General features: G+C 37.3%; 92 protein-coding genes, 4 pseudogenes and 1 riboswitch (2 of these 97 cut by a window edge). Of the genes and pseudogenes, 56 read left to right on the plus strand and 40 right to left on the minus strand.

The window, feature by feature from the left end; all coding sequences use genetic code 11:
• The 4 genes in view from G7050_RS10805 to G7050_RS10820 are tightly spaced (at most 36 nt apart) and all read right to left on the minus strand, a layout consistent with a single transcriptional unit that may run on beyond the window.
• Positions 1-563, minus strand: the beginning of a protein-coding gene (locus G7050_RS10805; RefSeq protein WP_166115133.1) for an exopolysaccharide biosynthesis protein. 1,597 nt of this gene lie to the left of the window's left edge; only the first 563 of its 2,160 coding nucleotides appear in the window; it begins with the start codon at positions 561-563; the stop codon falls past the left edge of the window.
• Positions 564-568: 5 nt separating this feature from the next.
• Positions 569-1,318: a TolC family protein gene (locus tag G7050_RS10810; RefSeq protein WP_166115136.1), complete on the minus strand. Its 750-nt coding sequence runs from the start codon at positions 1,316-1,318 to the stop codon at positions 569-571.
• A gap of 36 nt (positions 1,319-1,354) precedes the next feature.
• Complete coding sequence (locus G7050_RS10815) at positions 1,355-2,506, minus strand: sugar transferase (RefSeq protein ID WP_166115139.1); 1,152 nt, start codon at positions 2,504-2,506, stop codon at positions 1,355-1,357.
• Complete coding sequence (locus tag G7050_RS10820) at positions 2,503-2,868, minus strand: response regulator (protein WP_166115142.1); 366 nt, start codon at positions 2,866-2,868, stop codon at positions 2,503-2,505. The genes G7050_RS10815 and G7050_RS10820 overlap by 4 nt, the downstream gene beginning before the upstream one ends.
• A gap of 1,069 nt (positions 2,869-3,937) precedes the next feature.
• On the opposite strand from G7050_RS10820, the gene G7050_RS10825 reads away from it, so the two are divergent.
• From G7050_RS10825 to G7050_RS10835, 3 genes are read left to right on the plus strand one after another with little or no spacing between them, the layout of a single operon-like run.
• The gene (locus G7050_RS10825; RefSeq protein WP_166115145.1) at positions 3,938-4,393 is read left to right on the plus strand and encodes a hypothetical protein; all 456 of its coding nucleotides are present in this window, start codon (positions 3,938-3,940) and stop codon (positions 4,391-4,393) included.
• A 19-nt stretch (positions 4,394-4,412) separates the two neighbouring features.
• Positions 4,413-4,847, plus strand: coding sequence for a DUF3788 family protein (locus G7050_RS10830; protein WP_166115150.1), 435 nt, complete (start codon positions 4,413-4,415; stop codon positions 4,845-4,847).
• Entirely contained in the window at positions 4,848-5,342 is a 495-nt protein-coding gene (locus G7050_RS10835) for a 3'-5' exonuclease (protein WP_166115153.1), read from the plus strand. It begins immediately after the preceding gene.
• A 71-nt stretch (positions 5,343-5,413) separates the two neighbouring features.
• On the opposite strand, the gene gap is transcribed toward G7050_RS10835, so the two are convergent.
• Complete coding sequence (gap, locus tag G7050_RS10840; protein WP_166115156.1) at positions 5,414-6,424, minus strand: type I glyceraldehyde-3-phosphate dehydrogenase; 1,011 nt, start codon at positions 6,422-6,424, stop codon at positions 5,414-5,416.
• Positions 6,425-6,440: 16 nt separating this feature from the next.
• A complete protein-coding gene (locus G7050_RS10845) occupies positions 6,441-6,902 on the minus strand; it encodes a cupin domain-containing protein (RefSeq protein ID WP_166115159.1) in 462 nt (153 codons plus the stop codon).
• Positions 6,903-7,137: 235 nt separating this feature from the next.
• Between G7050_RS10845 and G7050_RS10850 the strand changes: the two genes are divergently transcribed.
• Positions 7,138-8,145 (plus strand): GlxA family transcriptional regulator, encoded by a 1,008-nt coding sequence (locus G7050_RS10850; protein WP_166115162.1) that lies wholly within the window; start codon positions 7,138-7,140, stop codon positions 8,143-8,145.
• 49 nt (positions 8,146-8,194) lie between these two features.
• Here G7050_RS10850 and G7050_RS10855 read toward each other — a convergent pair whose 3' ends face one another.
• Positions 8,195-9,613, minus strand: coding sequence for a PLP-dependent aminotransferase family protein (locus tag G7050_RS10855; protein WP_166115165.1), 1,419 nt, complete (start codon positions 9,611-9,613; stop codon positions 8,195-8,197).
• A 79-nt stretch (positions 9,614-9,692) separates the two neighbouring features.
• On the opposite strand from G7050_RS10855, the gene G7050_RS10860 reads away from it, so the two are divergent.
• Positions 9,693-10,424, plus strand: coding sequence for a YggS family pyridoxal phosphate-dependent enzyme (locus G7050_RS10860; protein WP_166115168.1), 732 nt, complete (start codon positions 9,693-9,695; stop codon positions 10,422-10,424).
• Between the two features lie 68 nt (positions 10,425-10,492).
• Here the strand turns inward: G7050_RS10860 and G7050_RS10865 are convergent, their stop codons facing one another.
• The 11 genes and pseudogenes from G7050_RS10865 to G7050_RS10910 all read right to left on the minus strand — a co-directional run bounded on the left by G7050_RS10865 (position 10,493) and on the right by G7050_RS10910 (position 17,277).
• Complete coding sequence (locus tag G7050_RS10865) at positions 10,493-10,936, minus strand: N-acetyltransferase (protein ID WP_166115171.1); 444 nt, start codon at positions 10,934-10,936, stop codon at positions 10,493-10,495.
• A gap of 135 nt (positions 10,937-11,071) precedes the next feature.
• Positions 11,072-11,551 carry a YdeI/OmpD-associated family protein gene (locus tag G7050_RS10870; RefSeq protein WP_166115174.1) on the minus strand — a complete coding sequence of 160 codons (480 nt, stop codon included), beginning with the start codon at positions 11,549-11,551 and terminating at the stop codon, positions 11,072-11,074.
• A gap of 438 nt (positions 11,552-11,989) precedes the next feature.
• On the minus strand, positions 11,990-12,799 hold the full coding sequence (gene arsM, locus G7050_RS10875) for an arsenite methyltransferase (RefSeq protein WP_370521967.1): 810 nt from the start codon (positions 12,797-12,799) through the stop codon (positions 11,990-11,992).
• 60 nt (positions 12,800-12,859) lie between these two features.
• A pseudogene (locus tag G7050_RS18025) lies at positions 12,860-13,027 on the minus strand (thioredoxin family protein); the annotation flags it as partial.
• Positions 13,028-13,069: 42 nt separating this feature from the next.
• Positions 13,070-13,768: an aromatic aminobenezylarsenical efflux permease ArsG family transporter gene (locus tag G7050_RS10880; protein ID WP_166115180.1), complete on the minus strand. Its 699-nt coding sequence runs from the start codon at positions 13,766-13,768 to the stop codon at positions 13,070-13,072.
• Between the two features lie 23 nt (positions 13,769-13,791).
• Positions 13,792-14,457 carry a DUF1349 domain-containing protein gene (locus tag G7050_RS10885; RefSeq protein ID WP_166115184.1) on the minus strand — a complete coding sequence of 222 codons (666 nt, stop codon included), beginning with the start codon at positions 14,455-14,457 and terminating at the stop codon, positions 13,792-13,794.
• A 13-nt stretch (positions 14,458-14,470) separates the two neighbouring features.
• A complete protein-coding gene (locus tag G7050_RS10890; protein ID WP_166115189.1) occupies positions 14,471-14,914 on the minus strand; it encodes a nitrophenyl compound nitroreductase subunit ArsF family protein in 444 nt (147 codons plus the stop codon).
• Positions 14,915-14,934: 20 nt separating this feature from the next.
• Positions 14,935-15,978, minus strand: a complete 1,044-nt coding sequence (gene arsB / locus G7050_RS10895) for an ACR3 family arsenite efflux transporter (protein ID WP_166115192.1) — start codon at positions 15,976-15,978, stop codon at positions 14,935-14,937.
• Positions 15,971-16,396 carry an arsenate reductase ArsC gene (locus tag G7050_RS10900; RefSeq protein WP_166115197.1) on the minus strand — a complete coding sequence of 142 codons (426 nt, stop codon included), beginning with the start codon at positions 16,394-16,396 and terminating at the stop codon, positions 15,971-15,973. Before G7050_RS10900 ends, arsB begins: the two co-directional genes overlap by 8 nt.
• A 7-nt stretch (positions 16,397-16,403) precedes the next feature.
• Positions 16,404-16,877 carry a GNAT family N-acetyltransferase gene (locus G7050_RS10905; RefSeq protein ID WP_166115200.1) on the minus strand — a complete coding sequence of 158 codons (474 nt, stop codon included), beginning with the start codon at positions 16,875-16,877 and terminating at the stop codon, positions 16,404-16,406.
• A 76-nt stretch (positions 16,878-16,953) separates the two neighbouring features.
• A complete protein-coding gene (locus G7050_RS10910) occupies positions 16,954-17,277 on the minus strand; it encodes a helix-turn-helix transcriptional regulator (protein WP_166115202.1) in 324 nt (107 codons plus the stop codon).
• A gap of 359 nt (positions 17,278-17,636) precedes the next feature.
• Between G7050_RS10910 and G7050_RS10915 the strand changes: the two genes are divergently transcribed.
• From G7050_RS10915 to G7050_RS11000, 18 genes are all read left to right on the plus strand, one after another.
• The gene (locus tag G7050_RS10915; protein ID WP_166115205.1) at positions 17,637-18,266 is read left to right on the plus strand and encodes a DUF2975 domain-containing protein; all 630 of its coding nucleotides are present in this window, start codon (positions 17,637-17,639) and stop codon (positions 18,264-18,266) included.
• The gene (locus G7050_RS10920; RefSeq protein ID WP_166115208.1) at positions 18,266-18,478 is read left to right on the plus strand and encodes a helix-turn-helix transcriptional regulator; all 213 of its coding nucleotides are present in this window, start codon (positions 18,266-18,268) and stop codon (positions 18,476-18,478) included. Before G7050_RS10915 ends, G7050_RS10920 begins: the two co-directional genes overlap by 1 nt.
• Before the next feature lie 301 nt (positions 18,479-18,779).
• Positions 18,780-19,325 carry an RNA polymerase sigma-70 factor gene (locus G7050_RS10925; protein WP_166115211.1) on the plus strand — a complete coding sequence of 182 codons (546 nt, stop codon included), beginning with the start codon at positions 18,780-18,782 and terminating at the stop codon, positions 19,323-19,325.
• Positions 19,326-19,395: 70 nt separating this feature from the next.
• Positions 19,396-20,358, plus strand: a complete 963-nt coding sequence (locus G7050_RS10930) for a FecR family protein (RefSeq protein ID WP_166115214.1) — start codon at positions 19,396-19,398, stop codon at positions 20,356-20,358.
• 101 nt (positions 20,359-20,459) lie between these two features.
• A complete protein-coding gene (locus tag G7050_RS10935; RefSeq protein WP_166115217.1) occupies positions 20,460-22,958 on the plus strand; it encodes a TonB-dependent receptor in 2,499 nt (832 codons plus the stop codon).
• Positions 22,959-22,961: 3 nt separating this feature from the next.
• Positions 22,962-23,945 carry a DUF4249 domain-containing protein gene (locus G7050_RS10940; RefSeq protein WP_166115220.1) on the plus strand — a complete coding sequence of 328 codons (984 nt, stop codon included), beginning with the start codon at positions 22,962-22,964 and terminating at the stop codon, positions 23,943-23,945.
• A gap of 58 nt (positions 23,946-24,003) precedes the next feature.
• The gene (locus tag G7050_RS10945; protein WP_166115223.1) at positions 24,004-24,663 is read left to right on the plus strand and encodes a hypothetical protein; all 660 of its coding nucleotides are present in this window, start codon (positions 24,004-24,006) and stop codon (positions 24,661-24,663) included.
• 78 nt (positions 24,664-24,741) lie between these two features.
• Positions 24,742-25,545, plus strand: coding sequence for a hypothetical protein (locus tag G7050_RS10950; protein WP_166115226.1), 804 nt, complete (start codon positions 24,742-24,744; stop codon positions 25,543-25,545).
• A gap of 601 nt (positions 25,546-26,146) precedes the next feature.
• On the plus strand, positions 26,147-26,632 hold the full coding sequence (locus G7050_RS10955; RefSeq protein ID WP_166115229.1) for a DoxX family membrane protein: 486 nt from the start codon (positions 26,147-26,149) through the stop codon (positions 26,630-26,632).
• Between the two features lie 13 nt (positions 26,633-26,645).
• Complete coding sequence (locus tag G7050_RS10960; protein ID WP_166115232.1) at positions 26,646-28,331, plus strand: Gfo/Idh/MocA family protein; 1,686 nt, start codon at positions 26,646-26,648, stop codon at positions 28,329-28,331.
• A gap of 66 nt (positions 28,332-28,397) precedes the next feature.
• The gene (locus G7050_RS10965; RefSeq protein ID WP_166115235.1) at positions 28,398-29,870 is read left to right on the plus strand and encodes a Gfo/Idh/MocA family protein; all 1,473 of its coding nucleotides are present in this window, start codon (positions 28,398-28,400) and stop codon (positions 29,868-29,870) included.
• A gap of 51 nt (positions 29,871-29,921) precedes the next feature.
• Complete coding sequence (locus G7050_RS10970) at positions 29,922-30,806, plus strand: DUF1080 domain-containing protein (RefSeq protein WP_166115238.1); 885 nt, start codon at positions 29,922-29,924, stop codon at positions 30,804-30,806.
• A 188-nt stretch (positions 30,807-30,994) separates the two neighbouring features.
• Entirely contained in the window at positions 30,995-31,882 is an 888-nt protein-coding gene (locus G7050_RS10975; RefSeq protein ID WP_370521835.1) for a sugar phosphate isomerase/epimerase family protein, read from the plus strand.
• Between the two features lie 33 nt (positions 31,883-31,915).
• Positions 31,916-32,878: an FAD:protein FMN transferase gene (locus tag G7050_RS10980; protein ID WP_166115241.1), complete on the plus strand. Its 963-nt coding sequence runs from the start codon at positions 31,916-31,918 to the stop codon at positions 32,876-32,878.
• Positions 32,879-33,080: 202 nt separating this feature from the next.
• Positions 33,081-33,275 carry a twin-arginine translocase TatA/TatE family subunit gene (locus G7050_RS10985; protein ID WP_166115244.1) on the plus strand — a complete coding sequence of 65 codons (195 nt, stop codon included), beginning with the start codon at positions 33,081-33,083 and terminating at the stop codon, positions 33,273-33,275.
• Positions 33,276-33,289: 14 nt separating this feature from the next.
• Positions 33,290-34,168: a twin-arginine translocase subunit TatC gene (gene tatC / locus G7050_RS10990; RefSeq protein ID WP_166115247.1), complete on the plus strand. Its 879-nt coding sequence runs from the start codon at positions 33,290-33,292 to the stop codon at positions 34,166-34,168.
• Between the two features lie 326 nt (positions 34,169-34,494).
• Positions 34,495-35,559, plus strand: coding sequence for a type III polyketide synthase (locus tag G7050_RS10995; RefSeq protein ID WP_166115249.1), 1,065 nt, complete (start codon positions 34,495-34,497; stop codon positions 35,557-35,559).
• Position 35,560: 1 nt separating this feature from the next.
• Positions 35,561-36,052: an isoprenylcysteine carboxyl methyltransferase family protein gene (locus G7050_RS11000; RefSeq protein WP_166115252.1), complete on the plus strand. Its 492-nt coding sequence runs from the start codon at positions 35,561-35,563 to the stop codon at positions 36,050-36,052.
• Between the two features lie 51 nt (positions 36,053-36,103).
• On the opposite strand, the gene G7050_RS11005 is transcribed toward G7050_RS11000, so the two are convergent.
• On the minus strand, positions 36,104-36,832 hold the full coding sequence (locus tag G7050_RS11005) for an ion channel (protein ID WP_370521969.1): 729 nt from the start codon (positions 36,830-36,832) through the stop codon (positions 36,104-36,106).
• 171 nt (positions 36,833-37,003) lie between these two features.
• Between G7050_RS11005 and G7050_RS11010 the strand changes: the two genes are divergently transcribed.
• Entirely contained in the window at positions 37,004-37,537 is a 534-nt protein-coding gene (locus G7050_RS11010) for a DUF4251 domain-containing protein (protein ID WP_166115258.1), read from the plus strand.
• 180 nt (positions 37,538-37,717) lie between these two features.
• Entirely contained in the window at positions 37,718-38,665 is a 948-nt protein-coding gene (locus tag G7050_RS11015) for a 3-oxoacyl-ACP synthase III family protein (protein ID WP_166115261.1), read from the plus strand.
• Positions 38,666-38,763: 98 nt separating this feature from the next.
• On the opposite strand, the gene G7050_RS11020 is transcribed toward G7050_RS11015, so the two are convergent.
• From G7050_RS11020 to G7050_RS11040, 5 genes and pseudogenes are all read right to left on the minus strand, one after another.
• Complete coding sequence (locus G7050_RS11020) at positions 38,764-40,419, minus strand: DUF6377 domain-containing protein (protein WP_166115264.1); 1,656 nt, start codon at positions 40,417-40,419, stop codon at positions 38,764-38,766.
• Between the two features lie 246 nt (positions 40,420-40,665).
• Positions 40,666-41,613 (minus strand): ROK family protein, encoded by a 948-nt coding sequence (locus G7050_RS11025; protein ID WP_166115267.1) that lies wholly within the window; start codon positions 41,611-41,613, stop codon positions 40,666-40,668.
• Between the two features lie 232 nt (positions 41,614-41,845).
• A complete protein-coding gene (locus G7050_RS11030) occupies positions 41,846-43,051 on the minus strand; it encodes a BamA/TamA family outer membrane protein (RefSeq protein WP_221412800.1) in 1,206 nt (401 codons plus the stop codon).
• Positions 43,052-43,145: 94 nt separating this feature from the next.
• Positions 43,146-45,319 (minus strand): annotated as a pseudogene (feoB, locus tag G7050_RS11035) (ferrous iron transport protein B).
• Positions 45,303-45,581 (minus strand): FeoA family protein, encoded by a 279-nt coding sequence (locus G7050_RS11040; protein WP_221412801.1) that lies wholly within the window; start codon positions 45,579-45,581, stop codon positions 45,303-45,305. Before G7050_RS11040 ends, feoB begins: the two are co-directional and overlap by 17 nt.
• Before the next feature lie 119 nt (positions 45,582-45,700).
• Between G7050_RS11040 and G7050_RS11045 the strand changes: the two genes are divergently transcribed.
• From G7050_RS11045 to G7050_RS11065, 5 genes are all read left to right on the plus strand, one after another.
• Positions 45,701-46,354, plus strand: coding sequence for a metal-dependent transcriptional regulator (locus G7050_RS11045; RefSeq protein WP_166115269.1), 654 nt, complete (start codon positions 45,701-45,703; stop codon positions 46,352-46,354).
• Positions 46,355-46,800: 446 nt separating this feature from the next.
• A complete protein-coding gene (locus G7050_RS11050; RefSeq protein ID WP_166115271.1) occupies positions 46,801-49,689 on the plus strand; it encodes a sugar-binding domain-containing protein in 2,889 nt (962 codons plus the stop codon).
• Positions 49,690-49,745: 56 nt separating this feature from the next.
• The gene (locus tag G7050_RS11055; RefSeq protein WP_166115273.1) at positions 49,746-51,824 is read left to right on the plus strand and encodes a beta-galactosidase; all 2,079 of its coding nucleotides are present in this window, start codon (positions 49,746-49,748) and stop codon (positions 51,822-51,824) included.
• A gap of 41 nt (positions 51,825-51,865) precedes the next feature.
• The gene (locus G7050_RS11060; RefSeq protein ID WP_166115276.1) at positions 51,866-52,618 is read left to right on the plus strand and encodes a rhamnogalacturonan acetylesterase; all 753 of its coding nucleotides are present in this window, start codon (positions 51,866-51,868) and stop codon (positions 52,616-52,618) included.
• A gap of 54 nt (positions 52,619-52,672) precedes the next feature.
• Positions 52,673-53,950, plus strand: a complete 1,278-nt coding sequence (locus G7050_RS11065) for a BACON domain-containing protein (protein ID WP_166115278.1) — start codon at positions 52,673-52,675, stop codon at positions 53,948-53,950.
• A gap of 9 nt (positions 53,951-53,959) precedes the next feature.
• Here G7050_RS11065 and G7050_RS11070 read toward each other — a convergent pair whose 3' ends face one another.
• Positions 53,960-58,288 carry a two-component regulator propeller domain-containing protein gene (locus G7050_RS11070; protein WP_166115281.1) on the minus strand — a complete coding sequence of 1,443 codons (4,329 nt, stop codon included), beginning with the start codon at positions 58,286-58,288 and terminating at the stop codon, positions 53,960-53,962.
• A 160-nt stretch (positions 58,289-58,448) separates the two neighbouring features.
• Between G7050_RS11070 and G7050_RS11075 the strand changes: the two genes are divergently transcribed.
• The 13 genes and pseudogenes from G7050_RS11075 to G7050_RS11130 form a co-directional block, all read left to right on the plus strand.
• Positions 58,449-61,445: a DUF4982 domain-containing protein gene (locus G7050_RS11075; protein WP_166115284.1), complete on the plus strand. Its 2,997-nt coding sequence runs from the start codon at positions 58,449-58,451 to the stop codon at positions 61,443-61,445.
• Between the two features lie 191 nt (positions 61,446-61,636).
• Entirely contained in the window at positions 61,637-64,744 is a 3,108-nt protein-coding gene (locus tag G7050_RS11080; RefSeq protein WP_166115303.1) for a TonB-dependent receptor, read from the plus strand.
• Positions 64,745-64,786: 42 nt separating this feature from the next.
• Positions 64,787-66,757 carry a RagB/SusD family nutrient uptake outer membrane protein gene (locus G7050_RS11085; protein ID WP_166115306.1) on the plus strand — a complete coding sequence of 657 codons (1,971 nt, stop codon included), beginning with the start codon at positions 64,787-64,789 and terminating at the stop codon, positions 66,755-66,757.
• 143 nt (positions 66,758-66,900) lie between these two features.
• Positions 66,901-68,958 carry a rhamnogalacturonan lyase gene (locus G7050_RS11090; protein ID WP_166115308.1) on the plus strand — a complete coding sequence of 686 codons (2,058 nt, stop codon included), beginning with the start codon at positions 66,901-66,903 and terminating at the stop codon, positions 68,956-68,958.
• An 85-nt stretch (positions 68,959-69,043) separates the two neighbouring features.
• Positions 69,044-70,438, plus strand: a pseudogene (locus tag G7050_RS17925) (glycoside hydrolase family 105 protein); the annotation flags it as partial.
• Entirely contained in the window at positions 70,430-71,194 is a 765-nt protein-coding gene (locus G7050_RS17930) for a rhamnogalacturonan acetylesterase (RefSeq protein WP_255499306.1), read from the plus strand. The pseudogene G7050_RS17925 and the gene G7050_RS17930, both read left to right, overlap by 9 nt.
• A gap of 21 nt (positions 71,195-71,215) precedes the next feature.
• A complete protein-coding gene (gene rhaM, locus G7050_RS11100) occupies positions 71,216-71,527 on the plus strand; it encodes an L-rhamnose mutarotase (protein ID WP_166115318.1) in 312 nt (103 codons plus the stop codon).
• A gap of 12 nt (positions 71,528-71,539) precedes the next feature.
• Positions 71,540-72,805, plus strand: a complete 1,266-nt coding sequence (locus G7050_RS11105; RefSeq protein WP_166115320.1) for a rhamnogalacturonan acetylesterase — start codon at positions 71,540-71,542, stop codon at positions 72,803-72,805.
• A gap of 61 nt (positions 72,806-72,866) precedes the next feature.
• A complete protein-coding gene (locus G7050_RS11110; RefSeq protein WP_166115322.1) occupies positions 72,867-74,108 on the plus strand; it encodes a glycoside hydrolase family 105 protein in 1,242 nt (413 codons plus the stop codon).
• Between the two features lie 5 nt (positions 74,109-74,113).
• A complete protein-coding gene (locus tag G7050_RS11115; RefSeq protein WP_166115324.1) occupies positions 74,114-76,252 on the plus strand; it encodes a DUF4450 domain-containing protein in 2,139 nt (712 codons plus the stop codon).
• 6 nt (positions 76,253-76,258) lie between these two features.
• Entirely contained in the window at positions 76,259-77,086 is an 828-nt protein-coding gene (locus G7050_RS11120; RefSeq protein WP_166115326.1) for a hypothetical protein, read from the plus strand.
• Positions 77,087-77,877: 791 nt separating this feature from the next.
• The gene (locus G7050_RS11125; RefSeq protein WP_166115329.1) at positions 77,878-79,362 is read left to right on the plus strand and encodes a glycoside hydrolase family 28 protein; all 1,485 of its coding nucleotides are present in this window, start codon (positions 77,878-77,880) and stop codon (positions 79,360-79,362) included.
• Between the two features lie 31 nt (positions 79,363-79,393).
• Positions 79,394-80,326 (plus strand): annotated as a pseudogene (locus tag G7050_RS11130) (glycoside hydrolase family 43 protein); the annotation flags it as partial.
• A 17-nt stretch (positions 80,327-80,343) separates the two neighbouring features.
• On the opposite strand, the gene G7050_RS11135 reads toward G7050_RS11130, so the two are convergent.
• Together G7050_RS11135 and G7050_RS11140 are read right to left on the minus strand one after the other, a co-directional pair.
• Positions 80,344-80,829 carry a GNAT family N-acetyltransferase gene (locus G7050_RS11135; protein ID WP_166115332.1) on the minus strand — a complete coding sequence of 162 codons (486 nt, stop codon included), beginning with the start codon at positions 80,827-80,829 and terminating at the stop codon, positions 80,344-80,346.
• A gap of 62 nt (positions 80,830-80,891) precedes the next feature.
• Positions 80,892-81,788 carry a LysR family transcriptional regulator gene (locus G7050_RS11140; protein ID WP_166115335.1) on the minus strand — a complete coding sequence of 299 codons (897 nt, stop codon included), beginning with the start codon at positions 81,786-81,788 and terminating at the stop codon, positions 80,892-80,894.
• 112 nt (positions 81,789-81,900) lie between these two features.
• Here G7050_RS11140 and G7050_RS11145 point away from each other — a divergent pair, with 112 nt between their 5' ends.
• A complete protein-coding gene (locus G7050_RS11145; protein WP_166115338.1) occupies positions 81,901-82,494 on the plus strand; it encodes an NAD(P)H-dependent oxidoreductase in 594 nt (197 codons plus the stop codon).
• Between the two features lie 107 nt (positions 82,495-82,601).
• Here the strand turns inward: G7050_RS11145 and G7050_RS11150 are convergent, their stop codons facing one another.
• Together G7050_RS11150 and G7050_RS11155 are read right to left on the minus strand one after the other, a co-directional pair.
• Complete coding sequence (locus G7050_RS11150) at positions 82,602-83,582, minus strand: hypothetical protein (protein WP_166115343.1); 981 nt, start codon at positions 83,580-83,582, stop codon at positions 82,602-82,604.
• 288 nt (positions 83,583-83,870) lie between these two features.
• Positions 83,871-84,092, minus strand: coding sequence for a cysteine-rich CWC family protein (locus tag G7050_RS11155; RefSeq protein WP_166115345.1), 222 nt, complete (start codon positions 84,090-84,092; stop codon positions 83,871-83,873).
• Positions 84,093-84,423: 331 nt separating this feature from the next.
• Positions 84,424-84,626, minus strand: a riboswitch (cobalamin riboswitch).
• Positions 84,627-84,929: 303 nt separating this feature from the next.
• On the opposite strand from G7050_RS11155, the gene G7050_RS11160 reads away from it, so the two are divergent.
• The gene (locus G7050_RS11160) at positions 84,930-85,526 is read left to right on the plus strand and encodes an acetate uptake transporter (RefSeq protein WP_166115354.1); all 597 of its coding nucleotides are present in this window, start codon (positions 84,930-84,932) and stop codon (positions 85,524-85,526) included.
• 99 nt (positions 85,527-85,625) lie between these two features.
• Here the strand turns inward: G7050_RS11160 and fabD are convergent, their stop codons facing one another.
• Together fabD and G7050_RS11170 are read right to left on the minus strand one after the other, a co-directional pair.
• Positions 85,626-86,507, minus strand: coding sequence for an ACP S-malonyltransferase (gene fabD / locus G7050_RS11165; protein WP_166115357.1), 882 nt, complete (start codon positions 86,505-86,507; stop codon positions 85,626-85,628).
• Positions 86,508-86,614: 107 nt separating this feature from the next.
• Positions 86,615-87,208 (minus strand): hypothetical protein, encoded by a 594-nt coding sequence (locus G7050_RS11170; RefSeq protein WP_166115361.1) that lies wholly within the window; start codon positions 87,206-87,208, stop codon positions 86,615-86,617.
• A gap of 94 nt (positions 87,209-87,302) precedes the next feature.
• Between G7050_RS11170 and G7050_RS11175 the strand changes: the two genes are divergently transcribed.
• Positions 87,303-87,518 (plus strand): DUF1653 domain-containing protein, encoded by a 216-nt coding sequence (locus tag G7050_RS11175; protein ID WP_166115364.1) that lies wholly within the window; start codon positions 87,303-87,305, stop codon positions 87,516-87,518.
• 81 nt (positions 87,519-87,599) lie between these two features.
• On the opposite strand, the gene G7050_RS11180 is transcribed toward G7050_RS11175, so the two are convergent.
• Positions 87,600-88,250, minus strand: coding sequence for a nitroreductase (locus G7050_RS11180; protein WP_166115367.1), 651 nt, complete (start codon positions 88,248-88,250; stop codon positions 87,600-87,602).
• A 12-nt stretch (positions 88,251-88,262) separates the two neighbouring features.
• Positions 88,263-89,282 carry a phenylalanine--tRNA ligase subunit alpha gene (gene pheS, locus G7050_RS11185; RefSeq protein WP_166115370.1) on the minus strand — a complete coding sequence of 340 codons (1,020 nt, stop codon included), beginning with the start codon at positions 89,280-89,282 and terminating at the stop codon, positions 88,263-88,265.
• 150 nt (positions 89,283-89,432) lie between these two features.
• Here pheS and metN point away from each other — a divergent pair, with 150 nt between their 5' ends.
• The 6 genes from metN (at position 89,433) to G7050_RS11215 (ending at position 97,843) form a co-directional block, all read left to right on the plus strand.
• On the plus strand, positions 89,433-90,464 hold the full coding sequence (gene metN, locus G7050_RS11190) for a methionine ABC transporter ATP-binding protein MetN (RefSeq protein WP_166115372.1): 1,032 nt from the start codon (positions 89,433-89,435) through the stop codon (positions 90,462-90,464).
• Between the two features lie 4 nt (positions 90,465-90,468).
• A complete protein-coding gene (gene metI / locus G7050_RS11195) occupies positions 90,469-91,110 on the plus strand; it encodes a methionine ABC transporter permease MetI (RefSeq protein ID WP_255493203.1) in 642 nt (213 codons plus the stop codon).
• 32 nt (positions 91,111-91,142) lie between these two features.
• Complete coding sequence (gene metQ, locus G7050_RS11200; protein WP_166115377.1) at positions 91,143-91,955, plus strand: methionine ABC transporter substrate-binding lipoprotein MetQ; 813 nt, start codon at positions 91,143-91,145, stop codon at positions 91,953-91,955.
• 225 nt (positions 91,956-92,180) lie between these two features.
• Entirely contained in the window at positions 92,181-96,212 is a 4,032-nt protein-coding gene (locus tag G7050_RS11205) for a two-component regulator propeller domain-containing protein (RefSeq protein ID WP_166115380.1), read from the plus strand.
• 180 nt (positions 96,213-96,392) lie between these two features.
• Positions 96,393-97,166: a hypothetical protein gene (locus G7050_RS11210; protein ID WP_166115383.1), complete on the plus strand. Its 774-nt coding sequence runs from the start codon at positions 96,393-96,395 to the stop codon at positions 97,164-97,166.
• A gap of 188 nt (positions 97,167-97,354) precedes the next feature.
• A complete protein-coding gene (locus G7050_RS11215) occupies positions 97,355-97,843 on the plus strand; it encodes a hypothetical protein (RefSeq protein ID WP_166115386.1) in 489 nt (162 codons plus the stop codon).
• A 40-nt stretch (positions 97,844-97,883) separates the two neighbouring features.
• Here G7050_RS11215 and G7050_RS11220 read toward each other — a convergent pair whose 3' ends face one another.
• From G7050_RS11220 to G7050_RS11245, 6 genes are all read right to left on the minus strand, one after another.
• Complete coding sequence (locus G7050_RS11220; protein WP_166115389.1) at positions 97,884-100,709, minus strand: glycoside hydrolase family 3 C-terminal domain-containing protein; 2,826 nt, start codon at positions 100,707-100,709, stop codon at positions 97,884-97,886.
• Positions 100,710-100,733: 24 nt separating this feature from the next.
• Entirely contained in the window at positions 100,734-102,662 is a 1,929-nt protein-coding gene (locus G7050_RS11225; protein WP_166115392.1) for a heparinase II/III family protein, read from the minus strand.
• Between the two features lie 116 nt (positions 102,663-102,778).
• Positions 102,779-104,341 carry a sulfatase gene (locus G7050_RS11230; RefSeq protein ID WP_166115396.1) on the minus strand — a complete coding sequence of 521 codons (1,563 nt, stop codon included), beginning with the start codon at positions 104,339-104,341 and terminating at the stop codon, positions 102,779-102,781.
• 242 nt (positions 104,342-104,583) lie between these two features.
• The gene (locus G7050_RS11235) at positions 104,584-106,329 is read right to left on the minus strand and encodes a RagB/SusD family nutrient uptake outer membrane protein (RefSeq protein WP_166115399.1); all 1,746 of its coding nucleotides are present in this window, start codon (positions 106,327-106,329) and stop codon (positions 104,584-104,586) included.
• 20 nt (positions 106,330-106,349) lie between these two features.
• Positions 106,350-109,520 carry a TonB-dependent receptor gene (locus tag G7050_RS11240; protein WP_166115402.1) on the minus strand — a complete coding sequence of 1,057 codons (3,171 nt, stop codon included), beginning with the start codon at positions 109,518-109,520 and terminating at the stop codon, positions 106,350-106,352.
• A 394-nt stretch (positions 109,521-109,914) separates the two neighbouring features.
• Positions 109,915-110,451: an HDIG domain-containing metalloprotein gene (locus G7050_RS11245; RefSeq protein WP_166115405.1), complete on the minus strand. Its 537-nt coding sequence runs from the start codon at positions 110,449-110,451 to the stop codon at positions 109,915-109,917.
• Between the two features lie 62 nt (positions 110,452-110,513).
• Here G7050_RS11245 and G7050_RS11250 point away from each other — a divergent pair, with 62 nt between their 5' ends.
• The 4 genes from G7050_RS11250 (at position 110,514) to G7050_RS11265 (ending at position 114,550) form a co-directional block, all read left to right on the plus strand.
• Complete coding sequence (locus G7050_RS11250) at positions 110,514-111,677, plus strand: exo-beta-N-acetylmuramidase NamZ domain-containing protein (RefSeq protein WP_166115408.1); 1,164 nt, start codon at positions 110,514-110,516, stop codon at positions 111,675-111,677.
• 21 nt (positions 111,678-111,698) lie between these two features.
• Positions 111,699-112,823 (plus strand): hypothetical protein, encoded by a 1,125-nt coding sequence (locus G7050_RS11255; protein WP_166115411.1) that lies wholly within the window; start codon positions 111,699-111,701, stop codon positions 112,821-112,823.
• A gap of 304 nt (positions 112,824-113,127) precedes the next feature.
• Positions 113,128-113,373 carry an RNA-binding protein gene (locus tag G7050_RS11260; protein WP_166115413.1) on the plus strand — a complete coding sequence of 82 codons (246 nt, stop codon included), beginning with the start codon at positions 113,128-113,130 and terminating at the stop codon, positions 113,371-113,373.
• Positions 113,374-113,476: 103 nt separating this feature from the next.
• Positions 113,477-114,550, plus strand: a complete 1,074-nt coding sequence (locus G7050_RS11265) for a nitronate monooxygenase family protein (RefSeq protein WP_166115414.1) — start codon at positions 113,477-113,479, stop codon at positions 114,548-114,550.
• Positions 114,551-115,034: 484 nt separating this feature from the next.
• Here the strand turns inward: G7050_RS11265 and G7050_RS11270 are convergent, their stop codons facing one another.
• Positions 115,035-115,343 carry the 3' portion of a peptidase U32 family protein gene (locus G7050_RS11270; protein ID WP_185154934.1) on the minus strand. It continues 963 nt past the right edge of the window, so 309 of the gene's 1,272 nt are visible here — the last part of the coding sequence; its start codon lies off the right edge, out of view; it ends in the stop codon at positions 115,035-115,037.

The following is a 115,343-nucleotide window of genomic DNA, read 5'->3' on the forward strand; positions in this document are numbered from 1 at the left end:
TAATTAATTTTCAGAATCTCGCTGAATCCGATTCTTTTAGCTGTTATTTTACTCAATGCTGCATAGCTATAATGCCTGTGTTGCCAGTTAAACAATCCATAAACATAATTGTCGGGATCTTTTTGGCTGTATTCTGTAAGATTTTTTATCGTTTGATCTACAGATGATTTATCGATAAGTTTCTTCACATCTTCAGGGGTATTCATTTCTAGTTCGCGAAATGTTGAAGCTTTTATATATGTATTATCCTCATCGGGATTACCATATATCATATTCATAGCAAACAACTTAATAGATACCCTTTGTAATGTACTGGCAGAAGTAATGATTGTAATCATATTTTCCATCTTTGCATTCTGTACACTTGACATGGAAGATTCGGGATCATTAACGATCGTATTTTCTCCTGAAATAACACCTGTATAAATGGACGTTTCGACTGAATATTGTAATGTTTGATGTCGTGTAGACCAGGCAATAAGAATAGCTACAGCTATCGGTAAGCATAGTAGCCAATAGCGGAGGTGATAAATAAACCGTGCTGTGTAAAATAAAGGATTCATTTAGTTTATTTATTAAGGATTTCGGTCTGTGAAAGTATCTCGAGTTGCAATAAGGCCATACTTAGTTCGGCCTTTGCTTGCTCGTAATTCACCTTAGCGTCGGTCTCTACACCCTTTCGGGCACTAAGATCTGCCGGATTTATTTTCCCATTGATAAAATCAGATTCTGCAACTTTATATTGAGCTTGTGCTATTACCATTGCTTCTGCTTTAATTTTAAGCAGACTTAAAAATAGTTTAGCTTTCGAGTATGTTTCTATGATTCTGATTTTTTGTTCATCGTGCCATCTTTCCACTTCAGCCTCAGTTGCCTCCATCTCCATTTTTTGCCTTCTAACTTTATTGCCCCTGTCGAAAAGCTCGTCAAGAGGTACTGATACTCCGAATCCTATATTATAGAAGCTCTGTTTGGTATTTGCTAAGTGATTAATAGGAAGGGTTTGAGTTTGACTTGATTCTGAAATTGTAGATAGAGAACCGACTATTCCATATTGATATGCTCCGATGATTTTGAAATATCTCAGCCATTCATTTTTTACAGTTTTGAGCATACTTTTTTCCGCTTCTTTGCGTGAATTATAATACTTTACAGTGGCACTCGATTTGGCATTTTCAAATAATACCTCTAGCGGTGGTAATTCAACATGGTTATAATCATCTAGCTCTTGTGCCTTAGTGGATAAGGATATGAAATAACATAAAAAAACAGCTATAATCTTAAGATATAGACTTATTTTTCTTTTTTTAGTTATCATAGGATATATTGTCATACAAACAATAGATTAAGAGTTTTAAACATTCTCTTTTTGAACAAATGAAAAGAAAGTCTTGAAAATTATTTTCATATCAAACCAGAAAGAGCAATGTTGGGCATAATAGATATCTAACTGTTTTCGTTCTTCAGCTGACATTATAGCACTGCCTCCTCTTTTCTCTACTTGCCATAATCCGGTTAATCCTGCAGGAGCTATAAACCGGTCGACATAGTTATCCGTAGTTAACAATTCGGCTTCATACAAGGGGAGGGGACGATTTCCTACAAAAGACATATCACCTTTCAAAATATTAATGAGCTGAGGCAGTTCATCTATGCTATACTTTCTAATAAACTTGCCTATCTTAATTATTCTTGGATCATTCTTATATTTTATGAATGAGTTTTCTTGCATCTGATGTCTATTTTCCAAATATCTATCTTCCGATATGGTATAGTCGTCCGCAATTAAAATGGTGCCGGATTCGGAACTTAAATCTTCATTGATCTTATCGCCTGATTGTTCTGGTAGATTTTCATCGTTATTCCGATTGTATTGATTTAATAATAGATATTCCTTTAAACGTTTATCTGCATCGGGGTACATGGATCGGAATTTTAGAAAATCAAATATTTTGTAGTTACTTCCTACGCGTTTCGATTTATAAATAATGGGGCCTTTGCTTTCAATCCTTATTAATATGGCTATTATAATAAATAAAGGCGATAATAGAAGCAAAGATATAGATGACATGACTATGTCGAAAATACGTTTGCCTAATGGAATATTAAAGGTTTGAAATTCTTGCTTATTTTGCTCTATCTCCGAGGAAAATGTTTCTTTTTTGCTGTAATAGTCAATTATTTGCCTTATTGATTTGTTTGTGGCATACGGAGATAGGGTTGATCTAAGCCCTGACTCAAGGTACCTTACACGTTCTCCTTTTGGTATTGACTTGTCTGAAACTAGAATTATATGAGCCTTTGGAAATATTTTTTTTAGAGAACCGAAGACATCTATATTGTAAGATATATCCATACTCTCAAGTAGTATATATTCTATATCAGCATAGGATCCTATTTCTGATTCCAGAGGTATATATCCTTCCAAAACAACTAATTCACTCCAGTATTTTCTGAAATGAGATATGTAATCTGGTGTCTTTCCGATATAAAGGACAGGTGTCATTTGAGTACTTTTTTTATTCTAACTTTCAACTCTGTGGGATTAAATGGCTTAAGAATATAGTCTTCGGCTCCTGATTCTAATAATCTTATTCTTTCAGAACTGGAATCCTCACTAGAAAGTATTACAAACGGTATTTCTTTGAAGAGTTCATTGTTCTTGAGATACATTAAAAATTCATCTCCTCTCATCAGCGGCATACGAATATCAGAGAGTATGAGATCCGGAATATGTCCTTCTTCGAGCCAAGCTATTGCTTTCAGCGGATTTTCGAAATAAGTAACGTCATATTCTTCAGTAAAATAAATGGATATGATCTTAGCTATAGACTCTTTGTCATCGACAATTATAATTTGTTTTTTCATATTTAAAACTTAGGTTCTATATTTTATTAATAGAGTTTTGTTTTCTTTTCTTTATTAGAATTTTGTGCTATGTATTTGTCTCGATAATAGATCATTGAATTTTTCGACTTTATCTGTTGTTTGAAAAAGTAAAAAAAAAGGTTATTTCATAAATGAAATTTATATGAAATTCATGCTGACTATATAGGTATCTAAACAATCTATAAGTAAAATAGTTTATTTGATCGATAGATTTAAACATGTCTAAAGTTGAGATTAATTCTCTTCTTTGGGCTTATAATATATTTTGTGTCTGATTTAAGTGTACACTAATGTGTGCTATTGTATCCATCTGTCTGTAATGTGAGATTTCAAGTGCTTAGTATTGAGGTTTTTGTTCGTTTTTTTGTGTTGTTATCTTAACGAAATATAGAATAAGCAATTATTATATTTCTCTGTTTGATTGTTTGAAAGGTACCGTTAATAAATGGGGAATTCACAAAAGCTTTTTGTTGCAAAATGATGAGTTTTGCTATTCTCTATAATCAAGACCGTAATAAATCTGGTCATAAAGAATTTTTTTTCGATAAATTTTTAGCAAATAAATAATATTTTCATGAGGCCTATTTAACAGTTAATAAAAGCATTGTTGTCTTGGCAACCTTTTTGTGGAGAAATAAGAGCTAGCTTGATTTGCATTCAGCATTTAAACCATTAAAAAAATATTACTTTTACACAATTCCCAATTTTCGAATAGAGTTTAATTTATTAAGATGGACTGTTGGCCACAAATGGACTAGTTGGTGTAATATTTTTTATAGTATTGATGGTTAATATTTATCAAATATTTGAGCGGATTTTAATAATGCTGTCCTTTCTACGATCAAATAATACATACCGGATGGTGAACAGATAGTTTCATTTCTAGAGATCTGCTTTTTTCTTTAGCGTCCATAAAATATATATTCTCATCATTTTATAATCTGAAGCAGAAAGCGTATTTTTATCCGTTAATGGCTATGTCATATAACAAAGAGATACTCAATAGAATAAAGCACATCAAATAATAACTATCCTAAACCCTAATATTATGGTACATTTGGTTTATTGCGATGACAAAGAAAAAGTATTAGAAAAGATTCTTTCAGGAGAAAAAACAATGGTTGTAAGAGGAGCAGCCGGCAGGAAAATACCACACAGCAGAGTCTTTGCCGATGAAGTACTTTATTTTATGAAAAAAGGCTCTAAGAAAATAACAGCTAAAGCAAATGTTACCAATGTAGAGAATCTCACTAAACTATCAGAAGAAGAAATAATATCTACCCTGAAGGAGAATCAGCCCAAACTGAATCTTTCCGACAAACAAAAAGCCCGTTGGCATAAAAAATGCCTTTGCCTGATTGAATTTGGAAGCGTTGAAGAAATAGCACCCCTTGATTTTGATCATCAGGGTAATATGGATGACTGGCTGATCATCGAAAAAATAGAAGATGTAGTGGTAGGAACCAGCATACCCTATAACTATGATAACAGCAAGTTTAAATAATACAAAAACATTCCATAGTATGAAAACCCAAGACTCAATTCAACTTTTGCGGGACGAAGAAATAATACCAACAGAAACAGTATTAGAAGAAGCATTAGGAAAAGACGTTTTTTCAGTCTATACCAAGCTAAATGAAATTATCCGTACCGAGTTTCAGATAGAACCCGAATGGAGATATTACAAAGACGGTAAATCATGGCTTTACAAAGCAGTATATAAAAAGAAGACAATATTCTGGCTTTCTATATGGGAAAAGTTCATAAAAATCAGCTTGCTTTTTACTGAAAAAACACGTGGCGGAATTTATGATCTGGAGATCAGTAACGAAATTAAAGAAAGCTTCAAAAATGCACATGCTACCGGCAAATTGATCCCGTTGCTACTCGATATTGATAAAGAACAACAATTGGCAGATTTGAGCCAGCTTATAAAATACAAGAAAACACTGAAATAAATGTTACGTGATTTTGCAGCCATAGACTTTGAAACAGCCAACCAGCAACTATCCAGTGTTTGCAGTGTCGGAATCGTTATTGTCAGAAACGGTATAATCACAGACCGTTTCTATAGTCTCATTCAGCCCGAACCCAATTATTACTGCTATGGTAATACTACTGTTCATGGATTGACGGCTGCAGACACAGATACAGCACAGGTTTTTTCTAAAGTATGGAAAGAGATCGAACCACTCCTTGGAAATCTTCCGTTAGTTGCTCATAACAAGGGATTCGATGAAGGTTGCCTCAAGGCCGCATTTAAAACGTACGGAATGGACTATCCCGATTACCGCTTCTATTGTACATTAGCCGAATCACGTCGTCAACTAAAACACTTACCCAATCATCAACTGCATACCGTAGCCGAAGATTGTGGCTACATTCTCGTCAATCACCATCATGCTTTGGCTGATGCGGAAGCTTGTGCCGAGATAGCATTGCAATTGCTGTAATAATCCGTATACAAAAACAGGCTACACGAAATTATTCCATATAGCCTGTTTACTTACTGATATCGTTACGTTTATCCATTAACTTTCTTCATCGAAGCAATAGAATCTAGCACTTTGCACGAAAATCCCCATTCATTATCATACCATGCGACCACTTTAACAAAAGTCGGGCTTAACTGTATTCCCGCTTTTTCGTCAAAAATAGCTGTATACGGATTACCTATAAAATCAGATGACACAACTTCATCTTTAGTATATGCCAGATATCCTTTTAAAGAACCCTCCGAAGCCTCTTTCATCGCCTTGCAGATTTCTTCGTAAGTAGTCTCTTTAGCCAAGCGAGCTGTCAGGTCAATGACCGAAACATCCAGAGTCGGAACACGGAATGACATACCGGTAAGTTTTCCATTCAGTTCGGGAATCACCTTGCCTACGGCTTTAGCAGCTCCTGTTGTAGAAGGAATAATATTACCCGCTGCGGCACGTCCACCCCTCCAATCTTTCATTGATGGACCATCTACTGTTTTTTGTGTTGCCGTTGTAGAATGTACCGTAGTCATAAGGGCTTCAAGTATACCGAATTTATCATTCAATACTTTTGCTACTAATGCCAGGCAATTTGTGGTACACGAAGCATTCGATATAACCTGTGTTCCTTTTATGTATTTGTCATCATTCACACCGGGAACAAACATCGGAGTATCATCTTTCGATGGGCCCGACATGACTACATATTTAGCGCCTGCACTAATATGTCCCTGTGCTTTTTCCTTTGTTAGGAACAATCCTGTTGACTCTACAATGTATTCGGCTTCCACTTCATTCCATCTTAGATTAGCCGGATCTTTTTCCGCTGTGACACGGATTTCATTACCATTCACTATCAGTTTGCCGTTTTTGGTTTCGATAGTTCCGTCGAACTGACCGTGGATTGTATCGTATTTAAGCATATAAGCAATATATTCCACATCCATCAAATCGTTGATCCCAACTATTCGGATATCTGTTCTACTCTGTGCAGCACGAAAAACTAAACGTCCAATACGTCCAAAACCGTTAATACCTACATTAATTGTTTTCATAATTCTACTTTTTTGATTATTTATTCCGCCATTTTGGTTCTACACTCACTCTCTCTCCATCCTCTGAACTATACTGATTGAGCGATCCTTCTTTAGATTGAATCACTGCCAGTATCATTTGTTCGTCCGAAGTATTGCAAAATCCCCTCTTTGCAGCCGGTGCAATCCGAATCACACTTCCTTCTTTGATCGGAAAACAGTCTTCATCTACCTGAAAAAATCCCGAACCTTTCAGAATAATGTATGTTTCTTCATTTTCTATATGTTTATGAAAGTAAGGTAACTCACTCTTTGCCGCTAGTGTTTGGAATGATATTTCGGTGCCCGTTGCTTTGGTTGGCTCCTTTAGAAATACTTTTCCTTTTATTTCCTGTTGAGTTTTAGGATGAAGAAATGAGTACTCCTGCAAGCTGTCCAAAACTCCAATGTTAATAGCTGAGTAACTATTACTTTCTGATATAGTTTCAATTTTTTTCATTGTTCTTACTTTTTAGTTTTTGATTGTATTACAAAGATATACTATAATACAATTGTCTGTAATGACAAAAAATGTACAATTTCTGCCATATCTGATTTCTTCTACCAAATAATACTTACTTTTAAAGTCTCAGACCTTTTTATTGCTTTGGTAAGTGCAATAACAATAGCCTGTTACAATTCGAAAGTATATTATTAAAAACTTTCATTTACTTAAATATTGAAATACGAAACATATGAATAAGCAATTAAAAATAAGACATATTGTAATACTGGTAGCTCCAGACTCAACATTGCTTACAACAGTAGGTCCTTTAGAAGTGTTCGCCAAAACCGTCGATCAATTTAACCTGATTCAGGATAAAGTTGATTTCAATTACAAGACCCATGTCGTATCAATGGAGAATACAAAGTTGATAAATACATCCTGCGGATTGCCAATACTAACTGAAGGTTGTTATGATGAGATAGATTATCCCATAGATACATTGATGATAACAGGATTGGCGAGACATCTTGAAGAATTTTCCATGAATAAAATGTTGGAATGGTTGAAGCAACAGTCAAAAACAATCCGTCGGATATGTTCGGTCTGTTCCGGAGCGTTTATTCTAGCTGAAGCAGGATTACTTGATGGGAAAAAAGCTACAGCTCACTGGTCGAAGAACGAAGAGCTGGCACAATCATATCCCTTGATAGATGTTCAGATAGCCCGTATATTTATTAAAGACGGCAATGTGTATACAGCAGCAGGAATAACTTCGGGTATGGATTTGGCATTAGCCTTGATAGAAGAAGACCTCGGACAATCTTTTGCCTTGCATATTGCCCGATGGTTGGTTTTATACCTGAAACGTCCCGGAAACCAATCGCAGTTCAGTGCTTATTTGGATTATAAGAGTATCGGAAATCCGTCTATGAGAAAAGTTTGCGAATGGATATTGGAGCATCTGAGAGAAGACCTTACTGTAGAGGCACTCGCAGAACACGTTGCGATGAGTCCCCGTAATTTTGCACGGGTTTTTGTCCGTGAACTGAGGATTACGCCAGCCAAGTTTATCAATAAGTTGAGGATTGAGAATGCCTGCCAGCATCTCATTGATACACAGTTTTCGTTAGATGAAATAGCTTCATATTGCGGACTAAAGACCGCAGAAAACCTGCGTCGTCAATTTATTAGTTTTATGGAGGTAACACCTGCTCAGTACAGGAAGAGTTTCCAATCGTCTTTAGTTGATGCTTAATAGAAAGAGGAGGGATTGTTTTTTATTTTGGCGTGTATTTTATACATGCTTATTTAATCACCTTGCTCAATATTTTAATACCTTTTTCCAACTGACTTTCAGACAATGAAGCGTACCCTAAACGGATTCCGTCAACTTCACTGTCAAAAGAATAATTTGTCCAAGGAATTATGCTGACACCCGTAAGTTTCAATGCTTCATTTAGCTTGTTTATATCTTGTTTGTTTTTCAATTTCAGCCAGAAAGCTAAACCTCCTTCGGGAACTTTGTAAGTAACCTTATCGGAGAGGTATTTATCAATCAAAGAAGCAAAGTAGTTCCGCTTATTCAGATAATATTTAGATGCTTTGCGAATATGTTTCTTGATAACACCCGATTCGATAAGTTCTAAAATAGCCTGCTCCATAATGTTATCTCCCTGCAAGTCGATTATACGCCTAAGATTGCCTACTTTTTGTATAATATCTTTATTCGCAACGAGATAACCCACACGCAAGCTTTCGGAAATCATCTTACTGAAAGTTCCTATATATATTGTATCATTAGCACCATCCAAGGACGACAATGGAGCTATCGGACGGATGCCGAAGTGAAAATCGCAATCGTAGTCATCCTCTATGATTGTGAATCCATAACGATTAGATAATTCGATCAATCGCAAACGTCTATCTAAGCTCAGAATGACGGTAGTAGGGTACTGATGGTGTGGAGTTATATATATAGCTTTTACTTGTTGTGTGGAAGCAATCCGTTCAACCTCTTCTACGCTAATGCCTTTTTCATCTATTGCAATCGGTATTAGTTCTGCACCGGCATGTCTGAAAGTTTCCCATGCAGGTCCGTAACCCGGATTTTCTACCAGAATTAAATCGCGTTCATTCAATAAAGCATGTGCTATCAAGAACAACGCCATCTGGCTACCTCGGGTAATACATATCTGCGAATAGTCGGTATGCATTCCTCTTGTCTGATTCAGCATTCTGGAGACAGACTCTCTGAATCGAAGTGTGCCAAACTCACTTCTGTTTATCATGGGATTTATTCTGGCTTTGCGGTTGAATATTTGTCTGTAACCACTGGCTAGTTCACGCATAGGTGCTATTTGGGTATCGGGTAGTCCACTGTCGAAAATGGCAATAGATTCCTTTCCTCGGTCTGACAAATTTTCTTTTTGGACACCTCGCCTGTTCTCATGTCTTGCCCCAGCAGGTAGATTGGCAGATACAAACAAGCCTTTACGCTCTTCGCTATACAACCACCCCTCCGAGATCAGAATATCCAAAGCCTTGATAACCGTGTTTCGATTGATTCCCAACTCGGATGCCAGCAGCCTGCTTCCGGGTAGAGCATCTCCCGATTTGAGCGTTCCATTCTTTATCATATCGATGATGTGATCGGCAATTTGTACATAAATTGCTTTCTTCGAATCTTTTTCGAATTGTATTTGAATAATCCAAGGGCGGAGCATCTGGTATATCTTATTTAATAATAATTGGTATACAAATATAGTCCATATAGTATGTATTTTAGCAGGAAAAAAGAGCGATATGAATACTATAGTAGAAAATTTAGCCTATATCCACAAACGTATAAAGATGGTATGTGAATCATCCGGCAGGGCAGAAAGTGATGTCAGGCTATTGCTTGCCACCAAAACCGTTGCCCCTGAAAGGATAAAAATAGCTTTAGACTGTGGAGAAACATTAATCGGCGAAAATAAAATTCAGGAACTAAGGGATAAAGACTCTGAATTGAAAGACTATCCGGTTGAACGTCACTTTATAGGACATTTGCAAACCAATAAAATAAAAGATGTCCTTAAATATGCTTCCTGCATTCAATCTGTCGACAGGCTCGATTTAGCTCAAAAACTCGATCAGCGTTTACAGTATGAAGGTCGGTCAATCGATATTCTGGTTCAAGTAAACACTTCATTCGAGGACAGTAAATTTGGTGTTGCACCTGACGAAGCTATAAACTTAATCAAACATATAGCGCTGTATGATACATTGAATATAAAAGGTTTGATGACTATTGGTATTCTAAGTTCCGATAATGAATCGGTACGGAAATGTTTTCGCTTACTAAAGAAAATACAGCAAAAAGTAATTGCGGAACATATTGACAGAGTTGATATGAACGTATTATCCATGGGTATGAGTGGTGATTTTGAGGCTGCCATCGAAGAAGGTTCAACGATGCTTCGAGTCGGCACATCTGTCTTTGGGTCACGTATATATCCTGATAGTTTTTATTGGAATGAGCAGATCGGTAAATAGATCAGACATTTATAAAAAGTAAAAGAAAGTGATAAGAAAAATAATTTATCACTTTCTTTGGTTTATAACTACTTCCACCAATTGTAATAATTGTGTTCAGTATCTAATTCAAAACCACATTTGGGATACAAATTATTACCTATTTTGTTTGTCTTTTGTGTTTCGAGCAATAGCCCGCAAGCATCTGTTTCGTCGCAATATTGCTTGCAGCGATCAATGAGTGTTATTGCCAAGCCAGATCCACGATAAGTTGGGTCTATAAATAAATCGCTCAACAACCATTGACGCTTCAAGGCTTTGTAATGGTATAGAGGGTATAATTGTGCAAAACCGACATATTTATCATTTTTCTTTATCAGAAAAGTAACTGTTTCTTTGTTACTTATACGTTCTCGCAAAAAGGACTTGCATTTTTCTAAATCTGATGGCTGTTCGTAGAAAACACGATAATTGTCGAATAATTCTGCAAACTCATTTAAGTGTTCTAATGTTGCTATTTCAATCTGTTTCATAAAATAAATAATTTAGTTGGTAAAACTGAGATGCAAAATTAGAATAATGAATTAGCTGTTTGGTATACCAAAAATAAAATAGATAGACAGACCAGTGTGGGAATATGACGTACTTCAGTCTAAAAATGTGCGATATTACCACGATTTATAAAACTTCTCACCATTCCTTATCATTACTATTGTTTTGGCAATTCGGTCTATCTTGGTTTGCTCTGTTTTTGCTGAGTATATCCATTTTACAAATGCTTTCTTCTCGGCATCACTATAGATATCAAATTTCCCCAAGATACCATCTTCGTACTCCATACACAAAAGTAGCTCTTCTGGAATTTCAGTAGGCATATTGTCTTCATAAATAACAATATGCACCGTATCACCAGCCTGCTTTTTTATTTTTTTCCTTATTTCAGACTTAACAGCCAAGCCCACATGTCCGTTTCCAAAAGGCATCAGGTGTACATTCGAAAATTCATAATCGTCTATTTTTCCTCTTACTTTGAGCATGCCGAAAGATGTCTTAGGCATGAGTATCTCGGGTAATTCGGCAAAAGTCCAACCTCCTTTACCTTCTGTTTTTTGTAAGAGATAATCGTTATCGACTAATGGATTTTTCATCTTTGTTAAAATATAATTATTTGCTTTATTCTTTCTACTCGTTGAAGGTAGTGAAATTTGTATTTTCAGGCTACCGTTTCCTGTAAGCGTTGGGTTTACAACCTATTGTTTGATAAAAAAGAGATTAGACTCTTCCTGATATTTAGATATAAATTACTTTTTTATGAATCAGCCTATTATTTAGGTTAGTGTTGCTACTGTTGGAGTAAATAGCTTCGTTTACCCTTTCTTTATAAACGACTATAAATCGATACGTAAAAAGATTAATTTAATCCTTTACTTTTTCTACAATAGAATGCGCTCTTAAGTAGTAATTTAGAAATGAGATCGGAGACATTCATAATTGAATAAATGTCTCCGATTTTCTTATTGTTTGCTCTTGATTTAGTTGTTTGTGGTAATCCGAATATCAGACTAAATAGGCTAAAGTTCAATCTGTTACTTCACTCCTGTAACTGTAATAGAATAAATCCCTACATTACCCGCTTTGTATTTAGCGATGGTTGCTTCATCCAAATGTTCCTGTAAAACATCATCAGGTATAACAACCGTTTTTGTCCTTTCCACTTTAATGGTAGTGAAGTTTGCTTTTTCTATTTCCTTTAAATAATCCTCTTTCTGAATAGCACTGGCTATACAACCTGCATACATCGAAGCATTATCGGTAAACTCTTTCGGAAATATACCGTTCAGCACAACATCGGAAATACAGAAATGACTGCCTTTTTTGAGAACACGGTAAATCTCTTTAAAAATCTTATCCTTTTCAGGTAACAGATTCAATACGCAATTACTCACAACCACATCGGCAGTATTATCAGGAACAGGCATTTCTTCAATATCCCCTTCCATAAATTCAACATTGGTATAGCCACGTTTGACAGCATTTTTGCGAGCTTTCTCTATCATTTGAGTAGAAAAGTCTATACCTATTACTCTGCCGCTTTCGCCTGCTTCGGCTCGTGCAATGAAACAATCGTTACCTGCTCCCGATCCTAAATCGATCACAGTATCTCCCTCTTTAATCCCTGCATACTCTGTCGGTAGTCCACAACCTACACCCAAATCAGCATCAGCTTCGTAGCCTTTGAGTTGGCTGTAATCTTCACTCATAATGGTAAATACCTTTTTCGATGGTGTAGTTGGGTTTGTACCACAACAGCAACCCGATTTAAGTAAATCGCTATTCATGGCTAACTCGCTGTATTGCTGTTTTACCATTTCCTTTTTTGCCTGATTACTATTCATAGTCAATAATTCCGATATTTCTTTTTCGGTAGGCACTTTGCCCTGTATCATTACATTGCCATCGATCACGATTGAAGGAGTAGAAAGAACATTGTATTTCATTATCTCCATGATATCTTCTTCCTTCTTTACATTTGCTGTAACATTGGATTCAGACACTACTTTTTTTACTTTTTCGTAAACTTCTTTACATTTGGCACAACCTGTACCCAAAACGATTATCTCCATGATTCTGTTTTTGTTTAATTTGATAATAAAAGGTATGTGACCTTAAATATTGATAACTATATAATAAATACCTACCAGAATGAATACAGCTGATACGATACGTCTGAACCATACTTCAAAACTTTTCATCCGGTTGTAGAACTTACCCACATTCGACATACTGTAAGCCAGTAGATAAGCTATGATTATTACAGGCAATCCTGTTGCTATCGCAAAAACAGGAGGTAGTAATAAGCCCGAAGTTGAAGCCATTGTCATAGGAATAAGCACCCCAAAATACAATACACCACTATACGGACAAAAAGCCAAAGCAAACAAGACTCCCAAGAGAAAAGCATTCCAGTAGTTTTTCTTTAGTTTCTTTTCATTGACTTTTGATGTCAGGCTATTTAATATTGGTATGTTCACCTTAATTACATCGAGCATCAAGATACCAATGATAACCAGAGATATGCCCAAATAAAGCCCAGTGACATTTTGAAGTATCTTTGCAACCTGAAATTTACTTGCCCCTAAGTAGAATATCAAGCCTAGTGCCGTGTAGCTGAAAGTACGTCCTAGTGTATAAAATATACCGTTAAGAAGCACTCTTCTTTTTTCGGTAATATCTTTGCTCAGATAGGCTGTTGCCGTAATATTTGTAGCCAATGGACAGGGACTGATAGCTGTCATTAACCCCAAGATAAATGCTGTCAGTATCGGAATATCCGAATTATCTACTATTTGTTGTAAAAACTCCATCTACTGCTATCTTTGATTCTATTTTATAATCCTAATCTGAAATCTTGAATACTTTTGTCGATGAGTTTAATATCGGAAAAATGAGTATCTATGCCATTGCCCATTGGCGATTGAGAACTGAGCCCGATATAAATTGGAGTTGGGTACTCATTACGATAAAGTCGCACTAGTTGCCAGTTTTCGCCGTCGATTGAATAGTAAAATCCTATAGAGGTTACGTCCGACGATACCTTCATATATACATTGTCTTGCGAAACAGCATCATGATTATTATCATCCGAGGTGCCTAATGTGCGTACGGTAACTAGTCTGGTAAGTCTTCTTTCATCCATTTCGAATGCAAACTTTTGCCACAAATCATTGTTATAGAAGACATATATAGTGCCTGCATCGTATGTGTCAGCAAAGTTTGGCTTTACCCTGGCTGTAAAAGTAAATGGTTTTGTATTATCTATCATCTTCATCAGAATAGGGGCATTTGCATTCTTTTCAATACCATTTGGTGCATTGAAAAAGTCGCTTTTAGCACCACTGCTTATAGTAAGAGTATCGTTAGAAAATATTACTTTCGGATTATTTAATGAATTGTCAAATATTCCGACAGAACAACTTTCGGTCTTGATGAGTTCAGGGTTGTTATTACTACACGAAAGCATAATTAAAGCAATAATTAAAGTTAAGAATCTCATAGCTTAATCGTTTTTAGTTTTGTAATTGTTTATTTACTTCTTCTTTAATAAGGCTCGTAAGAGCATCAGGCGAGTTTACAGCATTAGCAAATGCCTGTTCTGTCAAATCCGTATAATCTTCGCCTTTGACTATCAATAAAGAACTGAAAGCTATTTCGTATTTTTCGACTATATCTTTGTTTTTATCTTCATCAATGTTTATTTCAACAAATTTGACTTTCTGATTATCTTTATAATTGTCAGCTATTGCTTTTTTTGTTACATCTTCGATCGCCAGACAAGTTTTACAACGTTGTTTACCATGAAAATAATAAACGTTTACGTTCGATGCATCAGCAGTTGCAACTGTTTGTTCGGGTGTAGTTAGTTCTGCTGTTTCTTGTTTGTTTTCGGTCTTTCCACCTCCGCAGGAGACCAGCAACACTGCAAGGAGTGTAAATAAAAATGTTTTCCTCATACGATTTATTTTAATGGTTATTATTGTCCTGTTTTGTAATACTTCTTTTTCAACCAGAAAGCCACATTTACCAAAGCAATCAATACAGGCACTTCTACCAATGGACCCACAACACCAGCAAACGCTTGTCCACTGTGAATACCAAATACACCGATAGCTACCGCAATAGCCAGTTCGAAATTATTACCTGTGGCAGTAAACGAAATAGAAGCATTCTTATCATAACTAGCCCCCATTGCCTTACTTACAAAAAAGCTGATAAAGAACATCGCTACAAAATAGATGAGCAAAGGAATAGCAATGCGTACCACATCCATAGGGATTTGTACAATCAGTTCGCCTTTTAAACTGAACATTAAGATAATAGTCAGCAGTAAAGCAATTAAGGTGATAGGTGATATAGCTGGAATAAACTTCTCCTTATACCATTGTTCCCCTTTTAGTTTTACTAATATCAGACGGCTAAGAATACCCATCAGGAAAGGAATACCCAGATAGATAGCTACTGTTTCGGCAATCGTACCAATAGATATATCCACAATAGCACCCTCGAATCCAAAGTAAGGAGGCAGTATTGTTATAAACAGCCAAGCATAAAAACTGTAAAAGAATACTTGAAAAATACTATTGAGAGCAACTAAACCAGCTCCGTATTCGGTATTGCCTTCTGCCAGATCGTTCCAGACCAATACCATCGCTATACAGCGAGCCAAACCGATAAGTATAACTCCTACCATATACTCAGGGTAATCTTGCAGAAAAACAATGGCAAGTATAAACATCAGAATAGGGGCAATAATCCAATTGAGAAGCAAGGATATGCTTAATATCTTTACATTGGTAAAAACCTTTGGTAAGAGTTTATAATCCACTTTAGCTAGTGGCGGATACATCATCAGAATAAGTCCTATCGCCAAAGGAATATTAGTTGTTCCGCTTGACATGGAATCTACTGTTGCAGATACCGAAGGAAAGAAATAACCTATGCCCACCCCAATAGCCATAGCCAAGAATATCCAGATGGTTAAGTTTTTATCCAAGAAACTCATTTTCCTTTTACCCATTTCCCTTTATCTCTTTTAAGTAAAACTCATAAAACCCTTTCTTGATTTCGTCACGCACACGTATATACTCCGATTGGATAAACTCAGGTGTGCCTATAGCATCCGACGGATCATCAAAGCCGATGTGCAAACGATGTTTTACCTTGCCTGTAAATGCAGGGCAACTTTCATTTGCACCTCCGCAAACGGTAATTACATAATCCCATTCGTCATTCAGGTATTTATCGACACTATCAGAAGTATGGTGTGAAATATCTGTCCCTGCTTCTTTCATTACTTCAACTGCTTTGAGGTTGAGTTTTCCGCTTGCCTTTGTTCCTGCTGAACAAACGATAAGCGAATGATCGAACGATTGGAGGAAACCATGAGCCATCTGGCTGCGGCAGCTATTGCCTGTACAAAGAATAAGTACTTTCATTGTTGTATTACTTTTTTATTTTTAGTTGTTTTATCATTTTACTATTAATCATAGGTATACCTATGCAAACAGTTTGTTGCCCTAAGTCGGTATAGCCATTTTTCAAAAAGAAGCCGTTAGCAGTAAGAGATACATCCGCACTAAGTTCTTCGATTCCGACTTCTTTGGCGTGTTGCTCGATAGTCGATAGCAGAGCCTTTGCAATGCCCTTCCCCTGAAAATTTTTGTGAACAAAGAGAGTGTTCAAATAACCATCGGGTTTGAGAGAGCAGAAGCCTACTTGTTGATTTTCAATCTCACAGACAATGAAGTATTCTTCATTGATGCGTTGCTGCCAAACGTCATTATCCACTCCACGTTTCGCCCAGAGGTCAACCTGTTCGAATGTATAATCTTTGATGTTTACGGATAAGATTGTTTCCTGATAGAGTTTCTTTATTTGCTCTATGTCTTCTTCTTTTGCCAGTCGGATTGTATTCATATTATATTTATCTTTTATTCTTATTTCTATTTTCAATTCGTTATTCGCAAAACAACGAATCGAAAAGGTAAATTTTTTATGACTCGCAGCCCGAATCAAATTGGATGTCTTTGAAACAAGCAGAGAATAATCTTTGTGCTGTTTCCCAATTGCCTCTATGGATGCAATACTTTACGGTGGGAGGTGTAATTGTTCCTTGTATCAGTCCGGCATCTTTCAGTTCATTCAAATGTTGCGAAAGGGTGCTTTTGGCTACGGGTAGTATTTCAGACATATCGCCATGATAACAGCAGGTCTGGCTTGCCAACAATTGCAGTATGGCTATACGCACAGGATGCCCCATCGCCTTGGCAAAGCGTGCTAGCTGTTCTTGTTCTTTTGTTAAGTCTTTCTTCGACATAGGGTATATTTTATTTTCAGTTCGTAAATATACGAATAGTATTCAAAAGACAAAAACATCTCGGTGTTTTTGATTATTATTTTTTCCTATATATTATTTAATACATTGCTTTTGATTATCTATTAAAACAAAATTTTTAGTTGAAACTGATTGGTAAAGTTTCTCTCAATGCCATATTTTCGAGTTGTGGGCTATTTTTATCTGGCGGAATATTGGGTATGCTTTCCTTATGATGTTGATATAGTTGAAATTTATATTGTATTATTTTATTTTAAAATAAACGATAAATATTTTATGTTTTATTTAAAAAATGCTTTTATTTGTATTTGAATTATTAATTACAATTTAAATATTATAGTATGAAAGCAAAATCTATTCGGATTATTCATTTAGTGAAATGGTTATTAAACATTATTTGGTATCTAAATTTTTTGTTGATTGTGGTTGCTCTATATTTTTTATCTAATGAATATATAGTGCAGGACACTTACTATTTTAATGAGAAGATAACAATTAATATGTATAAGGCTCTTTCAGAACAAGAACTGATATCCGGTTCTGAAACGACATCAAATATCAGGCTATTTAAAAATAGAGGTCGAATAATGATGAATGTCAATAATTCAGTATCTAATACTATTGTAAGTATGGTTTCATTATTATTACTGGAAGGTATTATTATAGGTGTATTGTTCCACTTACGCAAGCTTTTCAGCTCCTTTCAAAAAGAGTCTATCTTCTCGGTTGATAATATCAGGCACTTCAAAATTATAGCTTTGTATATTGCACTCTATTCGCCACTAAGTTGGGGAGTACATTTATACCGAGAGTGGATATTGACTGAAAATGTAAACCATTATAATTATTTATTTGCCTTAGACTGGATTCCTGATTTTGTGGGATTATTGGTAGGTGCTGTTATCTTTGCTATTGCAAAAATATTCAAGCTGGGTTTTGAACTTGAACAAGAAAATAAAGCATTTGTATAATGGCAATAATTGTAAATCTAGACATAGAAATGGCAAAGAACAAAATATCGCTCACTGAACTGGCAGAGCGTTTAGATATGAGCATGACTAATCTGTCTTTGCTAAAGAACGGAAGAGTGAAAGGTGTCAGATTTGAAACATTAAACTCTTTGTGTACCATCTTAAACTGTGAAGTTGGAGATATTTTAGAATATGTTCCTGACAGTAATTGAAACCTAAAAAGTCTGTTCTAAAATAAATCATTTGAGCTATGAATTTGTGAAGAATTAAAAATATTAATTGACTAAATGTATTGATAATATTCTTTTTGAATCTAAAAGATGTTAATCTACTTACTGGTTGAACCGTTAAAAAAATATTGAAATATTCTCTGTTAATACCGAAATACTGAATTCTTCAGGCCAGAGGAAGCTAAGGTCATCGAGTTAAGGAAAATATAAATAAATTATATTTAGATTCTTTCTTAGTACCTTTGCCCGCTGCATGGAATATAAGAAAGACATATTAAATTTTATGAAAGAAATAGCGGAGTCCGACTGTCCCGACTCGTTCCGCTTACTTTATAACCACTACTATACAAAGTTGTTTCGGCAAGCTCTTTATTATTTAAACAACAATCCCGATTATGCACAAGAAGTTGTAGCCGACGTTTTTGTTGCTTTGTGGCAAAGCCGTAAAATCTTAGATACTATAACCGATCCCGATGCCTACCTCTTTATAGCATTAAAACATGCTGCGGCTCGTTATGTGGAAAAAAACTACCGCAAAAAGACTGAATTACTTATCGAGAATCTTCCCGATAATAACTGTAGTAGCAGTGATGAGACTGATTTTGATATATTAGATATCGAATTACAAACGAAATATAAACAGGCATTGGAAAAATTACCCCCTCGTTGTGCTGAAGTATTTCGTCTGGTTCGAGAAGAACGAAAAAAATATTCCGAAGTTGCAGAAATGTTAGGAATATCACCTAAGACTGTAGATAATCAGATGAATAAGGCTGTGAAGCTGCTGTATGAAGAACTAAAAGAAAATCTTTTTATCGTATTTTTTTAAATTCTCAATAGGGGTATTTTTATTTTTCGTACTCTTTATTATTGAAAGCGATAAAACAGAGAGATAAAAGATGAAATATAACACTAAAATACAAAAAGCTCGTCAAAAATATCTGAAAGGATTACCCCTTTCGGAGCAAGAGCAGGCTCTCATCGAAAAAGATTTATCAGACAAAGACTTTCTTTTTTTTACATCGGATGATGCTCCTCTTATACTTCCCGATAAATATAAGGCAGACACAACATACCGACTGGTTGAAAAACAAATAAGATTGAATAAATCTATAATGAGTCGACCTCTTATTAAATATGCCGGCTATGCAGCTGCAGTATTATTACTCTTTTTAATATCTACAGTTGTATATAATTATGGGAAACAACCGGAAGTATTATATGTGACTACTTCTTATGGCGAGAAGAAAGAAGTGGAGCTGCCCGATGGTTCTGTAGTGATACTTAATAGTCTGTCATCGATTGCCTATCCTCAAAAAATGAATGGTAAAACCAGAGAAGTATCATTAGAAGGAGAAGCCTATTTTGATGTTGTTAAAAATCCCAATCAAGCATTTATCGTAAAAGCGAAAAATATAGAGGTAAAAGTCTTAGGTACAAAATTTAATATAGATGCTTATGAAAATCAGGAACACATCACGACCACTTTATTTGACGGTATTGTATCTGTTGGGGTACACTCTGGATATACTAAGAAGCTTAAACCCGGCGAACAAGCTGTTTTTAGTAAAAAAACAGAGAAACTCGAAGTGCAGCAGTTGAAAGATCCGGATATTGAAACAGCTTGGCGTAACAATCTGTTGGTGTTCGAAAACGAACCACTGATCGACATATTAGATGCCTTATCGCGTGAGCATAACGTAAACTTCGAAATTAACAATCAGACGTTGGCAGAGTTGCGTATAACAGCTCGTTTCGCTTCAGGCGAATCGATCGAAAGAGCATTGACTATATTAGGTCAAACAGCAGAGTTTACCTATATCAAACAAGGTAATAAATATAAAATAGTGACCCGAAAATAAGAGTTTGCATGCATATATCTGTTAGGATACCCCTTTTGTTTTTTATCATTTGCTTCTACGTATTTACGGGATATGCTCAAACAGCCTCTATAACCATAGAAATGAAGAATAATACATTAAAAGAAATAGTCAGAAAGGTGGAGACAAAATGTAACTACACATTTGTATTTAATGAAAATCTGAATATGGAACAACGACAAGACATTTCTATATCCCAATCATCTATTGACGGAGCTTTGAAACATATTTTCAGAGGAACCGGTATTAGTTGGCAAATAGAAGGCAATCATATTATTCTGAATAAAGCGAAGAAGATTACCATATCGGGCTATGTAACAGATCAAGGCTCAATGGAGACCTTGCTAGGGGCAGCAATCAGTGATAGAAGATCAGGTGCCGGTAACTTCACTAACTCTTATGGCTATTATTCAATTCAGGTTATGCCGGATAGTGTTAATTTACAAGCATCTTACATCGGATTTAAACCTCTTTCGAAAAGTTTTTATGTGCAGAATGATACAATTGTTAATTTTCGCTTGAAGGAATCTAGTGCCATACTGCAGGATGTGACAGTGTATAATACAAAATCATTTTCTCCTTCAAGTGGCTCTATCGAGTTGTCAGGCTCAGAAACTAAACCTATACCTGCTGCTTTTAGTGAAAATGATATATTAAAGTCATTTCATACAATACCGGGGGTTAGAGCAGGAGTAGAAGGTTCGGCAGGAATGTATGTACGGGGAGGAAGCCCCGATCAAAACCTGATTCTGATTGATGGAGTTCCGATCTATAACACAGGGCACATGTGGGGGATATTTTCTGTTTTTAATGGTGATGCAGTAAAGAAAGTATCCTTGCATAAAGGAAGTTTTCCCGCCCGTTTTAGTGGACGTCTTTCATCTGTTGTTGATATTCGTTTTAAAGATGGAGATATGCAAAAATTTCATGGAGATTTTACTGTCAGCTTATTTGCAGCCAGAATAAATATAGAGGGGCCTATTGTAAAAGGTAAAACATCTTATAGTTTCTCGGCACGACGTTCTTACATTGATGCTATTCAAAGAATAACCGATACCGCTCTTTTTCCCAATGGTTTGGTTTATATCTACGATATGAATGCCAAGATAAATCATAAGTTTTCGGATCGGAGCCGGCTTTATCTGAGCTATTATAGTGGTCGTGACAAATTAGATACAAAAAGTGATATGACCAGCTATGAAGGGGATGATGTAAAGTCTTATAATAAGACCAACTACAGCTATGGATGGGGTAACGATATAATGTCTCTGAGATGGAATTATGTGATTAATAATAAATTATTCATGAATAACACTTTAGCATACAATAAATATAAATTTAACTTCAGGTCATTCGTAGATGATAAATATGAAGAGCATAGACAAAACTATGCAGGATTTCAAAGATCAGGAATTAAAGATTGGCAGCTCAGTTCCGATTTTGAATATCAGCCCGATAATAATCACTATTTCCGTTTTGGAGGAGGTGTAATATTGCATCAGTTCAGCCCGGAGATGCATGGTTATCAAGTAAGAGAAATGGGCAATGACAATCAGGAGTGGAAGCTAAATTATTATTTATATGACAAGATAAGAGGTCAGGAATTGTCACTATATGCTGAAGATGAATTCTTTATTACAAAGAAATTAAGAAGCAATCTTGGGCTTCATTTTTCGGTCTTTAACGTCCAAAGTAAGACATATTTGGCATTGCAACCGCGCATATCTTTAGGGTATGAGTTGTCTCCTAAAGTTGCCGTTAAGGCCTCTTATACTAAAATGAATCAATTTGTAAACTTGTTATCATCTAATACAATAAGTCAGCCTACCGATCTATGGGTGCCGATAACCGAGAAGTTCAGACCCATGTCTTCCCATCAATTTACAGGAGGTTTGTTTGTCGATACAAAAAGTGGATATAACTTCTCGGTTGAAGGGTTTTATAAGAGGATGAATAATGTGCTTGAATATAAAGATGGCGTGGCATGGAAAGATGCGTTTACTTCGTGGGTAGAATATGTTGAATCCGGTAAGGGATGGTCTTATGGTATGGAACTATTTGCCCAGAAAACAAAAGGACGTTTTACCGGGTGGATGGGTTACACATTGTCGTGGAACGAACGCCGTTTCAAGACAATAAATAAAGGACAACTTTTTCCTGCAAAATACGATAGCAGGCATAATTTTAATATAACAGGTACATTCCAGTGTAGTAAAAAAATAGCTCTTCTAGCTTCATGGGTGTATGCAACCGGTAGTAGAAGTACTTTGCCTCTTGAAGAATATCAGCCCTTACCTAATGCCGGAGATGATTCATACCAGAATTACTATGGCTATCCTTCCGTAAAGTATATCAGTGGGCGTAATAATTATAAAATGTCGGATACCCACCATCTGGATTTAGAGCTGAAATATTACCGGTCGCCACGGAAAATCTGGGCTCTGGGTGTATATAACGTGTATGGCAGATTAAATCCCTACATGGCTCGTGTAGGTGGTTACGGATATAATGATAGAGTGATAATAGAGAGTTCATTACTTGGAGTAGTTCCTTCTGTATCATTTACATATAAATTCAAATAAGAAATGAGAAAACTATTTGTCATATTGTCACTTACCACTATTTTGTTCTCATCGTGCGACTTCGAGAAAGTAGTCGATATAGGAGGTGTTTCTATAACTCCACATGTGGTTTTAAACGGACTATTGTATGCCAATAGCGATACAAGTTATTTTTATATGAGTAAAAGTCGTCCTATATATAACAGGGATACATTAAACTCCGGGATAAATGATAAATGGGGGTATGATATAATCAATGATGCTGAGTTTAACCTAAGCTTAAATGGGAATACATCTTATCTAAAATATAGTGATGCTGATACTGCTTATATTTTATTGGCGAGATTGAAAGAGGGGGATAAATTAAATTTAAAGTCATATTATAAGGGGAAAGTGCTCGAGTCAATGGCTATTTTACCGCCGGCTCCACAAGTCGTTTCGGTTGATACCGCAAGTTTCAATCGTATTGAATATGGTAGACTGGTAAATTATACGATGTTTAAATTGACGATAAAAGATATTCCGGCAAGAGACAATTACTACCGTTTGTTGATAAATAACAGGTTTTTTTATTTAAAGGGCGATACTATTCGTGAGCATTTTACTTATTCATCGTATTATTCAAATGACCCTGTATTTACAGACGGATATAAAGGAAGCCCTATTAATTCAAATACCGGATTAGTATCTTCTGTCTATAATAATTTCTCGGTATTTCGTAATGCGACATTTGCAGGTAAAGAATATACTCTATCGTTTTATGTCGAAAATTCAGTCTATTATTGGTATTTTCCCGAAGATTCCGTTACCATGAAACGGCATCTGACAGTGAGATTGCAATCAATAAGTGAAGATTTATATAAATACTACTCATCATTACAGCGTAGCCAGCAAGTATCTTCGGATAAAGTGTCTGAGCCAATTGTTGTGCATACCAATATTCATGGAGGATTAGGTATACTCGGTGCATGTAATGAAATCAAGGTTTTCGAATACAAAAATTTCTAAAAAACGCGCGTTAAAATACGATAAACAACTAAAATTTTATTAATTAAAACAATTTGATATGAAGAGAATTTATCTGTTCACGCTACTGCTATGTGCTTTTAGTTCGGCTATTTTTGCCCAGAAAAAAGAGTTTTTCAAAGAGAATAAGCACGAACTTCGATTGTCGTATGGTTCTGTAAATGACGAAAGTTATTACGACCGTTTTTATTACATGTCTGGCTACGGCTATTATCCAAGCTATGGGGGGTATTACGGCAACGATTATTTTGGTGCAGCCACTTATAGCGGTGCAACAAAAACAACAGGCGTATTTGGTCTTAATTATTTCTATAACATGTCCGACCTTCGTTTCTCGTTTGGAGGGGCATTGTCCTATAGTGGATATAATACCGATTTTTATAATCGTATTGATGACTCAAAAGCCGGTTACCTGAAAGGGCATAATGTTGCTTTTACACCTATGATCAGATATTCGTGGCTTGCGAAAGAGAAGTTTCGTCTTTACTCGGGTATTGGATGGAGTTTTTATTGGGACATAACACGTTATAAAATGGATTCGAAAAGAAACTCGGCAAAGAGTAACAATACTACATTCGATAACGAGTTTATGTTGACTCCGATAGGATTTTCGTTTGGCAAAAAAATATTTGTCTTTGGTGAAGTCAATTTGGGAGGTCGTACGGGTAATTTTGTAGGAGGCGTAGGTTATAGATTCTGATAATGCAACCAATTTATGAGACTTATAAACATGCTAATAGATCATTCAATATTTTCAATTAATAAATTCAAGACAAACATGAAAAAAATAATTTATATACTGACATTATTATTTGTTACTTTATTTTCAGCTTGTGAAGTGGAAGAAGGACAAAGCGGGTATCCTAAAACATTACAAGGGAAAATTGCCTATGATGATACCGAGAGTCGCCTTTCTCAGTCGATATGCCTATTGGACTTGATGACAAAGGTTGATTATTATGCACAAGCTCCGGATGATGAAAAAGAAGGAATTAAGAACTATTTCTTATCGCGTTATACGATTACCAAAACAGATAAAACATGGACTTTGGATGATAATACTCGTGAGATAACTTTTACTCATAATCAAAAATCGATCAATGAATCCGGTGCGATATGGACTGCAAAGGTGATAACGAACGCATGGGAGAAAGGAGTGATTGTCTTTGAAGACGAAAACTTCCGTGTAGAAAGTTCCGGAGATAAAGACTGGAAGATCACAACAGTAAACCTCAAATATTATGACATACTTTCAGGTTATAGCTTTTGGGATGATGATATGAGTAATGCCGAATTGAAGGTTAAAGGCTCTAAGTCCTACGATAAATCCCCCAATCTCTATGATTTTAAAGTGGAAAGCGGAAAAGGGAATTTAAAACTCAATTCTACGAATATTCATTATGAGATTTCCGAACCAATCTCCTATGTATATCTGTCATCCACTTTCTCGAATCTATACCCTATCAGTGGCAAACTGGATATCACAGCTGATAATGACAAAATTATCGCTCAAATAATTGCATCAGATTATGGTTCGAAGGTTGAGATAACATTCAATGGTGTGGCAGAAATTTATTATTAACCGGATTTAAATAGTTTATTTTAGTAGGCACTATTCTATATCAATCCAATATAGAATAGTGCTTTTTTGATATGATCCGATTTTTTAGAAGCAAAAAATATTATTCAGTTTCAGAATATCAGTTATGTAATGAGACCTTAATTGATGCTTGAAAGGCAAATTTTATCCAATTGGGATAGATTGGTCTCCAATAATTCACCATTACCCAAATTTTATTTATTGTAATTCGTGGGTTTCGAAAATGATATAAAATGCCATATAGACTTGCTTATTTCTGCTATTTTTACTGAAAATGTCTTCAAAATATACTTATTAGGCAAAGTACGATACTGTGTATTTTAATATTCTCATCCGTTGTAGATTTTTACTGAGAATAGTCTTGATTGGCATTGTGAATTATTAACATTTGCGAAGATGTTTTTTTATTTAAAAATCTCTAGCTTTATTGACATGTTTAATCAGTCTAGTAGTTTTTAGTGCTGAATTGTAGCCTTAAATAAGAATGACTTAAACACAATGTAACTTTACTAAATATAACTTTAATGCTTAATCGTAAGTAGGAATAAATTTACCGTTTACTCCTGCTGAATTAAAAATACCTATGAATAAACAAATTATTTACACTCGTTCTCAAACATTTTGGTTAGTCTTGTTGAGATTATTAATCGGATGGCATTTCCTCTATGAAGGAATAGTAAAGATGATTAATACGGGATGGAGTTCATCCCCTTATTTAATGGACTCACAAGGTTTTCTGTCTTCATTTTTCCATAGCATAGCAAGTAATCCGGGAGTATTGTCAGTTGTTAACTGTATAAATATCTATGGGCTGATACTTGTGGGGCTAGGGCTTATCTTAGGATGTTTTTCACGCTACGCATCTATAGGTGGAGTTATCTTTCTTACTATGTATTATTTATCGCATGCTCCTTTTATCGGAGCCGAATACATGATGCCAACCGAGGGGAGTTATTTATGGGTAGATAAAAATCTTATTGAGATAGGAGCACTTATGGTCTTAATCTATTTTCCTACCTCTCAAATTATAGGATTTGATAGATATATTAATACTTTGTTGAAGAAATAACCCGAAGAACACTATGATATCAGAAGATAATACACCACAGGAAAATAAAGAAAAAAAGAATAATACACCCGATAAAGAAACAGCTCTTCCCGAATCTCAGGGAAGGCGTAATGCCATAAAAACACTTGCAACTGTTCCCTTGCTGGGAGCTTTGGCATATGGTGCATACAAGAAACAAAAAAGTATCAAGACGCTGAAAGATGTAAGCGATGTGTTTAACCTTAGTAATGCATCTACGTCCGTTCCGGCTATGCAGACCGATGGAAAACTGATTCGCTTAGGTGTTATTGGTTGCGGCATCAGAGGAAAGCAACTGCTAAGAGCTTTAGGCTTTGCCACACCCGAGCGTATGCAGATACTAAAAACAGAAGCGAAAGAAAACTCGTCGGACACTCGTTACAAAGACTTTTTAGCACAAGAAAGCCTCAATGTTCAAATAACGGGAATATGCGATATATTCGACACATTTGCTGAAGAAGGAATAGCAGCAGGAGGCAATATATATAAAGAAGTAGCTGGCGGAAAAATGGGACCTCAACCCAAACGTTACTTGAACTATAAAGAGTTGTTGGCTGCCGACGATATAGATGCTGTTGTGATTGCTACTCCCGATCATTGGCACGGAACGATGGCTATGGATGCAGCAAAAGCCGGGAAGCATGTTTACTGCGAAAAGCCTTTAACATGGACAGTGCCCGAAACCTATGCGGTAAGAGACGTGATTCGTCAGTCGAATGTGGTTTTTCAATTGGGGCATCAAGGTCGTCAGGTTGATAGTTATCGCAAAGCAAAAGAGATAATAGACAAAGGATTACTGGGACCTATTACTCTTATCGAAGTGTGTACCAACCGAAACGATCCCAATGGAGCATGGGTATATGATATCGATCCTACGGCAAATCCGAAAACAATAGATTGGAAGCAGTTCGAAGGTGATCCGCAAAGAATAAAAGAATATAATGAATATATGCTGAGTAATAACTTGGCAAAATACATGGGACCTGATGAACGTGATAAATTCAGTCTCGAACGGTTTTTTCGCTGGCGTTGCTGGTGGGACTATAGCACCGGACTTAGTGGAGATTTGCTAACTCATGAATATGATGCAGTAAATCAATTGCTTGGAACAGGAATTCCTCATTCGGCAGCATCTTCAGGAGGAGTGTATTTCTTTAAAGACGGTAGGACGGTTCCCGATGTATTACAAACCGTATTTGAGTTTCCTGATAAAAATCTGACCATGTTATATAGTGCCACTTTAGCCAGTAACCGCAACAGGGGCAAGGTGTTTATGGGGCACGATGCTTCGATGGAAGTAGGTAACACGTTGACTTTGAAGATAGACAGTGGATCGACCCGCTATAAAGAAAAAATAGAACAAGGTATTATTAAACCCGACGTTCCATTTTATACTTATGTGCCCGGACAGAGCAAGGTAGATGCTATTACATCTGCCACCGAATTATACTTTGCCGAACGTGGATTGCTTTATTCATACATGGGAGGTAAACGTTACGATACTACATTTCTACATCTCAGAGAGTGGGTCGAATGTATACGCAACAGAAATTTAAAACCTTCGTGTGGTATAGATGCAGCATTCGAGGAAGCCATAACGGCACATATGGGCACAAGGGCTTATCTCGAAGGACGTACCATGTATTGGGACAAAGACAAAGAGCTAATAGTAAAGGCATAACACAAACTATTGCCTTATCAGGATATTATCTGAATTTACAAAATTGTTAACTAATAAATTAAAATTATGGCATCAGAGATTTCGAGGAGAAAATTCTTGCAAACAGGAGCTAAAGCTGCGGTTGGACTGACGATTATTCCGAGTACAGTTTTAGGACAAAGTTTTGGATCAGTAGCACCCAGTGATAAACTGAATATATTGGGTGTTGGTATCGGAGGTCGTGGAGCAGGTGTGTTGAAAGGCATGAATACTCAGAACATTATCGGATTATGTGATGTAGACTGGAAATACAGTGGTCATGTCTTTAAAGATTATCCCAAAGCCAAAGCATATTATGACTACCGGAAAATGTTTGACGAGTTAGGCAAATCTGCTGATGCTGTAATGGTAGCAACGGCCGACCATACACACGCTATAATAGCCGCCGAAGCTATAACTATGGGGAAAAATGTTTATTGCGAAAAACCATTAACTCATACCGTTTACGAGTCGCGCTTATTGACCAAATTGGCCGATAAATATAAAGTGGCTACTCAAATGGGTAATCAGGGATCTTCGGGTGAAGGAGTTCGCAAAGTGTGCGAATGGATATGGAACGGAGAAATAGGAGAAATAACAAAAGTAGAGGCATTTACCGATCGTCCGATATGGCCTCAGGGGTTGAATCGTCCCGATGTTGTAGAAAAAGTACCTAAAACATTAAACTGGGATTTATTTGTCGGACCGGCACAATTCTGTGAATATAACTCTATATATACACCATGGAACTGGCGTGGCTGGTGGGAATTTGGTACAGGTGCATTAGGAGATATGGCTTGTCATATTCTTCATCCTGTATTTAAAGGTCTGAAACTTGGATATCCAACTAAAGTTCAGGGAAGCTCAACTTTGCTGCTAACAGCTTGTGCACCAAATGCACAGATGGTGAAATTTGTATTCCCTGCCAGAGATAATATGCCAAAGGTAGCTATGCCCGAAGTAGAAGTAATATGGTACGATGGAGGATTAAAACCAATGCGTCCCGAAGGTATGCCTGCAAACAAAGACTTGAATGACGATGGCGGAGGTGTTATTTTCCATGGAACAAAAGATACGCTGATATGTGGCTGTTACGGTAAAGACCCTTGGTTACTTTCCGGTCGTGTGCCGTCAGCTCCTAAAGTATTGAGAGAGGTAAAAACATCTCACGAAATGGATTGGGTAAGAGCTTGTAAAGAAGATGCATCGAACAGAGTAGAAACAGCTTCTCCGTTTAGCGAAGCAGGACCTTTTAATGAAATTGTAGTAATGGGTGTTCTTGCCATAAGATTGCAAGGTTTGAATCAGGTATTGGATTGGGATGGCCCGAACATGAGGTTCACCAATATAGATCCGAATGCAACGATAAGAACTGTCATAAAAGACGGTTTCGAGATAAAAGACGGTCATCCTACTTTTGATAAAAAATGGACAGATCCGGTAAATGCAACAGCATTTGCTCAGGAACTGATCAAACATACCTACCGTAATGGCTGGAAACTACCTGATATGCCTAAATAAGGTAACAGATGTATTTACTGTTTTAAATTATATAACTAAAAAGAATAATATATGAATAAGTTAGTTTTAAGATTAAGTTGTTTTGCAATTGCAGGAACATTAATCGCTTGTGGTGGAGAAAAGAAAACTGCAGATAATGCAGCACAGAGTACAGAACCAAAAACAGAAGAAAAGATGGCGCCTGCATATACAGTCGTAGAAAATCCGGTTGTTGATTTGAGCGAATTTCCTAAAGATAAGGACGGTTATATCACACTATTTGATGGTAAATCGTTTAAAGGATGGCGTGGATATGGAAAAGATAAAGTGCCTTCGAAATGGACTATCGACAATGGAGCAATCAAATTTAACGGTTCGGGTGCCGGTGAAGCTCAAGACGGAGATGGCGGCGATATTATATTCGCTTCTAAATTCAAAAACTTTGAACTTGAATTGGAATGGAAAGTTTCTAAAGGTGGCAACTCCGGTATTTTCTATCTAGCCCAAGAAATTTCGACTAAAGATACTGCAACCGGAGAGGTAAGAATGGAGCCTATCTATATATCTTCACCCGAGTATCAAGTATTGGATAATGAAAATCATCCGGATGCAAAACTAGGTAAAGACAATAATAGACAATCGGCATCATTGTATGATATGATTCCGGCGAAACCACAAAATGGAAAACCTTTTGGTCAGTGGAACAAAGCTAAGATTATGGTATACAAAGGTACAGTGGTACATGGTCAGAATGGTGAAAATGTCGTTGAATATCACCTTTGGACTCCACAATGGACAGAAATGCTTCAAAAAAGCAAATTCAGTCAAGAAGCTTGGCCTTTGGCATTCGAATTGCTAAATAACTGTGGTGGTGATAAAAAAGAAGGATATATCGGATTCCAGGATCATGGTGATGATGTATGGTTTAAGAATATAAGAATAAAAATACTTGACTAAATAAATCCTTTTCATTTTTTTCAAAGTTGAAGATCAAATCCATTGAAGAATTATTTTGGTGGATTTGATTTTTCAATGAACATGCACACCTATTCTATCTTAGAGTACTAATTTGCAGTGGTTGTTTATAATAAGTCATCATAATTAAAAGGTCTGAGACCTTAATTGTATAATCTGATATTTTTACCATGAAAAAGAATGTGTTATTTGTACTAATTATGTTTATGTCAACAGTATGTATGGCTAAGCAAAAAGTCAATTCGAAAGATTCTGCCCCGATGAAAAAAGAAATTGTTTTGCAGCTTTATTCGGTAAGAGATGATATATCTAAAGATTATGAGGGGACAATAAAAAAAGTAGGGGAGATGGGTTTCACCGATGTCGAAGCCGCTAATTATGATAACGGTTTGTTTTATGGAAAAACTCCTGTACAATTTAAGTCTGATATAGAAAAAGCAGGTATGAATGTGCTTTCTTCTCATACATCAAAAGAGCTATCTCAAAAAGAATTATCGTCTAAAGATTTCACGGAATCGCTCCAATGGTGGGACAAATGCATCGATGCACATAAGGCTGCCGGTATGACCTATATAGTTGCACCCTGGATGGAAGTGTCCAAAACTCTCAAGGACTTACAAACCTATTGCGAGTACTATAACGAGATCGGAAAAAGATGCAAGGCAAAGGGTATTTCCTTTGGGTATCACAATCATGCACATGAATTTCAGAAAGTAGAAGGACAGGTGATGTATGATTACATGATAGAGCATACGAATCCCGAATACGTATTTTTTCAGATGGATGTATATTGGGTCGTAAGAGGACAACAAAGTCCGGTCGATTACTTTAATAAGTACAACGGTCGTTTTAAACTATTGCATATTAAAGACAATAAAGAGCTTGGTCAAAGTGGGATGGTCGGTTTCGATGCTATTTTCAGAAATACAGATGCCGCAGGTACAGAACACCTGGTCGTAGAAGTTGAGAATTATAACTTTACACCGATAGAAAGTGTACAGAAAAGTTTAGACTATCTGCTCGACTGTCCACTAGTAAAAGCCAGTTATAGTAAATAACGAGCTGCTAAAGATTAGTCTGATAAGAGAAATATGAATGTAGTATTAGCCGATAATGGAGCCTGTTATTACAATATCCAAGGTAGAGCTGAGGGTACAAGTTATAATATAATATATCAATACGAAGGAAATCGAGACTTTCGCATGGATATAGAAAATTTATTAGCTGATTTTGAGAAATCACTTTCGGTATATGATGAGACTTCTATTATTTCCCGTGTAAACAGGAATGAAGATGTAGAGGTTGATGATTATTTTTCTCACGTATTCAATAAGGCAAAAGAAATTAGTATTCAGGCAGAAGGAACCTTCGATATATCTGCAGAGCCCTTATTCAGAGCATGGGGATTTAGTTCGGAAAAGAAGAATATACCGGATGAAGAACAGATAGAAAAGCTAAAGGCTAATATTGGCATGGATAAAGTTTGGATAGATAACAAGCGTGTTGTAAAATCAGCACCCGGTGTTTTGCTGAATGTCAATGCTATAGCAAAAGGTTATTCGGCAGATATTGTTGCTTCTTATCTCGAAAAACAGCATTGCTTAGATTATTTGGTGGAAATAGGAGGCGAAATTCGAGTGAAAGGATGTAACACACAAGGAGAGGCTTGGAAAATTGGTATTGATCGCCCGTCGGAAAACAATCCGGTTCCCGGGCAAGATTTGCAGGTAATATTGCAGATTACCGATCGGGGGATTGCTACATCGGGAAATTACCGTCAGTTTTATATTGAAAACGGTAAAAAAGTGACTCATACCATCAATCCTGCAACCGGATATCCCGCAAGACATAATTTGTTGTCTACCACAGTAATTGCTGATGATGCTATTACAGCAGATGCATTTGCTACGGCATTTATGGTTGGAGGTATGGATAAAGCTCTGGAATGGATCGAAAAGAATCCCGAATTAGATGCTTTATTTATTTGCGATGAGGAAGGTGATTATAAAGTATACTATACATCGGGAATCGAAAGTAATATTGTATTGGAATAATATATATTGATTTACTTCAATTATAGTTATATTTAAGGATTGAAACCTTAAAAGATCACAGATATGTTTGTTACTTTAGTAATTCTATTAAAAGAGGTCGAATAAGAAACGAACTAATAAGTCCTGAGGGCTTTCTAGCAGTTTATTTGTAAACTGAAATATCATTAAAAACTTTTATTTATTACATAAAAAAATACAGAAAATGAATACACTTTTATTTTTAGGTAATCTTGGAACAGGAGAGATTGTCATTATAGCCATTGTTGTTTTATTACTTTTTGGAGGTAAAAAAATTCCTGAGTTGATGCGAGGCATAGGAAAGGGTATCAAAAGCTTCAAAGAAGGGGTGAAAGGACTTGAAGACGATATAGAGGGTAACGATTCAAAAAGAGATTGATAGAATACTCATCTATGAAAGAAAATAAAGAAATGACCTTTTGGGATCATTTGGAAGAGCTCCGCTGGTCTTTATTCAGGTCAGGAGCTGCATTAATTGTGTTTTCAATTATAGGTTTTATCTTCATGCCTTATTTATTTGAGAATGTTGTGATGGCTCCTACCAATTCAAACTTCTTCTTGTATAGATATCTCTGTGAAATAACATCTTCAGTATCTTTTTTGCCCGATTTTTGTGACAATACATTTCAAGTAAATATTATAAATATTAATCTGGCTTCCCAGTTTTTTACGCACATGACAACCTCCTTTTGGTTGGCTCTCATTCTTACTTTCCCCTATATTGCTTATGAGGTATGGCGTTTTTTAAAGCCGGCACTATATGCTTATGAGAGAAAAAGTATGAGGTGGGCATTTGTTTTTGGAACTCTTATGTTCTTTGTGGGTTGCCTTTTTGGCTACTCCTTGGTTTTTCCGATGACTTTACGCTTTTTGGCGACTTATCAATTGAGTGATATCATTGTTAATCAGATATCATTGGATTCCTATATGGATAATTTCCTGATGCTTATTTTTGTGATGGGAATAGTTTTCGAATTACCATTGCTATCATGGCTACTTTCTCAATTTGGGTTATTAAATAGATCACTCTTTACAAGATACCGGAGGCATGCTATTGTTGGACTGTTAGTTGCAGCTGCATTTATTACACCATCCGGCGATCCGTTTACTCTATCCATTGTATTTTTCCCTCTCTACTTTCTGTTTGAATTAAGTGCGCTTTTTGTAAAAGCAGCTCCGCAAGAAGAGGAAGAAGAAAATGAGGAAGAAGAGCTTGATGAAGATCAAGAAGATGATACCGAACAAAGGCTTGAAGAATTGCGGGTTGAATAATAAACGCAAAATAATGAGATTAGATTAAGTTCGCAGAACTATTTATTACTTTGGCAAGCAAAACAGCGATAGGTTGTTATGCCTTTAAAATGTATCATTAAATATTTACTTCTACTTAATTTGAATTAAGTCTATCATAATCACAGACTAAATAAAATTGATTTTTTTAATTCAAAACGGTTGACAAAAATGAAGAAATTTGTCAACCGCTTTTATTTATATATAAGGTTTACAGAATGATAGTCCGAACTATTACTCCATACTAAGTGTTTAATGTGGAAGTGTAACAAAACACGCTCGTTTTATTGTCAGTAAATCATAAAATTATGCCTTCATTAGCAGCTATATCTAAGATAGAATTTCCATTCAAAACAGATCAACAAAGTGTAAAAGAATATGCAAAAGGATTATTTTCACCTTCTTTTCCTGAAGTGGTGAGAATGTTGAGCGCATTTGATAATACTGAAATAATTACACGTAATTTATGTAAATCACTTGATTATTACTCACAAGTTCACTCCTTTCAGGAACAAAATCTGGAATATATCCGGCTTTCTCTTGAATACTCCGTTCAGGCAATTGAGGATTGTATAGCTACCGCACAAATAAGTAAGGAGGATATAACCGATATTATTTTCGTTTCTACAACCGGTCTTGCTACACCAAGTATGGATGCTTTGATAATCAATAAAATGAAATTGAATCAGCATGTCAATCGTATGAGTATATTTGGTTTGGGATGTGGAGGAGGAGTTTCAGGCTACGCTAAAGCATGCACCTTGGCTAAGGCGAATGCAGATGCCGTAGTGTTGTTTGTGGCTGTTGAATTGTGTTCTCTCACTTTTTTGCGTGACGATTTTACCAAGAGTAATTTTATAGGCTCCAGTTTATTTTCGGATGGAATCGCAGCCTGTTTAATTGTCGGAGATAATTATGCAAATAAGGCTAAAAGCAAAATATCATTTCTTGCTAACGAAAGTAAACTGTATTTTGATTCGCTTGATATTATGGGATGGAATTTTACCGATAGTGGTTTTAAGGTTTTATTCTCTTCGGGTATCCCCAATATTATAGCTAATAATGTAAAGCATGATGTAAGTTCGTTTTTAGCTAAAAATAATCTGGAGATTTCAGATATAAAAAACTTTATATTTCATCCCGGAGGCAAAAAAGTACTCACCTCTTATGAAGAAGCATTAGGAGTAGAAGGCGATTTTTTGAAGACAACAAGAGAGGTCATGAATAATTACGGCAATATGTCGAGTGCTACTGTATTATATGTATTGGAAAGATTCTTTACTCACGATTTCGAAGACGGCTATGGTTTGATGATGTCGATGGGACCCGGTTTCTCGTGCGAAATGGTTTTACTTCAAATGACAAAACAATAATATGGCGTTTATCCTTTTTATCTCATTTGTGATTTTGTTGCGTATCGGAGAGTTAGTGCTTGCCCGTAGCAATGAACGGTGGTTGTTACAGCAGGGTGCGGTCGAATATGGGAAGGAACATTATCCTTTTATGGTTGCACTTCACGCTTCATTCTTCGTCTCGTTAATTATTGAATACTCTCTTACTCAAACAGTATATTTCAATGTTTATCTGTTTATTTTATTTTTGATACTGATTGCATTTAAGGCTTGGATTATTTCGTCTTTAGGTAAATTCTGGAATACGAAGATATATCGTGTATCCAATTTTCCGTTGATAAATAAAGGTCCTTACAGATATTTAAAACATCCCAATTATATAGTGGTAATTGCCGAGATAGCCATTATACCTCTTGTATTTCAGTTATATTACACTGCCATTATTTTTACTCTGCTTAATGCTGTGATGTTGGCTTTCAGAATTAAAGAAGAAAATAAAGCTTTGAGGCTTTGAGTATTTTCTCAATTATTTAGTGCATACTTGAAACTAATTCAATTATTAAGCTTAATTGTTTATTTGTTCAGTATGCTCTCTTTTTGATGATTTACGTTTTTTGTTCTTCATTTCCACTATGTTAGTTATATATACGGTGAAAATAGGAAACATCATCATCCCCAATGCTGCCAAAACAACAGACAATATCCTTCCAACTCCCGTTTGTGCATAAATATTGGAACCTACGGTTGTGACATTCATAAACGCCCACCATAAACAATCAGAATAATTTAAGACCTGAGGATTTACTTTATGTTCCAGTACAAAGAACATAAGGCTGGAAAAGTATACTATGGCTATTAGGATAGTAATATAAGAAACAAAGAGTCCGGATATCTTATTCTTTGTTAGCCAACTGACAACAGTAGCCAAAGCATAACCACCTCTTATTAACGGTATAAAGCGAATCAGGTAGTTTACTTCGGGTGAGAATGTGATCTGATAATGTTCTATTATACTGAGATAAGGAATGGATATTATGAGAAATATGAAATTTGTACTGATGAAATGCCACTTGCGGTCGGATAGAATTAATTCTAAAACGAAGTCAAACAGAAAGAATATACAAACCCACAGTTGTATTTTCATATATGAACCTTGTGTAAGGAACGATATATTATTAAATGTATCAACAGAAATACATATTATCAGAAAAACAGAAAGCAAAATAATGATAATATGTAGTATATCAAGAAATTTATCCTTTGTGAAAGCATATTTTGTAAGCATCGAATTTATTTATTTTAGAATTTCAGATTATTCTTTTACAACTAAACAATATAGAATGAATAGTTGTTTAATCAGACGACTATTGATGTATGCAAAATTATAATAATATTTAAACAAACTTTATTGTGACTTGATTTGTTTAGAATGTGAGAACTCAAAAATTGACATAAATTTAGAAATATGAAAAAAGCTTTATTTTTATTAGCATCAATCGTGTTGGTCTTATCAGGATGTAAGACTCAGGATCCTGCGGTTAAAGAGGCGAAAAATGCAGAGAAAGAATTCAAGTTTCAAAAAGCAGTAGAGGCTTTAAATAGTCATGAATTTGTGCTTGAAGCAGACCGTGTTACTTTTAAAAATGGGCGTTATAGCTATGTATCTCCCAGTACAAACTTTGTTTCTATGACTGGTGACAAAGCTACCATACAGTTGGCATTCAACTCACCATATGCCGGACCTAACGGGATGGGTGGTATTACAGTAGACGGAACAGCATCGAATATCAAGACAAAGACAGACAAAAAAGGAAATGTTACTTTCTCTATGAATGTATTTGGTACCGGAGTATCAGCAGTGGTAACTATTAATATGGTAGCCGGCAGTAATCAATGTACAGCAATAGTAACACCCAACTTTAATAGTCGGGTTATAACTTTTTCGGGTTATTTATATCCGAAATCCGAATCGGATGTGTTTAAAGGTAGGGCACTATAATCGATCGTGAATATGGCTTACAATACATGGTAGTCTGATTTTTTTTGAAAATATTTAAAAACTGACTTTTTGTTAAAATAAATATAAAAAACAAGATCAAATAATAACTTTATGATTAAATCGAACGCCAGATTTTGATTTTGTAAATATATTTATAGATTAAAATCAAACTATTCAATCATGTATATTAACGCTATAGGTTATTACGTTCCTGACCAACGAATTTCAAACGATCACTTTAAGGATATTAACGGACTCGATGCAAATTGGATATATCAACGAACCGGCATCCTGACCAGATCCAGAGCTACAGAAGAAGAAACTATGGATTATATGTGTACAGAGGCAGTGTTGAAGGCATTGCCTCTGTTACCATATAGTGAAACTGATATAGATCTTATTATATTTGCTTCATACACTTTGTCTGATACTATTGGTACAACAGCTCATGTTATTCAAAGGCAATTTGAAATGAGAAAGGCTAAAGTATTTCATATCTCATCAGCCTGTTCATCGGCAGTGAATGCGATGGAAATTATACAATCTTTTTTTAAGACTCATATAGCAACAAAGGCTTTGCTTATTTGTGCCGAACGGAATTCAAGTTATTCGGATGACAAAGATCCTATGTCGGGTCATTTATGGGGAGATGCAGCTACTGCATACTTTTTTTCATCAGAAAAATACTCGGATGATGAATTAAGAGTTGTGGATATAACAACGCAAGGGTTAGCCCATATTGGGCATGGACCTAAGGCCGTGACTCTTGATCTGACGAGTGGTGACCTACGAATGCCATATGGCAGAGACGTATTTATGCGAGCTTGTACTTATCTGGTGCAAAATACGAAAGATATTCTGGATAAAAACGGATATGTTATTAATGACCTCTCTTACTTTATAGGACATCAGGCCAATAAAAGAATAATATCGCATGTACTCAAGGAATTGGATATTTCAGAGGATAAAACAATGACTAATATTGAGGAGTTAGGCAATACGGGATCTACAAGTGCCCTTTTGGTTCTTGCTCAAAATTATGATAAGATCCGTGAAGATGATCTGATTTGCCTCTCCGTTTTTGGTGGTGGGTATTCAGCCGGAACATGTTTGTTGTTGAAAAATTGATAGAGAATCATTTCAATATAAGAACTATAATACAAAATTTGCGGAGATAGCCACCTCCGCAAATTTTGTATTATAGCCTTTAAAAGGAACCGGGTTGATTATTTTCGGAAAGTCCCGATCTTTTTTACTGTCCAGTCAAAATCTTCACGCGAAATTTTAGCTTTATTTTTTGTTTTAGCCCTGTAGTTATAGATTGTATTGACAGAATACCCTAGAAAATTGGCAATTTTACCACTGTCATCAATTCCTAATCTGATAAGTGCATATATTCTAAGTTCATTATTTAGAGTTTCTCCCTTTTTTAGACTGATTTGTTCTTCATCCATCAACAAAGAGTTGAATTTTTCCACAAAATCAGGAAACAGATGGGTAAACATAATATCAAAATTGCGGAACAGCTCTTTCAGTTCATCATCCTTCATATTATTATTCTTGGTCATTTTATAAAGGCTTTCGATCTGCTTTTCTTGTATTTTTTTATTTATAGTCTTTCTGAGAGCATCTAGTTTATCTATATATTTAGAACATTCGTCCAGAAAATATCCAATGTATTCTTCTTTAATCTGATTGGCCTCTACAACTTCCATATTCAGCTTGCGAAGTTCGTTGTTCATATTATGTAATTTCTGATTCAGAGTATTTAATTCGAGATTGGCTTCTTTTAACCGCTTTCCGATTATGATTCCCTTCTTCATCTGCTTATACACATAAAAAATAGATACAGTGAGCAAAACCAACAATATGCTTATCAATATCAGAAAAAGCCGTAATTTGTTATTCTGCTCTTCAGTTTTTTTTTGATATGCTTTTTCTATTATTGTTTGAATGCTTAGAATCTCCGAACTTCTGAAACGTGTATTGTAATCATTTATATTATCTAACGAGAAGCGGACATACTTGTATGCCCGATCGATATTTCCTTCCTGCATAAGCATGTTGGCCAGAATAGGTATAGATGCATTGTCTCTGATGGATGATTGAATATCCGAAATGGCGGATAATATCAAGTATTTTTTTTCCATAATCGTATCGTTGTTTTTGCGGTACAGTAAAGAGCGATTAAAAGTGACCAATGCATATTCAGGAGTTCCTATTACAGTCATGCTTAATCGTCTGTTATTTACAAGTAGTGCATCCGAAATGCGTCCATCGATTCTTAATTGGATTTCCTCTATCCTGAGATATGCCTCCGATGATTTATCGGCAATATTAGATAATGTATCCCTAAAGGCTTTTGCCATTTGTTGATATCGTGATTTATCCCTGTTATTATGAGAGTATAAGCCTAAACTATTGTAGATGATTCTTTGGGTTGAATAGTATTCTATCATTTGTGATTTATCCAGATAATCTCTATTTACACGGTCAATCATGTCTATAGCTTCTTTGTACATACCCAATATGGCAAAAAGATTCGCCATAGCTATAGAGGTATCGTTTATCTTGGTTTGATCTTTTAAGATAGCAGCTAAGTCAAGATTTTTATTCAGATAAGCAATTGCAGAATCGGATATATACGATTTATATTCTTTGTACAGAAGAGTATTTAATGCATAGGCATTGTTTATGGATAAATTAGTGCTGTTACTTTCCGTTTTTAATTCTTTAATTCTTATTTCTTTGAGTTCAATATAGATATCCTTTTTTTTTATCTTATTGTCTAATTCGATGAATAATGAATCCAGTTCATTATTAGCTTGGCAAGGATGAATAGTAAGGAGAAAGAGAATAAAAAAGAGCGAAAGATTTCTCATAGTGATAATAATTTTAAGGTCTTAAACCTATTTGTTACTTAGGTAAGTATAAATGCAACTATCGATTTATAGCTGAGATGGAGTTGTATTGTATACTTACGATTACTTAAGAGTCAAAAATAAAAGTTTGGCTAAAAATTAGAACTGTTCAAAAGATGATCTAGTTTTATTAAGTAGACGCCTGAGCTGCCTTCTTAATTAACATAGAGCTTATAGAATTAAGGTTATAGAACTAAAACAGGATGTTTATTTATTTATCGCTACAGCTGCTGCACCGATTAGTCCTGCATCCTGAGGAGTAAATCGGCTTAATACGATATTATGAGGATCTAAACGTAAATTTGCCTTACTCAGTATTTTGATAATCCTCTGGTATATGAAGTTATTTGCCATAATAGTTCCTCCTATAATAACCTTATCGGGATTGCTTATTCTGATTAAGTTCATGATTAAACCTGCTATTCCATTAACAGCATTATCAACCAGTTGTGTGCAAAGACTGTCACCTTGTTGGGATAGAAAGTAAATCTCTTTAATATCTACTTTAATCTTTTCGTCGTGCGGTATATAAAGATTAGTTGAGTAAGTATTGCTTAATAATCGTGCGGATTTATCAAAACCGGCTTCTCCGGCAATACATTCCACACAATTGTACCGCCCACAGTTGCATTTGATCCCAATATCTATTCCTACATCCATGTGTTTTACATCTTGTATCCCAAAATATGAACTGTGAGTTAACTGTGTATCTACAACAAATACAGCATCGATATCGGAACCAATATTTATGTAAACGAAATTATCCGGATGCTTTTCGTTTCCCCATAATCTTTCAGCCTTCGTTATGCTCTTTATATTGGTCTCTATGTAGCATGGTATACCATACACTCCATGTAAAGCTTTAGCTAAATGTATGGGACGGTTGCCTTTTGAATCATTTTGCAACCAGACTCCATCTCTATTATTTACATTTCCCACAAGGCTGATTCCCATTGCGATAGGTCTTGATTCTGTAGCCCACCCATCCGTTACTATATAGTCTTCGAGCGATCGTTTAATAACAGCAAGGGTTGTTGTCTGATTGATATAACCAATTCCGTATCTTTTGGAGTGAAGAATTTCCCCTTTTGCATTTACCTCTCCGATATGTAATTCTGATCTGCCTAAATCGATTGCCAGATAGGTCTCTTTCATGTTTATATTCTGATTTTCCTTTTATTCGAAGTTGTTTTAATCAAAAAGAATCCTGATATGCTCGGGATTCTGTATTTTAGTCAAATATACTTTGTTGCCGGAAACAAACCTCTACGTGAGGATAAAATAGTGAATTGTTAATCTGTTGCAGGTGTTTTAATTTGTTGATATCGAGTAGGTAGTAGCTGTGCTTGTTGTTGAATAAAGTGGGTAATATATCAGCCGTTTTTGTTTAGAATACTTCATTCAGGGAGATGAAAAGACCTTGTGAACCATTCGTAGCCCATCCATAATCTAGGTTGACATTCGAGCGGCTTTTCTTATTGATCATAACACGAAGCCCCAGTCCATAAGCCAGATTTATATTCTGAAAGAGATTGATATCCTCCGTGCGACTGCTTGCTGTAGTTGTGTTCGCAAAAATAACTCCGCCTAACAGATCGCTATTTCGCTGCAAGGGAAAACGATATTCGACTTCTGTATATACTAAATCTTCGCCTCTGAAACGCCCCGATGTATATGATCTTCCCGATCGGCTGAACATATCCCAACCGATGGCAGGCAAGTTCATGTAGGGCAAGTTGCCGCTTGTGACAAACCATCCGTAAGTCCATAACGCAATCATATGGCGTGGACGCTCTTCCGAAAGATTGAAGTAATCCCGATATTCTAACCACAGTGTACTCGAATTTTGTGTGCTTCCTATGAATTTGGGATTTATCCGCCAGCTGGCAAACGCATAGCGTCCCGAATAAGGGTTGGCTATATTATCCCTGCTGTCGTACATCAGGTTTAATGATATACCCGATACCGTATTGCCCGTTGTGCTGAAATTTTTAAGCGTATTGTATCTATAATGTTGTGTTATCTGTTGAGGTATTGTATCCAGATTGAGCAAGTGATCGTCTATATCATATATTACATCCAAGTGGTAGCCTAAGCCGTAGAAAAAGCGAGTGTCTTCGTACCTTCTCAATCCCGTCATGTATGCCCTTATCAGATCATATTCTATCATCTGATGTTTTTTGAGATAATGCCTTTCCGAGTATCCATAATCGTTATTTACTATCGGATGTATTGATCCGCTTCCCGTACCTAGTCCGTATGTTGGTTGAGAGGTCATCTGATACCTCAGGTCTGCCATAATGTTCCACTTGTCTCCCTCCAAGAAGGTATTCCCTCTGACGCTGAAAAGTAATTGCTGGTTAGTGGTATAAACCAGTGCACCTACAACGGACGACATGCTTGTATTTTGGCTATTCCCCATATGCCAGGTAAATCCGGGAGAAACACCATAGGCAAATCCAACCGTAGGATTTGTTGCAATAACGGGAAAGGGTATAATATTTACTTTCCTTCCTTCTTCCTGACTTTTGGCAGTGAAAGATATGCATATACATACCATTATCAGGTAAATAGTTATTAAGGCTTTTCTCATGAGGGCTTCTTGAACAGTGATTATCTTATTGAACCAATTTAGGGTTAAATAGTTCACTGTTTAAAGGACTGTATTTATAACAAGAAGCTGTCTATCAGAAGAGTTTCCAGATTTGAGCAACCAAAAAACAAACTACAAGACCCAATACTAGAGGAAGCAAAGAGGCAACTGCAGTCCATTTAGCACTTCGGGTTTCTTTGTAGATAGTATAAATAGTTGTACTGCACGGATTATGCAGTAAGCTGAACAACATGAGATTTACGGCTGTAAGTAATGTCCATCCTCCCGCATGTAGAATATTTGCAACTTCATTCTCCGAACCTTCGAAAAGCACGCCTGCCCCGTTGCCTATCCCCATACTGCTTAAGGTAAGGGTGGTGAGCATAAGTATGGTTGGTATTACAATTTCGTTGGCAGGAATAGCCACAATATAAGCCAGAAGAATAACCCCATTCAGTCCGAGTATCAGTCCGAAAGGAGACAACCCGTCTATCATCCAGATGGCAATACTCTGATCTCCAATGTTTATATTGCTGATCAGCCATATAATAGCTCCTGCAGGTGCTGCAAATACTACCGCACGCCCTAAGACTATCAATGTCCGGTCGATTAAAGAAGTGTAAATGGTTTGCCATATGCGTGGTGGACGATAGGGAGGAAGCTCCAGAATAAAGAATGAAGCCTCGCCTTTAAGCATGGTTTTGGATAAAAACCAAGAGACGGCAAAAGTAAATCCAATTCCTAATACCGCTATTCCAATAACCGATCCTGTGGATACTATCTGAGAAAGTCCTGTTGGAACAACTGCCCCGATAAATATAGTAGCAATCAGAATTTGTGTAGGCCATCGTCCGTTACATAGCGAAAAGTTATTGGTAATGATGGCAATGAGTCTTTCTCTGGGACTGTCTATAATACGTGTAGCTACTACTCCGGCAGCATTGCAACCAAAACCCATACTCATGGTGAGAGCTTGTTTTCCGTGTGCACCTGCTTTACGGAATAGATTATCGAGATTGAAAGCTATACGTGGTAAATAGCCAAAATCTTCCATTAATGTAAACAAAGGGAAAAATATTGCCATCGGGGGAAGCATCACAGCTACTACCCAAGCTGTGGCAAGATACACGCCATCAATCAATAATCCGCTTATCCACCAAGGAATACTAAGGCTGTCTGCTCCTGTTTTCAGGAACGGATAAATAGTATCCAAAAATAGGGACGATAATAATTGAGACGGATAATTCGCCCCGATTATGGTTAGCCAAAGCACAAACCCAAGTAGGAGCAACATGATAGGAAATCCCCAGATCCGGCTCGTCACTATATTATCTATAGCCCGGTCAACTCGAAATGAGCGGTGTTGGTCATCCGATTTAACTGAGCTTTTTACTATTTTTGCTGCGTCTGCATAGAAACTTTCGGTCAGATTATCGTGGTAGTTGTCACCAACATCCTTTCGTAATTCTTCCGCCAGTTTCAATAAATTATCAAGTGTCTGTTTATCTTCTTTCATTCCTGAAATCTCCCTTCTTTAAGAGCCTTAACTATACTTTCGTCACCTTCCAATAGGCGCATGGCTATCCATCGGCTGTTGGGTAGATGAGGATATAGTTTAATTAGCTCCTCATTTAATCTCTCAATGGCAGTATTGGTTTTTCTTGGTATATCCTGAAAGTGATGAGGTCTGGTTTTGATCTCACCTATAGCCAAATCATGTACTGTGTGTAGTAATTCTGTTATACCTTCGTTTGATCTCGCACTGGTGGTAACAACAGGTATTCCCAGATCTCGGGCAAGCGTTCTGTCGTCTATTTCTATATGGTGCCTTTTGGCTTCATCCATTAGGTTGACACACAAGACTACCTTATCGGTAATCTCCAGAATCTGTAAAGCCAGATTTAAGTTTCGCTCCAGTCTGCTGGCATCAACTACCACGATAGTGACATCGGGTTTACCAAACAGAATGTAATCTCGGGCAACCTCTTCGTCTTCGGAGGTTGATAATAAGGAATAAGTTCCCGGAAGGTCAACCAATTTGAATTTCTTATCTAAGAACGAAAAACTACCTTGAGCCGTAGTAACCGTTTTTCCCGGCCAGTTGCCCGTATGTTGGCGAAGTCCCGTAAGCGTATTGAATACCGTGCTTTTTCCCGTATTCGGATTTCCGGCAAGAGCTATCGTATAATCAAACGTGTCGGTTTTCTCTCCCATCTTTTTCAGATCGGAGTTTGTATTGTATTTGCATGTATTACAAGCGCTTGTCATTGTCAGTTAGTTTCTTTATTAATATACATTGTGCTTGCTCGTTTCGTAAGGCAATCAGTGTATTACGTAAACTATAAGCTACAGGATTACTTAATGGGCTGATGTTCTGAACGGTAATGATTGTTCCTCTCACAAAACCAAGATCGAGCAGGCGTCTTCTTATTTCACCTTTGCAGCTTTCTTCTATACCAACTATCTTTGCTTTCTCCCCGTAGATGAGTTCCGATAGTCTGGTTTCTATTTGTAAAGCTTCATTTCCCATTGTTCTCCTTCTTTATTTATAATGATTAGAATTGTAAAATTATAAAGTTAGATTAATAAAACAAATTTATTTGGCTCTTATTTTAATGTTGTTCGCTTTTTATATATATTTGTATCACAATGTCTCCAACCGAAGAAAATTATCTGAAGAATTTGTTTTATCTGGAAAATAAACTGGGTGAAGCTACTGTAAATGAGTTAAGCAAGTCATTAGATATCAAGATGTCTACAGTAAATAGCATGATGAAGAAGTTTGCTGAAAAAGGCTTGATTCATTACGAAAGCTATAAACCCTTGAAGTTAACTGAACTGGGGAGACAACAAGCTGCACTTATACTTCGCAAACACCGTCTGACCGAGATGTTTCTGTATGAACGTATGGGACTTGGCTGGGAAGAAGTTCATTCGATTGCTGAACAGATTGAACATATTGATTCGACTGTTTTTTTCGACAGGATGGACGAATTATTAAATCACCCGCATATAGATCCACACGGATCTCCTATTCCCGATAAAAAAGGAAATATACCGCAAATAGACTATCATAGATTAAGTGATTGCAAAATTGGTGAAACAGTTACCCTTTCGGCAGTTATAGATTCATCCGAAGATTTTCTCAACTTTCTGAGTAAACGCAGCTTAACATTGGGTGTGAAATTGACCATCGAATCTGTTGAAAATTTTGATGGAAGTATGACTGTTGACCATCAACAAAAAACATCGGAAGTTCTGAGTAAGTTTGTCTGTGACAGGCTGCTTGTCGTGAAATTGTAAACAAACATCATCTATATAAAGAATAAAACAGTCCGAAATCACTTCGGACTGTTTTGCTCTCATGATAAAGTGCATTCCCGTTATCGGGAAAAGTGTAATTGATTATTTTTCTACTTAACTAAAGAATAAAATTTATGGGTGTATTTTATAGTTGTAACAATCTATATTTGTTATACCTGCCAAAGCAATAAAAAGGTCTGCGGCCTTAAATAAAACTATTCAAACAAAAATAAGCTGTTTGATCTGGGTATACAATGTAAAATAATCCGGATAGATGTAATATTATCTCTTAGATGCTATTATGAGGTGGTGATATGTCTAATCCTATATTTAATATGTCAAAATCTATAGGTTTTTGAATGAATTTACATAGAAGGTTAGTGCTGTGATTAATATATTTGTGTTCTGCTTTTACCTGAATCTAAAAAATTAAACCGTATACTATTATGAGGCACTTGGCTTGTCCCCTTTTAAGAATTTGTTTCGTTAGTTTATTCCTTTTACTCGGCTTATCCATTTTTTCGCAGCAAAAGAAGATTGATTTGCAAGGAACGTGGCGTTTCGATATCGATGCACAGGATAAAGGACTTACCGAACGATGGTATTCCCGAATGCTGAGAGACGAAATAGTTCTGCCCGGTTCGATGACCGAGAACCGAAAAGGAGATGAAGTTACACTTCATACCGATTGGACAGCCAGTATTTATGATAGTTCTTTTTTCTTTAATCCAAGATTGGAAAAATACAGGAAACAGGATAATTTGAAACTTCCTTTCTGGTTAACTCCTCTTAAGTATTATGTTGGAGCAGCGTGGTATCAACGTGATGTAGTTATTCCAAATTCGTGGAAAGGAGAACGTATTATTTTGTTTTTGGAACGTCCTCATACCGAAACCATGCTTTGGATCAATGATAAAGAGGTCGGTATACGAAACTCGTTATCAGTACCCCATGTATTTGACGTAACGCCTTATCTTAAAATAGGTAAGAACACGATCAGTCTGCGGATTGATAACCGAACCAAAGAAATCAACGTAGGCAAAGACTCCCATAGTATAACCGACCAAACGCAAGGAAACTGGAATGGGGTAGTAGGTCGCTTAGAACTACAAGCCACACCTCAGACATATATCGAAGATATTCAGATCTTTCCCGATCTGAAAGCTAAGAAAGCAGTTGTTACTGTTTATATCGAAGGCAGCACTTCGGGCGAAATTTTACTTAAGGCAGAAAGTTTTAATGGAGACAAACGACATGTTGTAATACCTGTTAAGCAAAGTTTCAAACCTCAGGGAAAAGCTACTACTTTATCGATTGATCTACCAATGGGTGATGAGATGCAATTGTGGGATGAATTTAATCCTAATTTATATAGACTTACAGCGACCTTACAAACTAAAGCAGGCAAAGATGTACGACAAGTACAATTCGGGATGCGTGAGTTTACCATTCAAGATAAATATTTCTATATCAATGGTCGTAAAACCATGCTGAGGGGTACGGTCGAGAACTGTGTTTTTCCATTGACAGGTTATGCTCCCATGGATATAGAATCGTGGGAACGGGTATTTCGTATCTGCCGCCAATATGGTTTGAACCACATGCGGTTCCATTCGTTTTGTCCACCCGAAGCAGCTATGATAGCTGCCGATTTGGTTGGTTTCTATTTGCAACCCGAAGGACCTACATGGCCCAATCACGGATCGTCGTTAGGTAATGGCGAGCCAGTGGACAATTACTTGTGGGAAGAAGCCAAACGCATTGTTAAACAATATGGTAACTATCCATCTTTTGCCATGTTTGCCATTGGTAACGAACCTCGTGGACGTTGGGTAGCATGGGTAAGTAAATTTGTGGATTACTGGAAAGAAACCGATTCACGGCGAGTTTATACAGGTGCTTCTGTGGGGAATGGCTGGGCATGGCAACCCCGTAATCAGTTTCATGTAAAAGCAGGAGCAAGAGGTTTAACATGGTCAGACGAACGACCTGAATCTAATTCGGACTATCAGGCTCGTATTGATACCGTTAGACAGCCCTATGTATCGCACGAAACAGGACAGTGGTGTGTATTCCCCGATTTTACCGAGATTGACAGATATACAGGTGTGATGCGTGCCCGTAATTTCGAACTGTTCCGTCAAGATCTCAAAGACCGTAATATGGGCGATCTATCTGCTGCTTTTCTGAGAGCATCGGGCAAATTACAAGCTTTAGTCTATAAAAATGAAATAGAAAAAACATTGCGTACGTCTAACTATGCAGGATTTCAATTACTCAGTCTGAATGATTATTCGGGACAAGGAACTGCTCTAGTTGGTGTTCTAAATGCCTTCTGGGAAGATAAAGGATATATAAATAGTGAAGAGTTCCGTAAGTTTTGTGCACCAACGGTTTTACTTTCCCGTATGGATAAGTTTGTATTCGAAAATAACGAAACAGTGCAGGCTCGAATCGAAGTTTCGCATTTCGGAGAAAAGGAACTGAAACAAACTCCTGTTAATTGGACTATCAAAGATACTTATGGAAAAGTTATTCGAAAAGGACAGTTATCAGCCAAAGATATAGCTATAGGAAATTGTCAGAATTTAGGAACAATATCCTTTCCTTTAAATACCATTGATAAAGCTTCAAAGTTGAATCTCGAAGTGAATATTCCGTGTTCGGATATAACTAACAATTGGGATTTCTGGGTATATCCTGCCACTTTGCCGGAAGTGAATACTTCGGATATTTATATTACTCAAACAATAGATCCCAAAGCAAAAGATATTCTGAATAACGGAGGAAAAGTATTACTCTTATTGGCCGGAAAAGTAGAGCAGGGGAAAGATGTCGTACAATACATGACACCTGCTTTCTGGAATACATCGTGGTTTAAAATGCGTCCGCCACATACCGTTGGAACATTGATCCGAGATAATCACCCCATTTTTAAAAACTTCCCGACTGATTTTTATACAGGCTTGCAATGGTGGGAGCTGACAAATAAAGCTCAGACAATGGAAATGAATAGTTTTCCTGCTGACTTTCAACCTATCGTACAACCTATTGATACTTGGTTTATAAACCGTAAACTAGGTATGTTATTCGAGGCAAATGTGGGTAAAGGCAAGATCGTGGTTTGCAGTGCCGATATTCAATCCGATTTAGATAAACGCCCTGTAGCACGTCAACTCTATTATGCGATAACTAAATACATGACATCTGGATTTTTCTATCCTGAATCGGATTTAAACCTATCGGTTATAGAGGATTTTACGAAACTTGAAGGCGAGCGTATAAATACCCACACCCAAGATGCTCCCGATGAATTGAAAAATATAATACAATAATTGGTATCGTAGGGGCAGACCTATGTATCTGCTCGCTATTATTTAAAATAGAGAACATGAGGAAGAAACTTCTTACAGGACTATTATTAATAGCTTTTACTTTGGGACTCAATGCCCAAAAAGCAGACCCTTTTTTCGATCCGAAGGATTTGACAATTGTGGGTACTTATTATTATCCCGAACATTGGGACGAAAGCCAATGGGAGAGGGATTTGAAACAAATAAAAGACCTCGGATTCGACTTTGTACATTATGCCGAATTTGCATGGGCACAGCTCGAACCACAAGAAGGTGTTTATGATTTTGCCTGGTTAGACAAAGCCGTTGATCTGGCAGATAAAAACGGACTGAAAGTAATTATGTGTACTTCAACTGCCACACCGCCTGTGTGGTTGGTTCGGAAATATCCCGATGTATTGATAACTCGTGAAAATGGAACGAAGATGGATCATGGAGCACGTCAGCACCCATCGCCATCGAATACATTTTATAGAGAATACTCTCTGAAAATGATCGATAAACTGGCTCAGCATTTTGGCAACGATAAACGTATTATGGGTTGGCAGTTAGATAACGAACCTCGCCCTGTTGCTGATTATGGAGAAGATGCTCATAAAAGATTTCGCACATGGTTGAAAAACAAATATACCACTATTGCTGCTTTGAACAAAGCTTGGGGTACTAACTTCTGGAGTCAGGTGTATTCTGATTTTTCGGAGATAAATATTCCTCAGACTTCTCAAATGTTTATGAATACACATCAAATTCTGGATTATAACAGGTTTATAACCGATGAGATGGCTACATTTTTGGATGATCAGACCAAAACTATCCGAAAATACAGTATTCCCACACAATGGGTTACTACTAATTATATTCCCCTATATGAGGACGGACATTTACGAAAAAGCGACCAATTGGATTTCCATTCCTATACCCGTTATATGGTGTTTGGCGAAAATTATGGAATAGGGCGTAAAGGGTATCGCTTAGGACCTGTTGAACGTATTGCAAAAGCCAATGATTTCTTCCGTCCTATAGATGGTGTTTATGGCATTATGGAACTTCAGCCGGGGCAAGTAAACTGGGGTACGATAAACTCTCAACCTCTACCGGGAACTGTTCGTTTGTGGTTGTGGCATGTTTTTGCAGGAGGCAGTAAGTTTGCTTGTACGTATCGTTATCGTCAGCCCATTTATGGAACCGAACTATATCATTATGGTATTGTCGGATCGGATGGAGTAACACCAACTCCAAGTGGATTAGAATATTCTGCATTTATCAAAGAAATAGCATCGCTTCGAAAAGAATACAAGGCAGATGCTAAAAATCCCGAAGCTTACGAGAAAAGAAGAACCGCCATTCTCTACAATCACGAGAATACGTGGGAAATGGAACGCAACAAGCAAACAACAGAATGGAATACGGAAAAACACATAGATAAGTATTATAATGCTTTGAAAAACTTTGGTGCTCCTGTCGACTTCATTGACGAAAGAGCCGGATTCTCAAAATACAATGTGATTATTGCCCCTGCTTATGAAATGATCGATCCCGAATTGGTGCAACGATGGAAAGCCTATGCAGAGCAAGGCGGCAATCTTGTATTAACTGCCCGATCGGGGCATAAAACACGCAACGGACAACTCTTTGAAGCTAAGTTTGGAGAACTTATTTATCCATTGATAGGTGCTCAGATAGAGTTCTATGATCTTTTACAACCCACTACTCCCGATAATGTAATTTTTGAAGGAAAGCCTTATAGCTGGACTAGTTGGGGCGAAATCTTAAAGACTGATGCCGGAACCGAAACATGGGCTACGTATCAAGGTGATTTTTATGAAGGAAGTTCTTCTGTCATACATCATCGTCTAGGAAAAGGATCAGTAACGTATGTGGGTGTCGATTCTCAAAAGGGAGAATTGGAGAAAGATGTTTTGAAGAGGCTTTATTCACAATTAAACATTCCGATTCTTGATCTACCTGCCGGTTTACATATCGAATATCGCGATGGCTTTGGTATTGCAGTGAATTATGCCGATAAGACATTGAGTTTACCTTTGGCTGAAAACGTACAATACATTATTGGAGGAAAAGAAATACCCACGGCAGGTGTATCTGTCTGGAAAGAATGAAAGTAGGGGCGAAAAATAATTTGCCCAACAAAAATAAAAACATGAAAAATAAATTAGTTTTAGCAGTTCTTTTTATTCTGCTATGCAGTTTTAAATCTTCTGAACCTAAAATAAGAATTTTTATAGCAGGAGATTCTACAGCTCAGAGTTATAAGGAAGAAAAAGACGGTTTGATAAAAGGGTGGGGACAAATGCTTGAAAAATATTTCACGGATAATGTGCAGGTCGTTAATCATGCAATAGGAGGAAGAAGTACCAAAACCTTTATAAGCGAAGGGCGTTGGGATCGATTGCTGTTGGAAGTAAAAGCAGGCGATTATGTATTTATCCAATTTGGACATAATGATGCATCAACTCGTCCCGAAAGACATGCATCTTACGAAGATTATGAAAAGAATCTGCTGAAATTTATTCACGATGTAAGAGTTAAAGACGCTTATCCTGTATTATTGACCTCACTTGTGATGCGTACTTTTAAAGATGGTAATCTGGTTGATGATCGTTTGAAAGGCTATCCCGTTATTACCCGAAAAGTAGCCAGAGAACACGCCGTTCCCTTGATTGATATAAATTTAAAGACGCGTGATTTTATAACCATGTTAGGCGATTCGGCATCTATACCTTATTATCGTTGGGTGGAAGCAGGTGTAGACCATGCTAAACCTGATGGATTGAAAGATGACACTCACATGATGGATAAAGGAGCTACAAAGGTTGCTTCTTTTGTAGCCGAAGGCATAAGAGATTTGAACTTATATGGATTAAGTAAATATCTTAAAGCGGTGGAAGAATGAAAAATATTTTTTAACTTTGAATGCTTTAAGTATAAACAGCTAACCGATCTTTTTATGAAAAACAATTTATTGATCCTTTCTTTGCTTCTTTTTTTATTGTCTTCTTGTGAAGGAAATGAAGATAGTAAACAACCTGATTTTATTCAATTTGCTAAAAAAGAAATCAGTTTGGGTTATAAAGAAAGTAAAGATACTATAGAAATACAGACAAATACTTCTTGGGAAATAGAGAGTATGCCCGAATGGCTGACTGTAAGTAAACAAAAGGGAACACAGGAAGACACAAATGTTATTCTTTATATTCAACCGAATAGAAACGAAACAGTTCGAGAATTTGATCTGATTTTTAAGATCAAAGATAAAAAGCAAGCATTACATATCTATCAGGAGGCTAAGCCTAAACCCGAATATACTTTGCCCCGATTGGGATTCACTTCTTTAATTCGTCTCGTAAGTGGAACTTATTCCGAAACCGAACCTTTTGATCTGGAATTTGAATCGGATAAACTATTTATTAATTCATCCAATAAAGAACTGATATTTCTCGGGAGTCTTTTTGTCGGAAAACTGACTAATTACCCTAAATTGGATCGTGTGGAGACAGCAGGTTATGCATATAACCAGTTACCGATAATTATAGGAAATTTCATAAACTTTACCATAGAAGAAAATTATACACCCTCTTATGAAACTTATCAACAAATAGAAAAAGAAGGTGTAGATAATTTTAATTCTGATGCTAGTTTTCCTTTGAGAACTTCAGATGGAACATATTATTATTCTCGCCGTCATTTGCATTGTATAGGTCTCTATGAACTTGGAATTTCGTTGGAGAAATTATTAAACGGAAAATCCTATAAAGAAGAGTCGATGAAGCATGAATATGGATTAATATATCCTGTGTCAAATATTCGATTTAGTGCAGATATGGATCGCCCAAACCCACCTTTGCTGACCGAAAAGCTGAATGAAGATAAATTTGTTCCCATGAATCCGAATTATATTTCTGAAATTAAGTATGGTAACAATACTTTGCTTTTGGTTGAGTCCGATTTTGAAAAGGGAATAGTAAATTCTATACAATCGAAACTGAGTAAAAGTGAGCAGTTAAATGCCGAGGAGGTGACAAAAGCAGAACAAATGGATGCTTATTATATTTATATGGTTTCTGTCGGTGAATTCAAAGTGATCAAAGGCAACCTGATAGAGGTTATCAATCAGTTGAAAGATCCAAAAGCTGTAAAGATTCCGATTGTTCCTGTTTCTTTCTCTTTTTCGGACTATTACAACAATGGAGTAGGAGCTGTAAAATACAAGATACATGTACAATAAGCTTAGACCTCAATCCTCCACCGATTTGGGTTCTTCTTTTAGTTGACCGTATTTAGAAGGTGAACAGTTGTATTGAGCTTTAAAACATTTGCTGAAATAGAAAGGATCTTCGAATCCCACTTTATACGATATTTCGGATACCGTAAATTCTCCCGTAAGAAGCATTTCGGCAGCTTTTTTCAGTCTCTTTATCTTTATCAGTTCATTCGGTGAAAATCCTGTAATGCCTTTCACTTTTTTATAGAAAATAGTTCTGCGGAGTTTCGATAGTTCGGCAAACCGATCTACCGAAAATTCACTATTGGCTATATTTTGTTCTAAAATACGATCAATCATTTCGAAAAACTCCTTGTCTTTATCCGTTGCTGTAATGAGATTGCCATCCAATACATATTCGTTTGAAAATCTTTTCTTTAACTGTTCCCGCTGCTCTATCAGTTTAAAGACTCTTGTAGTCAGGTATTTTATGCTGAACGGTTTCATAATATAGGCATCAGCACCGCTTTCGATACCTTCCAATTGATGTTCGATAGAAGAATGGGCAGTCAATAATATAATAGGAATATGACAAGTCTGAAACTCGTGCTTCAGTTGACGTGTCACCTCAAAGCCATCCATTTCGGGCATCATTACGTCGCAGATAATCAGGTCGGGATTGGTTTCAATTGCTTTTTGGAGTCCTTGTTTTCCGTTTTCAGCCGAATCAACCATAAAATATCTGCTGAATTCATCAATCAGAAAGTCACGTATGTCATCATTATCATCAATAATCAACATTTTATAATTGGAAAGCGTAGACTCGCTTATTTCAGGTAAAACAGGACTTATCTGTTCGGTAACGGTTTGATTTCTGTTGATTTCCTCATTAATAATATCAGGTATAGAAAGAGTTATAAAGTTTTCGCCTTTGTACACCTCTTTTGAAGTCGAAAATTCGACATTGAATATCGATCCTCCATTTGTATTGTTTTCGTACCAAATTTTACCCTTATGTGCCTCCACAAATTCTTTCACCAGAGATAAGCCGATGCCTGTTCCCGACGATGAAAAATTAATTTGCATAAACCTGCTGAATAAAAGATGCTGTTTATCTTTATCAATACCTATCCCATTGTCTTTGACCGAAATAGTACAAGTTTCATTTTTTTGATTGACGGTAATTGAAATTTCTACAACACCGTCTTTTGCTGTAAACTTAAATGCGTTCGAAAGCAGGTTATATATTATTTTATCGACTTTCCGGCGATCAATATACATCCTCAAAGATTCCGATTGAGTGTTGAGTGTATAAGTAATATTCTTGCGTTCGGCAATCTCCTGAAATCCCGAATAAATCTCCTGTATAAACTCTATCAAGTCTATCTCCTCCAAATCGAGAGTGAGAACATTATTTTGCAGTTTTCTAAACTCCAGCAATTGATCTATCAATCGGCTCAGAATATTAGAGTTCCGACCTAAAATAGCAAGCTGTTTTCTGATATTATCGGGGATATTAGTTTGGTCGTTCATATTTTCCATCGCTCCCTGAATGAGCGTTAAAGGAGTCCTGAATTCATGAGAAATATTGGTGAAGAAGCGTAACTTATGATTGGTCAGTTGCTTCTCTACCTGAACCGCATTGTTCAGTTTTCCGAATTTATAGATTAAACGGAAAGCAAAATACAACGCAACGATTAATAACAGGCTATAAAGAATATAGGCATAAGTAGATTTCCAGAAAGGAGGTGTAACCTCTACTTCTATCTGAGTAATTTTATCGCTCCACACACCATCGCTATTGGCACCCCGTACCTTAAATATATATTTTCCGGCAGGCAGATTTTTGTAAGTTGCACTATTGTCATGTTTGGGAGTACTCCATTTCTTATCGTAATTTTCGAGCATATATGAGTATAGGTTCTTTTCGGGTGAACGTAATGTAAGTGATGCAAATTGTATGGTGAATGTATTTTGCTTGTAGCTTAAATTTATTTTATCAGAAAAAGAAATTGATTTCTTTAAGGGGGAATTAGAATTCCCTACTTCAGCTTTCTGATCGTACAAAAAGAAGTTGGTGAAAGTTACAGGAGGTGTATTCTTTTCGGCAACAAAACTCTTCGGATTGAAAATGAGTAAACCATCGAGGCTTCCCCAAAACATATTTCCATTCAGGCACTTAAGATTCGCATTTTCATTAAAATGATTGCCATACGTGTTTTCCGAAAAATGGAAATTGGTAAATGAATTGTACTTTTTATCAAACTTCGAAATACCGTTTTCGCTACTGATCCACAATTGATGATTCTCATCCTCAAGAATCCCCGAAACAATATCTCCCGACAAGCCATTGGTGGTAGTGAAAAATTCAAACATACCTTCCCCATTAATATCTCCCAGATACTTGTTAAGTCCCCCTCCGGCAGTGCCTATCCAGATTTGCCCGTCTTCGTCTTCATAAATCGTTTTCACATCGTTGCTGCTTAACGTATTTTCCTTTTGAAGATTCAGTTTGTAGGCGATGAAATCCAAAGGATTAGCAATAATATTTTCGGGTTTGAATTTAATGATTCCGTCACTCGTTCCCACCCATATAAGACCTTTGCTGTCCTGATAAATGGTGCGTATATAACGCCTGTTACCTTCCTGATTGAATAACTGAATAAATGATGATGTGCTCTTATCTTCTTTCAACAGGTTGATACCTCCTCCAAACGAACCTACCCAAAGGCGGTTTTTATTATCTAACAATAGGCTGAATATCGAATTGTTACTGAGGCTGTTCGGATTACTCGGGTCATTCTTATAATGTGCTATTTGCTTAAAAGTTTTGGTGTCGAAAAGGTAAAGACCATTGCCTTTAGTACCTACCCACATACCTGCTTTTTTGTCTTCGGTTATGGTATACGGATTCAAATCCTCGTAAACATGTTTAATCGTTTTTATTTGATGGTCATATACATACAAGCTTCCGTTTTTTGTGCCTACCCAGATATTGTTGTTCGAATCTTCGTAAATCGTTTTTACACTGTTATTCTTACCGATCGATATTTTGTTTTCGGGTCTTATATACTGTATATCGTAATTGGGCTTTATGGCTTTTATTATGCCTGCATATTCGCTGCCTAACCATAGGTTGCCGAATTTGTCTTCGGTAATCGACAGTAAATAATCGGAGCTTAAGCTGTTTTCACCCAACTTATATTTGTAATTCTGAAGGTATTCGCTTTTAGGATCATAAGAAAACAAACCGTTTCCATAGGTGGTAATCCAGATAATGTCCTTCGAATCTATAAAAACATTGTATCGCTCTTCATCTATAATATTTATGATATTCTGAGGAATCAGTTGCAATTTTTTCACCTCACTATTTTGGATATTATAATACCATATATAGCCTGTATGATTAAATATCCAGATGTTTTGTTCCTTATCAATAATAAGCTGAATATTTCCTTTTAGATCGCTATCTTTTGCCCATCCGGGAGTTGTATATTCGCTGTTTCGGGTATTAAAAAACTGAATACCTGATGATTTGGTAACCACAAGCAACTGATCTATTTTGGTCTTAGCCATATCTGTAAGGATAGGCGAAGCTTGCATGCTTGTATTTGCTTCAAATACCTTTCTTTTTATATCATAAATCAATACACCTACCTGCTCTGTCGAAAAATATATTTTACCATTCGATTCTACCGCTTTCGTCGTATGATATACCGTATTTTTATTGAAGAAGCTTTCGGCTTTATCTTCACTGATTTTATACAATCCCGATTCACCGCCATACCATATTGAGCCTTTAGAGTCTTCGAACAAAAATCGTCCGTTTCTTTTATTATCAGACGGAATATCGGTAAGAAAGCTTTTAGACGTAAAGCCTTGTTTGGTCTTTCGTATTCTTAAACAACCATTTGTATTTCCCCATAGCCATATATCGCCGTTATTGGCTTCATAATAATAGGTGTAATACTGAGAGTTTTTCTCCTGAATATTCTGCTGATAATCAATAAACGATTCCGTGACGGGATCATAACAACAAAACACATTCTTGTAAGTTTTAATCCAGAGATACCCGTTTCTGTCCTCGAATAAGTTTTTAATCCGATGGTCTATCAATGATTTTGGATTTCCTATTTGCGGTTTGTAAGTCACAATCTGATATCCGTCGTATCGATTAAGTCCGTCTAAAGTTCCTGCCCAGATGAATCCTTTATTATCCTGTAATATATCCCTTACCGTATTTTGAGACAGTCCGTCTTTGGTAGTTATTTGAGAAAAATGAAGCTCGCTATTCTTCGCAGTTACCAAATGTGTAATAGCAAAAAAGAGCATGCTAATACATATGGTGATTATGTTATTCATAGTAACAGGTATTTTAAAGGTTTCGTATTCAAATTTAAAAGAAAAACTGACATGTGAATTAATAGTGTCAAATAATATAGTTGAATGGACAAATTTCCATGTTTTGTTTCGTTTTATGAAGATACTTTTGATGAACCTTAAATCTAAAAACACAATTACCATGAAACAATATGTGAGAACTTTTCCCAAAATATTGTCTGTGATACTCTTTATCCTCTCAGCAATCAGTAGTTCGGCGATGCCCACTCTGAAAGGAAATCAAAGGGTGAAATATAACTTTAATTCTCAGTGGCTTTTAAAAACAGGAGATGTTGAAGGCGGTCAAAAAGTCGATATTAACGATGCTTCATGGAGTAAAATCACATTGCCCAGAGCTTTTAATGAAGACGATGCTTTTAAACTGCCCATTGAAGATCATACAACCGGTATTGTGTGGTATCGAAAGCATTTTAAACTACCAGCAAAAGATAAAGGAAAGAAAATATTCCTAGAATTTGAAGGTATTCGTTTTGCAGGAGAATTCTACTTAAATGGCAAGCAGATAAGTATACACGAAAATGGCGTGATGGCTTTCGGTTTTGACATTACTGACGATGTTTTTTTCGGGAACAAAGAAAATGTTTTAGCTGTCCGCATTGATAATTCGTGGAAATATGCCGAGCGTGCCACAGGTACTACTTATCAGTGGAATAATATAAATTTCAATGCAAACTACGGAGGTATTCCCAAGAACGTCTTTCTACATGTGACAGATAAAGTATATCAGACTCTTCCTCTGTATAGTAATCTCAAAACTACAGGAACATATATTTATGCACGAGAAATAAACATTAGCAAAAAAAACGCTCAGGTATTTGCAGAATCGGAAGTCAGGAATGAATATTCGGTAGATAAAGCAGTCAGCTTCGAAATGCAGATAGAAGACATGAACGGTCATGTGATAAAAAAGATTAAATCATCGTCCATTGACTTAAAAGCAGGAGAAACCAAAACTATTGGAGTGAATAGTTTGGTTGATAATCTTGAATTTTGGAGTTGGGGATATGGCTATTTATACAATGTATATACAACTCTCTATGTAGACAATATTCCCGTAGATGTGGTGAAAACGAGAACAGGTTTTCGTAAAACCGCTTTCAGAAATGGAATGGTAGAGCTAAACGATCGTGTTTTGCAAATGAAAGGCTATGCCCAGCGTACCAGTAACGAATGGCCTGCCGTGGGTATGTCTGTACCTGCTTGGCTGAGCGATTTCAGCAATCGGTTGATTGTCGAAGGCAATGGTAATTTGGTTCGATGGATGCACGTAACCCCGTGGAAACAGGATGTAGAATCGTGTGACAGAGTGGGGCTTATACAAGCTATGCCTGCCGGAGATGCCGAAAAAGATGTTACAGGCAGACAGTGGAAGCAACGTGTTGAGCTGATGCGAGATGCCATTATTTACAATCGCAACAATCCGAGTATTCTTTTCTATGAATCGGGCAATGAATCTATCAGCGAGGAACATATGGCAGGCATGAAGGCTGTAAGAGATCGTTACGATCCTTATGGAGGACGTGCCATCGGTTCACGTGAAATGTTGGACAGTAAGATTGCAGAGTATGGAGGCGAAATGCTTTACATAAATAAAAGTGCCCATATACCCATGTGGGCAACAGAGTATTGCAGAGATGAGGCACTCCGTAAATATTGGGATGAATTTACTCCCCCTTATCACAAAAATGGCGATGGTCCTTTGCATAAAGGGCAGGACGCAAGTGCGTATAATCACAATCAGGATTCGTTTGCAAAAGAAACAGTTGCTCGTTGGTACGACTATTTCAGAGTACGTCCCGGAAGAGGGAAGCGTGTAAGTTCGGGAGGTACAAATATTATCTTTTCGGATTCCAATACCCATTATCGGGGTGCTGAAAATTACAGGCGAAGCGGCGAAGTCGATGCCATGCGTATTCCTAAGGATGCTTTCTATGCCCATCGGGTGATGTGGGATGGATGGGTAGATGTCGAAAACCATCGCACTCATATTGTCGGACATTGGAATTATACGCCTCAAACCGTAAAAGATGTGTTTGTAGTATCGTCGGGCGATCAGGTCGAATTATTTATTAACGGGCAATCGCAAGGGATGGGCGAACGGAGCTATCAGTTTTTATTTACATTTAAAAATATACAATGGCAGGCAGGCAAAATTGAAGCTATAAGTTATGACAATAATAAAACGATATTAAGCAGAAGCGAAATAAAAACGGCAGGAGATCCTGTCGCTTTGAAAATGAAAGTAATGCACGCCCCCGATGGATTTAAAGCAGATGGTGCAGACTTGGCACTGATTGAAGTCGAAACAATTGATAAAGACGGAAACCGTTGTCCCACCTCCGAAGTATTGGCTTCTTTCTCACTTTCGGGAGCTGCCGAATGGCGTGGAGGCATTGCACAAGGCAAAGATAATTATATATTATCTAAAGAATTACCTCTCGAAGCAGGAGTCAATCGTGTATTAGTAAGATCAACTAACACTTCGGGAAAAATTACATTGACAGCATCGGCGAAAGGCTTGAAACCGGCTACCGTTTCTTTCGAATCTATTCCCTTTAAACAAAAAGACGGACTTGCAGAATATATCAGTGGCGAATATCAACCCTCTAATTTAGAGAGAGGTAAAACTCCTGTAGGAGCGTCTTTTAAACCTTCCAGACAAAGTATCGATATTGTTGCAGCAACCGCAGGCAGCAACGAAGATAAAGCAAAGCTCAGCTACGATGATAACGAACTCTCGGAATGGACTAACGATGGAAATATCCGTACAGGATGGATAAAATACGAATTGGAACGGGATGCAACCATATCTGAAATAGAACTCAAACTCACAGGATGGAGAATGCGCAGTTATCCGATCATTATTACCGTTGATGATGTTGAAGTTTACAGAGGCGACACCGAAAAGAGCCTGGGTTACATTTCTATTCCCATAAAACCGACAAGAGGACGCTTTGTTAAGATTCAGCTAATGGGGCAAAGCAGCGATGAGGACGCTTTTGGCGGTATTGTGGAAGTTACGGGAACAAAAGAGCTCGATTTGTATAAAGATCCTAAAGCCTTAGATGCTAAAGGACAGCTCCGTATTGTAGAGGCTGAGATTTATGAAGCCCTATAAATGATCCTAAAGTCTTATTTTCTATGCTTCTGTACAAAAATACATTTGTGCCGATAGTCTTGTAGCCTACTTTCGTCGATGATTTAATAAATATAAACACAAGAGCCATGAAAAATTAAACAAACCTTAATTCCCGATCACAGAATCGGAAGAGAAAAACCTGATCTAAGAATTACTTAAATTAAAAATCCATGAGAAATAAACTAAAAACGAATCAATGTCTTGTATTCAAAACAAGATACATGTTTTTGACGATGATCTTTTTGCTTTTGTCTGTTGTTTCGTATGCACAACAGAAAACAATCAAAGGATCTGTTTATGATGAAAATAACGAGCCTATAATCGGAGCTTCGGTTAGTGTAAAGGGTACTTCGGTAGGAACAATAACCGATCTGGATGGATTATTTTCGATCCAGGCAAATGCCTCCGATGTTTTGGATGTTGCTTATATAGGGTATATCAAACAATCGATTCCGGTAAGTGGACAGTCACAAATAAAAGTGATACTTAAAGAGGATGCTAAATTACTCGATGAAGTAGTGGTAGTAGGATATGGTATTATGAAAAAGAGTGACGTTACGGGTGCAATGGTAAATGTGAGTTCCGAAGATATACGGAAACTACCTGTGGCAAATGCCTTGCAAGCTATGCAGGGGCGTGCAGCTGGTGTGGATATAACTTCTAACGAACGCCCCGGAGAACTGGGTAAAATACTAATTCGTGGTAGCCGTTCTTTGAATGCAAGTAATTCGCCTCTGTATGTAGTGGATGGAATTCCTCTTGCATCAGGAGGTATCGAAGCACTGAACCCTCTCGATATAGAATCAATAGATGTACTCAAAGATGCTTCGGCAACAGCCGTATTCGGTTCAAAAGGAGCCAATGGAGTTGTTTTGGTAACGACCAAAAGAGGTAAAAGCGGTAAAATGACTTTGGACTATTCGGGAATAGTAACTTTTGAAAATATGTATGATCGGACAACGATGATGAATTCTCCACAATATGTAGAATTCCGTCGCGATGCTTTCCGCCGTGCGGCAAAAAATACGTATCCCGAAACTCCTACTATTGAGGCTGACAAAGCAATATTCGGGCAAGACCCGATTGCATGGGCAAATATCGAAAAAGGATGGGCTAACGGAACTTATCACGGAAGTTTGATACCTACTACCGATTGGACAGATATGGTATTAAGAACCGGATTGACTCACGAGCATACCTTAAGTGCAAGTGGTGGTACCGATAAAATGAGAACACACACTTCTTTTGGATACCTGAATCAGGAAGGAACCCAAAAAGGACAGGATTTTGAGCGTTACAATGTCAAAATAAGTACCGATGTAAATCCGACCAAGTGGTTTTCGTTAGGAGCTTCTATTACAGGTACATGGAGCGTGCAGAATTACGGCTACTCAACATCTAATGCAACCGGTCCCGGTAACTTGTATTTTGCCGCTCAGGCCATGTTGCCCTATGCAGTACCTTTTGATGAAAACGGTAACCGTATCAATATGCCGGGTGGTGATGTTAATATCTTAAACCCGATAGGTGACGATAAATATGTGATAAACGAACGTACAACTTTACGTACTCTGGGAAGTTTTTATGCCGAGATTAAGTTTATGGAAGGATTGCGTTATCGCATCAATTTCGGTCCCGATTTTTATAATTTCAGAAACGGGCGTTTTATGGATGAAAGATCCTCTAACAGAGGTGCAGGAGAACCCGGTTCTACCAATTATGCACAATTGAATAAAACACAACGACTATCGTGGACATTAGATAACTTAATCTATTATGATAAAACATTTAATAAAGAACACAATCTGGGAATAACCTTGTTGCAAAGTTCTTCTAAGTTTCATGAAGAAACTTCGACCATGACAGCCAGTAATCTTCCTTGGAATAGTCAGCTATGGAATCAGTTGAACTCAGTTAGTGCACTCGATGCATTCGGATCGGGTTTGGTAGAAACTCAATTGTTGTCCTATATGGCTCGTGCCAATTACAGTTTTAACAGTAAATATATGTTGACTGCATCGGCTCGTTGGGATGGAGCATCTCAGTTGGCAGAAGGTAATAAATGGGACTTTTTTCCATCGGCTGCCATTGGCTGGCGTTTGGATGAAGAACAATTCCTTAAAAACCAGACATGGATCAATCAAATGAAATTGCGTTTAGGCGTTGGTTCTACGGGTAACTCTGCGATCTCTGCTTATCAGACTAAAGGGGGAATAGAAACTCTTTATTATACATGGGGAGCATTGGTTGCTCCGGGGTATGTTCAGTCCGATCCTTCCATGAAAGACCCTATTGTGATGCCCGATAAAAATCTAGGATGGGAACGTACTACCCAATGGAATCTTGGACTTGATTTTAGTTTCTTTAATAACCGTCTTACCGGTAATTTAGACCTTTATACATCTACCACCAGCGATTTGTTGATGCAAAGAGACATTCCATCCGTAACGGGATATACGCGTGTGTGGACAAATATAGGTAAGACTTCTAATAAGGGGATTGACTTGACATTGAACTCGGTAAATATCGAAACCAAAGATTTTTCATGGTCTACAAACTTGAATTTTTCGGCTAATAAAGATAAAATAGTAGAGTTGGCAAATGGAAAAGAAGACATTCTTGCTAACAACTGGTTTATCGGACAACGTTTAGGTGTTTTTTATGACTATGAGAAAGATCGGATCTGGCAAAATACGCCTGAAGATTTAGCTGAAATGGAGAAATTCAATGCAAACGGGCATGCTTTCAAACCCGGTAGTATAAAGGTTGTAGATCAGAATGGCGATTACAAGATTGATGCCAATAACGACCGTAAGATTGTAGGACAAAAAAATCCGAGCTGGACAGCAGGTCTTGTAAATACTTTTACATATAAAAACTGGGAACTATCATTCTTTATCTTCTCCCGTTGGAATTTCATGATGGAAACCGGAGCCGAATCTCTGCAAGGGCGATTTGCTCAACGTCTCTTAGATTATTGGACACCTACAAACCCTACCAATGATTATCCTGCTCCTAATTACGACAGAGCATCCGGTGATGAATTCAAAAGTTCGATGAATTATCAGGACGGTTCGTTTATCAAACTGCGTAATATTTCATTAGGATATCTATTCCCCAAACAAACCTTATCAAACTTGGGCGTAACTAATTTGAAGCTGTTTGCACAATTCAGAAACCCGGGATTATTATACTCTAAAATCGATTGGATTGATCCCGATTTAGGAGGCTCCACTTTCAATAGAGGAATAATCTTCGGTGTGAATATCGGATTCTAAAACAAACAAGGTCTCAGACCTTTTTACTTAAAAGAGAAAAGCATGAAAAATATAAAAAATATAGTATACTGTTGCATAATCGCAACATCTACGGTTGTTCTGATGCCGTCTTGCTCCGATTTTTTGGATGAAGAGTTAACAACATCATTGAGTTTGCAGTCTTTTGAAACCCCCGAAGGTTTAGACGGACTTTCAACAGGAATGTATCAGGGACTCAGATTTCACTTTAATTATAATTGGGCTTACGCTACCACCAATTACGGTACTGACGAATTTTCGGTCGGAGGAGACCGTTCGGAGCAGATGTGGAACACATACGATGCCAGTTTAAATTCGTTGAATGCATATGCTGCTAATGTCTGGGACAATATGTACAGCAATATAGCCAGTGCTAATATTCTGATAAAAAACGTGCCTCTATATTACGGAAATCTACCCAATCGGGATACACGTTTAGGAGAAGGGCATTTTATGAGAGCTTTCGATTATTTTAAGCTGGTGAGGCAGTTTGGCGGAGTACCTCTCAAACTGGAACCTTCTGTGACTGTCGAATTTGAATTTGGCAGAAATACAGCACCCGAGGTCTTCGAACAAATTATTAAGGATTTTACCGAAGCTTATAATTTATTGCCCGCTACACCTGCCCAACAAGGTCGTCTTACTAAATGGGCGGCAGCTCACTTTTTAGCAAAAGCTTATCTTACCCGTGCCAGCGAGCTTTACAGCGATTGGAATTCGGCAACAAAAAATGAGGATCTAGACAATGCCATCAAATATGCAGATATAGTAATCAATAGTGGAAAACATTCGTTAGCTAAAGATTTCCGCGAATTGTGGAATTATACAACAGTGAACGGTGCAAATGAAAAACTACCTGAGATTATTCTGGCAGCAGAGTTCTCCAATAATACGGCTACACAGGGACGTTATGGAAATCAAGTGCATCTGTACTATCCTTCGATTTATCAAAACTTGGCAGGAATGCAACGCGATATTCCCGGAGGTCGTGAATTTCAGAGGATGAGAACTACCGATTACTCCATGGATGTGTTTGACCGGGTGAACGATTCTCGATTCTGGAAATCGTTTAAAACCAGTTATTCTTGTAATAAGCCGGCAAGTGCTCCGGTTTGGGAGGCTAAATATGCACCTAAGCCCGAACTTGTAGGAAAACCTCGTTTTGCAGGAGGGCAGCAATCGATTCTGTATATCGTAAATAATGCAGGAGACAAAAGGTATACAGAAGAAAGCATTAAATACCGTGCCCCACACATGTTTGTACGTTATTTCGATGGAGACTCCCCCAATTTAATGAGCGAACATGGCAATTATACAACAAGCCGCTATGTGACAATGAGCAAATTTTTAGATGGATCGCGTATCTCAGTAGCATCACAGTTTGGTTGTCGCGATGGAATTTTAGCTCGTTTGGCCGAAACCTATCTTATTGCAGCCGAAGCCTATGGACGCAACGGTCAATACGATGCGGCATTACCTTATATCAATGCAGTGAGAGACAGAGCAGCTTATAAAGAGGGTGAAGACCGAACCGTTTACTCGGATGGAGGAGCAGCCTATAAGAATAATGCCGTAGCTAACGCAGCACAGTATACATCTTATTCGGAAATAAATTCTTACTATGAGTCTAATAACATACCGGTAACAACTACGGCTTCATTATCGGCACTGCATCTGAATAGTACAACTGATATATTTAATTCGACAAAAGAATTTTATACAGAAGTCGGAGCATCTTCACAAGCCGAAAAATTCCTTCACTTTATCTTGAACGAAAGATCAAGAGAGCTTGTCGGAGAATTGTTGCGTTGGGAAGATCTCTCAAGAACAAAGACACTGGTTACAAGAGCTAAAGTCTTTAACGACGATACAAACCCGAAAGAAGGTGTACATTATCTTCGTCCTATACCTCAATCGTTTTTGGATGCTATTCATAAGAATGGAAAGCCGTTGAGCGGAGAAGAAAAACAAGCCATGCAAAATCCCGGTTATTAAGTAGATAAAATATTTATTCTTATATTTTGCTAAACCAATAGACCGGTTTGCAATCTTGAAAATCTCAGGCAAGACTAAGTCCGAAAATTATAAGAGGGCTTAGTTTTGTCTTTTACCAAGAAAAAATCGAAATACCTGAAAATATGAAAAATAATAAATTACTATACCTTGTTGTATGTTTGTTTCTCATGGTTTCTACATTATCAGTTTCGGCACAGCCCAATTATGATTTTACAAAACTTAAACGGGAGAAGCTCAATAGAGGATTGGTTGTTGTGAAAAAAGATAATCAAACAAATTTCCTGAGTTGGCGTTATCTTTCGTCCGATCCTATGGATATATCTTTTAATATCTATCGAAACGGAACTAAAATAAATGATAAACCAATAACCGAAGGGACTTTCTTTGAAGACAAAACAGCTTCTGGCAGTGAGCAAACTTATGTAATAAAATCATTTGCAAAAGGCATTGAGAAAGAAGAACAAAAATATACCCTTCCTGCAAATGCCCCTGTGGGTTATGTAAATATTCCACTTGATAAACCTAAAGATGGGGTTACTCCCGATGGACAAGCCTATACTTATTCGCCCAACGATGCCAGTATCGGTGATGTAGATGGTGACGGCGAATATGAAATTATCCTGAAATGGGATCCATCTAATGCGCATGATAATTCACACAAGGGTTATACAGGAAATGTATTTATTGATTGCTATAAACTGAACGGAACTAAACTCTGGCGAATAGATCTCGGTAAAAATATCCGTGCAGGAGCACATTATACGCAGTTTATGGTATATGATCTGGATGGGGATAACAAAGCCGAAATAGTAATGAAAACCGCCGATGGTTCGGTTGACGGATCGGGTAATATTATAGGAGATGCAAAGTTGGACTTTCGAAATTCAGATGGTTTTATTCTATCGGGAAATGAGTACTTGACCATCTTCAATGGTGAGACAGGCAAGGCGATGGAAACCCTTCCTTACGATCCGCCCAGAGGTGAGTTAATGAGTTGGGGCGACGATAAAGGAAATCGTATGGATCGGTATTTGGCGGCTATTGCCTATCTCGATGGCGAGCATCCAAGTGTAGTCATGTGTAGAGGCTATTATACCCGAACAGTATTAGTAGCCTACGATTGGCGTAACGGAAAACTAACGAAACGCTGGACTTTCGATTCGAATACTCCCGGTAATGAGTCGTATGCAGGACAGGGAAACCACAACCTCAGAGTAGGTGATGTGGATGGAGACGGTTGCGACGAAATTATATACGGATCGTGTGCCATAGATCACGATGGGACAGGTCTGTATAATACTAAATTAGGACACGGTGATGCTATTCATCTGACCGTTTTCGACCCGAAAAGGGGAGGATTACAAGTTTGGGATTGCCACGAAAATAAACGGGATGGTTCTACTTACCGTGATGCACGAACAGGCGAAATACTGTTTCAGGTATCTTCATCTACGGATGTAGGTCGATGTATGGCAGCCGATATCGACCCTAATTATCCCGGAGTTGAAATGTGGTCGTGGGAGTCCAAAGGCATCCGGAATATAAAAGGCGAGGTGATTGATACCGCTATGCAAGACATATCGGTAAATATGGCTTGTTGGTGGGATGGAGATTTACTTCGTGAGTTGCTCGATAAAAACAAAATAACAAAATACGATTATAAGAACGGCGGATTTCAAACACTGCTTACTGCCGAGGGATGCGTTTCGAACAATGGAACAAAAGCTACTCCAGCCATACAAGGCGATATTGTGGGCGATTGGCGTGAAGAGGTTTTATTGAGAACCGAAGATAATAACAACCTGAGATTGTATGTGTCAACATATCCTACCGAATATCGTTTCCATACATTCTTGGAAGACCCGATTTACAGGATAAGTATGGCTACTCAAAACGTAGCCTATAATCAGCCTACGCAACCCGGATTTTATATGGGTGCTGATCTGGGTAAGATATTTCCCGAAAAAGAACTTGTAACCGATGCTACCGAACTGTTATTGGATGCAGGGATGAATTATGACAGTTACTTGTGGTCGATAGGTGGAGAGAGTCGCAGTAGGTTGGTAACATCAAAAGATATTCCCCTGAGAAAGCGTACACTTATACAATTAGTCGTTACTTATCGAGGCTATCAATTTTCAGATTCTGTGTATGTAACCTTAGGTGCAAAAACAAAATAGAAGCCTTAAATTCTATGTAATTGAATAATTTTCCATGTTTCGGAAAGTATGGAAATCCTTATTTTGCAATAAATATACGAAGACCATGAAATACACTTTGAATATATTCTCGCTTTTAGTTTTCCTATTGATAAGTGGAGTCCTTTCCGCTCAGAAAAAAGAGGATAAAATAAACGATTCTACTACACCTTTGCATCTATTGGCTTCCGATTATAAAGTTCCTTACGGGATGATCTCAAAAGATGAAGTAAAGAAATCGTTAGATAGAGTTTTGTCTTATCTTGAGGTATCCACTCCCACCAATGTAATCGACAAGAAAACAAGGAAAGTAATTACCGATTATTCAAAAATGGATAGCAACTCCGAACTCGAAAAAGGTGCTTTCCGTTTGGCAAGTTACGAGTGGGGAGTTACTTATTCGGGGATGCTCGAAATGGCTGCCGCCTCAGGAGATAAACGCTATTTTGACTATGTGAACGACAGGTTTAAATTTCTGTCGGATGTTGCACCTCATTTCAAGAAACTGATGGACGATTACGGTGTGATTGATCCTCAGATGAAACAAATGCTCACACCTCATGCTCTGGATGATGCAGGGGCAATGTGTGCTTCAATGATTAAGTTGGAGCAAACTAAATCCGAATATAACCTTCGTCCGCTTATCGACAATTATATCAACTATATCATGTATAGCGAATACCGTCTCTATGATGGTACATTTGCCCGTAAACGCCCACAAATGAATACCCTTTGGCTCGACGATATGTATATGAGTATTCCTGCTCTTGCTCAAATGGGTAAGCTCACAGGCGAAAGTAAATATTACAATGAGGCGGTAAAGCAGATACTTCAGTTTTCGAAACGAATGTTTGTTAAAGAGAAAGGCTTATATATGCACGGTTGGGTGGAATCGTCCGAAGAGCACCCCGCCTTCCATTGGGGAAGGGCAAACGGATGGGCACTGCTCACCATGGTTGAGGTATTGGATGTATTGCCCGCTAATCATCCCGAACGATCAAAAGTATTGACTCAATTAAAAGAGCATATAAAAGGCTTGACATCCTATCAATCGGGAGACGGCTTCTGGCATCAATTGATAGATCGGAACGATTCGTACCCCGAAACATCGGCAACGGCTATTTATGCCTATTGTATTGCCCGAGCCGTCAACAAAGGGTGGATCGATGCCATCGCTTATGCGCCTGTAGCCAATCTGGCTTGGCATGCCGTGTCTACCCAAATAAACAGCGAAGGGCAGGTCGAAGGTACTTGTGTGGGCACGGGTATGGCTTTCGATCCTGCATTTTATTACTATCGTCCTGTAAACGTATACGCTGCACATGGTTATGGGCCTGTATTATTGGCAGGAGCTGAGATTATCAATTTATTGAATAATTTCTATCCCAAAATGAACGACAGTGCAGTGCAATATTACTCAGAAAAACAAAATACCACTGCTCCCATTTTCAGTGTGAGTGATCCTTCACGTCCGCAGGACATAGTATCGGGTAGTTCACGTAAAAATGCAACAGCACCCGTTTTATTTCTGATTGGAGACTCTACCGTTAAAAATGGAAAAGGAAACGGCGATAACGATCAATGGGGATGGGGAAGCTTCTTCGAACAATTCTTCGATACAACAAAAGTATCTGTAGAGAACCATGCTTTAGGCGGAAGAAGCAGCCGTACATTTTTTACTGAAGGATTGTGGGATAAAGTATTGCCGGGTATTCAGGCAGGAGATTATCTGTTTATACAATTCGGACATAACGATGGAGGTTCGTTAAATACAGGTCGTGCCAGAGCCTCGCTGAAAGGTATTGGCAATGAATCGGAAACCGTAATAATGGAACGTAACGGAGGTGCAGAAACTGTTTATACATTCGGTCACTACCTGCGTATTTATATCCGTCAGGCAAAAGCTAAAGGAGCTTATCCGGTTGTATTGTCACCTACACCCGGAAATCATTGGACAGATGGCAAGCTGAACCGTATGACCGAAACATATACCAAATGGGCAAAAGAAGTTGCAGCACAGGAGAATGTCCCTTTTATCGATCTGAATGACCTGACAGCACAAAAATGCGATGCTTTAGGTCAGGGCAAAGTAAAGGAACTCTATAAAGACAATGTACACACTACTCGTGATGGAGCTTTGATGAACGGGCAATCGGTTGTTGACGGACTGCTGGCTTTACCCGATTTCAGGCTTCAAAAATATATTATTAGAAAATAACAATCTTATACAATAGTGGCTATGAAAAGAGAAGCATTTAAAATGTACTTAAAGCCGGGAAAAGAGGCTGAATACGAAAAACGTCACAACGAAATATGGGATGAATTAAAATCTCTTCTAAAAGAAGCAGGTATCAGCGATTACAGTATCTTTTGGGACGAAGAAACCAATGTCCTCTATGCTTCTCAAAAGGTGGAGGGAGGTTCTTCTCAATCGTTGGGAGAAAATCCTGTTGTTCAGAAATGGTGGGCATATATGGCAGATATTATGGAAACCAATCCCGATAATTCGCCTGTGTCGAAATCTTTGAAAGAAGTTTTTTATTTGAAATAAGTAATAGAAAATATGAAATCAGCCCTTATAATAGTTCTGTGTTTATTAGGAATAGTAAGTACTAATATGGCGGTAGATTACAAATTTAATCTGACAAAAGATAAACACCAGAAAGGTTTTACTACTATTGCTCCGGATCATATGTATATTGCAGGCGGTTATGGCTACGATTTAGGAACACATCCGAATGATGGAAAGCCGTTTTTTTTCTCGGTAGATGTACCTGAGGGTAACTATTTGGTGAGAGTGGTATTGGGAAGTAAAGATGCTTCAAGTAATACAACTGTAAAAGCCGAATCTCGTAGATTGATGCTCAAAAATATAGAGACAAAAAAAGGTGAATTTATCACACATGAGTTTGCTGTAAATATCCGTAATACAAAGATCTCGGAAACCGAATCGGTTAAGATAAAACCCCGTGAAATAGGCAAACTTATTTGGGATAATAAGTTGACTCTCGAATTTAATGGCGACAATCCATCGGTACAAAGTATTGAAATAAAATCGGCAGATAACTTGGTAACATTGTTCTTAGCCGGAAACTCAACTGTTGTTGATGAAGCCAACGAACCTTGGTGCGGATGGGGACAGATGTTTCCGCTTTTCTTTACATCCAAAGTGGCTATTGCCAATTATGCCGAATCGGGTGAGGCGGCAAATACGTTTGTTTCGTCTAAACGTTTCGCCAAACTATTAACCAAGATAAAGAAAGGTGACTATCTGTTTATAGAGTTTGGACATAACGATCAAAAACAAAAAGGCGAGGGTAAAGGCCCCTACACAAGCTACAAAAGTGACTTGAAATACTTGGTAGATGAAGCTCGTAAAAAAGGTGCAAACCCTGTACTGGTAACATCTATGCACCGCCGAAGTTTTGATGAAAAGGGAAAAGTAATCAATACGCACGGCGAATATCCTAATGCTGTCCGTTTATTAGCTAAAGAAGAAAATGTGCTTTTGATCAATCTCAATAATATGAGTAAAGATCTGTACGAAGCATGGGGAGTAGAAGGTTCTAAAAAGGCATTTGTACATTATGCAGCCGGAACATTTCCCGATCAGGAAAAAGCTTTGGAAGACAATACACACTTCAATCCCTATGGAGGCTATCAGATAGCCCGTTGTATAGTCAGTGGTATAATTGAAGCGAATTTACCCATCCAAAAATACATTAAAAAGGAATATCGAAATTATAATCCGGCTCATCCCGATGCGTTCGAGACATTTCATATTCCATTGACACCTTTTTCTTCGACAATTAAACCCGATGGAAATTAAAGCTATAGTGTTTATGCTGAATTAATAAACAGGTCTGTGACCTTAAACTTATAATATCTATATGAAAAGACGACTATTAACTGTATGTGGGATTCTTTCGTTAACGTTTGTAACGGTATTTTCTCAACAACGTACTGATGAAGAATGCATAAGGGCGGTAGCCGATAATATATTGAAAGAGCCTGTCTCTCAATTTGTAGGAGTGAAAACAGGTAAAACATACAACAGCACCAAAGAAATACCTAAAGGCGAAGATGTGAGGTTTAAAAGCCCGCTTTCCGAATGGCATTATTCGAATGGAGTGTTGGATATGAGTATGATAAATCTGGGCGAGTATCTCAATGACCCCAAATATATCAACTATGCAAAGAATCATGTCGCATTTGGATTTGCCAATTACGAGTATTTTAAAAATACATTCCGTAACGACCGAAAGCATTGGCACTGGCCTTTCGGTCAGCTTTGGAATATGAAAGAACTGGACGATTGCGGAGCAATGGGAGCTGCCGTTATTGAAGTATATAAGTACGATTCGAAGAAGCAATATAAAGACTACTTTGAAGCAGCAGGAAAACATATCATGCAGGATCAAACCCGTTTGAGCGACGGTACATTGTGCCGTACATTTCCCCGTGAAATGACCGTGTGGGCGGATGATGTATACATGAGTGTTTCGTTTCTGGCTCAAATGGGAAAACAGACAGGTAATAAGAAATACTTTGATGAAGCAACCCGTCAGATTATTAATATTTCAGATTACTTGTGGTGTCCCGACAAACAACTGTTTTATCATTGTTTTTATACCGACCTCAATCGTAATGGAGTAGCATTCTGGGGACGGGCAAACGGTTGGATTACCGTGTCGTTAGTTCGTCTTTTAGGCGTGTTACCAAAGGATTATGCAAGTAGGAAACAGTTAATCGATCTACTCGAAAAACAAATTGTTGGTGCATCACGCTATCAGAACGAAAACGGTATGTGGAATCAGTTATTGGATAAACCCGAATCATACGACGAGTCGTCGGTAACAGCCATGTATGTGTACGGTATTGCCAAAGCAATCAACGAAGGTTGGTTCGATGATACCTATATGAGAATAGCCCAACTGGGGTGGAATGCATTGAAAAAAGACCAGATAACCGAAAACGGACACTTTAAGAATGTATGTGTGGGAACAGGTATCACCGATGATCTGCCCTTTTATTACAGCCGTCCTGTAGGTGAAAATGAAAAACACGGACTTGGTTTGATTATTGATGCAGGTGTTGAGATTCTGAAACTAAATAAGAGAAATAAGAAATAATAGATATGAAGAAAATTATCAGTCTTCTGTTTCTTATTTATCTGATGATACCTACGGTAGGGGCATTTACTGTAGAGCCTGATCTCTCGTGGAAAAAAAAGGTGGGAGCCAGACAATACCCTAAAAATACAAAGATTTTTAAGGTGTCTGATTATGGAGCAATAGCAGATGGGACAACTTTGAATACAAAAGCCATCCAAAAAGCGATAGATGCCTGTGTTTCGTCAGGAGGAGGAATTGTTACTTTCGAAAAAGGTAAGTATCTGTCGGGCTCTTTGTATCTGAAAGAGGGTGTAAATTTTGAAGTACCTAAAGGAACCGTGCTTTTAGGAAGCACCAATATAGAAGATTACCCTGAGATAGATACACGAGTGGCAGGTATAGAGATGCGTTGGCCTTCGGCATTAATAAATGTTTTGGATCAGAAAAATGTAATGTTGAGTGGTTCAGGTATCATACATGCACAAGGTAAAGTCTTTTGGGATACTTATTGGAAAATGAGAAAGGAGTATGAGGCTAAAGGTTTACGCTGGATTGTTGATTACGATTGTAAGCGTCCTCGTACTTTATTGATTTCTAATTCTGAGGATGTGACAGTTAATGACCTTACTTTTCAACAGGCAGGATTTTGGACTATTCAACTGCTTTATTCCTCGTATTGTACTGTCGATGGGGTAATTATTCAAAATAATGTAGGAGGACACGGGCCAAGTACCGATGGCGTAGATGTAGATTCCTCGTCTTATATACTGATCGAAAACTGTGATATTGATTGTAATGATGATAACTTTTGTCTCAAATCGGGTAGGGATGCCGATGGTTTACGGGTAAACCGCCCTACGGAATATGTGGTGATTCGCAATTGCCTGTCTCGTGCCGGAGGTGGCTTACTTACCTGTGGCAGTGAAACATCGGGAGGAATCCGGTATGTTTTAGCGGAAGGATTGAAAGCAAAAGGCACGAATGTAGCTATCCGCCTGAAATCGGCAATGAACAGAGGTGGAACTACCGAGCATATCTATATCCGAGATGTTGAATTGGAAGACGTGGGTGTTGTTTTCGAAGCGAATGTTAATTGGAATCCGGCTTACAGTTATTCTACTTTGCCTAAAGAATACGAAAACAAACCTTTGCCCGATCATTGGGTGAAGATGTTGGAGAAAGTAGATCCCAAGAAAGGTATTCCATCTTTTACTGATATATATGTTTCAGATATTCGGATAAAAGATTCTCACAAGTTTCTCGAAATTTCCGGAAATAAGGATACTTATATGCAGAACTTTCACTTCGATAATATTCAGGGAGATGTAGAGACGTTGGGTAATATTGCTTTTGCGAAAAATATGGAGTTTCAACATATAAATGTCAAAGCAAAAGACAATGGGCCTATAACTATAAATAATAGTACACATATAAATTATCCGACAAGTATAGTAGGTAATGCTCCTTTCGCATATCAATTGAGTGGTAAGAGTAACAACGCTAAAATACTATTAGATAAATATCCCGAATTAGCTTTCTATTTTCCAGAAATGGGTGGTAACTTAAAATTCGGAATTATATGTACACAAGCCGATAAATGGTTTGGTGATTTTAAAGAAATAGATGTGAAACAATCTGATAACAGATCGTTAGTTTATACGCTATCCGACCCGATATTGGGAAAAGGAAAATTGGTTATAACAGTCATTTCACTCTCTCAATCGGACGGTGTAGTAATAGAAGTGAATCCTGTGGATATTCCTCAGAACCTAAATCTGTTTTGGTCGTATGGAGGTGCTTATGGTAAAATATTATCAGAAAACGAACATGGGAGGTTAAAACCCATCTACTGCCGTAACAATGTTTTTAGTGTCGAACAAACAGCTTTTACTTTATATCATGGCGAAAGTATGAGATTGAGAACCATCAATGCCGTGATGCCTGTTACATCCGAAATTCGTTTGTCGGATGTCCATGTACAAAAGTCACCACAAGCGTTTTTCGAGTCGGGAAAGAAAACCGATTCTCCTGCTTTGGCTGCTTCTTTACCTTTGATGAACGGTCAGAAAGAATATTTCAGTGTCTATAAGCAAAACGAAAAAGCCGATTATAATCATTTTATGTTGCCGGATTTATTCAAAGAAGAATCTCAAAAGAAATAATGGCTTATGAAATGGTTGTTGTTAGGATACACACTTGTTTTCATGTTTTGTCGGGTTCAAGGGCAAACGGAGCCGATGGTATTTAAGGTATTCTGTTTCCCTTCCGATAAAATTCCCCGAATTGATGGTGATACTCATGATTGGGATATTGTTCCGGCGAGTTATACTATCGGAATAGATCAGATGACCGAAGATGAGGGAAAATATTCCGAATCCAATAAGTCAACATTGGATATTCAGGTGAAAGTGGGATGGTCTGAAGGTGAAAATCGTTTATATTTTCTATACGAAGCCTATGATAATTACTGGTCGTTTTCGAGAGATGATCTGATGGTTGATATTTTTGAAGTCGTAGTCGATGGAGATCGTTCAGGAGGACCTTTTATCGATAAGTTTTACCCTTTCAAAGATATTACGAAAGAACAGGCGTGGGAATTGTTTCACGGTCGGCAGGCTCAAAACTACCATATTTATACACCTCCAAAGAAAGACGATTGGTGTATGTATTGGGGACCTCAGCAATGGCTGAAAGAAAAGCCCTATTCGGATTATGCCTATAAATATGATGTTAAAGAAGGAGAAAGCGGAAAACTGACACTCGAATTTTATATAACACCATTTGATTATGCTTCGCCAAAGGGTAGTAAGTTTTCGGTCGAATCCGAATTGTATGCCAATAAATTAATCGGTCTCTGTTGGGCAGTAATTGATTACGATAATAACGAGGGTAAACCCAAAGATGGATTTTGGAATCTGTCTCGTCAACATACGATGTACGGAAATGCAGATGAATTGAGGGCTTTTAGATTAATGCCTTTGGAAACTGTTGAATAATGCTATCAGTATTCTTTGTCGTTAGTAATAAATGCTTTTTTACTGACGCACCCTGTCGGGTTTGTCTTTCATTTTGCCTTGATGCAAAACGAAACAAAAGATCAAGACTGAGCCTCTTTGCCCGACCCGATACGTGCTTCGAAAGCGAAAACAAAAAAATACATTTGACTTTGATTTCTTTTTGTTTTTTACGCTTTCCTCCCACATCGGGTACCCCGTGCAACCGGCAAGGTCAGTAGCCTTACGGATGATAGTCGTTACGTGCGTCAGCCCCAGTGCATCAGTGGCACAGCCGTTGGCTGACAAGCAAAGCAGGCGTAAAACTAAACGTGCCGAAAGACAATAAGTTTAGTTTAGCCCGCAAGCTTAAGTCAGACAGGCGAGCCACGCAGCACAAAGCCTTTTTTGATTCCTTTTGCGGCTTTGGGCAAAAGGAATACAAGCAATCTTTGATTGCGCGTAGAAAAAGACAATTTAATTGAACGTTTTCTATAATCCAGTTGCTGATTTTATAAATTTTGTTTTATTTATCTATACAATAGCCGATTATATCGAAAAAAGAAGACGAAAAAAATAGATACTGAAAAAGTGTCACTTTTGTCACTTTTGTAATCTTTTATGAGCTTTATTATTGATATATAGTAGTTTAGTGAATGAGTAAAAGTGACAAAAAATAAACACAGACTGTAACCTTTTTATGTAGATTGTGTAGAAAATGTTGCCATTGAGAAGATATGTCACTTTTTTAAGAAACAGACTTGTAACCAGTAATTTGTAACTATTGATTAGATATGAAAAGAAATATATTCATCCTTATTATTCTATTCAGTTTTGTTTGTAATTTGTTTGCATCAACATATAATGTACGTGATTATGGAGCAAAAGGGGATGGAAAACAAATAGATTCTCCTGCCATAAACAAGGCGATTGAGGCTGCCACTGCTAATGGAGGCGGAACTGTTTTTATTCCTGCCGGAACGTATGCAAGTTATTCGATTCGATTGCAGAGTAATATACATCTGTATCTGGATGCAGGATCAGTTATTATGGCTGCCTATCCCGAAAAAGATAGCGGTTATGATTTGGCTGAGGAGAATGAACATAATCACTTTCAGGACTTTGGACACAGTCATTGGGAAAACAGTCTGATCTGGGGTATAGGTCTCGAAAATATCACGATAAGCGGACAAGGTTTAATAAATGGACAAGGCTTAACCCGTGAAGAAAGCCGTTTACCCGGAGTTGGGAACAAAGCAATCAGTTTGAAACTGTGTAAAAATGTAACTATCAAAGATGTTTCGATGCTTAATTGCGGACACTTTGCATTGCTTGCTACAGGCGTTGATAACCTGACGATCAGTAATGTAAAAGTAGATACCAATCGCGATGGTTTCGATATAGACTGTTGCCGCAATGTACGTATTTCCGATTGTTCGGTAAATTCGCCTTGGGACGATGCTATTGTTTTGAAAAGCAGCTATGCACTAGGATTTTTTCGGGATACCGAAAATGTGACTATAACCAATTGCTTTGTAAGTGGATTCGATAAAGGTTCGTTATTGGATGCTTCTTTTCAACGAGATGAGCCACAGGCTCCTGATCAGGGCTATGTAACAGGACGCATAAAATTCGGCACAGAATCGAGTGGAGGATTCAAAAATATCACCATTTCGAATTGTACATTTGAACGATGCAGAGGCTTGGCTCTCGAATCGGTAGACGGTGGAAGCCTCGAAGATATTACCATCACCAACATTACTATGCGTGATATTGTAAATGCTCCTTTCTTTTTGCGTTTAGGCTCTCGTTTAAGAAGCCCTAAGGGAACACCTGTGGGGAATATCTCACGAGTAACGATCAGTAATGTAAATGTTTATAATGCCGATTCTCGTTATGCAAGCATAATAAGCGGAGTACCCGATCATCAGATTAATGATGTTCAATTGAGTAATATTCGAATATTGTATAAAGGTGGAGGTACAAAAGAAGATGCGCAATTACTACCTCCCGAAAATGAGGCTCTGTATCCTGAGCCTTGGATGTTCGGAACCATTCCGGCTTCGGGATTCTTTATCCGCCATGCTAAAAATATCGAACTGAATAATATACAGGTCGATTTTATGAAACCCGATTACCGCCCGTCGTTGTGGGTAAAAGATGCAGAGAATATCCGATTAATAAACTATCGTTCAAAAGTAGCCAAAGGTGTAGAGCCTTATGCCTTGCACAATGTAGATGGCTTTAAAGAAGAGTTGAGCGAAGTCACAGAATTTTAAAGTCTCAAGTAGCTAACAAGATATTACTGAAATGAAAAAAGAAAATACTCCTTTTATTGTTTTTATATTGGCAGGATTGCTAATGACGAGTACTATAAGTGGTACTGCCAAAGATATTTATCTGTTTTCTTATTTTACAGGAAAGTCGGAAACAGGTCTCCATTTGGCTTATAGTTTAGATGGTTTAACATGGACTCCGCTCAATGACGGCAAAAGTTATTTACTTCCTGCTGTTGGCAAAGATAAATTGATGCGTGATCCAAGTATAGTACAAGCTCCCGATAAAACCTTTCACATGGTTTGGACTACAGGCTGGCACGATAACAGTATAGGGTATGCTTCGTCTAAAGACCTGATTAGTTGGTCGGAGCAAAAGGCTATCCCTGTGATGACTCATGAACCAACCGTTAGAAACTCTTGGGCTCCTGAGTTGTTTTATGATGAAGCGAGTATGCTTTATTATATCTTCTGGGCATCTACTATCGATGGACGTTTTAGTGAGGTCGGTCCATCGGAAGACGGTTTGGATCATCGTCTGTATTATGTGACAACTCCCAATTTTAAAACGTTCTCGGAAACGAAGCTTTTCTTTAATCCTGATTTTAGTGTGATAGATGGAGCTATCTTAAAGCGAGGAAAAGAATACTTTCTCTTTGTGAAGAATGAGAATAAAACACCTGTCGAAAAAAATATCAGAGTGACTGTATCAAAGGATATAAATAATTTTCCGACAGAAGTATCTGCTCCCATAACAAGAAATTGGGTCGAAGGACCTGCCCCATTGCAGGTAGATGAATATATCTATGTGTATTTTGATCAGTACCGTGAAGGAAAATACGGAGCTGTACGTTCGAAAGATGGTAAAACGTGGGAAGATGTTTCGGACTTGGTTTCTTTCCCCAAAGGAATACGACACGGAACGGCTTTCAAGGTTTCGGAAACTGTATTGGATAACCTTTTGAAAAATAGTAAATGACTGTTTTATAGAATCAATTGCCAAAACTCAACATCAATAAGCTTGTTGAATTTCAATCCTGATTCTTTGAAATTACCTACTAGTTTGAAGTTAAACTTCTCGTGTAGTTTCTGGCTTATCGGATTGGGTAGAGAAATAACCCCTATCAACGAGTGTATGTTTATTTCTCTGGCTTTGTTGATTAGTTCGGCATATAGAATCGAACCAAGTCCTTTTGCCTGAGCTTTTTCATCTATATAGACGCTGGTCTCCAAAGTAATGTCGTACGCCGATCGTGTTCGCCAGTTGCTTAAGTAGGCATAGCCAACTACATCGCCGTTTTCTTCATAAACTATGTAAGGGAAATTTTTGGCAGTGATATATTTGATCCGTTCAGTAATGTCTTTTTCGGTCACCAACTCTTCTTCGAAAGTGATTATAGTATCTTTTATATATGGATTATAAATCTCTGCTATTCTCTTAGCATCCGATAGTTGAACATTGCGTATCATATTAATACCGTTTTAATATAAGGCGATAAATTTTCGCTAAAGTTATAAAAAGGACTTTTGTATTACTCGAATTCTTTGATAAATATTTTTTGCAGTGTTTCTAATTCCTTTGCATAGATTGTCTTCTTTCGTTGAGCAAAATATAAGGTGTTCTCTAACGGAACTTTTCCTTCCCAAACTAGTCTTACACTGTTGTTTGCAAATTGCTCTTTAGCCAGAAAATCGGGTACAACAGCAAAGCCTTCTCGATTGGCTATGGAACGAAGAATTGAACTCTTATTCGGGACAATAAAATTGGGCTTAAAATCGGGTCTTTTCTTGAAGTTCTGAATCCAGAAGTTTCTCAGGTGTTCCATGTCGCCTGTTGTACCAAACCAAACTTGATTGTTGAGCCATTTTTCAGCTCCTTTCAGATCGCCCTTTTCGATGATCTTATTAAATTCCGAGATATTGCTTTTAGCACCTGCAACTAGTACAATTTTTTCTTTCGAAAAAGGAGTGTATTGCACATTCAGCGAATCGTCTTTCTGTGGAGAGATAACAAAGTCTAGTAAACCTTTATCCAGATCTCCCAGCATTTGAGGGTACATACCAAACTTAGAGATCAAATCAAAAGGCAGTTCGCTTATATACGGCTCCAGTACGTGTTGAAATGTCTCGAAGCACATACCGATACTTATGCTTGTTTTATCCGAATTGGCATTTCTGTAGAAATGTCTTTCAGCAGCTTCCAATTTGTCTACTCCTTCTACAATAGAGTTGTAAAGGATGTTCCCGTGTTCGGTTGCTACCATTTTTCGGGTTCCTCTATCAAACAGTTTGTATCCGATATGAGCTTCCAACGATGTCAGATGTAAACTAACTCCGGGCTGAGATATGTATAGCTTGTTTGCAGCAGCCGTAAGTGATCCTGTCTCGTATATTGCTTTGAATGTTCTGAACCATTCAAGATTTACCATAAATTTTATATATTATAATTGTGATACAAATATATGAATTATATTATTTTGATTATTAATTAATCCTCTCTATTTTTGTATCGTAATTATAAAAAAGATCAATATTAAGGTTATGAAAAAAATATTTGTAATAAATGCAGGTCAAAAATTGGGCGAATCGGAAGGTCAACTGAATAAAACATTATCAGACTGGACTGCCGGTTATTTTAAAAATAGTGGAGAATATGAAATCAAATTTACCGATATAAATAGCGAGTATAATTTGAGCGAAGAGGTCGAAAAGTTTGTTTGGGCAGACGTAATTATTTATCATACACCTATCTGGTGGTTTCAGTTACCTTTTGGCTTTAAAGAATATATTGACCGTGTATTTTCCGAAGGTCATCAAAAAATCTATGTGTCTGATGGTAGACGTTCGGCGAACCCTACACGTAATTATGGAACAGGAGGGGCTTTGCATGGCAGAAAGTATATGTTGACTACAACGTGGAATGCTCCGGAAGAAGCTTTTACAATTGAAGACGAATTTTTCAGACAACACAGTGTGGATGATGGGGTCATGTTTGGATTTCATCAAATGAATCAGTTTATAGGATTATCTCGAATAGAGAGCTTTCATTTTTATGATGTGATGAAAAATCCACAGATAGACCATTCAAAAGAAATATATCTCAAACATTTGGAGAAAATAACACCTTCTCTTTAAACAAGAATTTATCTAACTAACCTTTGTTTGCTAAAGGATATCTTTTCGAATATCAATATGTAGATTGAAAAAAGGTCGGGACTAATTTTAGTCCCGACTTTCCTTACTTATGTATTTCCCATGCTAAGGGCTAGATCGCGTTGTTGATTGAAAAACCGGATACGTTCCATTTCTCCACTCTCCGAAATTAAGGTAGAATACCTTTTAAGAGAGTCTATCCATTCTTTTTGGATGTTACAAACAGTCAGGTTCTGAGAGTCTATAATGTTGATGGAAAATACCCTTAAGAAACTATTTTCACTACCCCCGTATTCGAAATGTATGTAGGAAGACTCTAAGTCGATATTCGATATATAGATGCTTACCTCTGTCCCTGTTCTCTGCGTGCCTTTTGCAGCTATAGATTCAAGTTCAGATATCATCTCCATTAATTCATTCTTGATAAGTTTGACATCTATATCTGATAATAAATTTAGTTTATAAAAATAATTGACATCGCCAATGAACGATTTAAACACATTCTGATCCATTATAAAAGTTGTGTGTGAAATGTGTCTGTGTTCGGCTACAAACCTTTTTTCAGTATCTGAAATTTTTAGAGGAACCACCATGTCCTTATAAGTTCCCATATGAGGGGTTGCCTGCATTTGATATATCCACCTGTATAAACGAAATTTGGCAATATGCCGATAAGGAAGATAAAACATATAAGGCAAACTGTTTATCGCCAGTCGTGCTTTGGAGTCCTCAGATTTATGCATTTTTTGAAATAGCCGAATACAATGTTCCAGTTTTTCACAGTAGTAGTCGAGAGGATTCTTTTGTTCGTTCAGGTTCAAGTCTAAATCTAAATCGTAGAATGCATGTTTCGAATTTTTTATATTTACAGTATTATCCAGTGAAATAGATAACTTCGAAGATATCAGGAATGCTTCCTCAAGAGTAAAAGGAACGTCTCCTCTCAGCCGGCGATAGACTGCTTCTTTACCCATCGAAAGTATGTCCATAAGGAGATTCGCTATATTGATATCGTCTGATACATTATTTCGGATAGCCGCAACGAGTTCATCGTTTAGTTGATTTTTCATAAAAATATTTCTATTGCTGAACAGAGAATTCTGTAGATCAGTATAAGGTTGATAAAAGTACAGAATTTCATTTAGCCTCTTTGTAGTGCAGGAGCCCCATTGTCCTAAAAAGGATTAAATGATGTTGTAGAGGGTATAGAAGTTTTAATTTTAGATTTCGTTTGTTAATAAATTCGAAGATTTATGCGGATTCTTCTTATATATACTCTTTTCTTGAAAAATAAAAGACACTCTTATACAAGAGTGCCTTTCGTTATTTCGGTAAAATGCAATGTTTCTTTCAAACAGTCAAACAGTCTTTTTTTTATTTAGAAATTTAGGATTTATTCCAATATTATAAAATGTGCTGTTTGCTACTTCAAGACATGTAGGACAAAGGCATCCATCATATGTATCTTTAACATAATCGCGTAAACCTATCGCTTTATTGGTTTTGGAGCAATTGCATAATTCAACTCTGTCTTCTCTGCATCTGAATGATGTCGAACAACGTGGACATATTTTTTCCATAATTGTAATTTTTTAGTTTGTTATTTAATTTAGGTCTCAGGCCTATTTATTATCTATTCCAGAATAATATCTGCTTATCAATATTTTACTTGTCAAAGCAATAAATAGTTCTGTGAACTTAAGATACTTTCTGTACTTCCTATTTATGAAGCTTTGCTTCTGTAAAATTTTTTCGCTTTTTCGGATTGTTGGGTAAGTATAAATACAGACTTGTAGATAACGGAATATACATAACAAACATCCCCGAATGTGAGATGATGTATATAAATACCAATTAAATAATCAAAACTGAATTTTACTTTGTGCTGAATTGTCTTTAATCCACGAAAGACAAAACTATTATTTTATCGGCAGGTCTTCTGACTTACTCTGTCTTTTAGAACATCCTTCCCGTTTTTCAACAGTGGTTTGAGATTTGTTCTTAGACCGGTGTAGAGTTTACAGCAGCGGGTCTGTTCAGGATTTACACCTGATTCCCTTTTCATCATTTATCCGAGACAACGGATCAATGACACCAATAATTAATAACAAAGTTGTGAATAAAAAATGAGAAAGTTGTTCAAAATGGAAAATTAGTTATTAACAATATTGAAAAATGTTTTCCAAAAAGAAAATTATGTGTCGTATATCGCTCTGTTGGATGTCTCCTTTATCTTTCAGTTTTATGAATAAAATTCAAACATAATCTTATGGAATCAACTTTTTTGAGAGAACGTAATCTGTAGAATAAGCAACATAGGTAAACGTGATAAGAGGGCGTGCTTTATAGATTCTATGATTGGAGTGTTGCTGTAACTTTATATTTGCTATTTTTGCGCCTTCAATTAAAAATTATAAATGGAAACAAAAAACGTGAAAATTGAAGTTGCCGATCCTACCACACTCGGATTGTTTGGTTTGGCGATTGTAACACTTGTAGCATCATCTCAAAAGATGGAATTGACTTCAGGTCTTTCTTTGGTATTACCTTGGGCTATATTTTTGGGTGGTATTGCACAATTAATAGCTTCTTTATTTGATTTTAAGCATAACAATTTATTTGGAGCGACAGCCTTTAGTGCCTACGGCTTATTCTGGATTGGTATGGCTATGAGCTGGTTGATCAAGCTTGGTTGTTTTGGGGATACATTGGCACAGGCGGTAGATGTAAAGCAATTGGGTTTTGTTTTTGTCGGGTATATGATATTGACAATTATCTTTACTATATCAGGACTTAAAATGTCGAAAGCGATGTTTGTTCTTTTACTTCTAATTGTAGTCTTATTCTTAGGGCTAGCATTAGACTCTTTTGGTTGTGGTCATGTATGGCATGCGGTAGCAGCTTATGCAGAGTTGGCTATATCGTTGCTTACATTCTATGTATTAGCAGCAAAATATTTGAATAGCTTTTTCGGTAAAAATATTGTGCCTGTAGGAAGTCCAATATTAAAATAAAAAGTTTATTTCAGTTGAAATAAAAAAAGGCATCTCTTTCGGGATGCCTTTTTTATTATTTAGTGTAAGCAGAGTAATAAATAATCTGCGATTTTGATCTTATTGTTTTCCGCTGGTAGCAATTTCTTTATTGATCTTTTTAACAAGACCTTGAAGAACTGATCCCGGTCCTAGTTCTACAAATTCAGTAGCACCGTCAGCAATCATATGTTCAGCCGATTGAGTCCATTTTACAGGAGCAGTCAATTGAGCAATCAGGTTTTTCTTGATTGTAGCAGGTTCTGTTTCAGCAACTGTTGTTACATTTTGATATACAGGGCAAATAGGAGCCGAAAATTCAGTTTCGTTAATTGCTTTCTCTAATTCTTCTTTAGCCGGATTCATCAATGGAGAGTGGAATGCACCACCAACACTAAGTTTTAGAGCACGTTTAGCACCAGCCTCTTTTAATAATTCGCAAGCTTTATCGATACCTGCATTTGTGCCCGATATTACAATTTGTCCGGGGCAGTTATAATTTGCAGGCACTACCACCTCGTCGGTAATAGAAGCACATATTTCTTCTACTTTTTCATCGGGTAAACCAAGTACGGCAGCCATTGTCGAAGGATTCAATTCACAAGCCTTTTGCATAGCTAATGCACGTTTGTAAACAAGTTTCAAACCGTCTTCGAAAGACAGAGCGTTGGCTGCAACAAGTGCCGAAAATTCTCCTAAAGAGTGACCGGCAACCATATCAGGTTTAAATTCTTCACCTAAAGTTTTAGCAAGAATTACCGAGTGTAAAAATATAGCTGGTTGGGTTACCTTAGTTTGACGCAAGTCTTCGTCTGTACCACTGAACATTAAATCTGTAATGCGAAATCCAAGAATCTCATTCGCTTTTTCGAATAAATCTTTAGCTACAGGAGATGTTTCATACAAGTCCTTACCCATTCCTACGAATTGTGCACCTTGACCCGGAAATACAAATGCTTTCATATTGATTATAATATTGTTTAATATTGATTGGCAAATTTAATAAAAAAGATAAGAATATACATCTTCTATAATTTAGTGAAGAAAGTTATTGGTGTAAGTCTCTGTTATTAATCGAGATCCATAAACTGTATAATAACTTCTCTATTGTCGTCAGGATATGTGGCGTGAAACTGATCGATAGTTTCCTGCATGTCTCTTATTGTTATTTCGGGACAATCTTCGCCCGGAGTATAACTTTCTCCTATAGGTATGGCAAACGAACCGGCCATGCTGTTATTGCCCATACCTATACCCAGAGAGAACCCTTTCTTTATTTTATCTCTATCGGTAGGAGTCCACTTCATGAAAATATCTCCTACATAATATGCTTTATCTGCTTCTGTTAAAGATAGTGTAAGACAACTATTGGTGAGTATTTTGCGGAAAGTACCACCGTCTTTATATTGGATAAAATCAGTAAGGCTGTTTCCTGTTTGCATTTTGAGGCAGAAAAAACCGTCTTTTCCAACTTTTACTTTAGCTGTGCCTCTGGGGCTCCTCAGAAAATTTAACTCGATCTTTTCATGATCGATTTCCGAATCGTTATCTAAAATAAATCGTCCGAATACTATCGTTTCATTGGGTTTTGTTTTTATCGGCTTACTACTGCTGCATATCATAAAAGTGGATATCGCTAATATGAGTAGGATAATATTCTTCATCTTGTTTATTCTGTTGAGATTATATTGCAAATGTAATAAAAAGGTCCGGTGCTAGGAAAAACTCTTTTATATTTGCAGCTTAATTATCAAATCTATGGATTCAAAATCAAAGGAACGTTTCTTTGTACATTTTAAAGGAAACCGTTATAAATTTATAAGCCTGGCTAAAGACAGTGAAACTTTAGAGGATATGGTTGTTTATCAAGCGTTATACGGTGAGTATGGTATTTGGGTAAGACCTGCATCTATGTTTTTTGGTAAAGTAATAGTCGATGGAGTAGAGGTCGACCGGTTTAAAGAAGAACTTTAAAGTAGTTTACAACTATAAGTCAATAAAAAAAACAGCCTCCCATTTCTGAGAGACTGTTTCTATTGAGGTGATTGTTTTTTCTCACTTTACATATTGCACTTTACTTGTATCCCTTGTTTTAGCTTCGGGACTTTCGTTTTTATATCCGATGGCAATACCAAAAGCCACTTCGTGAGTATCGGGCATATTGATTTCTTTCAGAAACCCTTTGGCATCAGGATCGTTGAGTATACTGGCCATATTACCAATAGTACACGTTCCTATGTCCATGGATTCTGCACTTAATAATATATTTTGAGCCAATAATCCACAATCGACAGCGCTATATGGATTACTTTTATCTTTAGCTACAATAATAAGAGTAGGAGCTCCATGAAATACGCTGAAACCAGGTTCTTGAGAGCGTGCGGCACTACCTTTAAGTTCTTTACCTTTTGCTTTGTCGACAAAGCTATCATTAATTCGTTTCAAGAGATCAGCATTTTGAATCACACGTACTTCCCACGATTGTCTGTTTAAGGCACTGGGAGCGTTGATTCCGCAATCGATAATAGTATCTAGCTGAGCTTGATCTATTTGTTCGGGTTTGTATGATCGGATGCTTCTGCGGTTTTTAATCGCTTCTACCACTTCATTCTTATGTTCTGGTGTAATTCCCATAGTTTCTTTTTTGCTTTCTTGACAAGAAATAAAAAATAAAGATCCAACAAATAAGAGTAATAGCTTTTTCATATTCTACTATTTTTACTGGGCGTTTTCGAATTGTTTTAAGAAACGAACATCGTTTTCAGAGAACATACGTAAGTCTTTCACTCTGTATTTTAAGTTGGTAATACGTTCGATACCCATACCTAAGGCATATCCAGTGTATACTTTACTGTCTATTCCGCAATTTTCAAGAACGTTTGGATCGACCATTCCGCAACCCAATATTTCTACCCATCCTGTGTGTTTACAGAAAGGACAACCTTTTCCTCCACAGATATTACATGAAATATCCATTTCTGCACTAGGCTCGGTAAATGGGAAATACGAAGGGCGAAGACGTATTTTAGTATCTGCACCAAACATTTCTTTTGCGAAGAAAAGCAATACCTGTTTCAGGTCGGCAAACGATACATTTTTATCGATATAAAGAGCTTCTACCTGATGGAAGAAACAGTGTGCACGGTACGAAATAGCCTCGTTACGGTATACACGTCCCGGACAAATAATACGGATAGGTGGTTCTTGTTTTTCCATCACACGGGTTTGTACCGATGAAGTATGCGTGCGCAATACTACTTCGGGACTGCGTGCAATGAAGAATGTATCTTGCATATCGCGTGCAGGGTGATCGTCAGCAAAATTCAATGACGAAAATACATGCCAGTCGTCTTCAATCTCGGGGCCTTCGGCAATTGAGAAGCCTAAGCGTTTAAATATATCGCAGATTTCTTTTTTTACCAACGAAAGAGGATGGCGGCTACCCAATTGTATCGGGTAAGCTGTACGGGTAAGGTCTATCGTTTCGTCCGTAGAACTGGAATTTTCCAGATTCTCTTTCAATTCGTTGATTCTATCCTGAGCCTTGGTTTTAAGCTCATTCAGTTTTGCTCCTAATACTTTTTTCTCTTCTGCTGCTACGTTTCTAAAATCGTCCATAAGGACAGAAATCGCACCTTTTTTACTTAAAAATTTGATACGCAAATCTTCCAGCTGTTGTGTATTGGCAGCCTTTATCTCTTCTATTTCAGATAGTAGTTTGTTTATTTTATCAATCATCAGATTAAAACTTAGTCTTTATACGATATTTAATCACAAAAATACACTTTTCTTTTTTAAATAGAGAAACAGTCATTCAATAAAGCCCTGTGACTTTAATTATTTTTTGTTACTTTGCTTTTCAAAAAGATCGAAAAAAAGGTTAGCCAAATGATAGAGCTAAAAGATATAACAAAAGTATTCAAGCAAAAAGACCGAACCACAACTGCACTTTCCGAAGTATCTTTATTTGTTCCCAAAGGGAAGATTGTAGGAGTAATAGGTGAATCGGGAGCAGGAAAAAGTACGCTTATTCGTTGTGTGAATTTGTTGGAACGACCCACTTCGGGAGAGATATACGTTGACGGGCAAAACCTTACCCGCATGTCGGAATCGCAGTTGGCAAAAGCACGAAGAAATATTGGGATGATATTTCAGCATTTCAATCTATTGTCGTCACGAACAGTATTCGATAATATAGCATTTCCTCTCGAATTGGATAAAACTCCCAAAGCCGAAATAATTACACGTGTAAAAGAATTATTGGCATTGGTAGGTTTGGACGAAAAAGCAAACGATTACCCGTCTAAACTGTCAGGAGGTCAAAAACAGCGTGTAGCCATTGCCCGAACTTTGGCAAGTAATCCTAAAGTATTGTTGTGTGATGAGGCAACCAGTGCCCTAGACCCTGCGACAACACGTTCGATATTATCGCTGCTGAAAGAAATCAATAAACGTCTGGATATAACCATTCTTCTAATCACGCATGAAATGGATGTAGTAAAAGAAATCTGTGATGAAGTTGCCGTTATCAGTGACGGACAACTGATAGAGCAGGGAACGGTTGCCGATATTTTTTCGCATCCCAAGCAAGCTTTAACCAAGCAGTTTATTGCATCGTCTTTGCATATGGAAATACCTGCCGATTATCAGGAAAATCTGGTTGCTCTGCCACAAGCAGGTAAGCATCCTTTGTTACAGCTCGAAATAACAGGGCAGTCGGTAGATGCACCCGTACTATCGGAGGTGGCACGTTTATTCGATATCGACAGTAATATAATTAATGCTCGCATGGATTACGTGGGAGGAATGAAATTTGGAGTTATGCTTGTTGAATTTATAAGTTCCGCCGAAAACGAGAACCGTGCGATAGAATTTTTGAAAAGTAAAAATATAAAAGTGGAGGTACTGGGTTATGTCTGATTCGATGATAGAAATATTAATAAAAGGAACTTGGGAAACCATCGTGATGACATTTGTTTCGGGTTTCTTCGGCTTTGTATTGGGACTGCCTATCGGCGTCTCGCTTTTTATAACCAGCAAAGGACAAATCAGAGACAATAAAACGGTGAATAAAACATTGGCATTCTTTGTGAATATATTCAGGGCAATACCATTTATTATACTTATTGTTTGGATGATACCCTTTACCCGCTTGATCGTAGGTACATCTATCGGTGTAGAAGCAGCATTGGTACCGTTAAGTATAGGTGCAGCTCCGTTTATAGCCCGTATGGTGGAGAATAGTTTGCTCGAAGTACCTTCGGGACTGGTCGAAGCATCACGAGCCATGGGAGCTACCCCCTTTCAGATCATCCGAAAAGTATTGTTGCCCGAAGCTATGCCTTCGCTTATCAATTGTGCATCTATCACTTTGATTACTCTTGTAGGATATTCAGCCATGGGCGGAGCTGTGGGTGCAGGAGGTTTGGGACAGGTAGGCTATCAATATGGTTACGTAGGCTATGACACTACCGTGATGAATGTAGTATTAGTACTTTTGGTGGTATTGGTATTTATTATTCAGACCTTAGGCAACTTTATTTCAAAGAAAGTAGATCATAGATAAAATTTTACTCTCGAATAACATAAGACTTTAAGATGAGATTAAAAATAGTTCAGATATTCGTTATATGTATTGCATCCGTTATTTTGCTGAACTCTTGTGGACGCAGACGAAAAAACGACCCTAATTATATTCGTGTAGCAGTAGTGCTTGGACCCGAATATATTGTAGCCAAAACAGCTCAGAAAGTAGCAAAAGAACGCTATAATCTCGATGTTGATCTGGTTACACTTACCGATTATGTTGTGCCCAATACATTGCTCGATCAAGGCGATATTGATGCCAATGTATTTCAGCATGTGCCTTATCTCGAAAATCAAATGCAAGAGCGAGGCTATAAACTGGCGGTTGTAGGCAATGCCTTTGTATATCCTTTAGCCGGTTATTCGAAGAAAATAAAAACATTAGCCGAGCTAAAAGACGGCAGTACGATAGTCATACCTAATGATCTGACTAACGGTGGTCGTGCCCTTCTGCTGATGCAAAAACAAGGACTTATAAAACTTCGTGACAATGTCGGCTTTATTCCCAAAGTAACCGATATTACAGAAAATCCCCGAAACCTGAAAATCGTGGAGTTGGAAGCTCCTCAACTGCCTCGTGTTCTGGATGATGATAAAGTAACAATAGCTATCATAAATAATACTTTTGCAGCGGGTGTTGGGCTGACATTGGAAGACGGTATTTTTGTAGAAGAGAAAGATTCCCCATATGTTAACGTGATTGTGTCACGTGAAGACAATAAGGATGATGATAGGGTAAAACGATTTGTAAAGGCTTTTCAATCGGATGAAGTTGCAGAAACAGCCAGACGTGAATTCAAAGGCGGAGCTATTAAAGGTTGGTAATCAATGACTAAATATTTTTATCTTTTATCATAACAAAATAAATAAACAGAACTGAAATTTGACAAAAACGCTCTAAATTCTAAACAAAATCTTATCTTTGAGTGTAAGTCTCAGCCAATGTTTAGTATGAGTACGGCTTTATCGTCTTTCAGATAAAGCTTTTACACTGAGGCTGTAAAATGTATAAGACCTTAATCTTCGTATCCGGACTTTTTATCTAGTGTTATGAAAAAACTAATACTTTCTCTATTATTTGCTTTTTCCTGCATGTTTTTGCACTCTATATACTTTAAGCATATAGGTGTAAAAGACGGTTTGTCGCAACTGTCGGTTCTGAGTATTCATCAGGACAAACTGGGGCGTATTTGGTTCGGTACAATGGAAGGCTTAAGCATCTACAATGGGCAGGAGGTAGTCAGTTATAAAGGAAATAATACTTTGCCCCGACTCAATATTCAAGGCGAGAAAATAACCAATATTACGGAAAATAAGGATGGTGATATATTCTTCATGACCAATGACAACGGACTGATGAAGTATGACCTCAAGCAGCATGAGTTTTCGAGGTTTGACGGACTTGAAGTTTCAGCACTTTCATCCATTGACGGAACCATTTTTATTGCCTCAAAAGATACCATATACACTTGGGATGAGAAAGCTAATAATTTTCTATTTAAGTCAGCTCCCGCTTTAGGAAATAAAATAACTAAGATTTTCAAAGACCATCAGCAACAATATTGGATAGGAACTATCTCGGGCTTATACAAACTGTCTGCCGATAATACCCCTGTGAATATTATAGCGGATAAAGAAATATGGGAAGTTTTCGAGAGTTCGAAGAATGAGCTGTGGGTAGGAACACGCATGCAGGGTATGTTTAGAATAGATGCAAAAGGAGAAATAACCGAGTTTCTACACGATGCCGGATCACATAATACTATTAGCAGTAATCAGGTCAGAACCTTTGTCGAAGATGCTGCAGGAAACATCTGGATAGGAACTTTTGCCGGCTTAAATAAGTACAATCCTAAAACACAAGTATTCAGCGTTTACACAAATAATTATCTGTCGGGTAGCCTTTCTCACACTTCCGTGTTTTCGCTCTTAATAGATCGGCAGGGTTCATTTTGGATAGGAACGTACTATGGAGGCGTTAATTTCTTTAATCCCAAGAAAGATATTTTTACATATTATGCGGTGGATCCCCTTCGGGACAATTGCCTGAACTATCCCTTTGGAGGTAATATGGTCGAAGATCGCGATCGCAATATCTGGATATGTACCGAAGGAGGGGGATTGAATATGCTGGATCGGAAAACAAATCGATTCAAATACTATATAGCCGATCATGGCGATTATGGTCCTAATCATAATAATCTGAAAAGTATCTGTTACGATTCTATTTATAATAAGCTGTACATGGGTACCCATACCGGAGGTATAAGCAGTTACGATATTTCGACCCAAAGGTTTAAGAATTATCTGAATGAACCGAGCTTGGATGGACTTTTTCACTCTATTCTTTTACAGACTGTATTTTATAAAGGCGACCTTTATTTTCTGGATACCTACGGGTTATTTAAGATGGATATCAAAACAGCTAAAATAACACCCTTATTTGCCCTCGATTTATATTCAAAATACGGAGGAGTAAGCTTTATTGTCGATTCGAAAGGATACTTGTGGATATCTACTTTCATGAATTATATAGCCCGGTTGAATCTCAATGACCCATCAGAAGGTATAAAAGAATATTACTTTGAAGATAAGTTTACTACAGCACGATCTCTGAATCTTTTTGAATCGAAAAAAGGGGATATATATGTGACGACTTTAGGGCTTGGTCTCCTCAAATTAGACAAGCAAACAGGCACGTTTGCTTCTTACACAGCCGAAAATGGACAATTGTTGAGTAATTATTGTTATAATGTAGCCGAATCTAAGCTCGCGCATTTAATTGTAATCGGAGATAAAGGAATTTCTATTTTAGACCCTGATAAAGGACTACTAAAGTCTATCAGTATCAGCCGTTTATTGCCTATTTCTTCATTCAATAGGGGCAATGGAATACTGGTTTGTAAAAATGGCGAAATATTTGTCAGTACAACCGAAGGGCTTATCTCTTTTTTCGAAGAAGATTTGTACTCGCCCGACCCTCCTTATAATCTGTACTTCTCGAATCTCTTTGTCAATAACAATGAAGTCTTGCCCGATGATAACTCTCATATTTTGGATGATATATTAGCATATACACCCAAAATATCTTTAGATCATAACCAGAACAATTTGGCAGTCACTTTTGCGAATAATGATTATGCCAATTCATATAATCCCCGTTGGTATGAATACAAACTCGAAGGACTCGATGATGATTGGATCTCTACCAATAAGACATCTTTGGTTTATACTCATCTGAATCCCGGAAAGTATACTCTGAGAGTGAGAACGCAAAATATTTATAATCCCACCGATAACAAATCGGACGAAATACAATTGGAGATTGTTGTACATGCTCCTTTTTATGCGACACCATTTGCATGGATTGTATATATGCTGATTTTTGTATCGTTGTTATACGCATTTATTTATTTCAGGCAAAGACAAATAAGACTGGAAGCTTCGCTTCAATATGAACGGAAAGAAAAAGAATATATAACCTCTTTAAATAAATCGAAGCTCTCGTTCTTTACCAAAATTAGCCACGAATTTCGTACACCTCTTACGCTTATTATAACTCAGATCGAGTTGCTGATGCAAGGCAATGGATTGTCAAAATCGGTGTCGGATAAAATACAGAAAATATATAGGAATTCTCATCGAATGCGTAATCTGGTGAATGAAATTCTTGATTTTCAGAAAATGGGAGACGTGAAAACACAATTGCATGTTTATCATGCAGATCTAATTCCTTTTCTGAAAGATATCTATTCCTCCTTTAAAGAGAAAGCACAAGCCAAAGAGATTAAATATTGCTTCGAGTCATCAGTACCAAGTTTGTACTGTTGGTTTGATCCGGAGCAATTACAAAAAGTATTTTACAATCTGTTATCCAATGCCTTTAGCTATACCCCCAAAAAGGGAAGTATAGAATTAATAATACTGGAGTCGAAAGATGAAATAACCGTAAAAGTTATCGACAATGGAGTGGGGATTGAAAAGGCAGATATAAACAAAATATTCGATCAGTTCTATCAGGCAAGCAATAGTATTAAGGCAGAAGATCCGTATATGACAACAGGAATGGGACTTGCCATTTGTAAAGAGATTGTAGAGTTTCATCACGGAAAGATTTCGGTTGAAAGTAAGCCCGATTATGGAAGTATATTTATAGTTACTTTTCTAAAAGGGGCAACCCATTTTGAGAATGATAGTAATATTAAGATAATCAGGGATGGATACGAAGCAGTTAAAGAAGATACAATGCCCTTAGTAGGAATTACCGAAAATGATCAGCTCGAAAGTGAAGGAATCGATACCATTTCCGAGGTTAGACCCTATACTATTCTGATAGTGGAAGATAACGAAGAATTATCGGAACTGTTGGAGTCTATTTTTGCACCCTTCTATAATGTAATGCTTGCATATGATGGAAAGGACGGGTTGCAAAAAGCAACTGATAATATGCCCGATATTATATTGAGTGATATTATGATGCCCGAAATGGATGGAACAGAATTATGTCTGCGAATCAAAAATAATATAAATACAAGCCATATCCCCGTAGTTTTACTGACGGCTCAGACATCGGATGAGCAGAATCTGGAAGGTTTGCAAAAAGGAGCAGACGATTATGTTGTTAAACCATTTAATGCCAAAATATTACTGACCCGATGCAATAATTTAATACAAAATAGATTACGTCAGCAGGAAACTTTCCGAAAACAAGATTCGATTGATATTCAACTTTTGGCAAATAATGAGCTGGATCAGGCTTTTCTGAAAAAAGTAGAAGCAATCATAGATGTTAATTTAAGTAATCAGGAATTTGATATAAATACCTTAGCACGTGAGATGGCTATGGGACGCAGCTCATTGTTTGCCAAGTTTAAAACTCTTACCGGAATCGGACCCAATGAGTTTATTTTGAACTATAAATTGAAGAAAGCAGCATTTATGTTGCGTCACAATAGCAATCTGCAAATAAATGATGTCGCCGATGAATTTGGTTTCAGCTCGGCACGCTATTTCAGTCGTTGTTTTAAGCTTCAATTCAATATGTCGCCCAATGAATACCGTAAAAAAGAGGCCGATAATTGATGAAAAATACACTTGCATTAGTTTGCTGAAATTCATTTTTGTGAAGGTATCCCTATATTTGTAATTCATTTTTTAGTGAGTCTATGCAACATTATTTAAATAGCACAGTCTCTTATAATGTATATTAATTAACCAAAGTCGTAAATAAGTTCAAGATCTTAATAACCAACATTATTAATTATGAAAAACAAATTCCTTTATTATTTTATTATGTCCTTTTGCTTTGTCGGATTTATGTCTTGTAGCGATGATGAGGATACCAGCATTCAGTTTTATGCCAGTTCGGAGAAAGTGAACACAATATCTGTCACTTCTATTGGCGAAGCATTTGTAGAAGTACGTAATGTAAATGGTACATTCTCGGTTAAATCTAATAACGAAGCTCTTGCAACAGCATCTATAAATGAACATTCGGTAATAAACATTAAAGGGATTAAAGAAGGAACAACCTCCATAACGGTAACCGACAGTGAAAACCGATCGGCAACATTAAATGTCGAAGTTATTACTCAAACGTTATCTCTATTGGTCACTAAGCACGAAACATTAGTCGAAGCACTTAACCCTACAACCGGAGATCAGGCAGCTATTGATAAAATAAAAGCAGAAATAGACGGTAAATTAGTCCCTGTGGGAAGTGGCTATAAACTGATGTACACCTCAGATTATACAGGAAACTTAATATATTATCCCGATACTAAAAAGTTGACAGAAAAAGTGAATGGTACATTCAAATGGGATGGTAATGAAGTTTCGGGAAAAAGAGTTCTCAAACTTTATTATAATGATAAGGAATTTGTTTACTCATTTGGTACAGATTTAACTGTCAGAACATCTACAGCACCTCCGATTTTTCTAATAATAGATTTTACAGATGCATATAGCCAGATGACAAAGCCTAAGATAACTAAAGCCGTGGGCGGATTACTTGTGATGAGTACCACTAGCTTTTAACTTAACATAATAAGTATATGCTCAATGGGGTTGTCCTTTCCGGAGGACAATCTCATTAAGCAAATATACAGTACTTTAAAGAGGGTACTTATAAATACGGCATAAAATTATATATTCAGGGTATCGTAATTACAATTAAATGATTTAGCTTTGAATCTGAATTTAATCAAATACACTGCATTACTAATATGGAATTTTATTACAGCAAAAAGAAGATCCTTCTCTCTCTTTGGATATCGGTTCTTGTTCTTATGATTTTGGTTCCGGTCAGTTTATACATTATTGATTATGCTAATAATACCAGAAATCCCGAAGCTCTGATAGTCATACCTTTATTATTCTTTTTTCCGGGTGCTGTCGTAGCTGCGATCTATTTATTAAAGTATATTTATCTTTTATTGATTCCCGAGAAACTACTGCTGCGTATAGACGAGCAGGGCATTTTGCTGAATATGAATAAAACATGTCGTAAAGCGGGTTTCATTACATGGAAAGAAATAGCAAATATTATACATTCGACCGATAATATGAACAAACCCGCCATAAGGATCTCTTTGGCAGGTCATGTAAATGGAATGTATCAGTTTTATATTACTAAGCAAGACACTAAGAAGATGGGCTTGCGTATGAATGAACTATTTGATGCTATAATTGCTTATTATAATGTAAATAAATAAAAAAAGAGGCTATCAAATAGCCTCTTTTTTTTATCGTACATCAACGTTTTATATTATCTAATTTAACCTCAGCAATAGATGCTTTGCCCGAAGTGATAGCAATGCGGACATCGCTGGCAATGGTTTTAGGAAAAGAATAAGTCGATAATTTTTCAGCTTCTTTTATCTCTCCTTTGTATACTGTAAGGAATTGACCTCCACCGCTTGATAATTGAATTTCGAATGCCGCAGGGTGTTCTATTGCTTTCCAGTAAATACTCATTTTATCGGGTTGTGCATTTTCCTCCATCACAAAAGTCAGATAGTCGCCGCTTACACCATTCCACTCGGTATTATTGTTGTTATCCAATACCATTGCAACAGACTCGTTTACTCCGGCTATCTTCTTTTGAACCGTTTGTTCCCCATAAGCAGCTATTGTAAGAATATCTTTCAGACGGATGTCCTCGGACGAAGCCCCGATCATAATGCGGAAATCTCCCGGCTCTATGACCCAATTGTTATCTAAGTTTAGCAGCTCGAAATCACGAGGATATAATGTAAACGAAACTTCTTTAGTCTCTCCGGCTTTTAGATGTACACGTTCAAAACCCCGAAGGTTTTTCTCGTATGTAGTTACCGAGCTAAGAATGTCGCGGGTATACAATTGTACCACCTCATCGCCGTCTCTATTGCCCGTATTGGTTATTTTACAGCGAACGGTAACTTCTTGTTTAGGGGTAGCTACAGCAGGTGAGATTGATAAATCTGAGTATTTGAATGTAGTATAACTCAATCCATACCCGAAGGGATATAAAGCACCATTTACCCTGCTCATATTACCTTGCATACCTACCGTTTTGCCTCCATCAACTTGAGAAGCTGGTTTTGCGGGAAAGTTGAAAGGTATTTGTCCTACTGTTTTAGGAAATGTCACAGTCAATTTACCTCCCGGATTATAATCGCCGAAAAGCACATCGGCAATGGCTGTCCCACCTTGCGATCCGGGATACCAAGCTTCTAAAATGGCAGGAACATATTTATCCGCCCAGTTGATAGAATTGGGGCGTCCGTTTATCATTATCAAAATAACAGGCTTTCCTGTAGCTTGTACAGCTTGCAACAGATTGAGTTGTCGTCCCGGTAAATCGAGGCTTGAGCGTGATTTGTTTTCACCGCAAGTCCTGTTGTTGCCTCCTAATACTACTATGGCAACATCACTTTTCAAAGCATTGGCAACCGCTTTGTCTATTTCAGCTTGTTCGTCAGAAGTTAGCGGACTCGGTAAAATCTCCGATTCGGGCCAGTTAGCATCTACCAGATCACAACCTTTAGTATAAAGAATTTCGGTGTTTTTGCCTACTTTATCTGTGATACCATCTAATACCGATGAAACCTCCACAGCCAAAGGTCCATAGTGAGTCAAGGCATACGAAGCATCATCGGCATTAGGTCCGCAAATACTAATTGTTTTTATCTTGTCTTTTGATAAGGGCAGCGTATTGTTTTCATTTTTAAGTAACACAAGAGATTCGCGTGATGCCTGTAATGCTATCTGCTGATTTTCTAAGCTGTTTACTTCTTTATCGGCAGCCTTTAAATCCATCTGATAAGGTGCATCGAATAATCCTACTAAGAATTTAACCCGAAGAATATCACGCACACGGTCGTCAATAGTTTCCATACTGATACCTCCCTCATGAATCAATTCTCTAAGGGGCAATACATACGAATCGGGTGAACGGAATGTACAACGCACATTTAAACCGGCTTCTACCGATTGACGTACCGATTCTTTCATATCGGCAGATGTACCGTGTTTAGAGTGCAGATACTCAACGGCATCACTATCCGAAACTACATATCCTTTAAATCCCATCTCTTTACGCAGAACCGTTGTGAGCCAATAGTAGCTGCTTTGTATCGGGAAACCGTCGTAATCGTTGTAAGAACTCATTACACCTAACGAGCCTGCTTCTTTTATAACCCGTTTCCAAGGGTATACATGTATGTTCTCGACTTCTCGGGGCGACATTTGAGGGTCTACACGAGCCATACCCTCACGTCCGCCTTTGTTATTACTGTATGCAATATAATGTTTGGCAGTAGATGCTACCTGATAATCTTTTTGTACACCTTTTGTCATGGCGATACCCAGTTCGGCTACCAGATAAGGACTTTCGCCATATACCTCTTCGTAACGTCCCCAACGCTGATCGCGTCCCACATCCAATATGGGAGCATATATGTTTGTGTAGCCAAGTAAACGACCTTCACGCCCTGTAATGTATCCAACTTTATTAACCAGATCCCTGTTCCATGTATGTCCCAATCCCAACTGAGTCGGGAAGTTCGTGGCTATGTAGCTTTCTACACCTCTGATACCTTCGTTAGTGAAATCTGTAGGAATGCCCAATCGTGTTTCTTCAATAAAAAATCGTTGTACCTCATTCAATGCCCATGCATGACGAGAGGCAGGCCATACAAACGGATTGTCGGATGGAGGTAAGCCCCATTGCTGAAACCCGTTGAGGTGTTCGTCAATAGCTCCCATACCGTCTTTCCAAAGCTTGTTTTTCCAATCGGCAGTAGGCAGGTCGTCGGCTAGAACCCGTTTATAACCGTACAGAGTAACCATTTGACAGGTTTTTTCATCCACATTCATCTGGCTCAGAAGGTCTTCGATACGTGCCTCTATTGTTGCAGACGGATCTTCATATACATCCATCTTTCCGTTTTTGTTGAAGTCGATCCACCCTTTGTGGTAGATAGAGTTTTTAGGTAACTGATAGGTTACTAAATCTTTTGCAGGTGGTATGCGAGGGTCTTGCTGAGCTGCTGCAAATAGACTAAGGCTTAATAAGCTATACGTTAATAAATATCTCATAAGTTATAATTTAAGGTCGAAGACCTATTTGTTACTTTTCTTAATCACAAAAGAGTACTTTCCTTTTTTTGCTGTGTTATTAGCATGAAGAGATACCCTGTATATTTTCTGTCCCCATACATTGGAGAGGCGGGGATCGTCTAAGGTGATAGTTTCTATACTTGGAGTAAAGCCCTTTTTATCATATTCTAAAATAGCTTTCTGTCCATTGACATGTATATACACTTCGCCAAGAGTATCTATGTTGATGTCTCCCCATGTCAGGAAGTTAACCTGATTATTTTGCATCGCTTCTTTCAAGTCGAAAGAATCTTCAATATTGAGTATTCCGTTTTTCAGCCTGTAAGAGCGTATCCACTGTTTTACTTGTGCAGTCTCGGGATAAGCTTTGGATATGTCTGCCGAAAAAGTACTGCTCTTGGGATTAAAGATAACGTTGGTTGCCTTGTATTGTGATCCGAATGCCTGAGGTACTTCATTAATTACAGGAAGGTTATGGTAGTTACTTTGCATAGTCCATATAGAGTACCTTTCGTTACTGAATGTTTGCCTTGTATATGTACCTACTCCTGCATCTATAATTATGGGCGTATTATTCATATAAAGAGAGAATGTACCTATGTCGTTATGATTATGGCTTTCATTGTTATAGCCCCCTTTAGTTGCTAAAAATAATCCAGCCTTATCTTTTATATAGCAAAATTCTGTTTCAGGATACCAGGTATAATCAGGAGTATTATACATTGGTTTTTGGTCATTCAGTTCGTTTCTGTAGAGCAGGGTCTGTAAGGCTCTGAAAATATCGATATCCGCTTTGAAGGTCGAAGGTTCCTGTTTTTCGAGATAAGCTGCAAATTGCATCATCTCGGTACTGTTTACAGCTTTTCCGTATCTGTAAATTAATTGTGCATTTCCTCCGCCTTTTGCCGAAGCATCTGCAAAGTTGACAAGCCATCCGTCACCTACGTACGATCTCGAAATATACTCGCCCATATTGCGGATGATAGGTTCGTCGAATATCGAAACTTGCCCGTTGGTTACATTGCTAAGCAGTTGCAGGTAATCGTACATCTTACCGGCAGCATGTCCCCAATACGAAGGCCCTTCCTCACATCCTCCGTCGGAGTGGGTATAGTTGATAAATTTATCGACCGATTGCATGGTTCGGTATACGGCTTTAGCCAGTTTATCCTTATCATTTTCGAGAAGCATAAAGCATTGCAATACATTGAAGTTGCACCACGGATTCCAGTTGTTTACCATGCCTCCCGGTTTCAGGTTGAATGCCATCCACCAGAAACGATCTTCATTCATATATGGATCGAGTGTGCGTTTTTTCAATTCGTAATACAAACGTTTCGAAATAGCCGGGTCTACCTTATCAAATTCGTTATTAAAGAAATAATACGTCCAGGCTAATGCCGAACTGAGGTTGCCCGATCCTAAGTCAATAACCTGTTCTGTATAATCGGGTAGGATTCTTTTGGAGTGCTGTGCTGTAAGATGGGCTGATAATACCCATGAAGTCATTTCGCACGACTGAAAAACGCCATTGATAAGTTGATCCGTAAATCGTCCTTTTCCTTCTGCCAGTTCAGCCATAAGTAAAGCTACTATAGCTTGATTATTCTTATTATAGGGGCTTTGCATGATTTCGCGGTTACCCGATCTTTCATATTCCAGATAATCGGTAGCCTTTACCACTTGCCATTGATAATTGAGATACTTTTCTCCTTCCTTTATCACGTCGGCTTTTGAATTTCCCAATAAATTATCCCAACCTTTTCTGTCGTTGTATTGAGGATAGGGAACCCATTGCTGATTCATAATCAGCATAGATTTCAGGTTTTCGATGTCGGTCTTTTTTACAAGCAGGTTTTTCTCGGTATAAGCAAACATATTTACTGTCAGGAACAGCAAAAGGATGACGATAAGGTGTTTATTGTTTTTCATAGTATTCGATTTAAGGTTTTCGATCTATTGGTTGGTTGTAGAATTAAATATTTCCTTTATTTACTTTCTGCAAGATTCTGATGATCTTAATCGTGTTGTTCCTGATTGCTTAATTGTTATTTAGCTTTACTGTAAGGAATTCTGTCTTGTAGAATTTCTTCTTTAAACCACGGGTCGTTTGCCTGCTTCAATAATCTGGCCATTTCATAGGTAAGTTGGTCTACAATGTCCTTATTCTTTTCCGGAGATAAATTCTTCAACTGATAAGGGTCGTTCACATTGTCAAACAGTAAGGTTTCTTTCAGTGTTTTATTCTTTTTATCGATGGTGAATGTAAGTGTATACTGATCGGTAATAATTCCTCTCGATACAGGAAAATAGGAAATAACTTTACCTTCCTCGTTTTTATCTCCATCTGCATTTTTTATGTATAAGGCTCCTTTGGGGCGGTAATTGTTTTCCGATTTCCCGAAAAATATATTCGAATGATTCAAGCCTTCTACCGTTGAGGGTATTTGATTTCCCAGTCCGCATAATCCCAAAAGAGTGGGCATTATATCGGGTGATGACAACAGTAAATTATCTACCCGAGGTTTTATTTTCTCCGGATATCGAATCAGGAAAGGTACATTAACCGCTTCGTTGTATGGCGAATTTTTAGGATCTTCGATTCCCTGACTGCACATGGTTTCTCCGTGATCTGACGTGAATACTACGATGGTATTCTTATCCAGACCCTGATCTTTGAGTGCTTGAAGTATGCGTCCAAACTCTCTATCGACACCTGTTACCGAAGCAAAATAGTAGGGTGCTGATCGGGTCTTTTTCATTTTCAAGTCTACATTTGGACGAATGAGAAGTTCATCAATCGGTTTATCTTTATACAGGTTGTAATCCTCTTCCATACAATCCTCTAACGATCCGTAAGGACTGTGTGGCGGATTCATACTTATCACCATAAAGAATGGTTTCTTGGGATCGCGTACTCCATCTTTATTTTGCAAATAAGCAATAGCCATATCTGCCTCATGTATGGGCGACCACTGATTTATGTCGTGTCTTTTGCCTTGAGTATCCCAGTAATGAGGGTGTTTGTGTACATCGAAAGTTCCGTACGAATACCAATAGTTGAATCCGTGTCGTCTTTCGGGTGGGGTATAAGCATCCCATGCCGGTTGTTTATCTTCTACATAATGCCCCGGATTGGCAGGGTCATTTGGAGTAGGGTAGTCTGCATGAAGTTTACCGATGTATGCACAATCGTATCCGGCCATGCTGAAAACATCGCTTATGTTGTTGGTCTCTGTTTTGAGACTGCTGATGGGTCGGTTTGAGTTGCAATTGAGTGTTACTCCACTGTTTTCGGGATACATTCCTGTGAGGAACATTCCCCTGTGAGGACTACTGAGCGGGCAATTGCTGATGGCAGATGATAATACAAGTGATTCGTCTGCGAATTGATTTAGATTGGGTGTATGTACCGGATCACCCGTGAAATTTACTTTGTCATTATATCCCTGCTTGCTCCAGAATTCCATAGCGTGATTGCGCATCTGGTCGGGAAATATATAGATGACGTTGGGACGTGTAGGTTCGGTACTAACCTTTTCGGACTTACAACTGATTAAAGAGAGTAAACTTAATCCTCCTAAAACGATATTAATATTTTTTCTCTTCATAATTGTTCTTTTAATTAAAAAGCAATAACCGGATATTCTCTAAGGGTTTATCTTGGGATGCTTTTATTTGTTTACAATAGTTTTTTACGGCAATTAAATATTGCTGTTGTATGATATGTCAGGAAAATAAAATCTTGGTGATTTAAATAAACTATATGGGCTGAAAGATGTGCCCATATAGTTTATGGAAATAAATAAAATGTGTTTTTCAAGTATTCAGATATTTTGTAAATCTTATCTTTTTAGTCCCATCCGGGGTTATTAACCAGATTTGGATTTATATCCATTTCCTCTCCGGGTATAGGCCATAACATATCTCTGTCGGTAAACTCTTTGGTCAATAATCTCTTTCCGGTAAAGCCATAAACATTTCCGGGAATAAGAGTTTTGGCTAACTTCCAACGGCGAAGATCGTCCCAGCGATGTCCTTCGGCTGCCAGTTCTATTGCTCTTTCGTGTTGAATTCTGTCAAATACTTCATCTTTGTTTGATGCTTTTAACCATGCGGGTCCACTGTTGATAGCAGGCATATTGACTGATGGGCGTTGACGTACTTTATTTATATATTCTACAGCGATTGACTGTTTTCCCAGTTCGTTTTGACATTCTGCATACATTAAATAGACATCTGCCAAGCGGATTAATGGAAAGTTAATAGGTGTATGTGCTCTGTTGTTTATACCTCCACTCATGTTACCTTCGGCTACAAACTTCCTGAATACATAACTTTCGGTATATGCACCGTTTATCCGAATAAAGCCATTCGACTCGTTAGGAGCCACATTACGAGCTACCACAAATTCGCATTCTTTTGCAGCATTGCTAACCCAGCCGTTATATTTGGTATATGGTAAAAGAACGGTAACAGCCATACGGGGATCTCTGTCTTGGTACATTGATAGCAGAATATTTTTATTCTTAGCATAAGTTTCAACAACCTTTCCGTCTTTACTTAAAGTACTTACAAAAGTTTCGTCTTTAACCGTTGTTCCGGTACTAAATCCGGGTATATATTCGTCCCAGTTAAATTTCTTACCATCCTTCAATTCATATTCGTCAACAAGTTTTACCGATGGCATGACATTATTCCAGCAACTACCAAATGTACTGCGGGTTCCCATATAGAAAGTCATAGGCATACCATAATCCATACCTACACCACCTGCATTTTGTATGGCAAAGATCATCTCGCTTGACTCATCTCCTACGGGTTTAAACAAATCTGCATAGCTGTTATACAGTTTGTATCCATAACCTTTTCCTCTAGGATCATTCATTACTTCTTCGAAGTCCTGAGAAGCTTTTTGATACTCTTTGGTGTATAAGTAAACCTTTCCGCGTAGTGCATAAACGGCTCCTAATGTAGCACGTCCTGTATTCGCTGTTTCCCATTTAACGGGCATCGCTTCACTGGTTATAACTTCGGTCAGGTCTTTTATGATGAAATCAACAGTTTCTTTGTCCGTATTACGAGGTTTCAGTAAAGTATTGTAATCTGTCGACTGATTTATGGTTTCATCATATAAAGGAACACCTCCATACAGATTATATAGCTGGAAATAAAACACAGCACGTAAAAACTTAGCTTCTGCTATATACTTATTTTTAGCTTCGGCACTAATTGTTGTGTTTTCAGATATTTTCCGAATGGCCAGATTGGAGCGCATTACACCGTCGTATAACGACTTCCACGATTTTTTAATTAGTTCTGTACGACCAGTATAGGTTCCTAATAAAACTGGTCCATAGCCTTGGTTATCATAACCGATACCCATATCAGAGATATTGTCGATCGCAAATTTTAACCCAAATGCGTTATCTTCTCTTAATGCTGCATATACCCCCATCATACCTTGGTTTATTTGGGTCTCATTCTTCCAGAATGTGCTTTCACCCACCTGATCGTAGGGATATCTGTCTAAATCATAACATCCGCTGAATGTTACAATTGCAATACATGCTGTTATAAATATTTTATACTTATTCATATTCGTTTTTGTTTAAGATGTTAGAATGTTACATTGATACCTATTGCTGCCTGTTTAGAAGTTGGATAAGCAAAACCGCTCACCTCAGGATCTAATCCATCATAGCTGGTAAATGTGAAGAAGTTTTCTAAACTACCATAAACTCGTATCCTGTCGATAGATAAACGTGACACCACGGATTTAGGTAAGGTATATCCTAATTGTATATTCTTTATTTTAACGTAGGACTTGTCCTGTACCCAGAAGTCGCTGATAATTGTGTTACGTGTATCGCTGTATTCCAATAGGCGAGGAAATGATGCATTTCCTGTTCTTCCTTCATACCATCTGCCGTCTGTAATTTTTTTGTTGAGCTGGTATCCGGTACGTACCTGAGGACGGTAGTAATTATCTAATAAAACTTGTTCCATACCGGTTGCACCTTGTATCAGCACAGAGCAGTCAAAACCTTTGTACGCAGCCCCTAGATTTATACCAAAAGTGAATGTAGGAGTAGGTCCATGTCCTATTACAGTTCGGTCATCATCATTAATAACACCATCGCCGTTTAAGTCTTTGTACATAAGATCTCCTAATTCGGGTCTTTTACCTGATCCGAATGGATTGGGGGACTTCGAATTGTCTATAAATTTTTGTACATAATCCAGATCTTCCTGATTTTGGATCAATCTGTCTACAACGCGTCCATATTGTGTATTGATGGCATATCCTTCTTTTATCATGTTCGCTCCACTTAAAGACATTACATCGCCTTTAAATTTGGTCACTTTATTATTTAAGAAAGTGAAGTTGGTATTTGCATAATAAGAAACCTCTTGTATCTTGTCTTGCCATCCGAGAGAAATCTCTAGACCTTTATTCACGACTGTTCCTGCATTTTGACGTGGAGCCGTTGCATTTCCATTTACTAAAGGAATAGGTAAGTCGATCAATATATCTTCTGTTGTCTTATGGAAATAATCAAGAGTTCCGCTCAGTTTATTACCCAAAAGTCCAAAATCAAGCCCTATACCCGCAGCTTTAGTTCTTTCCCAAGTTAAACTGGCATTCGCTATTGCTGTTTGAGCTACACCCATCGCTACAAGATTGTTGGTAATATAATTACTGGCACCATATAATGATTGAGCCAAATAGTTTCCGTTGATATTGGCATCGGAACTACTTAATGCATTATTCCCTAACTCACCGTAAGAAGCTCTTAATTTAAAATTGCTGAGACCTTTCGCAACCAAGTCCTGCATAAATGGCTCTTGATCTATTCTCCATGCTGCTGAAGCAGAAGGGAAGTATCCCCAACGATTGTCCTTGGTGAATCGCGATGATCCGTCGGCACGCATATTGAATTCAAGTAAATATTTTTCATCCCAGTTCAGATTGATACGTCCAAAGAAAGAACGCATAGCCCATTCTACTGTATTTCCGCTGGCACTGGCAGCTCCGGTTGCACCATTTATAGATCCTAAATCAGGATCTAAGAGATCTTGCTTAGTTGTTTGGAACCATTTGTATCTGAATAATTCCTGACTGGCTCCTGCCATTATCGAGTAATTCAATTTAGATACATTGTTGGTATAGGTTGCAACAGCATCCATCAAATAGTTATTCCATTTGAAGTCGCTATTCATTATTGAAGTTTTGCCCACACCATCGGAAGTCATTGTTTCTGTCAGGAAATTCCATTGAGGAATAAATATGGGTTGCTGATCTTTTATTTTGTCAGTAAAGATGTAGTTAAACGATCCTGTAACACTTAATCCTTCAATCGGTTTTAATGTTCCATAAAAACGCGATTTAAGATGGCGGTTTTCGTTAGTTCCTTTTCTGTAATTTAAACGATATAATGGATTGTTATTTGCCGATTGAGCATCGTCTTCGGTGTTGTTCATTGCACCGTATCTTCCATCGGGTGCTCTAAATACCATTCCGGGAGTAGTTGCCGACGAGAAAGTGAAAATACTTGAAGCATCTTCGGTATCAGCGATACCTGATCCCGATTCGGTTTGTCCCAGATAACCACTCAAATTAGTTCCTAATGTTAACCATGGTTTTATATTTGCTTCGAGGTTAGTTCTCAGGTTATAACGTTTGTATGCAACATTTTCCATAATACCGGGAGAATCCAGATAACCGAATGAAGTATAAAACTTCACCTTTTCAGAACCACCGCTTACCGATAAGTTATGATTGGTTCCGACATTTGTTTCAAACAAAGCCTCCATCAAATCGGTATTTGGATACTTTAGAGGATCCGTGCCTGTTCTCCATTCATTGATCTTGTCTTTAGAAAATTTGGTTGCCAGTTTAGAGTTTGCCAAACCTTCGTTTATCAACTCCATGTAATCGGCATAGTTACTCACCAGATTAAATTTGTTACTGATGGTTTCCCAAGATACATATCCGTTATAATCCACTTTTACACTACCGGCTTTACCTTTTCGGGTGGTAATAAGTATAACTCCGTTGGCCGCCCTCGATCCGTATATTGCTGCCGATGCAGCATCTTTTAATACAGACATATCCTCGATATCCTGAGGGTTCACGCTGTTGATATTACTTTCAACACCATCTATTATTACCAAGGGAGCCGAATTATTTAGAGTACCTTGTCCGCGGATCATTATGGAGGCATTGTTTTCCCCCGGGCGGTTTGAAGACGAAGTAACCTGTACTCCGGCAGCCATACCTGCAAGCCCTTGTGATACATTGGCAATAGGACGACTTTCTACTAATTCGCTCATTTTGATATTGGATACGGAACCCGTGAGGTTTACTTTCTTCTGTACACCATATCCCACAACAACTACTTCATCCAAAGATTGAGTATCTTCTTTTAATGTGATGTTGATTTGGGTTTGGCTTCCAACTTTTACCTCTTGGTTTATGTAACCAACATACCTGATTAACAGGGTTGAATTGGCAGGTGCGTCCAATGAGAACTTTCCATCGAGATCGGTTACCGTTCCTATCGTGGCACCTTTTACTGTTACGGAAGCTCCTATAATAGGGTCGCCATTTTGATCTACGACAGTGCCTGTTATTGCTTTCTGTTGTTGAGACTGTGTTATGCCGGTGCTTTCGGGTATCATGCCCTTGTGTTCTGCAAAAGCTATTCCTGTAGTAAGGAAGAGCATTGTACTCCCCATGAGTATTCGTTTGAATAACGGGGAATAGTAAACTCGCTTGTTTATCATAAGCTTTAAATTTAAAAAAGGTTAATCACTAAGAGTCTCTACTCTGAGGGTTCTGAAAGGTTAAATTTTTGTATTGTTTCAAACCAAAATTAGTATTCTTTAATGTGTTGCATGTGTGTAATTCGTCTGAATTATGGGCACAAATAGTCTGAGTACGTCTATTTAACACAAAGCCGACAGTCTTTGGATGAAATCCTTTTGTCTTCCTTTCTTCTGTTTATTAGTGATTTGTATATGTGGATAGTGCGATTATAGGTGAAAAGCTCTATAATCGGTTTGTTTTACATATTTTAAATAATGGTCATAGGGTAGCTGATATTGTATTAACTATACAATAGGTAATAGAAATCTTAATTAACTATTCTGAGTTTAGGCTGAAATTGTATATTTGGTTTTACAAGAATAGCTCACACCATTCCGTAAATTGGCGTACTGATCTTTCGCCGAACTTGGCAAGTTTGCCTTTTATGGTTTCTATACTTTTCTCTTCACCTAAATTCGTCTTAGAAAAAAAGCAGTCGGCAAAGCATATTACTTTTTCTTCGATACTGATGGGCATCATATCACGATGGGGTAGAGGTAATTTCTGTTCTATTATTTCGTCAAGGGTTAAACCTGCTCCGGTATGTCTTTCGCAGACCAAAGCATGCTTAGGTAGTCCTTCTTTTTGTAATAGTTCGCTTCCCAGATATCCATGGGCTATATACGGGTATTCGCCATAGCAATCTATAGAATGTGCATTGGTCATAAAGATACCAATGTCGTGCATCATTCCCGCTTCACGAACAAAGTGCATGTCGATATTTAATTCGGGATGTTTCTTGGCTATCTCCAATGCTTTTTTAGTTACATCCGAACTATGATTAATGAGGATATTGTATAGTGAGGAGCTCTCTTCGTAATATTTTTTGATTATGTCTATAGGATTCATTTGGCAAAGGCTTTATTTAGATGACAATAACACTTATCTTTACAAAGTAAATAACGATTTTTATGAAAAAAGGTTTTTTATTGTTACTATTTTCAGTTTTATTCTGCGTTTCTGCTCTTGGAGCAAATAAAATAAAAGTAGGAGCTGATCAATTAGAAAAACTTCTTCCTCTGGTGAAGAACAAGAATGTAGCACTTGTTGTTAATCATACGAGTTGTTTATCAGACGGTACCCATTTACTCGATGCTCTTCTTTCCAACCATGTAAATGTAGTTAAAATTTTTGCTCCTGAGCATGGTTTCAGAGGAAATGCAGATGCCGGAGAACAGGTGGCAGATGGTAAAGATATAAAATCGGGATTACCCCTTGTCTCACTATATGGTAAGAATAAAAAGCCATCTCCCGAAATGCTGAATGGTGTTGATGTTGTGATCTTTGATATTCAAGATGTAGGAGCACGTTTTTATACCTATATAAGTACTATGCATTATGTGATGGAGGCTTGTGCCGAGAATAATAAGGAATGTATAATACTTGATCGTCCCAATCCCCATGATTATATTGATGGGCCTATCTTAGAAACACCCTATAAATCGTTTGTCGGGATGCATCCTATACCTGTTTTGCATGGACTTACGGTGGGCGAACTGGCTCAGATGATAAACGGGCAGGGTTGGTTGACGGGAAAATTAAAGTGTAATCTGAAAGTTATCACAGTAGAAGGCTGGAAGCATGGCGACCCTTATTCGTTACCTGTTAAGCCATCGCCTAATTTGCCTAACGATCAGTCTATAAAGCTATATGCTTCGTTGTGTTTTTTTGAAGCCACTCAGGTAAGTGTAGGGCGTGGTACTTATTACCCTTTTCAGGTGGTGGGGTATCCCAATCCTAAATTCGGGACGTTTACATTTACCCCTGTATCATTACCCGGATTCGAGAAAAATCCTTTGCAAAAAGACAAGCTTTGTTATGGTTACGATCTTAGAAATATTGATTTTGACAAAGGCTTGACACTTTCATATCTGATTGATTTCTATAATAAATCAGGTTTGGGAGCAGCATTCTTTAAATCACCTAAGTTTATGAATCTGTTGTCAGGAACAAGCAAACTTCAAAAACAGATAGTTGCGGGAGAGTCCGAAGAAAGTATTCGTAAAACATGGCAAAAGGGCTTGGATGAGTACAAACAAATGAGAAAGAAGTATCTTTTATACGAAGATAAATAAAACCCTAATAGGATAATATATATGTCAGATATTAAGCAATGCCCTTTTTGTGGCAAGCCCGTACGAGAGGATGAAAATGTTTGCGAGGAGTGTAAAGATCATATGGATCATCAGTATACTACCGATTTTCTGGATGATGATCGGATCAACAAACCATTACCTGATTTACTGGTAGAATCTGATAAAGTAGATTCTACACCTCCAATCGAAGAACGACTTGATGAGAATAACATAGCGGAGCCTTCGCCCGAAGAGCCTAAAAGACGTTCGAAGATGTCAAAAGGTATTATCTTTTTGATTCTGGGATCTGCCATTCTAGTGGTTATTGGTGTAGTCGGAGCTTTAGATATTGCCCGGTCGCGTAATTCCGAGGCAACACAAGAAGCCTATTGGATGAAATGTGTGGAGGAAAACACGCCATTATCATATTCAAAGTATTTAGTACGGTATCCCGAAGGTAATTTCGCGGATGAAGCCGAAAAACGAATAAGAGCTTCTCGGGAAGAAGAAATTCAAGCTTGGGAGAAACTACGGAAATCGTCCGATATAAATGCTTTCTATGCTTATTTGAGCGAGAATCCCAAAACACCTCATTTAGATCAGATACATCTGATCATGGACTCTCTGAGTTGGAATACTACCCTTAAAGATAATACAGCCGATGCCTACAAAGCTTATATCGAAAATGCCAGCTTGGGTAATATTACAGGGGCACATGTTAACGAAGCAAAGGAAAAATACGATTATCTTTCTCAGATTGTAGTATTAAGCGGTGCATCTTTAGAAAGTCTCATCCTCGATTTGAAAGATTTTTTCAAAAAAATGTCAGAAAATAAGCCGAAAGATTTACTTAAAGAATTTACTCCAAAGGCTTTTTATTATACTGCAGAAATGAGTAGTACTGACATTGTTGCTTCCATCTCGAAAAAATATACTGAAGACAAGATAAAAAAGATAACCTATACGCTTAAACCCGAATCGGTATTTGCTAAGCAGGATAATAAAGGAATTGTATTTGTAGACCTGTCTGTAGAGAAGGAAATTGTCTATAATGTTAGGAAGAAGAAAAACGACAAGCTGACTCAAAATCTAGTCCTTAAGATTAACGGTGATAAATTAGTGCAATCGGTCAAGTTGAAAAAGTGAACAAATTTGATTGTCTCGGAAATGGTTGATTATGCAATAATGGTTTAATTTCCTATTTTTTATAGTTAATTTATGTTACCTGAAATGTAAAAAAAGTAAAATAGGCTCATTCTGATAAATAACTTATCTCCATATAGTATCCAAATAGATTTTTATTCCGTTCTTTAGTTTTAGAAACAAATAAGTTTGTTTTGTTCTTTATCTTGCATTATCTCTCTTAATAGATTATTAAGTTTCCTACTGTAGAAATAGACCTTAACATCAACTTCTTGTTTTTAAAATCACTTAATTAAATTTTATTGTTATGAACATTTATGTTGGAAATCTTAGCTACGAAGTTAAGGAATCAGATTTACAAGCATTATTGGCCGATTTCGGCTCAGTTGTTTCTGCTAAATTAATTATCGATAGAGCTTCAAATAGATCAAAAGGATTTGGATTTGTTGAAATGGAGGATGAAGCTAGTGCGAAAAATGCAATTCAAACTCTGAACGGAAAAGAGCATTTAGGTCGCCCAATGGTGGTGAAAGAGGCAATACCAAAAGTGTAATTTGCCCACTGAGGTAATCGTAATGCAAAATATTAAATAAGCTTCAGATTAACCAATACAGACAAATTCTGGGCATCTAGATTTGTCTGTTTTTACATTATATATGAAATCATTTTTTATAGGAAATTTAGAAATTAAACTTCCAGTTATTCAGGGAGGAATGGGCGTTGGTGTATCTCTATCGGGACTAGCATCAGCAGTTGCTAACGAAGGCGGTATCGGCGTTATTTCATGTGCCGGTTTGGGATTACTCTATCGTCAACCAGCATCAGATTATCTGAGCGATTGTATTTGGGGATTAAAAGAGGAAATCCGAAAAGCAAAAGAAAAAACAAAAGGAGTGGTAGGTATCAATATTATGGTAGCTCTTACTAATTTTGCCGACATGGTGCGTACATCTATTGCTGAGAAAGCAGATGTTATTTTTGCGGGAGCAGGGCTTCCACTCGATTTACCGTCTTTCCTTAAGTCGGACAGTATTACAAAGTTGGTACCTATTGTATCATCTTCGCGTGCAGCAAAAATAATCTGCGATAAATGGTTTGCTAATTACAACTATTTACCCGATGCTATTGTTGTAGAAGGACCTAAAGCCGGAGGACATCTTGGTTTTAAAACCAATCAATTAGAGGATGCAAACTATTCGTTAGAGCAGATTGTTCCCGAAGTTGTTGAAGTTGCCCAAACATACAAAGAACATAAAAACATCCCTGTGATTGCAGCCGGAGGTATTCATTCGGGACAAGATATATACCGTTTTATCGAGATGGGAGCATCCGGTGTACAAATGGGTACTATATTTGTTACCACCGATGAATGTGATGCTTCGCTTACTTTTAAAAATGTATTTATAGACTCTAAAAAAGAGGATATAAAAATCATAAACAGTCCCGTAGGTATGCCCGGAAGAGCTATTGACGGATTGTTTATCAGAAAAGTAGAAAGCGGATCGGAAACACCCAAAAGTTGCCCATATCATTGTATCAGAACTTGCGATTATTCGAAAAGCCCATATTGTATTATTTTAGCACTTTATAATGCAGCTAAAGGAAATATGGAGAAAGGATATGCTTTTGCCGGAGTAAATGCCCATCTGGCTAAAAAAATTATCAGTGTGAAAGAGACTATTGCTTCGCTGAAAGCTGAGTTTTTACTAGCAAAACAACCTGTTTTGTAGACGAAAATAGTACTTGACCTTTAAAAAAAGAAAAGAGGGAATGAATAATTATTCACTCCCTCTTCCACTTATAAAACACTAACACTAGAAAACATAAACTGTTTAGAAAAAGGCAGAGTCTACTTTTGAATGAAAAACTCTGTTTTGATGGAACACTCTTTTTGCTTCGAGAGGCGAACAAATCTCTACAACTGTTGTTCCTTTTTTTGAGATATTAACCTCCTTTCTAAAGAAAATTAAATACATAAAGTTCGCTCTTACTGTCTCAGTCATTTACCCTCTTTTACTTTGACTTTTGTAATTCCTTTTTCTATCTATAAAACAAAAGCTCAGTAGTTTTAGTTCCAAAAAACTCATTATTTTCTAATTGATATTTTTGATTTAGCAATTGTTTTTATGAATAAAATAAATTCAGAAAAATAAAATAAGCGAGGAAATCTTTTCCCCGCTTGTCTTTAACCATTTCAAAATAGTTTAATGCGTATTAATTTTTCTCCACAAACTTTTTGTTGGGAGTAACTTTTACCAGCTTAAAAAGTTTATCAGAAGGTCGAATCTTATCCGTAAGTTTTATAGAGAACTTTTCACCTTTTACCGTTTCCTCTACCGACTGCAGATCTACACGTATTTCTTCTACTATTTGAGTAACTGCACCTGTGGTTGGTCCGGTGATGAGAATTTCATCTCCAACCTTCAATGATTGTGTTTCCATCAAAAATTCGGCAACACCTATATTTGAGAAATACTTCAATCCTTTCCCTATGTATATTTTTCTCTTGGTAGCTTCCGAACC

It is taken from the genome of Dysgonomonas sp. HDW5A (assembly GCF_011299555.1).
GTDB lineage: Bacteria > Bacteroidota > Bacteroidia > Bacteroidales > Dysgonomonadaceae > Dysgonomonas_A.

What these genes read in the sequence shown, in the direction of transcription:
- G7050_RS10810 (WP_166115136.1), bottom strand. Translation starts at nt 1,318, where the DNA reads ATGATAACTAAAAAAAGAAAAATAAGTCTATATCTTAAGATTATAGCT.
- G7050_RS10815 (WP_166115139.1), bottom strand. Translation starts at nt 2,506, where the DNA reads ATGACACCTGTCCTTTATATCGGAAAGACACCAGATTACATATCTCAT.
- G7050_RS10820 (WP_166115142.1), bottom strand. Translation starts at nt 2,868, where the DNA reads ATGAAAAAACAAATTATAATTGTCGATGACAAAGAGTCTATAGCTAAG.
- G7050_RS10825 (WP_166115145.1), top strand. Translation starts at nt 3,938, where the DNA reads ATGGTACATTTGGTTTATTGCGATGACAAAGAAAAAGTATTAGAAAAG.
- G7050_RS10830 (WP_166115150.1), top strand. Translation starts at nt 4,413, where the DNA reads ATGAAAACCCAAGACTCAATTCAACTTTTGCGGGACGAAGAAATAATA.
- G7050_RS10835 (WP_166115153.1), top strand. Translation starts at nt 4,848, where the DNA reads ATGTTACGTGATTTTGCAGCCATAGACTTTGAAACAGCCAACCAGCAA.
- gap (WP_166115156.1), bottom strand. Translation starts at nt 6,424, where the DNA reads ATGAAAACAATTAATGTAGGTATTAACGGTTTTGGACGTATTGGACGT.
- G7050_RS10845 (WP_166115159.1), bottom strand. Translation starts at nt 6,902, where the DNA reads ATGAAAAAAATTGAAACTATATCAGAAAGTAATAGTTACTCAGCTATT.
- G7050_RS10850 (WP_166115162.1), top strand. Translation starts at nt 7,138, where the DNA reads ATGAATAAGCAATTAAAAATAAGACATATTGTAATACTGGTAGCTCCA.
- G7050_RS10855 (WP_166115165.1), bottom strand. Translation starts at nt 9,613, where the DNA reads ATGCTCCGCCCTTGGATTATTCAAATACAATTCGAAAAAGATTCGAAG.
- G7050_RS10860 (WP_166115168.1), top strand. Translation starts at nt 9,693, where the DNA reads ATGAATACTATAGTAGAAAATTTAGCCTATATCCACAAACGTATAAAG.
- G7050_RS10865 (WP_166115171.1), bottom strand. Translation starts at nt 10,936, where the DNA reads ATGAAACAGATTGAAATAGCAACATTAGAACACTTAAATGAGTTTGCA.
- G7050_RS10870 (WP_166115174.1), bottom strand. Translation starts at nt 11,551, where the DNA reads ATGAAAAATCCATTAGTCGATAACGATTATCTCTTACAAAAAACAGAA.
- arsM (WP_370521967.1), bottom strand. Translation starts at nt 12,799, where the DNA reads ATGAATAGTAATCAGGCAAAAAAGGAAATGGTAAAACAGCAATACAGC.
- G7050_RS10880 (WP_166115180.1), bottom strand. Translation starts at nt 13,768, where the DNA reads ATGGAGTTTTTACAACAAATAGTAGATAATTCGGATATTCCGATACTG.
- G7050_RS10885 (WP_166115184.1), bottom strand. Translation starts at nt 14,457, where the DNA reads ATGAGATTCTTAACTTTAATTATTGCTTTAATTATGCTTTCGTGTAGT.
- G7050_RS10890 (WP_166115189.1), bottom strand. Translation starts at nt 14,914, where the DNA reads ATGAGGAAAACATTTTTATTTACACTCCTTGCAGTGTTGCTGGTCTCC.
- arsB (WP_166115192.1), bottom strand. Translation starts at nt 15,978, where the DNA reads ATGGGTAAAAGGAAAATGAGTTTCTTGGATAAAAACTTAACCATCTGG.
- G7050_RS10900 (WP_166115197.1), bottom strand. Translation starts at nt 16,396, where the DNA reads ATGAAAGTACTTATTCTTTGTACAGGCAATAGCTGCCGCAGCCAGATG.
- G7050_RS10905 (WP_166115200.1), bottom strand. Translation starts at nt 16,877, where the DNA reads ATGAATACAATCCGACTGGCAAAAGAAGAAGACATAGAGCAAATAAAG.
- G7050_RS10910 (WP_166115202.1), bottom strand. Translation starts at nt 17,277, where the DNA reads ATGTCGAAGAAAGACTTAACAAAAGAACAAGAACAGCTAGCACGCTTT.
- G7050_RS10915 (WP_166115205.1), top strand. Translation starts at nt 17,637, where the DNA reads ATGAAAGCAAAATCTATTCGGATTATTCATTTAGTGAAATGGTTATTA.
- G7050_RS10920 (WP_166115208.1), top strand. Translation starts at nt 18,266, where the DNA reads ATGGCAATAATTGTAAATCTAGACATAGAAATGGCAAAGAACAAAATA.
- G7050_RS10925 (WP_166115211.1), top strand. Translation starts at nt 18,780, where the DNA reads ATGAAAGAAATAGCGGAGTCCGACTGTCCCGACTCGTTCCGCTTACTT.
- G7050_RS10930 (WP_166115214.1), top strand. Translation starts at nt 19,396, where the DNA reads ATGAAATATAACACTAAAATACAAAAAGCTCGTCAAAAATATCTGAAA.
- G7050_RS10935 (WP_166115217.1), top strand. Translation starts at nt 20,460, where the DNA reads ATGAAGAATAATACATTAAAAGAAATAGTCAGAAAGGTGGAGACAAAA.
- G7050_RS10940 (WP_166115220.1), top strand. Translation starts at nt 22,962, where the DNA reads ATGAGAAAACTATTTGTCATATTGTCACTTACCACTATTTTGTTCTCA.
- G7050_RS10945 (WP_166115223.1), top strand. Translation starts at nt 24,004, where the DNA reads ATGAAGAGAATTTATCTGTTCACGCTACTGCTATGTGCTTTTAGTTCG.
- G7050_RS10950 (WP_166115226.1), top strand. Translation starts at nt 24,742, where the DNA reads ATGAAAAAAATAATTTATATACTGACATTATTATTTGTTACTTTATTT.
- G7050_RS10955 (WP_166115229.1), top strand. Translation starts at nt 26,147, where the DNA reads ATGAATAAACAAATTATTTACACTCGTTCTCAAACATTTTGGTTAGTC.
- G7050_RS10960 (WP_166115232.1), top strand. Translation starts at nt 26,646, where the DNA reads ATGATATCAGAAGATAATACACCACAGGAAAATAAAGAAAAAAAGAAT.
- G7050_RS10965 (WP_166115235.1), top strand. Translation starts at nt 28,398, where the DNA reads ATGGCATCAGAGATTTCGAGGAGAAAATTCTTGCAAACAGGAGCTAAA.
- G7050_RS10970 (WP_166115238.1), top strand. Translation starts at nt 29,922, where the DNA reads ATGAATAAGTTAGTTTTAAGATTAAGTTGTTTTGCAATTGCAGGAACA.
- G7050_RS10975 (WP_370521835.1), top strand. Translation starts at nt 30,995, where the DNA reads ATGAAAAAGAATGTGTTATTTGTACTAATTATGTTTATGTCAACAGTA.
- G7050_RS10980 (WP_166115241.1), top strand. Translation starts at nt 31,916, where the DNA reads ATGAATGTAGTATTAGCCGATAATGGAGCCTGTTATTACAATATCCAA.
- G7050_RS10985 (WP_166115244.1), top strand. Translation starts at nt 33,081, where the DNA reads ATGAATACACTTTTATTTTTAGGTAATCTTGGAACAGGAGAGATTGTC.
- tatC (WP_166115247.1), top strand. Translation starts at nt 33,290, where the DNA reads ATGAAAGAAAATAAAGAAATGACCTTTTGGGATCATTTGGAAGAGCTC.
- G7050_RS10995 (WP_166115249.1), top strand. Translation starts at nt 34,495, where the DNA reads ATGCCTTCATTAGCAGCTATATCTAAGATAGAATTTCCATTCAAAACA.
- G7050_RS11000 (WP_166115252.1), top strand. Translation starts at nt 35,561, where the DNA reads ATGGCGTTTATCCTTTTTATCTCATTTGTGATTTTGTTGCGTATCGGA.
- G7050_RS11010 (WP_166115258.1), top strand. Translation starts at nt 37,004, where the DNA reads ATGAAAAAAGCTTTATTTTTATTAGCATCAATCGTGTTGGTCTTATCA.
- G7050_RS11015 (WP_166115261.1), top strand. Translation starts at nt 37,718, where the DNA reads ATGTATATTAACGCTATAGGTTATTACGTTCCTGACCAACGAATTTCA.
- G7050_RS11020 (WP_166115264.1), bottom strand. Translation starts at nt 40,419, where the DNA reads ATGAGAAATCTTTCGCTCTTTTTTATTCTCTTTCTCCTTACTATTCAT.
- G7050_RS11025 (WP_166115267.1), bottom strand. Translation starts at nt 41,613, where the DNA reads ATGAAAGAGACCTATCTGGCAATCGATTTAGGCAGATCAGAATTACAT.
- G7050_RS11030 (WP_221412800.1), bottom strand. Translation starts at nt 43,051, where the DNA reads ATGAGAAAAGCCTTAATAACTATTTACCTGATAATGGTATGTATATGC.
- G7050_RS11040 (WP_221412801.1), bottom strand. Translation starts at nt 45,581, where the DNA reads ATGGGAAATGAAGCTTTACAAATAGAAACCAGACTATCGGAACTCATC.
- G7050_RS11045 (WP_166115269.1), top strand. Translation starts at nt 45,701, where the DNA reads ATGTCTCCAACCGAAGAAAATTATCTGAAGAATTTGTTTTATCTGGAA.
- G7050_RS11050 (WP_166115271.1), top strand. Translation starts at nt 46,801, where the DNA reads ATGAGGCACTTGGCTTGTCCCCTTTTAAGAATTTGTTTCGTTAGTTTA.
- G7050_RS11055 (WP_166115273.1), top strand. Translation starts at nt 49,746, where the DNA reads ATGAGGAAGAAACTTCTTACAGGACTATTATTAATAGCTTTTACTTTG.
- G7050_RS11060 (WP_166115276.1), top strand. Translation starts at nt 51,866, where the DNA reads ATGAAAAATAAATTAGTTTTAGCAGTTCTTTTTATTCTGCTATGCAGT.
- G7050_RS11065 (WP_166115278.1), top strand. Translation starts at nt 52,673, where the DNA reads ATGAAAAACAATTTATTGATCCTTTCTTTGCTTCTTTTTTTATTGTCT.
- G7050_RS11070 (WP_166115281.1), bottom strand. Translation starts at nt 58,288, where the DNA reads ATGAATAACATAATCACCATATGTATTAGCATGCTCTTTTTTGCTATT.
- G7050_RS11075 (WP_166115284.1), top strand. Translation starts at nt 58,449, where the DNA reads ATGAAACAATATGTGAGAACTTTTCCCAAAATATTGTCTGTGATACTC.
- G7050_RS11080 (WP_166115303.1), top strand. Translation starts at nt 61,637, where the DNA reads ATGAGAAATAAACTAAAAACGAATCAATGTCTTGTATTCAAAACAAGA.
- G7050_RS11085 (WP_166115306.1), top strand. Translation starts at nt 64,787, where the DNA reads ATGAAAAATATAAAAAATATAGTATACTGTTGCATAATCGCAACATCT.
- G7050_RS11090 (WP_166115308.1), top strand. Translation starts at nt 66,901, where the DNA reads ATGAAAAATAATAAATTACTATACCTTGTTGTATGTTTGTTTCTCATG.
- rhaM (WP_166115318.1), top strand. Translation starts at nt 71,216, where the DNA reads ATGAAAAGAGAAGCATTTAAAATGTACTTAAAGCCGGGAAAAGAGGCT.
- G7050_RS11105 (WP_166115320.1), top strand. Translation starts at nt 71,540, where the DNA reads ATGAAATCAGCCCTTATAATAGTTCTGTGTTTATTAGGAATAGTAAGT.
- G7050_RS11110 (WP_166115322.1), top strand. Translation starts at nt 72,867, where the DNA reads ATGAAAAGACGACTATTAACTGTATGTGGGATTCTTTCGTTAACGTTT.
- G7050_RS11115 (WP_166115324.1), top strand. Translation starts at nt 74,114, where the DNA reads ATGAAGAAAATTATCAGTCTTCTGTTTCTTATTTATCTGATGATACCT.
- G7050_RS11120 (WP_166115326.1), top strand. Translation starts at nt 76,259, where the DNA reads ATGAAATGGTTGTTGTTAGGATACACACTTGTTTTCATGTTTTGTCGG.
- G7050_RS11125 (WP_166115329.1), top strand. Translation starts at nt 77,878, where the DNA reads ATGAAAAGAAATATATTCATCCTTATTATTCTATTCAGTTTTGTTTGT.
- G7050_RS11135 (WP_166115332.1), bottom strand. Translation starts at nt 80,829, where the DNA reads ATGATACGCAATGTTCAACTATCGGATGCTAAGAGAATAGCAGAGATT.
- G7050_RS11140 (WP_166115335.1), bottom strand. Translation starts at nt 81,788, where the DNA reads ATGGTAAATCTTGAATGGTTCAGAACATTCAAAGCAATATACGAGACA.
- G7050_RS11145 (WP_166115338.1), top strand. Translation starts at nt 81,901, where the DNA reads ATGAAAAAAATATTTGTAATAAATGCAGGTCAAAAATTGGGCGAATCG.
- G7050_RS11150 (WP_166115343.1), bottom strand. Translation starts at nt 83,582, where the DNA reads ATGAAAAATCAACTAAACGATGAACTCGTTGCGGCTATCCGAAATAAT.
- G7050_RS11155 (WP_166115345.1), bottom strand. Translation starts at nt 84,092, where the DNA reads ATGGAAAAAATATGTCCACGTTGTTCGACATCATTCAGATGCAGAGAA.
- G7050_RS11160 (WP_166115354.1), top strand. Translation starts at nt 84,930, where the DNA reads ATGGAAACAAAAAACGTGAAAATTGAAGTTGCCGATCCTACCACACTC.
- fabD (WP_166115357.1), bottom strand. Translation starts at nt 86,507, where the DNA reads ATGAAAGCATTTGTATTTCCGGGTCAAGGTGCACAATTCGTAGGAATG.
- G7050_RS11170 (WP_166115361.1), bottom strand. Translation starts at nt 87,208, where the DNA reads ATGAAGAATATTATCCTACTCATATTAGCGATATCCACTTTTATGATA.
- G7050_RS11175 (WP_166115364.1), top strand. Translation starts at nt 87,303, where the DNA reads ATGGATTCAAAATCAAAGGAACGTTTCTTTGTACATTTTAAAGGAAAC.
- G7050_RS11180 (WP_166115367.1), bottom strand. Translation starts at nt 88,250, where the DNA reads ATGAAAAAGCTATTACTCTTATTTGTTGGATCTTTATTTTTTATTTCT.
- pheS (WP_166115370.1), bottom strand. Translation starts at nt 89,282, where the DNA reads ATGATTGATAAAATAAACAAACTACTATCTGAAATAGAAGAGATAAAG.
- metN (WP_166115372.1), top strand. Translation starts at nt 89,433, where the DNA reads ATGATAGAGCTAAAAGATATAACAAAAGTATTCAAGCAAAAAGACCGA.
- metI (WP_255493203.1), top strand. Translation starts at nt 90,469, where the DNA reads ATGATAGAAATATTAATAAAAGGAACTTGGGAAACCATCGTGATGACA.
- metQ (WP_166115377.1), top strand. Translation starts at nt 91,143, where the DNA reads ATGAGATTAAAAATAGTTCAGATATTCGTTATATGTATTGCATCCGTT.
- G7050_RS11205 (WP_166115380.1), top strand. Translation starts at nt 92,181, where the DNA reads ATGAAAAAACTAATACTTTCTCTATTATTTGCTTTTTCCTGCATGTTT.
- G7050_RS11210 (WP_166115383.1), top strand. Translation starts at nt 96,393, where the DNA reads ATGAAAAACAAATTCCTTTATTATTTTATTATGTCCTTTTGCTTTGTC.
- G7050_RS11215 (WP_166115386.1), top strand. Translation starts at nt 97,355, where the DNA reads ATGGAATTTTATTACAGCAAAAAGAAGATCCTTCTCTCTCTTTGGATA.
- G7050_RS11220 (WP_166115389.1), bottom strand. Translation starts at nt 100,709, where the DNA reads ATGAGATATTTATTAACGTATAGCTTATTAAGCCTTAGTCTATTTGCA.
- G7050_RS11225 (WP_166115392.1), bottom strand. Translation starts at nt 102,662, where the DNA reads ATGAAAAACAATAAACACCTTATCGTCATCCTTTTGCTGTTCCTGACA.
- G7050_RS11230 (WP_166115396.1), bottom strand. Translation starts at nt 104,341, where the DNA reads ATGAAGAGAAAAAATATTAATATCGTTTTAGGAGGATTAAGTTTACTC.
- G7050_RS11235 (WP_166115399.1), bottom strand. Translation starts at nt 106,329, where the DNA reads ATGAATAAGTATAAAATATTTATAACAGCATGTATTGCAATTGTAACA.
- G7050_RS11240 (WP_166115402.1), bottom strand. Translation starts at nt 109,520, where the DNA reads ATGATAAACAAGCGAGTTTACTATTCCCCGTTATTCAAACGAATACTC.
- G7050_RS11245 (WP_166115405.1), bottom strand. Translation starts at nt 110,451, where the DNA reads ATGAATCCTATAGACATAATCAAAAAATATTACGAAGAGAGCTCCTCA.
- G7050_RS11250 (WP_166115408.1), top strand. Translation starts at nt 110,514, where the DNA reads ATGAAAAAAGGTTTTTTATTGTTACTATTTTCAGTTTTATTCTGCGTT.
- G7050_RS11255 (WP_166115411.1), top strand. Translation starts at nt 111,699, where the DNA reads ATGTCAGATATTAAGCAATGCCCTTTTTGTGGCAAGCCCGTACGAGAG.
- G7050_RS11260 (WP_166115413.1), top strand. Translation starts at nt 113,128, where the DNA reads ATGAACATTTATGTTGGAAATCTTAGCTACGAAGTTAAGGAATCAGAT.
- G7050_RS11265 (WP_166115414.1), top strand. Translation starts at nt 113,477, where the DNA reads ATGAAATCATTTTTTATAGGAAATTTAGAAATTAAACTTCCAGTTATT.